At 70.4% G+C, this 110,268-nt stretch carries 113 protein-coding genes, 2 tRNA genes, 1 pseudogene and 1 riboswitch (2 of these 117 cut by a window edge); of the genes and pseudogenes, 49 read left to right on the plus strand and 67 right to left on the minus strand.

Annotated features, from left to right (window positions below):
- Positions 1-849 carry the 3' portion of a cation diffusion facilitator family transporter gene (locus tag BK819_RS11775; protein ID WP_071329309.1) on the plus strand. 69 nt of this gene lie to the left of the window's left edge, so the window shows 849 of its 918 coding nt (coding positions 70-918); its start codon lies off the left edge, out of view; it ends in the stop codon at positions 847-849.
- A 6-nt stretch (positions 850-855) separates the two neighbouring features.
- On the opposite strand, the gene BK819_RS11780 is transcribed toward BK819_RS11775, so the two are convergent.
- The gene (locus tag BK819_RS11780) at positions 856-1,413 is read right to left on the minus strand and encodes a MarR family winged helix-turn-helix transcriptional regulator (RefSeq protein WP_231868304.1); all 558 of its coding nucleotides are present in this window, start codon (positions 1,411-1,413) and stop codon (positions 856-858) included.
- 125 nt (positions 1,414-1,538) lie between these two features.
- Here BK819_RS11780 and BK819_RS11785 point away from each other — a divergent pair, with 125 nt between their 5' ends.
- A complete protein-coding gene (locus BK819_RS11785; RefSeq protein ID WP_071329310.1) occupies positions 1,539-2,246 on the plus strand; it encodes a MarR family winged helix-turn-helix transcriptional regulator in 708 nt (235 codons plus the stop codon).
- A gap of 587 nt (positions 2,247-2,833) precedes the next feature.
- Here BK819_RS11785 and BK819_RS11790 read toward each other — a convergent pair.
- Entirely contained in the window at positions 2,834-3,481 is a 648-nt protein-coding gene (locus BK819_RS11790) for a TetR/AcrR family transcriptional regulator (RefSeq protein ID WP_083391763.1), read from the minus strand.
- Between the two features lie 72 nt (positions 3,482-3,553).
- On the opposite strand from BK819_RS11790, the gene BK819_RS11795 reads away from it, so the two are divergent.
- Positions 3,554-4,555: an alpha/beta fold hydrolase gene (locus tag BK819_RS11795; RefSeq protein ID WP_071329311.1), complete on the plus strand. Its 1,002-nt coding sequence runs from the start codon at positions 3,554-3,556 to the stop codon at positions 4,553-4,555.
- Here BK819_RS11795 and BK819_RS11800 read toward each other — a convergent pair.
- From BK819_RS11800 to BK819_RS11810, 3 genes are read right to left on the minus strand one after another with little or no spacing between them, the layout of a single operon-like run.
- Complete coding sequence (locus BK819_RS11800) at positions 4,488-4,961, minus strand: hypothetical protein (RefSeq protein ID WP_071329312.1); 474 nt, start codon at positions 4,959-4,961, stop codon at positions 4,488-4,490. The two genes, BK819_RS11795 and BK819_RS11800, sit on opposite strands and share 68 nt — an antisense overlap.
- Position 4,962: 1 nt before the next feature.
- Positions 4,963-5,568 carry a dCTP deaminase gene (gene dcd, locus BK819_RS11805; protein ID WP_025102697.1) on the minus strand — a complete coding sequence of 202 codons (606 nt, stop codon included), beginning with the start codon at positions 5,566-5,568 and terminating at the stop codon, positions 4,963-4,965.
- 59 nt (positions 5,569-5,627) lie between these two features.
- Positions 5,628-6,425 carry an IclR family transcriptional regulator gene (locus BK819_RS11810; protein WP_071329313.1) on the minus strand — a complete coding sequence of 266 codons (798 nt, stop codon included), beginning with the start codon at positions 6,423-6,425 and terminating at the stop codon, positions 5,628-5,630.
- 123 nt (positions 6,426-6,548) lie between these two features.
- On the opposite strand from BK819_RS11810, the gene BK819_RS11815 reads away from it, so the two are divergent.
- From BK819_RS11815 to BK819_RS11840, 6 genes are all read left to right on the plus strand, one after another.
- Positions 6,549-7,895 (plus strand): MFS transporter, encoded by a 1,347-nt coding sequence (locus BK819_RS11815; protein WP_071329314.1) that lies wholly within the window; start codon positions 6,549-6,551, stop codon positions 7,893-7,895.
- Between the two features lie 27 nt (positions 7,896-7,922).
- Positions 7,923-8,960 carry a zinc-binding dehydrogenase gene (locus BK819_RS11820; protein ID WP_071329315.1) on the plus strand — a complete coding sequence of 346 codons (1,038 nt, stop codon included), beginning with the start codon at positions 7,923-7,925 and terminating at the stop codon, positions 8,958-8,960.
- On the plus strand, positions 8,957-10,135 hold the full coding sequence (rhmD, locus tag BK819_RS11825) for an L-rhamnonate dehydratase (RefSeq protein ID WP_071329316.1): 1,179 nt from the start codon (positions 8,957-8,959) through the stop codon (positions 10,133-10,135). Before BK819_RS11820 ends, rhmD begins: the two co-directional genes overlap by 4 nt.
- 18 nt (positions 10,136-10,153) lie before the next feature.
- Positions 10,154-11,008, plus strand: a complete 855-nt coding sequence (locus BK819_RS11830) for a fumarylacetoacetate hydrolase family protein (protein ID WP_071329317.1) — start codon at positions 10,154-10,156, stop codon at positions 11,006-11,008.
- A 63-nt stretch (positions 11,009-11,071) separates the two neighbouring features.
- Positions 11,072-11,145 (plus strand) — tRNA-Gly (locus BK819_RS11835).
- A 149-nt stretch (positions 11,146-11,294) separates the two neighbouring features.
- The gene (locus BK819_RS11840) at positions 11,295-12,278 is read left to right on the plus strand and encodes a DUF4238 domain-containing protein (RefSeq protein ID WP_177173834.1); all 984 of its coding nucleotides are present in this window, start codon (positions 11,295-11,297) and stop codon (positions 12,276-12,278) included.
- 17 nt (positions 12,279-12,295) lie between these two features.
- Here BK819_RS11840 and BK819_RS17120 read toward each other — a convergent pair whose 3' ends face one another.
- Positions 12,296-12,892 carry a type II toxin-antitoxin system VapC family toxin gene (locus BK819_RS17120; RefSeq protein WP_371259843.1) on the minus strand — a complete coding sequence of 199 codons (597 nt, stop codon included), beginning with the start codon at positions 12,890-12,892 and terminating at the stop codon, positions 12,296-12,298.
- A gap of 319 nt (positions 12,893-13,211) precedes the next feature.
- Positions 13,212-14,303: a tyrosine-type recombinase/integrase gene (locus BK819_RS11845; RefSeq protein ID WP_083391766.1), complete on the minus strand. Its 1,092-nt coding sequence runs from the start codon at positions 14,301-14,303 to the stop codon at positions 13,212-13,214.
- 291 nt (positions 14,304-14,594) lie between these two features.
- Here BK819_RS11845 and BK819_RS11850 point away from each other — a divergent pair, with 291 nt between their 5' ends.
- From BK819_RS11850 to BK819_RS11870, 5 genes are all read left to right on the plus strand, one after another.
- Positions 14,595-14,816, plus strand: a complete 222-nt coding sequence (locus BK819_RS11850; protein ID WP_071329320.1) for a helix-turn-helix domain-containing protein — start codon at positions 14,595-14,597, stop codon at positions 14,814-14,816.
- A gap of 360 nt (positions 14,817-15,176) precedes the next feature.
- Entirely contained in the window at positions 15,177-15,944 is a 768-nt protein-coding gene (locus BK819_RS16570; RefSeq protein ID WP_143049287.1) for a hypothetical protein, read from the plus strand.
- Entirely contained in the window at positions 15,941-16,438 is a 498-nt protein-coding gene (locus tag BK819_RS11860) for a helix-turn-helix domain-containing protein (RefSeq protein WP_071329322.1), read from the plus strand. The genes BK819_RS16570 and BK819_RS11860 overlap by 4 nt, the downstream gene beginning before the upstream one ends.
- Positions 16,435-16,746 (plus strand): hypothetical protein, encoded by a 312-nt coding sequence (locus BK819_RS11865; protein ID WP_143049288.1) that lies wholly within the window; start codon positions 16,435-16,437, stop codon positions 16,744-16,746. The genes BK819_RS11860 and BK819_RS11865 overlap by 4 nt, the downstream gene beginning before the upstream one ends.
- Positions 16,743-17,459: a hypothetical protein gene (locus BK819_RS11870; protein WP_071329324.1), complete on the plus strand. Its 717-nt coding sequence runs from the start codon at positions 16,743-16,745 to the stop codon at positions 17,457-17,459. Before BK819_RS11865 ends, BK819_RS11870 begins: the two co-directional genes overlap by 4 nt.
- A 109-nt stretch (positions 17,460-17,568) precedes the next feature.
- Here BK819_RS11870 and BK819_RS11875 read toward each other — a convergent pair whose 3' ends face one another.
- Entirely contained in the window at positions 17,569-18,672 is a 1,104-nt protein-coding gene (locus BK819_RS11875; RefSeq protein WP_143049289.1) for an MrcB family domain-containing protein, read from the minus strand.
- Positions 18,673-18,782: 110 nt separating this feature from the next.
- Here BK819_RS11875 and BK819_RS11880 point away from each other — a divergent pair.
- The 4 genes from BK819_RS11880 to BK819_RS11895 all read left to right on the plus strand — a co-directional run bounded on the left by BK819_RS11880 (position 18,783) and on the right by BK819_RS11895 (position 21,886).
- Positions 18,783-18,853 (plus strand) — tRNA-Gly (locus BK819_RS11880).
- A gap of 354 nt (positions 18,854-19,207) precedes the next feature.
- Positions 19,208-20,617, plus strand: coding sequence for a ferric reductase-like transmembrane domain-containing protein (locus BK819_RS11885; RefSeq protein WP_071329326.1), 1,410 nt, complete (start codon positions 19,208-19,210; stop codon positions 20,615-20,617).
- Positions 20,618-20,636: 19 nt separating this feature from the next.
- A complete protein-coding gene (locus BK819_RS11890; protein ID WP_071329327.1) occupies positions 20,637-21,092 on the plus strand; it encodes an FMN-binding protein in 456 nt (151 codons plus the stop codon).
- Complete coding sequence (locus BK819_RS11895; protein WP_071329328.1) at positions 21,089-21,886, plus strand: FAD:protein FMN transferase; 798 nt, start codon at positions 21,089-21,091, stop codon at positions 21,884-21,886. The genes BK819_RS11890 and BK819_RS11895 overlap by 4 nt, the downstream gene beginning before the upstream one ends.
- Here the strand turns inward: BK819_RS11895 and BK819_RS11900 are convergent.
- On the minus strand, positions 21,858-22,841 hold the full coding sequence (locus BK819_RS11900; RefSeq protein ID WP_071329329.1) for a sensor histidine kinase KdpD: 984 nt from the start codon (positions 22,839-22,841) through the stop codon (positions 21,858-21,860). The genes BK819_RS11895 and BK819_RS11900 overlap by 29 nt on opposite strands.
- On the minus strand, positions 22,838-23,485 hold the full coding sequence (locus BK819_RS11905; RefSeq protein ID WP_313391463.1) for a response regulator transcription factor: 648 nt from the start codon (positions 23,483-23,485) through the stop codon (positions 22,838-22,840). Before BK819_RS11905 ends, BK819_RS11900 begins: the two co-directional genes overlap by 4 nt.
- A gap of 247 nt (positions 23,486-23,732) precedes the next feature.
- Between BK819_RS11905 and BK819_RS11910 the strand changes: the two genes are divergently transcribed.
- The gene (locus BK819_RS11910) at positions 23,733-25,772 is read left to right on the plus strand and encodes an MMPL family transporter (protein ID WP_071329330.1); all 2,040 of its coding nucleotides are present in this window, start codon (positions 23,733-23,735) and stop codon (positions 25,770-25,772) included.
- Here BK819_RS11910 and BK819_RS11915 read toward each other — a convergent pair.
- The 5 genes from BK819_RS11915 to BK819_RS11930 form a co-directional block, all read right to left on the minus strand.
- Positions 25,759-26,589 carry a F510_1955 family glycosylhydrolase gene (locus BK819_RS11915; protein ID WP_256209462.1) on the minus strand — a complete coding sequence of 277 codons (831 nt, stop codon included), beginning with the start codon at positions 26,587-26,589 and terminating at the stop codon, positions 25,759-25,761. The two genes, BK819_RS11910 and BK819_RS11915, sit on opposite strands and share 14 nt — an antisense overlap.
- A 14-nt stretch (positions 26,590-26,603) precedes the next feature.
- Complete coding sequence (locus BK819_RS16865) at positions 26,604-26,762, minus strand: hypothetical protein (protein WP_177173827.1); 159 nt, start codon at positions 26,760-26,762, stop codon at positions 26,604-26,606.
- A gap of 86 nt (positions 26,763-26,848) precedes the next feature.
- Positions 26,849-26,912, minus strand: a riboswitch (guanidine-III (ykkC-III) riboswitch).
- 19 nt (positions 26,913-26,931) lie between these two features.
- On the minus strand, positions 26,932-27,504 hold the full coding sequence (locus tag BK819_RS11920; protein WP_071329332.1) for a dihydrofolate reductase family protein: 573 nt from the start codon (positions 27,502-27,504) through the stop codon (positions 26,932-26,934).
- The gene (locus BK819_RS11925) at positions 27,501-28,115 is read right to left on the minus strand and encodes a DUF1684 domain-containing protein (RefSeq protein WP_071329333.1); all 615 of its coding nucleotides are present in this window, start codon (positions 28,113-28,115) and stop codon (positions 27,501-27,503) included. Before BK819_RS11925 ends, BK819_RS11920 begins: the two co-directional genes overlap by 4 nt.
- Positions 28,116-28,155: 40 nt before the next feature.
- Entirely contained in the window at positions 28,156-28,965 is an 810-nt protein-coding gene (locus BK819_RS11930; RefSeq protein ID WP_071329334.1) for a sugar nucleotide-binding protein, read from the minus strand.
- 50 nt (positions 28,966-29,015) lie between these two features.
- Between BK819_RS11930 and BK819_RS11935 the strand changes: the two genes are divergently transcribed.
- Positions 29,016-30,041, plus strand: coding sequence for an FUSC family protein (locus BK819_RS11935; protein WP_177173836.1), 1,026 nt, complete (start codon positions 29,016-29,018; stop codon positions 30,039-30,041).
- Positions 30,042-30,095: 54 nt separating this feature from the next.
- Here the strand turns inward: BK819_RS11935 and BK819_RS11940 are convergent, their stop codons facing one another.
- A complete protein-coding gene (locus BK819_RS11940) occupies positions 30,096-30,749 on the minus strand; it encodes an MIP/aquaporin family protein (RefSeq protein ID WP_071329336.1) in 654 nt (217 codons plus the stop codon).
- Between the two features lie 171 nt (positions 30,750-30,920).
- Here BK819_RS11940 and BK819_RS11945 point away from each other — a divergent pair, with 171 nt between their 5' ends.
- Both BK819_RS11945 and BK819_RS11950 read left to right on the plus strand, forming a co-directional pair.
- On the plus strand, positions 30,921-32,279 hold the full coding sequence (locus tag BK819_RS11945) for an APC family permease (protein WP_071329337.1): 1,359 nt from the start codon (positions 30,921-30,923) through the stop codon (positions 32,277-32,279).
- Complete coding sequence (locus tag BK819_RS11950) at positions 32,263-32,472, plus strand: multidrug transporter (RefSeq protein WP_071329338.1); 210 nt, start codon at positions 32,263-32,265, stop codon at positions 32,470-32,472. The genes BK819_RS11945 and BK819_RS11950 overlap by 17 nt, the downstream gene beginning before the upstream one ends.
- A 76-nt stretch (positions 32,473-32,548) precedes the next feature.
- Here BK819_RS11950 and BK819_RS11955 read toward each other — a convergent pair whose 3' ends face one another.
- From BK819_RS11955 to BK819_RS11965, 3 genes are all read right to left on the minus strand, one after another.
- Positions 32,549-34,363, minus strand: coding sequence for an acyltransferase family protein (locus BK819_RS11955; protein WP_177173837.1), 1,815 nt, complete (start codon positions 34,361-34,363; stop codon positions 32,549-32,551).
- A 121-nt stretch (positions 34,364-34,484) separates the two neighbouring features.
- Entirely contained in the window at positions 34,485-35,501 is a 1,017-nt protein-coding gene (gene corA, locus BK819_RS11960) for a magnesium/cobalt transporter CorA (RefSeq protein WP_071329340.1), read from the minus strand.
- Between the two features lie 28 nt (positions 35,502-35,529).
- A complete protein-coding gene (locus tag BK819_RS11965) occupies positions 35,530-36,810 on the minus strand; it encodes a serine hydrolase (RefSeq protein WP_071329341.1) in 1,281 nt (426 codons plus the stop codon).
- Positions 36,811-36,895: 85 nt separating this feature from the next.
- Here BK819_RS11965 and BK819_RS11970 point away from each other — a divergent pair, with 85 nt between their 5' ends.
- Together BK819_RS11970 and BK819_RS11975 are read left to right on the plus strand one after the other, a co-directional pair.
- Positions 36,896-37,210 carry a DUF2470 domain-containing protein gene (locus BK819_RS11970; protein ID WP_218138562.1) on the plus strand — a complete coding sequence of 105 codons (315 nt, stop codon included), beginning with the start codon at positions 36,896-36,898 and terminating at the stop codon, positions 37,208-37,210.
- 57 nt (positions 37,211-37,267) lie between these two features.
- The gene (locus BK819_RS11975; protein ID WP_071329342.1) at positions 37,268-37,915 is read left to right on the plus strand and encodes a heme oxygenase (biliverdin-producing); all 648 of its coding nucleotides are present in this window, start codon (positions 37,268-37,270) and stop codon (positions 37,913-37,915) included.
- 14 nt (positions 37,916-37,929) lie between these two features.
- Here BK819_RS11975 and BK819_RS11980 read toward each other — a convergent pair whose 3' ends face one another.
- On the minus strand, positions 37,930-39,330 hold the full coding sequence (locus tag BK819_RS11980) for an ATP-dependent RecD-like DNA helicase (protein ID WP_071329343.1): 1,401 nt from the start codon (positions 39,328-39,330) through the stop codon (positions 37,930-37,932).
- A 117-nt stretch (positions 39,331-39,447) separates the two neighbouring features.
- Here BK819_RS11980 and BK819_RS11985 point away from each other — a divergent pair, with 117 nt between their 5' ends.
- Positions 39,448-40,518, plus strand: coding sequence for a hypothetical protein (locus BK819_RS11985; protein ID WP_071329344.1), 1,071 nt, complete (start codon positions 39,448-39,450; stop codon positions 40,516-40,518).
- Between the two features lie 13 nt (positions 40,519-40,531).
- On the opposite strand, the gene BK819_RS11990 is transcribed toward BK819_RS11985, so the two are convergent.
- From BK819_RS11990 to BK819_RS12070, 17 genes are all read right to left on the minus strand, one after another.
- Complete coding sequence (locus BK819_RS11990) at positions 40,532-42,544, minus strand: cytochrome c oxidase assembly protein (RefSeq protein ID WP_083391769.1); 2,013 nt, start codon at positions 42,542-42,544, stop codon at positions 40,532-40,534.
- Positions 42,545-42,625: 81 nt separating this feature from the next.
- On the minus strand, positions 42,626-42,913 hold the full coding sequence (locus tag BK819_RS11995; protein WP_017203554.1) for an HU family DNA-binding protein: 288 nt from the start codon (positions 42,911-42,913) through the stop codon (positions 42,626-42,628).
- A 323-nt stretch (positions 42,914-43,236) separates the two neighbouring features.
- The gene (gene rpsN / locus BK819_RS12000; RefSeq protein ID WP_017829734.1) at positions 43,237-43,542 is read right to left on the minus strand and encodes a 30S ribosomal protein S14; all 306 of its coding nucleotides are present in this window, start codon (positions 43,540-43,542) and stop codon (positions 43,237-43,239) included.
- Positions 43,543-43,545: 3 nt separating this feature from the next.
- On the minus strand, positions 43,546-43,716 hold the full coding sequence (rpmG, locus tag BK819_RS12005) for a 50S ribosomal protein L33 (protein ID WP_017203558.1): 171 nt from the start codon (positions 43,714-43,716) through the stop codon (positions 43,546-43,548).
- Positions 43,716-43,952, minus strand: a complete 237-nt coding sequence (rpmB, locus tag BK819_RS12010; RefSeq protein WP_025102729.1) for a 50S ribosomal protein L28 — start codon at positions 43,950-43,952, stop codon at positions 43,716-43,718. Before rpmB ends, rpmG begins: the two co-directional genes overlap by 1 nt.
- A 191-nt stretch (positions 43,953-44,143) precedes the next feature.
- Positions 44,144-44,866: a DNA-3-methyladenine glycosylase gene (locus BK819_RS12015; RefSeq protein ID WP_071329345.1), complete on the minus strand. Its 723-nt coding sequence runs from the start codon at positions 44,864-44,866 to the stop codon at positions 44,144-44,146.
- A 1-nt stretch (position 44,867) separates the two neighbouring features.
- Positions 44,868-46,718, minus strand: a complete 1,851-nt coding sequence (locus BK819_RS12020) for a hypothetical protein (protein ID WP_143049292.1) — start codon at positions 46,716-46,718, stop codon at positions 44,868-44,870.
- The gene (locus BK819_RS12025) at positions 46,708-47,520 is read right to left on the minus strand and encodes a TIGR03943 family protein (RefSeq protein ID WP_071329346.1); all 813 of its coding nucleotides are present in this window, start codon (positions 47,518-47,520) and stop codon (positions 46,708-46,710) included. The genes BK819_RS12020 and BK819_RS12025 overlap by 11 nt, the downstream gene beginning before the upstream one ends.
- The gene (locus tag BK819_RS12030; protein ID WP_071329347.1) at positions 47,513-48,553 is read right to left on the minus strand and encodes a permease; all 1,041 of its coding nucleotides are present in this window, start codon (positions 48,551-48,553) and stop codon (positions 47,513-47,515) included. Before BK819_RS12030 ends, BK819_RS12025 begins: the two co-directional genes overlap by 8 nt.
- Positions 48,550-48,966: a Fur family transcriptional regulator gene (locus BK819_RS12035; RefSeq protein WP_025102734.1), complete on the minus strand. Its 417-nt coding sequence runs from the start codon at positions 48,964-48,966 to the stop codon at positions 48,550-48,552. Before BK819_RS12035 ends, BK819_RS12030 begins: the two co-directional genes overlap by 4 nt.
- 119 nt (positions 48,967-49,085) lie before the next feature.
- Positions 49,086-49,958: a metal ABC transporter permease gene (locus tag BK819_RS12040; RefSeq protein ID WP_371259844.1), complete on the minus strand. Its 873-nt coding sequence runs from the start codon at positions 49,956-49,958 to the stop codon at positions 49,086-49,088.
- Positions 49,955-50,806 (minus strand): metal ABC transporter ATP-binding protein, encoded by an 852-nt coding sequence (locus BK819_RS12045; protein ID WP_071329348.1) that lies wholly within the window; start codon positions 50,804-50,806, stop codon positions 49,955-49,957. The genes BK819_RS12040 and BK819_RS12045 overlap by 4 nt, the downstream gene beginning before the upstream one ends.
- Positions 50,803-51,795, minus strand: coding sequence for a metal ABC transporter solute-binding protein, Zn/Mn family (locus BK819_RS12050; protein WP_071329433.1), 993 nt, complete (start codon positions 51,793-51,795; stop codon positions 50,803-50,805). Before BK819_RS12050 ends, BK819_RS12045 begins: the two co-directional genes overlap by 4 nt.
- 65 nt (positions 51,796-51,860) lie before the next feature.
- The gene (locus tag BK819_RS12055) at positions 51,861-53,552 is read right to left on the minus strand and encodes a glycoside hydrolase family 13 protein (RefSeq protein WP_071329349.1); all 1,692 of its coding nucleotides are present in this window, start codon (positions 53,550-53,552) and stop codon (positions 51,861-51,863) included.
- A gap of 37 nt (positions 53,553-53,589) precedes the next feature.
- On the minus strand, positions 53,590-54,468 hold the full coding sequence (locus BK819_RS12060; protein WP_071329350.1) for a carbohydrate ABC transporter permease: 879 nt from the start codon (positions 54,466-54,468) through the stop codon (positions 53,590-53,592).
- Positions 54,468-55,412 carry a carbohydrate ABC transporter permease gene (locus BK819_RS12065; protein WP_177173838.1) on the minus strand — a complete coding sequence of 315 codons (945 nt, stop codon included), beginning with the start codon at positions 55,410-55,412 and terminating at the stop codon, positions 54,468-54,470. The genes BK819_RS12060 and BK819_RS12065 overlap by 1 nt, the downstream gene beginning before the upstream one ends.
- Entirely contained in the window at positions 55,409-56,737 is a 1,329-nt protein-coding gene (locus BK819_RS12070; RefSeq protein ID WP_071329351.1) for an ABC transporter substrate-binding protein, read from the minus strand. Before BK819_RS12070 ends, BK819_RS12065 begins: the two co-directional genes overlap by 4 nt.
- Before the next feature lie 93 nt (positions 56,738-56,830).
- Between BK819_RS12070 and BK819_RS12075 the strand changes: the two genes are divergently transcribed.
- Positions 56,831-58,045, plus strand: a complete 1,215-nt coding sequence (locus BK819_RS12075; protein WP_071329352.1) for an ROK family protein — start codon at positions 56,831-56,833, stop codon at positions 58,043-58,045.
- Between the two features lie 291 nt (positions 58,046-58,336).
- Here BK819_RS12075 and BK819_RS12080 read toward each other — a convergent pair whose 3' ends face one another.
- The 5 genes from BK819_RS12080 to BK819_RS12100 form a co-directional block, all read right to left on the minus strand.
- Positions 58,337-61,909, minus strand: a complete 3,573-nt coding sequence (locus BK819_RS12080; protein ID WP_071329353.1) for a DUF11 domain-containing protein — start codon at positions 61,907-61,909, stop codon at positions 58,337-58,339.
- 249 nt (positions 61,910-62,158) lie between these two features.
- Complete coding sequence (locus BK819_RS12085) at positions 62,159-63,523, minus strand: dihydrolipoamide acetyltransferase family protein (protein WP_071329354.1); 1,365 nt, start codon at positions 63,521-63,523, stop codon at positions 62,159-62,161.
- A gap of 122 nt (positions 63,524-63,645) precedes the next feature.
- Entirely contained in the window at positions 63,646-64,611 is a 966-nt protein-coding gene (locus BK819_RS12090) for an alpha-ketoacid dehydrogenase subunit beta (protein ID WP_029989147.1), read from the minus strand.
- An 11-nt stretch (positions 64,612-64,622) separates the two neighbouring features.
- Complete coding sequence (locus BK819_RS12095; RefSeq protein ID WP_071329435.1) at positions 64,623-65,750, minus strand: thiamine pyrophosphate-dependent dehydrogenase E1 component subunit alpha; 1,128 nt, start codon at positions 65,748-65,750, stop codon at positions 64,623-64,625.
- A gap of 105 nt (positions 65,751-65,855) precedes the next feature.
- Positions 65,856-66,923, minus strand: coding sequence for a histidinol-phosphate transaminase (locus BK819_RS12100; RefSeq protein WP_071329355.1), 1,068 nt, complete (start codon positions 66,921-66,923; stop codon positions 65,856-65,858).
- A 67-nt stretch (positions 66,924-66,990) separates the two neighbouring features.
- Between BK819_RS12100 and BK819_RS17015 the strand changes: the two genes are divergently transcribed.
- The 3 genes from BK819_RS17015 to BK819_RS12115 are packed head-to-tail and all read left to right on the plus strand — an operon-like array spanning position 66,991 to position 68,013.
- Entirely contained in the window at positions 66,991-67,197 is a 207-nt protein-coding gene (locus BK819_RS17015) for a hypothetical protein (protein WP_083391770.1), read from the plus strand.
- On the plus strand, positions 67,194-67,574 hold the full coding sequence (locus BK819_RS12110) for a type II toxin-antitoxin system death-on-curing family toxin (RefSeq protein ID WP_071329357.1): 381 nt from the start codon (positions 67,194-67,196) through the stop codon (positions 67,572-67,574). Before BK819_RS17015 ends, BK819_RS12110 begins: the two co-directional genes overlap by 4 nt.
- Positions 67,575-67,608: 34 nt before the next feature.
- On the plus strand, positions 67,609-68,013 hold the full coding sequence (locus BK819_RS12115; protein WP_060922580.1) for a phage holin family protein: 405 nt from the start codon (positions 67,609-67,611) through the stop codon (positions 68,011-68,013).
- Between the two features lie 25 nt (positions 68,014-68,038).
- Here the strand turns inward: BK819_RS12115 and BK819_RS12120 are convergent, their stop codons facing one another.
- Together BK819_RS12120 and BK819_RS12125 are read right to left on the minus strand one after the other, a co-directional pair.
- On the minus strand, positions 68,039-69,334 hold the full coding sequence (locus tag BK819_RS12120; protein ID WP_071329358.1) for a hypothetical protein: 1,296 nt from the start codon (positions 69,332-69,334) through the stop codon (positions 68,039-68,041).
- Positions 69,331-69,585: a hypothetical protein gene (locus BK819_RS12125; protein ID WP_071329359.1), complete on the minus strand. Its 255-nt coding sequence runs from the start codon at positions 69,583-69,585 to the stop codon at positions 69,331-69,333. Before BK819_RS12125 ends, BK819_RS12120 begins: the two co-directional genes overlap by 4 nt.
- Before the next feature lie 227 nt (positions 69,586-69,812).
- Between BK819_RS12125 and BK819_RS12130 the strand changes: the two genes are divergently transcribed.
- Together BK819_RS12130 and purB are read left to right on the plus strand one after the other, a co-directional pair.
- Positions 69,813-70,271 carry a low molecular weight protein-tyrosine-phosphatase gene (locus BK819_RS12130; protein ID WP_371259847.1) on the plus strand — a complete coding sequence of 153 codons (459 nt, stop codon included), beginning with the start codon at positions 69,813-69,815 and terminating at the stop codon, positions 70,269-70,271.
- Positions 70,271-71,668 carry an adenylosuccinate lyase gene (gene purB / locus BK819_RS12135; RefSeq protein ID WP_371259848.1) on the plus strand — a complete coding sequence of 466 codons (1,398 nt, stop codon included), beginning with the start codon at positions 70,271-70,273 and terminating at the stop codon, positions 71,666-71,668. The genes BK819_RS12130 and purB overlap by 1 nt, the downstream gene beginning before the upstream one ends.
- Positions 71,669-71,680: 12 nt before the next feature.
- Here purB and BK819_RS12140 read toward each other — a convergent pair.
- The 3 genes and pseudogenes from BK819_RS12140 to BK819_RS12150 all read right to left on the minus strand — a co-directional run bounded on the left by BK819_RS12140 (position 71,681) and on the right by BK819_RS12150 (position 74,169).
- A pseudogene (locus BK819_RS12140) lies at positions 71,681-73,113 on the minus strand (MFS transporter).
- 49 nt (positions 73,114-73,162) lie between these two features.
- Positions 73,163-73,522, minus strand: a complete 360-nt coding sequence (locus BK819_RS12145; RefSeq protein ID WP_071329362.1) for a hypothetical protein — start codon at positions 73,520-73,522, stop codon at positions 73,163-73,165.
- Entirely contained in the window at positions 73,519-74,169 is a 651-nt protein-coding gene (locus BK819_RS12150; RefSeq protein ID WP_071329363.1) for an acyl-CoA synthetase, read from the minus strand. Before BK819_RS12150 ends, BK819_RS12145 begins: the two co-directional genes overlap by 4 nt.
- A gap of 290 nt (positions 74,170-74,459) precedes the next feature.
- On the opposite strand from BK819_RS12150, the gene BK819_RS12155 reads away from it, so the two are divergent.
- A complete protein-coding gene (locus BK819_RS12155; protein ID WP_071329364.1) occupies positions 74,460-75,386 on the plus strand; it encodes a hypothetical protein in 927 nt (308 codons plus the stop codon).
- Here BK819_RS12155 and BK819_RS12160 read toward each other — a convergent pair.
- Positions 75,374-76,213 (minus strand): sulfurtransferase, encoded by an 840-nt coding sequence (locus tag BK819_RS12160; protein ID WP_071329365.1) that lies wholly within the window; start codon positions 76,211-76,213, stop codon positions 75,374-75,376. The genes BK819_RS12155 and BK819_RS12160 overlap by 13 nt on opposite strands.
- Before the next feature lie 107 nt (positions 76,214-76,320).
- On the opposite strand from BK819_RS12160, the gene ribA reads away from it, so the two are divergent.
- The 3 genes from ribA to BK819_RS12175 all read left to right on the plus strand — a co-directional run bounded on the left by ribA (position 76,321) and on the right by BK819_RS12175 (position 77,872).
- On the plus strand, positions 76,321-76,971 hold the full coding sequence (ribA, locus tag BK819_RS12165) for a GTP cyclohydrolase II (protein ID WP_071329366.1): 651 nt from the start codon (positions 76,321-76,323) through the stop codon (positions 76,969-76,971).
- Positions 76,972-76,988: 17 nt separating this feature from the next.
- On the plus strand, positions 76,989-77,459 hold the full coding sequence (locus BK819_RS12170; RefSeq protein WP_071329367.1) for a MarR family winged helix-turn-helix transcriptional regulator: 471 nt from the start codon (positions 76,989-76,991) through the stop codon (positions 77,457-77,459).
- Positions 77,460-77,521: 62 nt separating this feature from the next.
- Positions 77,522-77,872 carry a helix-turn-helix domain-containing protein gene (locus tag BK819_RS12175; protein WP_071329368.1) on the plus strand — a complete coding sequence of 117 codons (351 nt, stop codon included), beginning with the start codon at positions 77,522-77,524 and terminating at the stop codon, positions 77,870-77,872.
- 70 nt (positions 77,873-77,942) lie between these two features.
- On the opposite strand, the gene BK819_RS12180 is transcribed toward BK819_RS12175, so the two are convergent.
- On the minus strand, positions 77,943-78,545 hold the full coding sequence (locus BK819_RS12180) for a ClpP family protease (protein WP_071329369.1): 603 nt from the start codon (positions 78,543-78,545) through the stop codon (positions 77,943-77,945).
- Positions 78,542-79,156, minus strand: a complete 615-nt coding sequence (locus BK819_RS12185) for a ClpP family protease (RefSeq protein WP_071329370.1) — start codon at positions 79,154-79,156, stop codon at positions 78,542-78,544. Before BK819_RS12185 ends, BK819_RS12180 begins: the two co-directional genes overlap by 4 nt.
- Positions 79,157-79,292: 136 nt before the next feature.
- On the opposite strand from BK819_RS12185, the gene BK819_RS12190 reads away from it, so the two are divergent.
- Entirely contained in the window at positions 79,293-79,763 is a 471-nt protein-coding gene (locus tag BK819_RS12190; protein ID WP_081811533.1) for an acyl-CoA thioesterase, read from the plus strand.
- A 94-nt stretch (positions 79,764-79,857) separates the two neighbouring features.
- On the opposite strand, the gene BK819_RS12195 is transcribed toward BK819_RS12190, so the two are convergent.
- Together BK819_RS12195 and BK819_RS12200 are read right to left on the minus strand one after the other, a co-directional pair.
- Positions 79,858-81,285 carry a hypothetical protein gene (locus BK819_RS12195; RefSeq protein WP_083391771.1) on the minus strand — a complete coding sequence of 476 codons (1,428 nt, stop codon included), beginning with the start codon at positions 81,283-81,285 and terminating at the stop codon, positions 79,858-79,860.
- A gap of 150 nt (positions 81,286-81,435) precedes the next feature.
- Positions 81,436-82,674, minus strand: coding sequence for a PLP-dependent aspartate aminotransferase family protein (locus BK819_RS12200; RefSeq protein ID WP_071329372.1), 1,239 nt, complete (start codon positions 82,672-82,674; stop codon positions 81,436-81,438).
- A 112-nt stretch (positions 82,675-82,786) separates the two neighbouring features.
- Here BK819_RS12200 and BK819_RS12205 point away from each other — a divergent pair, with 112 nt between their 5' ends.
- Together BK819_RS12205 and BK819_RS12210 are read left to right on the plus strand one after the other, a co-directional pair.
- On the plus strand, positions 82,787-83,254 hold the full coding sequence (locus tag BK819_RS12205; RefSeq protein ID WP_071329373.1) for an Lrp/AsnC family transcriptional regulator: 468 nt from the start codon (positions 82,787-82,789) through the stop codon (positions 83,252-83,254).
- Between the two features lie 42 nt (positions 83,255-83,296).
- Positions 83,297-85,006 carry an AMP-binding protein gene (locus BK819_RS12210; protein ID WP_071329374.1) on the plus strand — a complete coding sequence of 570 codons (1,710 nt, stop codon included), beginning with the start codon at positions 83,297-83,299 and terminating at the stop codon, positions 85,004-85,006.
- A gap of 3 nt (positions 85,007-85,009) precedes the next feature.
- On the opposite strand, the gene BK819_RS12215 is transcribed toward BK819_RS12210, so the two are convergent.
- Together BK819_RS12215 and BK819_RS12220 are read right to left on the minus strand one after the other, a co-directional pair.
- Complete coding sequence (locus BK819_RS12215) at positions 85,010-85,411, minus strand: hypothetical protein (RefSeq protein ID WP_143049293.1); 402 nt, start codon at positions 85,409-85,411, stop codon at positions 85,010-85,012.
- A 114-nt stretch (positions 85,412-85,525) separates the two neighbouring features.
- Positions 85,526-86,998 carry an MATE family efflux transporter gene (locus tag BK819_RS12220; RefSeq protein WP_025102772.1) on the minus strand — a complete coding sequence of 491 codons (1,473 nt, stop codon included), beginning with the start codon at positions 86,996-86,998 and terminating at the stop codon, positions 85,526-85,528.
- A 171-nt stretch (positions 86,999-87,169) separates the two neighbouring features.
- On the opposite strand from BK819_RS12220, the gene cycA reads away from it, so the two are divergent.
- Positions 87,170-88,639 (plus strand): D-serine/D-alanine/glycine transporter, encoded by a 1,470-nt coding sequence (gene cycA / locus BK819_RS12225; protein WP_071329376.1) that lies wholly within the window; start codon positions 87,170-87,172, stop codon positions 88,637-88,639.
- A 3-nt stretch (positions 88,640-88,642) separates the two neighbouring features.
- Here cycA and BK819_RS12230 read toward each other — a convergent pair whose 3' ends face one another.
- The 3 genes from BK819_RS12230 to BK819_RS12240 all read right to left on the minus strand — a co-directional run bounded on the left by BK819_RS12230 (position 88,643) and on the right by BK819_RS12240 (position 91,038).
- Entirely contained in the window at positions 88,643-89,095 is a 453-nt protein-coding gene (locus BK819_RS12230) for a DUF2871 domain-containing protein (protein ID WP_025102774.1), read from the minus strand.
- Between the two features lie 78 nt (positions 89,096-89,173).
- A complete protein-coding gene (locus BK819_RS12235) occupies positions 89,174-89,797 on the minus strand; it encodes a response regulator transcription factor (RefSeq protein ID WP_071329377.1) in 624 nt (207 codons plus the stop codon).
- A complete protein-coding gene (locus tag BK819_RS12240; RefSeq protein ID WP_071329436.1) occupies positions 89,794-91,038 on the minus strand; it encodes a sensor histidine kinase in 1,245 nt (414 codons plus the stop codon). The genes BK819_RS12235 and BK819_RS12240 overlap by 4 nt, the downstream gene beginning before the upstream one ends.
- A 133-nt stretch (positions 91,039-91,171) precedes the next feature.
- Here BK819_RS12240 and BK819_RS12245 point away from each other — a divergent pair, with 133 nt between their 5' ends.
- From BK819_RS12245 to BK819_RS12265, 5 genes are all read left to right on the plus strand, one after another.
- Positions 91,172-91,825 carry a YigZ family protein gene (locus BK819_RS12245; RefSeq protein ID WP_071329378.1) on the plus strand — a complete coding sequence of 218 codons (654 nt, stop codon included), beginning with the start codon at positions 91,172-91,174 and terminating at the stop codon, positions 91,823-91,825.
- A 65-nt stretch (positions 91,826-91,890) separates the two neighbouring features.
- On the plus strand, positions 91,891-92,808 hold the full coding sequence (locus tag BK819_RS12250; protein WP_071329379.1) for a DnaJ domain-containing protein: 918 nt from the start codon (positions 91,891-91,893) through the stop codon (positions 92,806-92,808).
- A gap of 69 nt (positions 92,809-92,877) precedes the next feature.
- Entirely contained in the window at positions 92,878-93,297 is a 420-nt protein-coding gene (locus BK819_RS12255) for a Fur family transcriptional regulator (RefSeq protein WP_025102779.1), read from the plus strand.
- 64 nt (positions 93,298-93,361) lie between these two features.
- Positions 93,362-94,831, plus strand: a complete 1,470-nt coding sequence (locus BK819_RS12260) for a catalase (RefSeq protein WP_071329380.1) — start codon at positions 93,362-93,364, stop codon at positions 94,829-94,831.
- A 117-nt stretch (positions 94,832-94,948) separates the two neighbouring features.
- Positions 94,949-95,749 (plus strand): alpha/beta fold hydrolase, encoded by an 801-nt coding sequence (locus BK819_RS12265; protein ID WP_083391773.1) that lies wholly within the window; start codon positions 94,949-94,951, stop codon positions 95,747-95,749.
- An 88-nt stretch (positions 95,750-95,837) separates the two neighbouring features.
- On the opposite strand, the gene msrA is transcribed toward BK819_RS12265, so the two are convergent.
- The 10 genes from msrA to BK819_RS12315 all read right to left on the minus strand — a co-directional run bounded on the left by msrA (position 95,838) and on the right by BK819_RS12315 (position 105,916).
- On the minus strand, positions 95,838-96,380 hold the full coding sequence (msrA, locus tag BK819_RS12270; RefSeq protein ID WP_025102782.1) for a peptide-methionine (S)-S-oxide reductase MsrA: 543 nt from the start codon (positions 96,378-96,380) through the stop codon (positions 95,838-95,840).
- Positions 96,377-96,844 (minus strand): peptide-methionine (R)-S-oxide reductase MsrB, encoded by a 468-nt coding sequence (msrB, locus tag BK819_RS12275; RefSeq protein WP_025102783.1) that lies wholly within the window; start codon positions 96,842-96,844, stop codon positions 96,377-96,379. The genes msrA and msrB overlap by 4 nt, the downstream gene beginning before the upstream one ends.
- A gap of 107 nt (positions 96,845-96,951) precedes the next feature.
- Positions 96,952-97,869, minus strand: a complete 918-nt coding sequence (locus tag BK819_RS12280) for a DUF4862 family protein (RefSeq protein ID WP_071329381.1) — start codon at positions 97,867-97,869, stop codon at positions 96,952-96,954.
- Complete coding sequence (locus BK819_RS12285) at positions 97,866-98,552, minus strand: N-acetylmannosamine-6-phosphate 2-epimerase (protein ID WP_071329382.1); 687 nt, start codon at positions 98,550-98,552, stop codon at positions 97,866-97,868. The genes BK819_RS12280 and BK819_RS12285 overlap by 4 nt, the downstream gene beginning before the upstream one ends.
- On the minus strand, positions 98,549-99,481 hold the full coding sequence (locus tag BK819_RS12290; protein WP_071329383.1) for an ROK family protein: 933 nt from the start codon (positions 99,479-99,481) through the stop codon (positions 98,549-98,551). The genes BK819_RS12285 and BK819_RS12290 overlap by 4 nt, the downstream gene beginning before the upstream one ends.
- Positions 99,481-100,425 carry a dihydrodipicolinate synthase family protein gene (locus BK819_RS12295; RefSeq protein ID WP_071329384.1) on the minus strand — a complete coding sequence of 315 codons (945 nt, stop codon included), beginning with the start codon at positions 100,423-100,425 and terminating at the stop codon, positions 99,481-99,483. Before BK819_RS12295 ends, BK819_RS12290 begins: the two co-directional genes overlap by 1 nt.
- Positions 100,426-100,440: 15 nt before the next feature.
- Positions 100,441-101,241: an ABC transporter ATP-binding protein gene (locus BK819_RS12300; protein WP_071329385.1), complete on the minus strand. Its 801-nt coding sequence runs from the start codon at positions 101,239-101,241 to the stop codon at positions 100,441-100,443.
- Positions 101,238-103,289 carry a dipeptide/oligopeptide/nickel ABC transporter permease/ATP-binding protein gene (locus BK819_RS12305; protein ID WP_071329386.1) on the minus strand — a complete coding sequence of 684 codons (2,052 nt, stop codon included), beginning with the start codon at positions 103,287-103,289 and terminating at the stop codon, positions 101,238-101,240. Before BK819_RS12305 ends, BK819_RS12300 begins: the two co-directional genes overlap by 4 nt.
- A gap of 1 nt (position 103,290) precedes the next feature.
- On the minus strand, positions 103,291-104,247 hold the full coding sequence (locus BK819_RS12310; protein WP_071329387.1) for an ABC transporter permease: 957 nt from the start codon (positions 104,245-104,247) through the stop codon (positions 103,291-103,293).
- A 76-nt stretch (positions 104,248-104,323) separates the two neighbouring features.
- Positions 104,324-105,916 (minus strand): ABC transporter substrate-binding protein, encoded by a 1,593-nt coding sequence (locus BK819_RS12315; protein WP_071329388.1) that lies wholly within the window; start codon positions 105,914-105,916, stop codon positions 104,324-104,326.
- A gap of 128 nt (positions 105,917-106,044) precedes the next feature.
- On the opposite strand from BK819_RS12315, the gene BK819_RS12320 reads away from it, so the two are divergent.
- The 5 genes from BK819_RS12320 to BK819_RS12340 all read left to right on the plus strand — a co-directional run.
- Positions 106,045-106,767: a FadR/GntR family transcriptional regulator gene (locus BK819_RS12320; protein WP_060923475.1), complete on the plus strand. Its 723-nt coding sequence runs from the start codon at positions 106,045-106,047 to the stop codon at positions 106,765-106,767.
- 48 nt (positions 106,768-106,815) lie between these two features.
- The gene (locus BK819_RS12325) at positions 106,816-107,733 is read left to right on the plus strand and encodes a DUF808 domain-containing protein (RefSeq protein WP_071329389.1); all 918 of its coding nucleotides are present in this window, start codon (positions 106,816-106,818) and stop codon (positions 107,731-107,733) included.
- Between the two features lie 2 nt (positions 107,734-107,735).
- On the plus strand, positions 107,736-108,263 hold the full coding sequence (locus tag BK819_RS12330) for a GNAT family N-acetyltransferase (RefSeq protein WP_143049294.1): 528 nt from the start codon (positions 107,736-107,738) through the stop codon (positions 108,261-108,263).
- A gap of 2 nt (positions 108,264-108,265) precedes the next feature.
- Complete coding sequence (gene pnuC / locus BK819_RS12335) at positions 108,266-108,973, plus strand: nicotinamide riboside transporter PnuC (protein WP_071329390.1); 708 nt, start codon at positions 108,266-108,268, stop codon at positions 108,971-108,973.
- A 74-nt stretch (positions 108,974-109,047) separates the two neighbouring features.
- Positions 109,048-110,268, plus strand: the 5' portion of a protein-coding gene (locus BK819_RS12340) for an LLM class flavin-dependent oxidoreductase (protein WP_071329391.1). It continues 144 nt past the right edge of the window; the window shows 1,221 of its 1,365 coding nt (coding positions 1-1,221); its start codon is at positions 109,048-109,050; the stop codon falls past the right edge of the window.

A 110,268-nucleotide genomic window follows, 5' to 3' on the forward strand; every position in this document is an offset into this window, starting at 1 on the left:
ACCTCGTCCGCGTCGATGGTGGCCGAGGCCGCGCACTCCTGGGCGGACGCGGGGAACGAGATCTTCCTGCTCATCGCCGACCGGCGCGGCGCGAAGACCAAGGACGCCCGGCATCCGCTCGGCTACGGCCGCAACGCGTTCGTCTGGTCCCTCATCGCGGCGTTCGGCATCTTCACCGCCGGCTCGATCGTGTCGATCATGCATGGCATCCAGGAGCTGTCCGACACCGGGCCCGTGGAGAGCCCGGTCGTGGCGTACATCGTGCTCGGGATCGCCTTCGTGCTGGAGGGGGCGTCGTTCACGCAGGCGATGGTCCGCTCCCGTCGGCTGGCCCAGGAGCGCGGCTCCTCCACGTGGGACTTCGTGCTGGAGACGAGCGACACCACGCTCCGGGCGGTGTTCTTCGAGGACTCCGCCGCCCTCATCGGCCTCGTGCTGGCGGGCGGATCGATCCTCCTGCATCAGCTCACCGGTGTCGCCGCGTGGGATGCGATCGGGTCGATCCTCGTCGGGATCCTGCTGGGCGTCGTCGCCGTGATCCTGATCGGACGGAACATCGCATTCCTCGTCGGCACGTCGGTGTCCCCCGCACTGCGCTCGCGGGTGGGCACGGCCCTCCTCGGCATGGACGACATCGAGCGGGTCACCTACCTGCACATCGAGTACGTGGGGCCGAACCGGCTATTCCTCGTCGCCGAGGTCGACCTCGCGGGCGATGCGCGCGAGCACGACGTGGCCCGGCGGCTGCGGGAGGTGGAGCGGCGCATCGAGGCGCACGACGCGGTCGAGACCGTCGTGCTGTCCCTCTCGGTGGACGACGAGCCCTCGCTGGACTTCGCCCGCGCGTGAGGCCGGTCAGGCGCGCCAGTTGTCGGCGAGCTTGGTGAGCAGCCGCGCGAGCTCGGTCCGCTCCGCATCGGTGAACGACTCGAGTGCGCGGCCGAGCAGCTCGCGGCGCTCCCCGCGCATCCCTCGGGCCAGTCGGCGCCCCTCGTCAGTCAGCGCGATGCGGGTGCGGCGGGCGTCGTCCGGGTCGGCCTCGCGGCGCACGAAACCGGCCTGCACTCCCTGCTGCACGAGCCGGGACGCCCGCGGCTGATCCACGCCGATCGCCTGCCCGAGCGCACTCACGCTGAGGGGCTCCGGCGCGGCGGCGAGGGCTTCGAGCATGCGGAGACGGGCCGGTCCGCCGAGGCGGCCGCCGTCGGCCATCCACGGCGGCATCCCCGGGTGGCCGCGGTGATGGGCGAAGTGCTCGCGCGGGTCGCCATGGGGCCCGTGCCCGTGCGCACCGCGTGGCCCGCCGTGCTCGCGACCCCCGGGCCCGGGTCGGCGTCCGCGCAGTCGGGAGAGCGCCTGCGCGATCGCTTCGGCGGCGTCGGGGGACGCGGGGTCGATCGGATCGGTGGCCATGCCCCGATTTTACATGCAGCTTGACATGCGTTCAGTTTTCATGTCACACTGCATGTACATGCACAGTGACATTAATATGTCGGATGACATCCGTCGTCGGTGCACCACAGACACGAAGGATCACCATGAACACCACTGCAGACAGCACTTCTGACAACACCTCCCGCCCGTTCGGTTTCTGGCTCAAGGCCGTCGACCGCCTGATGGCACAGGACTTCGCCACCGCTTTCGCCGCGGAGGGCGCGACCCGCCGCGACTGGCGGCTGCTGAACGTCGTCGACGGCTCGGTACCCGCGCGCCGCCCGTTGACCCCGCACAAGCTGCACGATCTCATCGACCGCGGCTGGGTCGAGGCGGACGGCGACGGATGGGCGCTGACCGACGAGGGCCGCGCGGCGAAGGAGCGTCTCGGCGCCGCCGTCGACGGCCTCCGCGCGAAGGTCGCCGGCGCGGTCTCCGACGAGGAGATGGCGACGACCCTCGCGGCGCTCGAGAAGATCGCCCGCGCCTTCGGCTGGGACGAGGAGACGCCTCTCCCTCGGAAGCAGCGCCCCGGGTTCGGCTTCGGTCCGCGGCGTGGCTTCGGTCCCGGGCGCGGGCACGGGCGCGGGCGCGGCTTCGCTCCCGGGGAGGGCTTCGAGCCCCGATACGGCTTCGACCGTCACGACTGCCACGAGAACGGCGGGCACCGCGGTCGCGGTCACCACGACGGTCACGACCACCGAGACCACGGTCACGCACACCGCGGCCATGGCCACCGCGCGCAGCGGATGGCGGAGCGCGCATTCGAGCGTGGCTTCGACGCCGGATTCCGCCACGGCCACGCCGCCTGACCTCACCTCCTCGAAGCGCCCCACCGGAACCCCGGCTGGGGCGCTTCCGTGCACCGGGACGCCCCTCCGGGACCACTTCCGCGCCTCCCGAGCGCACTCGAGGCACGTCTTCGATCCCCACCCGCGCCCCAGCCCGACCCGAGCCGAGCCGAGGACGGAGGCGAAGCGCCCTGAGCCGAGACGGGATCAGAGTCGCGCCTCCCAAGCCATTCCGGAGCACGTTCTCGATCCCCCACCGCGGCGACGCGAGCGCCCACTCTGCGAAGGAGATCAGAATCGCCCCTCCCGAGCGCGTCAGCGGCACGTTTTCCATCCCTCACGGGATGCAGGCAGTCGGCGCGGAAGGGCGAGGAACGAGGCGCCCCGGTGGAAGCGCAAGGGCCCGAGGTGACACGTAGAGGGAAGGCACGTGCGCGGACCACGAACGGCCCTTCGGTCGCTCCTCGCGGGCCACTTCTCATCCCGCACGCGAAGGGGGCAGGGCCCGACCGTGGGGCGGGATCAGAAACGGGCCTTCGAAGCGGGATTGCGGTGTGTTCGTGATCCCGCAGGGGGAAGGGTCACGGGGCCCCGGACGCGGGATGCGGCTAGAGATCGAGGAGGGCGAGCGCGGTGCCGGGAGCGCCCGCGTCACGGAGACGTGCGCGCATCGCGGCCGCCGCGAGCGCATACGGCCTGTCGCTCCGCAGGAGGAGCGACCGTGCGTTGGCCTGCTCATTGAGGGCGACGAGCTCGAACGCCAACACCTCGACGTCGGCCGCGTCGACCTCCCCCTCCGCGGCCGCGAACCGCAGCTGGGCCTCGATGTATCGGTACCAGTCGACGAGGGCCGCCCGCACGGCATCGCTCACGGGACCGGGCTTGGAGTCGACGTCCGCCGCGGTCGCCGCGAAGAAGCAGCCGCCCGTGAAGACGCGGTCCCTTGAGTAGACCAAGGCGTTGTGGAGGAGCGCGGCCAGGCGGTGCGCTCCCCTCGGCTGGGCGCGGGCGGGCTCGATGATCCGCTCGACGAAGATGTCCCGAGCGGCGGCGACCGTCGCGAGCTGCAGGCCCTCCTTGCTCTGGAACAGCGTCGCGATGCTGCTCTTGCTCGACCCCGAGGCGGTCGCGAGGCGTCCGATCGTCACGCCGTCCAGACCCTCGACGGAGGCGAGGTCGGTCGCACTGTTCAGCACGATGCGGCGGGAGGCGTCGCCACGCGCCCGCCGGCCATCCTGCATCACCGTGTCTGCCACGCCTCTAGTATACGAACGACCGTTCGCCTAGTATACGGATGATCGTTCGTATAGTTCGGTGAAGGAGCCTCCATGCCGTCCGCGTCCACTCTCCTCGTCCGCACCCTCCCGGCCGCAGGACGCCTCTCCCCCCGCCTCGCCGGCGACCTCGCATACCGGCTGTTCTTCTCCACCCGCCCGCGAATGGCCGTCCGCGCCGCCGACGCCGCCGCCCACGACGACGCCCGCCGCGGGAGGCTCCTCGTGCGCGGTATCCCCGTCACCACCTACACGTGGGGCACGGGTCCGCGTACCGTGCTGCTCCTGCACGGCTGGCGGGGCCGCGCCTTGCAGTTCTCCCCGCTCGTGCGGGAACTCGTCGCCGAGGGGTTCCAGGTCGTCGCCTTCGATGCCCCGGCGCATGGCTCCTCCGGCGGGCGGCACACCGATATCCGCGACTGGGTCGACGCCGCGGAGCAGCTGGACCGCACCCACGGCCCCTTCTCCGCCCTCATCGGCCACTCCTTCGGCGGGCTCGCGGCGCTGACCGTCGCCCGGTCGTCCGGCTCGGTCCCCGCCGTCGCCATCGTCGCCGGGGCCGCAGCGCCCGAGGCCTTCCTCGCCCAGTTCGTCCGTGACCTCCGGCTCGACGCCGCCACCGCGGACCGACTCCGCACCCGCTTCCACCGCCGCCTCCGGCTCGATCCCGCAACCGCCGTCGAACGGTACGACGCGGCCGCCCATCCACTCCCCGCCGACACCGCACTGCTCGTCGTGCACGACCGGGGCGACCGCCGGATGCCCGACCACGACGCGCTCCGGCTGCACGCCGCCCACACCGGCCGCTCCCGTCTCGTCCGTACGGTGGGTCTCGGTCACACGAGAATGCTGTCGGCCGATCCGACCCTCGATGCCGTGGTCGCCCTCGTGACTGGCGGGCTCGACGCCGTCGATGCGCTCGGCACCGCGACGGGACGAGCCGCCACCGACGCTGCACCGGCCGACCCGTCCGCGGCCCTTCGGAGCCCTACACCCGGGTCGGCAGGAAGCCCGCGCCCGGGTCGGGAGCCGCGAACGGCAGCCCGACAGTGGTGATCAGCACGACCAGCGTCACCACGGCCGCTGCGAACAGGAGGAAGAGCACGACGAAGACGACGACCGCGAGCACCCGGTAGCTGCCGGTGTCGGCGACCTCCGGCGCGATCGATCGCTGCGCCCAGTCGTCCGCAGCCGCGGCGGGCTGCTCGCCCTGGAGGATCGCGGGCGTCGGACGCGATCGCTCCGAGCGTCGGGTCGGTGCCGGAAGCGCCTCGCCCGCGGCTTCGGGAGCAGCCAGCAGCCCCTCCGGGAGCGGCGTCTCCGGCGGCGGAGGCGGGATCACGGCGTCGGCCGGCGGGATCACCGCGTCGGCGGGAGCGATATCCAGCCCCGGATCGTCCGGCAGCGCCGCCCCGTCAGGCACCGCGGACTCGTCGGAACCCGTCCCGCTCGCGTCGCTCATGTCAGCCTCCGACGGCTCCGATGTCGGTCACTCCCACGTCGGTGCGGTGGAAGTTCTGGAACGAACGGGACGCCGTCGGACCCCGCTGACCCTGGTAGCGGTTGCCGTAGGGGCCGGAGCCGTACGGGTTCTCCGCCGGCGAGGTGAGCCGGAAGAAGCAGAGCTGGCCGATCTTCATGCCGGGCCACAGCTTGATCGGCAGCGTCGCCACGTTCGCGAGCTCCAGCGTCACATGCCCGGAGAAGCCCGGGTCGATGAAGCCGGCGGTCGAGTGGGTGATGAGCCCGAGGCGACCGAGCGACGACTTCCCCTCCAGCCGCGCGGCGATGTCGTCCGGCAGGGTGACCTGCTCGAACGTGGCCCCGAGCGCGAACTCGCCGGGATGGAGGATGAAGGGCTCGTCCGGATCGACCTCGATCAACCGCGTCAGCTCGGGCTGGTCGACCGAGGGATCGATGAACGGGTACTTGTGATTGTCGAAGAGGCGGAAGTAGCGGTCCAGTCGCACGTCGATGCTCGACGGCTGGATCATCTCCGGCGCATGCGGTTCCAGGCCGACGCGGCCGGAGGCGAGTTCTGCTCTGATGTCGCGATCGCTGAGAAGCACGGCACAAGCCTAGTCATGCGGTCGCGCCGTCGACGCGGCATCTCCGGCCCGTCGCGCCCTCAGGGGAGCGCGGGTCCGGTGCCGGGGAGGCTCATCGCGCGCCGCAGCCGGAGCACCGTGCGTCGGAGGGGTTCGACCACGGAGTGCGGCCAGCGCTCGTCCGTGCGACTCGTGGGCATCGTCACGCTCAGCGCCGCCGCCACACCGGTCTCCTCCGGCCAGGTGATGGGCATGGCCACGCACCGGCAGCCGTCGATGAACTCCTCGTCGTCGACGTGGAAGCCGATGTCGCGCCCCTTCGCGATCACGGTGAGGATCTCGTCGGGATCGGTGATGGTCCGGCTCGTGAGGCGCGGCATGGCCACCTGGCGCAGGCGTCGCGAGATGTCGGCGTCGTCGAGGGTGCTCAGCAGGGCCTTGCCGATTCCGGTCGCATGGGCGTGCAGTCGCATCCCCACATTGGAGGCGAGGCGCATCGGGTTGGGCGAGGGGCTGATCGCGATATAGACGTTCTCGACGCCGTCCAGCCGCGCCATCTGCACCGTCTCGCCGATCTCCTCGGTGAGCGCCGCCATGAGCGCGGGCCCGGATTCGAGCAGGAGACGGTGCCCGTCGTAACGCTGGCCGATCTGCCAGGCCTTGAGTCCGAGGGAGTAACGCTTGCTGGTCGCGTCGTGGTCGACCCAACCGGCCGCCTGGAGGGTGCGCAGCAGTCCGTGGGCGCTGGACCGCGGCAGGCCGAGGTCGTCGAGGAGCTCGGGGAAGGTCTGCGATCCGGTCGCGGCGAGGTGCTCGATGATCTCGAGGGCGCGCCCGGCGGACTTCACCGCCCCCACCGCCTGATCGGTGTCCGTCATGGGTCCCCCTGCGTGAATTGTGCGCGGCACGAACGTGTGTCACACTATCGCGCGTTCAGGTCTGAGACATCCGATTCACATACGTGAACGCACTGGATACCCCTCGTCAATGGAGATGCCCCGATGTCCACTCAGTCCTCCACGCGGCCGGAACTTGCCGCGATCGTCCGTAAGGTCACGCTCCGGCTGATCCCGATCCTGCTCCTCATGTACATCCTCGCGTTCCTCGACCGCGCCAACCTCGGCTTCGCGAAGGCCGCCTGGCAGGCGGACACCGGCATCTCGGATGCCGCCTACGCGCTCGGCGCCGGCATCTTCTTCCTCGGCTACGCCGTCTTCGAGGTGCCGTCGAACCTCATCATGCGCCGGGTGGGGGCGAAGATCTGGCTTGCCCGCATCATGGTCTCGTGGGGCATCGTGTCGGCGCTCATGATGTTCGCGACGAACGAGTGGGTCTTCTACGTCCTCCGCGTCCTCCTCGGAATCACGGAGGCCGGGTTCTTCCCCGGCGTCATCCTCTTCCTCACGTACTGGATCCCGCTGAAGTTCCGCGCGCGGGTCAACGGCCTCTTCTATTTCGGCGCCCCGCTCGCCTTCATCTTCGGCGGCCCGCTCTCGGGCATGCTGCTCGACCTCGACGGTAAGGTCGGCATCCACGGCTGGCAGCTGATGTTCCTCGCCACCGGCATCCTCACCGTGCTCATCGGCATCGTCGCGTTCTTCTACCTCGACAACGGCCCGAAGGACGCGAAGTGGCTGACCGACGCGGAGCGCACGACCCTCGTGGCCGCCCTCGACGACGAGGACAGCGCCAAGGAGAACCACTCCCCCCGCGGAGCCCTGCGCGCGCTCGGCAACCCGGTCGTGCTCTACTTCGCCGCGATCTACCTGACGATCCAGATGAGCGTCTACGGCGTCACCTTCTATCTCCCCACGCAGGTCGCGACGATCGTCGGCAAGCCGGTCGGCCTCGAGGTCGGCCTCCTCACCGCCGTGCCGTGGACGTTCGCGCTCCTCGTCACCTTCGTCCTGTCGCGCCTCGCCGACAGCACCGGGCAGCGTCGCCTCATCGCGACGTGTGCGCTGGCCGCCGCCGGCGCGGGCATCATCGTGTCGGCGATCGTGCAGGAGCCGGTGATCGCCCTCGCGGCCCTGAGCGTCGGCGCGGCCGGCTTCATCTCCGTGCAGCCGGTGTTCTGGACCCTTCCCACGTCGTTCCTGCTCGGCGCGGCCGCCGCAAGCGGCATCGCCCTCATCAACTCCCTCGGCAGCCTCGGCGGATTCCTCGCCCCGGTGCTCAAGAACTGGGCGGACGCGACCTTCGGCGACAGCGCCGGACTCATCGCCCTCGCCGTCATCGCTCTGCTCGGGGCCGTCCTCATCGCCCTCAGCCGCGTCGTGAGCCCCGCGGTCCGCGAGACCGACGGCGTGGGCCTCGACACGACGAAGACCCCCGCCCGCCAGCGCTGACCGCGGTCGGCAGAACAGGAGACACGCATGCGCGAGCTCGTCCTCACCGAGATCGGACGCCTCGACGTCCGTGAGGCCCCGATCCCCCGCCCCGGACCCGACGAGGTGCTCATCCGGGTCGCCGCGACCGGGATCTGCGGTTCCGACGTCCACGGCTATACCGGCGAGAACGGCCGGCGATTCCCCGGGCAGGTGATGGGCCACGAGTCGAGCGGAGTGATCGCCGCCGTCGGCGACGACGTCGACGGGTTCGCCGAGGGCACTCCCGTGACCTTCAACCCCGTCGTCGTGCCCGCGGAGGACGCGGCAGCCTTCGCGGGTCGCGAGCAGCACCACGCGGGCAAGCACGTCATCGGGGTGGCGAAGGAGATCCCGGCCGCGTTCGCCGACTACGTCGTCATACCGGCCCGGAATGTGGTGCCGCTGCCCGCGGACCTGCCGATCGAGCTCGGCGCACTGATCGAGCCCCTCGCCGTCGCCGTGCATGCCGTGCGGCGACTGCCCGCCGACCGCCTCGGCCGGGTGCTCGTGATCGGCGGCGGACCGATCGGCCAGTCCGTCGTGATCGCACTGCGGGACGCGGGAGCCGGCTCGATCATCGTGAGCGAGATGGACGCCGCCCGGCGCGAGCTCGTGGAGCGGCTCGGCGCGGAGACCATCGACCCGGCCGCCGGCCCGGTGGCCGGACAGCTCGCCGAGCGCGGCGGCCTCGCGGATGCGGCGGTCGACGCCGTCGGCCTCACCCCCACCGTCCGCGACGCGCTGCGCAGCACCACCCTCGGCGCCCCGATCTGCCTGGTCGGCATGGGCGCTCCGCAGGTGACGCTCGACGCCTTCCTCGTGAGCACAGAGGAGCGGTCGCTCATCGGCAGCTTCACGTACGGCTCCGACGACTTCACCGACGCCGCCGCGATCATCGGCGCGGAGCCGGATGTCTACCGGGCGCTCATCAGCCGCGAGATCGACGTCGCCGACGCGGATTCCGCCTTCTCCGCCCTCGCGGCGGGAGACGGCACCCCGGGCAAGGTCCTTGTCCGATTCGACCGAGAGGAACAGGAACGATGACCGGCACTCCCACCATCCGCGAGGTCCGCGCGTACACCGTGCGCGGCGGCGGGGCCGACTATCACGACCAGGGCGCCGACCACTGGATCGACGACCACATCGCCACCCCGATGAGCGTCTACCCGGAGTTCCGGCAGTCACGGCAGAGCTTCGGGCTCAACGTGCTGGGCACGCTCGTCGTCGAGATCGAGGCCAGCGACGGGACGGTCGGCTTCTCGGTCACGACGGCGGGCGAGATCGGCGCGTTCATCGTCGAGAAGCACCTGGCGCGGTTCCTCGAAGGCCGGAAGATCACCGACATCGAGCGCATCTGGGATCAGATGTACAAGTCGACCCTCTACTACGGCCGCCGCGGCGTCGTCCTCAACGCGATCAGCGGCGTCGACCTCGCCCTCTACGACCTGCTCGGTCGCGTGCGGCAGGTGCCGGTGTTCGAGCTCCTCGGCGGGCCGGTGCGCGACGAGCTGCAGTTCTACGCCACCGGGGCACGCCCCGACCGCGCGAAGGAGCTCGGTTTCATCGGCGGGAAGATGCCGCTGCACCACGGACCCGCCGAAGGCGAAGAGGGGCTGCGCAAGAACATCGCCCTCCTCGCGGACATGCGCGAGAAGGTCGGCGACGACTTCTGGCTCATGTACGACTGCTGGATGTCGCTCGACGTCGAGTACGCGACTCGTCTCGCGCACGCCGCCGCCGACTACGGCCTCAAGTGGATCGAGGAAGCGCTCATCCCCGACGACTACTGGGGCTATGCGGAGCTACGCAAGCGCGCCCCCTCCTCGATGCTCATCACGACCGGCGAGCACGAGGCCACCCGGTGGGGTTTCCGGCAGCTGCTGGAGACCGGGGTGGACCTGATCCAGCCCGATGTGGGCTGGTGCGGCGGCATCACCGAGCTGCTGAAGATCTCAGCCCTGGCCGATGCCCACGGCACGATGGTCGTTCCCCACGGGTCGTCCGTGTACTCGTACCACTTCGTCGTCACGCGCACGAACAGCCCGTTCGCGGAGTTCCTCATGATGCACCCGACCGCAGAGGAGATCGTGCCGATGTTCTCGCCGATGCTGGTCGGTGAGCCCGTGCCGGTGAACGGCCGCCTCCGCGTGCCGGAGACCCCCGGGTTCGGCGTCGAGCTCTCCGACGCGATCGAGAAGCACCGCCCGTACACCCACTGACCCCGGAGACACGACCCCATGGAATTCCTTCGCCTCGGCGCGCCCGGCGCCGAACGCCCCGCGGTGCGCCACGACGACCGCACCTACGACCTGACCGGCCTCACCGCCGACATCGACGGCGCGTTCCTCGCGCGTGACGGCATCGCTCGCACGCGCGAGGCCCTCGCGGCCGGGTCGCTGCCGCTGCTCGACGGCGCCGAGGCGCTGCGGGTCGGGGCCCCCATCGCCCGGCCGATGGCCGTGCTGTGCATCGGACAGAACTACGCCGCCCACGCGGCCGAATCCGGTGACGCCCCGCCGTCCGTGCCGATCCTGTTCCACAAGCACCCGAACACCATCGTCGGGCCCTTCGACGACGTGTTCATCCCCCCGCGCGCCGAGAAGGTGGACTGGGAGGTGGAGCTCGGGGTCGTGATCGGCAGCCGCGCGCGCTACCTCGCCAGCCCGGAAGAGGCGCTGGCGCACGTCGCCGGGTACGTCGTGTCGCATGATGTGTCGGAGCGGGCGTACCAGGTCGAGCACTCCGGTGGACAGTGGTCGAAGGGCAAGAACGCCGAGACGTTCAACCCCCTCGGTCCGGCGCTCATCCCGGCCGACGAGGTCGACCCGCAGGCTCTGCACCTCTGGTCCCGGGTCAACGGCGAGCCGCGGCAGGACTCGAACACGGCCGACATGATCTTCACCGTCGCGCAGATCGTTCACCACCTGTCGCAGTACCTGGTGCTCGAGCCCGGAGACCTCATCAACACCGGCACCCCGCAGGGCGTCGCGCTCTCCGGTCGCTTCCCCTACCTGCGGGCGGGCGACGTCGTGGAGCTCGGCATCGAGGGGCTCGGCACCCAGCGCCAGCGCCTCGTCGACGCGCGCCCCTGAGGCACGCTTTGGTCAACGCCCGGGAGACAGGTAGGCTTGCTCCACCTGCTCTCGGGCGGGTACGGGGCTGTAGTTCAATGGTAGAACTTCTGCTTCCCAAGCAGACAGCGCGGGTTCGATTCCCGTCAGCCCCTCCACACAGTTATCCCCAGGTCAGCGTCAGTTTCCGCCGCGGCTTTTTCGCGCCGGAACGTCGCGTCCGGTGCGGCCCGTGCCATAGACGTGCCACTAGTGTCCGCTGTGCCCGCTTGAATGGTGGCCTCGGGACCCATCGGAAGGGGGCGCTGTGCCGAACGATCACCACGTGCCGCGGGTACATCTCCGCCGCTTCGCGAGGCCCGGCCCAGGCAAGCGTGAGCCGGAGTGGTTCATTGACGCCGCCGACGTGAACGCGCCCTCGAAGGTGTTCCGCGCGAACGTTCGGAACGTGGGAGCGGAGCGGGACTTCTACACGTTCGAAGGGTTGGATGGGAAGGAGACTCGGGCCCTGGAGTCGTTCTTCGGTCAACTGGAGGGCTCAGTGGTCCCGGTCTGGCGCGTCCTACTCGACAACCCGAAGTACGCGCTCACTGACGTGTGGCCCCTGCCGCCTCGGATGAGGGGTGCGCTCGCCTGGTACATGGCGGCGCAGATCGTGCGCACCACCCGACAGCGCAAGCGGCTCGAAGCGTGGGGCGCAAGCCAATCGTTCAGAGTGCCGGGCGCGCCAACCGCGCCCAATCTTGCCACCACTCACGCGCGCTACATCGCGGAGACGTTGGGGGAGGTTGCCCGCGCCCTCTACGTCCGACCATGGGGACTCGGTTTCACCAACGCATGCTTGCCAACATCAGACTGCCCAGTCGTCATTCTCAACGCTCACGACGACGAGGACCAGGTTGGTGCCGCGCTCACCTGGGACATCGTGTTCCCGCTTGACCCGCACCGGTTCATCTTCATGCCCGACAGACAGATGGTCGAAGACGACCCCGAGAAGCGCGTCGATCATCGCCTGAACCTGAGCGGCGTCGGAGTCGCTTTCGTGGACGCCATCTACTCCGCGGCAGACCGCTACATCTACATGCACCCGGACCATAAGCCGTGGCTGGACCCCGACCGTGCACGGCGTCTACCCGCTCCAGGAGAACCCGGGTTCGCACCCCAGTCAGCGCTTCACTACCCGGTGCTGGCGGATGACCTCACGATCAGCGCACGGTGGACCAAGCATCACATACCGCGAGGCGAGGGCGGGCGACGACCTGCGTTCACCGGCGAGGGCTTCGGGCTGTAGGAGGAACGTGCCGGTAACTACCGACCACCGCGGTGTCGGCGGCACGAGCGCACGCGCGACGCATCCACAATGAGCGACAGGTCAGAGGCTGGCACTCGACCGAATCCAGCGTCTGTGGTCACGAGAGCACCTGCCCCCACGAACTGCAAAGTAGCGGCGTGCGCGGCGTCATACGAAGCGAGTCCGTGGTCCGCCATGATTCCCGGCACGTCATCTGCGACTTCGTGAAGTTCCACGCGGGAGTGCGAAAGCGTAGTCAGGAGTGCATCCCACTCCGTTCTGAGCGAGCCCGCCAGACGGCCCGCCCTGCGCCGGACCCGACCGTCGTTCCGTTTCGCTGGCCAGCCTTTACGACCGTGCTGCTCGACGACTGCGATCTTGAAGGCAACCTCGGAAAACTCAATCTCCAACAGGCGGTTGTAATAGACGACCACTTCTTCGTTGACGAGGCGCAGCATGAACGCTTGCGCAGCAGCGTGAAGCGGTTCAGTGGTGACGAGCGCAGCGATTACGAATGACGTATCGAGAACGACATCCTCAGGCAAGATCAGCGACGGATCTTCGAACGAACGCACTTCCCTTACGTGCGCGGGCCTCCCCGGGGCTGGACTCACTCCGGGGCCTATCGCGAGTTACGGGCAGCGCTGTGAGAAACCGAAGTCTTCGTCCGGCTCATCGCCTTCGAAGCCACTTCGACGCGCCGCGGCTTTGCCACGGTCGCCTTCACGACCCGTGACTTTTTCGCCGCCTGGCTGAGCCGCTTCTTCATGTGGCGATCATAGACCAAGCACCTGACTCGGATCTATGCGTGCGTTCGAGGACCCGGCCGTGCCCTTCACGTCAACGGCCATGCGCAAACTGCTGTCCGGCCCGTTTGTGTACGGCATCTACGCCGATGATGCGCGGCCGCTGGCGACGGGGCCGGGATAGCGGTCAGGGACCGGGCATCTCCAGGCGCAAGACGGCTTCCAGACGCGGCGGCCGTGCTCGGTTGATAGCCTCCGCGCTAAGTGCATCCATTGCCCCCGCGAGGACAGCGTTCCGCTCCTCCGCCGCGTGCTGGTAGATGAGCGCCGCGCGGGCAGTGCGGTGACCGGCGCGCGCCATGAGTTCGCGCGTGGTGCCCCCGGCCTGAGCGGCCAGCGTGAGCCCCGCATGCCGAAGGTCATGCACGTGGAACTGCCCTAGCCCGATCCCGCGGGCCGCTTTCCGCCAGGCATGGCTGAGTGCATTTCCGGTGATCGCTTCGCCGTCGCGCCGAGGGAACATCGGGGACTTCGGGAATCCGGTGGTGCTGGCCAGATGCGCCTCAACCTCTGCGGCGATGCTCGGCGGGAGCACCACGGTGCGGGCCTCCCCCGTCTTCGTGGGGGTGATGGTGCCCTGACCCCGGACGTAGATGCGCTGGCGCTCGACTCGCACCGCACCGTTGGCGTAGTCGCCGCGCTGTAGCGCTTCCAACTCCCCTACGCGCAGGTGCGCCCCGAAGGCCACACGGATCGGCAGATGCCACTTCTCGGGCATGGCCCCGACGATGGCGGCCAGGTGCTCCGGCGAGAGGTACGGGCGCTCCGGGTCGTTGACCTGACCGGCCCCTTCGATCTGGCAAGGGTTCTCGCTGATGAGGCGGTCCTTCACCGCGGCGTTCAGAATCGTGCGGAGGAGGCTGTACGCCTGGCGGAGCCGGGCCTCTCCGGTGGCCCCGGGGCGGTTCTTCACCGCCTTCGCCAGCACCTTCCGGGTGCGGGTGTACCAGGCGCGCACGTCTGCCGGGGTGATGGCCGACAGTGCACGGTCATGGAGCCCGGCGAGGGGGCCGGTCAGCAGGTCCTCGTATAGCGCCTGGGTCTTGGCGGCGAGGCGTCCACGGGTGCCACCGTTTGCCACCCACTCCGCGGCGTAGGGGCCGAAGGGCTGGAGTCCGGCACGGTGGTCGCGGTAGGTGCCACGCATCCGGTCCGCGCGAACCCCGGCGATGTGGTCCAGTGCCTCCCGCTTCGTGGGGAAGGTGGTGGGCGCGGTCATGGGCCGCCCGGCGGGGTCTGGGTAGCGGGCTTGCCAGCGCCCGGAGGGCAGTTGCCGGGTGCTCCCGAACGCCTGTCGATTGGCTTTCTGCCGCCGCTCTGCCATGGTTCCTCCGTCCGGGCCAGGTGGTGACACACTGTCACCAATTTGGACTCTGGCCTGGGGTTTTGTGTTTGCAACCCCAGCATACCGTGTGCTACCGTCGTGCCTCACAAGGAAGCGCCACCGACGACGCGACCGCCATCCAGGAAGGACCTGGGCTAGCCGCCGCTAACCCGAAAGGACCTCCTGATGATCACCGCGACACCGAGCACCAGTGCCGCCACCCTGGCGCGCATCCGTGAGACCCCGCCCGCGTTCCTGAAGGTCCCGGACGTGGCGATCCTCCTGGAGTGCCACCCCAGCAACGTCTACAAGATGGTGGCCAACGGCACCCTCCCGGCCCAGCGGTTCGGCAAGGCCATCCGCATCAGCACAGTCGCGTTCCTGGCCTTCATCGACGGCGAGGGCTGAGGTGACTACCGCCAGGGGCGAGAACACCGGACCGGCCAGCACCTACCGCGGCGTGCACGAGGCCCTTGTTCAGGCCCGCGGCTCCGCAGTAGGCCGCCCCTGCCATGGGTGCGGTCTACCGGCGAGAGGGTGGATGAGGATCGGCCCGGCAACGCACATTGGCCGGAACTCACATGGGAAGCGGGTGAAGTGGTCCACCGACCTGAGCGCCTACGCCCCCGGGTGCGCCCGGTGCAACGCGCGCGCCGATCACGGCGGCTCACTGGTGCTCTGTCCCCGTAAACATGTGCGGGCGGCATGGGGCACCACTCCCAAGGGCGAGTGCCGCGGGTGCGTGCGTGAGCGCCGTCGGAGGCTCTGATGGGGTTCGCGACCCTGGACCGCATGAAGGAAGCGCTCCTCTCAGCGCCCGTATCCCCGCTGGAGCGGATCGTGCTCCTCGACATGGCCGTGGCCGTCCAAGACGGCGCTCCGACCTACACGTGGGGGCATGACCGGCTGGCGCTGGCGCTGGGCCGTGAGCCGGGGCTGAAAGCGACCAAGAGCGCCCTGGAGCGCGTCCTGTCCGCGCTCACCAGCCGCGGGCTCATCGTCCGCACGGGAGCGGCACACCGCGGCCGCCATGCGGAGTATCGGCTGGCCGTCCTGGACCTGAATGGGCCCCGGTCTGAGCGAGGCCCATTCGTCGCGGACCCCGCCGAGAAAGGGCCCCGGGTTGAGGGAGAAAGGGCCCCGGTTTTCCCGGTAAAGGGCCCCGGTCTGAGCGGGGCCCCACTACCTGTATCACTACCTGTTCCACTACCTGGTAATGGTCACCGCACGCGGCGACCGACCGCGAAGGTTACTCCGCCTTCAGCCAAACAGCGTGCACACCTCGCGGACCTCCGCGCCGCACTCGAAGGGCTGGAGACGGAGCGCGAGCGCGTCACAGGACCGGCCAGCACCCAGGAGGCAGACGACCTCATTGGCCTCTACCGCGCTGAGGCCCACCGGCGAGCCCACAACGGCGAGCCCTTCGATTGCCCCATCACCGATCTGTCGCCGGATGCACGGCGCTACTACGAGGGCCGTGGACTCGCGGACCTATTCCCCGACCCCTGGGTCACTGAACGAGAGGAGACGGCATGAGCCCCGACACCATCACCATCGCGCGCGAGGAGGTCGCGGCATTGCCGGGCCTCCCTGTGCCCGATCTGCCGCCGGACGTGGACCTCACCGAGTACGCCCTCGGTGACACCCCCCGGCCGCGCCGCCGCATGAAGCGCCTGGATCGGCTGACCCGCCGCGCCGAAGCATTCATGCTCCACCGCACAGGCGTGGCCATGACCGTCATCGCAACGCAGATGGACGTGCACCCGAAGACGGTCCAGCGGTGGATTCGGGAGGAGGTTCAGCGCATCCCGGAGGAGGAGGCGGACGCTATCCGCACCCTGGAACTGGCCCGCCTCGACGCCATCCTGGTTCCGCAGATGCGCCTGGCCCTCGCGGGTGGCGGGTTCGCGGTGGACCGGGTGCTGAGGATCATGGACCGCCGCGCGAAGTACCTCGGCCTGGACAACGCCAAACCGGGCGGCTTCGAGCAGGTAGGCGCGCTCCTCGACCGGCTGGTCATGGGGGAATGACCATGGTCTACGCGCCCCGCCGCCCCAGCGCCATCGGCAACGCCACCCGGTCGAAGCGAGAAGCCCTGCCGGGATACCAGGCCGCGATGGATGCCATCCCGGCGCATCACGCGGACGCCATCCGGGCCTACATCGCGAGCCTGCACCAGGAGGCCGCCGTCCAGCGCACCGCCGCGGCACGTGCACGTGCCGCCCTGGAGTCCCGAGCACAGGGCGACGGAGATGCCGCTGACCACCCTCGACCTGACCCCCTCTCCAACCCCTCGCCCACCACGGGCAACCTCAACCCAGAAGGAGCACAGCCATGACCCGCACCGACCTCACCACCACCGCTGTCCAGGCCCGCCGGGACCTCGCGGCCGCCGCCACCCTCAGGGACACCCACCTGACACCGGAAGGACTCCGAGCCCGCCAGCGCACGGACGTGAACCGTATCCGCACCACCGTGCGCGCCGCCATCCCAGCGATCCCGGAGGCACCTGACCGGGGGCCGGTCCTGGACACCCTCCGTCCGCAGACCGCGGATGACCACGCCGCCCTCAGCCGGGAGCGGGAAAAGGTCCGCGCCCTCGTCTACGCCGGACAGGACCCCTCTCAGGGCTTCGAGCGTGAGCCGGGCATGCGTCTCCAGGATGTGATCGCCCGGGCGGACCGCACCCGCCTGGCGGCCATCCTGGACGATCTGGAGGTCATGCCGCACCTGCTGGTGCACGACGACCGGGACCGGCTCCTCGCCGCGTACGAGGGCCTGGTCTGGGAACGCCTCACTCAGGTGGACCCGGCGGCCCTTGCTATCGCTGAGCAGGAGAGCGCCGCCGCGGAGCCCGCCGCGTGGGCCGCGGTCCTCACGGACCTGGCGGACACGGGGGACCTCACTCCGGAGTCGCTGGCACTCCTGCATGACGCTGACCTCGACGCCTACCGTCTCCTGGTGGACGGGGACCGGGTGCACATCGACGTGCCCGGCTCCCAGTCCGCCATCCTGTCCATGCTGGAGAACCTGCAAACATCGCAGCCGTAGTTCACCCCACGAACTGGGGCGACCCGAAGAGCGTCACCGGTCGGCCCCAGTTCGGCCACATGAAGCACCAGACGCAACCCCATGTCGGAACGCTCTGCAGGGAGAACCCTCAGAGGGCGGAACGTCTGAGTTCGGCCGGTGCGTAGGTGTACGCGAGTGGCGATAGAGCGTCGTCCTCTATCGACCACGGGCTGATGACCGTTAACCTGCCCCCTGAGGCACCGGGTGGGTCGAGCGTCCGGTCGAGATTGATCTGGGACACCACGACGAGAGCGTTGTGTGGATGCTTCTCTCGATGCAACGCGACCTCGTTCTTGGTCAAAATCACGGCCTCGCCGAGGGACGTCGTACCCTTGACCTCCACCCAGAGGTGCTCCTCACCTCTCCGGCAATCCAGATCGTAAGACTCGGTAGCGCCAACGTCCCTTACCGACCAGCCGGCGGCGGTCAGCATGTCGATCGCGACAGCAACGGCCCGCAGTTCAACGGCACGCTGCTCGGCTTTGCTGATCCGGAATCCTTGCCCAAGTCGCGCGGGCTGCGTGAGCATGGGACCAGACACTGACGCGATCTGCTCCTTCGCCAACAGGACCTCTGCGGGCTCTCGTCCCGGCACGGTTGGGTCAGAGGCGTCCGCGCGATAGATCTGGTCAAGCAGACCGAGCATTTCGCCGAGGTCGGAGAGCAGGACCTCGTTCGGCGGGATCGCGCTCCGTTCGTACTCGATTGCGACGGCGACAGTTCCGGCGTAGGACGCGCCAGCAGTGCCCGATCGCGCTGCCAGATCGACATCGAACGTGAACCTTGGCCCCGGTAGCGAGATCGAGGCACGGGCCCACTCGCGCAGGAGCCTTGCCTCCTCCGCACTCCGGGCACGGAACGCGCTTCCGTCCCAGGTGAAGGAACCGTGGGACAACGACAGGTAGCAACGGTTCCCGTCCCCAGCGAACAGATAGACCACGTACCAGCCCTCAGTGGGGCGAGGGCTCAGGTCCGGATCGAAGATACGCACCCATGGCACCTGAGACTTCCGCCCCACCGCATCTTGACCGCGCACCGCGTACCTGGTGCCAACCCCGTGGGTGGCCGCGTTCTCGGCCAACCAATCAGGTACCTCGCGGCGAATGAGGATGCCCCGCATCTGCATCTCTTCCGTGTTCTCCACGGACCAGTCGGGTTGCAGATCCATCACGTCCGAAAGAAGTTGTCGCACTTGCTCATCTTTGCTTACGGTCGTGCCAGATTCGTGCCACTAGAGGGGGGTATGTGCCACTAACCGGCGGTACTGGACGGTAAGCCCAACGCTGGTTGGTCCGCCGTTCCGGGGCCCGCAGGATGGCCGCTACCTGCTTCCCAAGCAGACAGCGCGGGTTCGATTCCCGTCAGCCCCTCCACCTGTGACTTCCCAAGCTGTTCCGGACACTCTGGAGCCGATCCAGACTGAGGATCTCGCTTCTGGAAGGACACCTCCAAGAGTCACGAACAGCAGGCCTCCCTGTCGCATGCGCCCCGATCCGCGGCGAGATCGATCCCTGCGCCGTCGGATGACGCGGAGGTGTCGAGCACGACCTGGCGGCACTGGGTGATCCGGTCGGCGCGTTGCTGCTCGGGCCATCGACATCCCGAACTCCCTGGCGATCGAGTCGGTCGTCTCGGAACGACCGGCATTGCCTGCGAATCACCTATGACAACGGTGTGCGCCTTGTTGTCTTAGAGCTCCCTCAGAGGACCGCGGGGACCATGTCGTCATGAGCACCCTCCACACAGCCCCCGTACTCACGCCGAGCGTGCATGTATCGAAGCCCCGGGTCGCCACCTCGTGGTGGCGAGTCGCCGCACTCGGCGTGATCTGGGCGACGAGCCTGTTCGTCGTCGCCCTGTGGGTAGCCGGGGGCGGGGTGACCGCTATCCTCGGTTTCTCTGCAGAGTCCGTGACCACTCTGGGAAGGCTCTCCGGGCTGGTGGCAGCGAACCTGCTGCTCTATCAGGTGTTGTTGATGGCGAAGGTCCCGCTGTTCGAGCGCGGGTTCGGTCGTGAGGGAATCACCCGGTTTCATCGACAGGTCGGCTTCTGGTCGTTCTGGTTGATGGGCGTGCACATCCTGCTGCTGGTCATCGGATATGCCGCGGCAGCAGGTCTGGGCGTGTGGGAGCAGCTGTGGAGTTTCGTCTGGGACTACCCGGGGATGCTGCTGGCCACCGCGGGAACCGGACTCCTCGTGATGGTCGTGGTCACCTCCATCCGCCGTGCCCGCCGCCGTCTGCGTTACGAGTCGTGGCATCTGCTACACCTGTACGCGTACCTGGGCGTCTTCCTCGCTCTGCCGCACCAGTTGTGGACGGGAGCGGACTTCCTCTCATCGACACCGGCCACGATCTACTGGTGGTCGCTGTGGGCTGTCGCAGCTGTAGCCGTCATCGTGTTCCGCGTCGTCGCACCGCTTGTCCGTTCCCATCGACACGCTCTCCGCGTCGACACCGTCGCACTCGACGGTGCAGCCGGTGTCACCGTGCGCGTGTCCGGTCGGGACCTCCGTGAGCTGAAGGCACGGGCCGGCCAGTTCTTCGTGTGGCGGTTCCTGGACGGGCCGGGATGGATGCGAGGGCACCCTTTCTCCCTCTCGGCTGCTCCGGGAGACACCTACGCACTCACAGCGCGCCTTGTCGGCGACGGCACGACGCGACTCGCGTCGTTGCGTCCGGGCACCCGAGTGTTGGTGGAGGGTCCGTTCGGGGAGATGACCGGAGATCGCCGCAGCGGCCGGAAGCTCCTCATGGTCGGTGCGGGAGCCGGAGTGGCCCCGCTCGTATCGCTTCTCGAGGCGGAGCGATACGAGTCAGGTGACGCGGCCCTGGTCGTCCGGGACACTGCGGACTCTGACGCCCTGCTGCGGGAGCCGATCTCGTCGCTGATCCGTGAGCGCGGGGTGCGTCACTTCCCGCTCACCGGCCCGCGCGCCGGCGGCAACTCCCCGTGGCTTCCGGCCACCCACACCGCCTGGAATGGCCCCGATCTGCTCCGCTACATCGCCCCTGACCCGGACGAGTACGACGTGTACCTGTGCGGCCCCGACGGGTGGATGCGCGCTCTGCGAGAAGACCTCCGCGGCGCCGGCTTTGCCGCCGACCGCATCCACTCCGAATCCTTCACCCCCTGAGCATCGAGGGAGCACCGCCATGAAGAAGATCATCTACGCACTCCTCGCGACCCTGAGCGGGATCATCCTCCTGTTCAGCTACCGCACCTCCCTCGACGCTGTTCCTCCCTCCGACGGAGCCAGCCCCGCTAGCGGCACCACCCCGAGCACCAGCGGGTCGGCATCGACCGCCGCGGGCGGGACCACGGCGGGGCTCACGGACGGGACGTTCACCGGTGACACCATGCAGACGCGCTACGGTCCCGTCCAGGTGCAGATCACCGTGTCGGGAGGGAAGATCACCGACGCGCAAGCGCTCCGGTATCCCGACAGCAACGGTCGAGACCAACAGATCAACGCGCATGCGATCCCGTTACTGGTCTCCGAGACCGTCCAGGGCCAGAGCGCACACATCCAGATGGTGTCCGGCGCCACCTACACCAGCGACGGATACACGAGCTCGCTGCAGAGCGCTATCGATCAGGCACAACAATGACCGCTCCAGACATCCACGTGCACGTCGAGCACATCATGGGCACCGCCATCAGCATCCACATCGTCGACCCGCGTGACGACGCCGCCGCACGGGATGCGGTGCAGACGTGCGTCGCCGAGCTTTGCGACGTCGACCGCGTGTTCTCGCCCTACCGGGCCGACTCCGATATCAGTCGCATCCGGGCCGGCGCCCTCCGCATCCAGGATGCTGACCCGCGCGTGGCAGCGGTCGCTGCCGCGTGCGCCGACTACGAACACGCCACCGGCGGGCTCTTCTCCGCGTCGTGGAGGGGCGGGTTCGACCCCACCGGGTACGTCAAGGGCTGGGCGGTGGAGCACGCGAGCAGGCGTCACCTCGCCCCTCTTCTCGCATCGGCTCGGGCCGTCGGCATCAACGCCGGAGGGGACCTGCAACTGTTCACCGCACAGGGCTCGGACTGGGTCTGGGACGTGGGAATCGCAGACCCCCGCCGCCCCGGGAGCGTCCTCGCGACGATGCAGGTGACGAATGGTGCTGTGGCCACGTCCGGTCCGGCCGAACGCGGCAGCCACATCATCGATCCGCGCACCGGTCACCGCGCGCACGGCGTCGCCTCTGTCACCGTCGTCGCCGACAGTCTCGCGCACGCAGACGTCTGGGCGACAGCCGCCGTCGCCGCAGGCCCCTCCGACACCACCTGGATCGCCGCCTCCCACACCAAGACCGGGCTGCTCGTCACGGATGGCGGAGCGATAGCGCGGTGGATCGGCTCGACACCTGTCGAGGTCACCTCGGCGTCGTCGTGGGCAGCGTGAGGAGGAACACTGTCCCTCCCGGGGACGTCGATTCGACCACAACGCTTCCTCCGGCGCGCTGTGCGATATCCCGCACCAGCGAGAGCCCGATCCCGAATCCGCGCCCACGGCCGCTGTCGGGAGTGCGAGCGAACCTCTCGAACACCTCAGCGGGGTCGATACCGGAGATCCCCGCCCCATGATCCGCCACACGGATCTCTACCCCGCTGGCCAACCGCCGCGCTGAGAGCTCGATCGAGCCGCCGGCCGGTGAGTGCGCGACCGCGTTATCCAGGAGTGCGACCAGGGCCCGCACGAGAGTCACCGGCGGCACGGGCACGATGGCGTCCACGACGTCGACGTCGATCCTCACGCCCGCGTCGTCCGCCAGGGAGCGGATCGCGGCGGTGGCGTCGCGGGCGGCATCACCGAGGACTGCAGATTCCCCGGCGAACTCCTGTCCTTCTGCGACGAGGAGCATGTCGGAGAGGACGTCGCGCATGCGATCCGCGTCTCCTCGCAGCTCCCGCGCCGTCGCGGTCACGTCCTCGCCGCGGTCCAGACGGCGCTGCAGGATCTGGATCCGGCTCGTGAGCGCGGTCAGTGGCGTGCGGAGCTCATGGCTCGCGTCCGCGACGAACTGTCGTTGCCGGCGCAGAGCGTCGCTCAGCGGGAGTGCTGCTCGCCGCGCGGCGATACTCGCGACCACGGCGAGCAACAGCACCCCCACCAGGCCGAGCAGGACCACGGCGGGCACGAGAACACTGATGTCGACGACGAAGTCGTCGCCGGCCGCACCCGGGAACCATCCGCCCTCGTGCCTCTCACCCTCACGGCGCGACGACGACAGCACCACCGCGAGAAGAATCAGCACACCTCCGAGGACGATCACCCCGGACGAGACGCCCACCCAGACCGCGACGACCCGAGCGGCCCGCCGCACCTCCTCCGCATCCGGGTCTCTCTGCGCACTCATGACGGGTTCCCCGCCCGATACCCGCGCGCTCTGACCGTCTCGATCATCTCGGGAGTCGTCTTCTTCCGCACATAGTGCACATACGTGTCCACGGAACTCGCGGAATCACCGGCAGGGAACACTGCCCGGAGGATCTCTTCTCGACTGAACACATGGTCCGGACTCCCGCTGAGCACCTCCAGCAACGTGCTCTCCGTAGCCGTGAGCGCGATCCGGTACCCCGACGGGTCGAAGACCGCCTGTGCTGTCGGGACGAAACTCCACTCACCCAGCTCGCGCCGCGCCCCACCCGATTGGAAGGCGCGCTGCAGTGCGCGCAAGCGTGCCAGCAGCTCCTCGTAGTCGAACGGCTTGACCAGGTAGTCGTTCGCCCCACCGTCGAGCCCCGTGACCTTGTCATCCACCGCGCCCAGAGCCGTCAGCATGAGCACCGGGGTCGTGATCTGCGCCGTGCGCACCGCGCGAACAAGATCGACACCATCCATCCCCGGCAGCCGCCTGTCCACCACCATCAGGTCATACCGGTTACCCAGCGCCAAACGCAGAGCGACCCCGCCATCGGACGCATGATCGACCCGATATGCCTCCGACAACACCTCGACCGTCATCGCCGCGATATCCGGATCGTCCTCGACATACAGCACAGACGCGAGCTTCGAGGATCCCACCATGAGGTGATACTGCCACGCGCCACCCGCCTCACGCCATGACTCCCGACCTCTCTGATCCTCGCTGCGATGCGACCGCTTCGGCATGCCCAACGCCGCCCGACCGGGATCCATCGAAAGAGGGAGACTTCCCTCCATCGTCTTGACGATGTCGCCGCACGACGCTCCTGGTGGAGTGGCAGGTATGGCAGATTCTCGCGCTCTTCGGCGCTTTCCCGAGTGGATGACCTCCCGTGGCGGCGCTTGGATCACGCTCGGCGCGGTCCTCCTGATCATGATGACTCTCTTCGGCCTGTTCGGGTCGGCGAAGGCACCCGCCGGCAACGAGCAGGCCCCCGCAGAGTCGGAATCGGCGCGCACGAGCGCGCTGTTGGCGGAGTTCCCGAACGCGGATCGGCAGTCCGTGATCGTGGTCGCGTCGCGCGACGACGGCGCGACGCTCTCGGCACCCGACGTCGCCGCGCTCGAAGGCCTCCTCCCGGTGCTCGGCTCGCACGCGGACGCGGATCCGACCGGGCCTCTCGTGAGCGAGGACGAGAAGGCCGCGGTTCTCGTGACACCGATCGCGGTCGGCCAGACGAGCACCGACACCGCCGCTGTGGTCGCGGCGCTCCGCGCCGACATCGACGAGCACGCACCGGACGGGATTACCCTGCTCGTGACCGGCGGACCGGCGTTCGGCGCCGATATCGCCGCCTCCTTCGAAGGCGCCGACTTCACTCTGCTCCTCGTGACCGTCCTGATCGTCGCGGTGCTCCTCATCGTCACGTACCGATCGCCGGTGCTGTGGCTGCTGCCGCTCGCCGCCGTCGGCCTGGCAGACGGGCTCGCCGGACGACTGACCGCGGCTGCCGGTTCCGCGTGGGACCTGCAGTTCGATGCCGGGATCATCAGCGTCCTCGTCTTCGGCGCCGGGACCAATTACGCCCTGCTCCTGATCTCGCGGTATCGGGAGGAGCTCACCACCACGACGGACCACCGCCGCGCGCTCAGCACGGCCTGGCGCCGGACCGCTCCGGCAATCCTCGCCTCGAACCTCACGGTCGTCCTCGCCCTCCTGACACTCGCCCTGGCGGTGATCCCCGGCACGCACGGACTCGGCGTCTCGTCCGCCATCGGGCTGCTGGTCGCCCTGGCGTCCGTCCTCTTCCTGCTGCCTCCCCTGCTGGCGGTGTGCGGACGGAAGGTGTTCTGGCCGTTCGTTCCTCGTCCCGGAGCTGCCGCACGGCGCGGCGGAGTGTGGCGGACGATCGCGACGCGCGTCGTGAGCCGGCCGGTCGTGAGCCTCCTCGGGGGCGCAGCCCTGCTGGCCGTGATGACGGTCGGCCTCGTCGGGACGACCGTCGGGCTCGACCAGGTCGACAAGTTCCGGGTCCCGTCCGAGTCCGCGACGGGTCTCGAGGTGCTCTCGAACCACTTCCCGGCAGGAGAGGCGCAGCCGATCCTCATCGTCACGGACAGCGGGGAAGCCGAAGCCGTCCTCACCGCGGCGCGCGACGTGGAGGGCATCGTCCGCGCCACTCCGGTCGGGACGACGGACGACGAGAAGCTCACGAAGATCCTGGTGACCAGCGAATATGCGCCCAGCACCGACGACAGCCTGGCTCAGATCACGGAACTCCGGGCCGCCGTGCACGATGTGCCGGGGGCGGGGGCGGTCGTCGGCGGCGCGGTGGCGACGGATCTCGACGCCCGTGCCGGGAACCTCGCGGACCTCGGCGTCGTGGTGCCCCTGGTCCTGGCGGTGAGCTTCCTGGTGCTGGCGTTCCTGCTGCGGTCGCTGGTCGCGCCGCTGCTGCTGCTCGCCGTCAACGTGGCGAGTGCCGTGGCCGCCATCGGCGCCGGGGCCTGGCTCAGTCGCGTGCTGTTCGGGCAGCATGCACTCGATCTCCCCGTCCCGCTGCTGGCCTTCTTGTTCCTGGTCGCCCTCGGCATCGACTACACGATCTTCCTCGTCCATCGCGCCCGGAGCGAAGCGGCGCTGCGGGGCACGAGGGACGGCATGGTGGAAGCGGTTGCTCACACCGGCGGCGTCATCACGAGCGCCGGGATCGTGCTCGCCGCCGTGTTCGCGGCACTCGGCGTCCTGCCGCTGGTCACCCTCGGGCAGCTCGGGCTGATCGTCGGGGTCGGCGTGATCGTCGACACGCTGGTGGTCAGGACCGTGATCGTCCCTGCGCTGTTCGCTCTCGTCGGCGACCGCATCTGGTGGCCGGGGCGACCGGCCTCCCGGCGGGCCGCCCCCGACCTCACTCGCGGATGAGCGACACGAGCACGGTCTCCCCGTCCGGCGCGATGTCCACCACGCCGCGCTCGTCGACGATCACGATCCGCTCCGCGCCGACCGCGCTCAACGCCTGCACAGGGCCCTCGGCGACCCCCACCGTCGCCCAGGCCCCGTCGGCGTCCGTCGCCCACAGAGCACCCTCCACATCGACGCCGACGAGACGACCGTCCGCCCGTGCGTCGACAGAGTACAGCACCGGCGCCCCGGCGAGTGCTTCGAAACCCGCTCGCCCGTCGCTGCTGTGCAGGAGCCCCGACTCGGTCGCCGCGTGGATCCCGGCATCCGTCACCGCGAGGTCGACCGCCTCCAGCTGCGGCCCCTTGCTCCAGGTGACGCCCTCATCGACGCTCGTCAGCAGCTCCGGACCGCTCGACCCGATGCCGTAGAGGGTGCCGTCCGGACCGGCCGTCAGGACGTGGAAGTCCTCGACCCCGGTGAAGGCGACCGGAGCCCAGGTCTGGCCCCCGTCGTCGCTGCGGATGATGCCGAGATTCCCCTCACCGAGGTCGGGCGATGTGGACGGCCCGGGGTGTCCGGAGGCGAAGAGCGTCCGCGCTGCGACCGTTAACCCCATCGCGTCGAAGTCATGGCCGCCGACGGGTCCCGCAAGGGCACCGTCCGCGTCCACGGTGAAGACGCCGTTGTGCGTGGCGATGAGCAGCGCGTCACCCGTGGGCGCCTCGGCCACGGCGTGGACGTGCTCGATCACCGGTGGTCCGGACTCCGGCGCCTCCGACGCCGCGCATCCGGTCAGGAGCACGAGCATCCCCCCGAGGGCGCCGGCCGTCGACACGCGCGCTCCTCGCTTCATCGCTGTCCCCGATAGAGGCCGCGGAGCACGATCACGGCGACGAAGGAGATCGCGACCCCGGCGGCCACGGTCAGGCTGGTGAAGACGACTTCCATGGCATGGATCGTGGCCTCATCGACGAGCGGCTCGGGGCCGCGTCCCAGACGGATGTTCATGTGCTGTCCTTCTCTGCTCGCGCGGAGGGCGCACAAGAAGGACCTCGACCGCACGGTTCCCGCGCTGAGACACCCGACGACCCTTCTTGGTCAGTCTTGTCGCTCAGCGGGTACTGCGCCCTCGTCCGCAGGCCCGGTCGCGGGCTTGCGCATACCGTACCAGGGCACCCTATGCAGGGAGCACGTCGGCAGGCCGATACCGCTGTGCGACGGCGCCGGAGCGGAACTCCCGCCGCTCCACGAGCTCGAGCCGAAGACGCTCGTGCAGGCCGTCGAGCAATCGGGGACCATGCCCCGCGACGACTGGATGGACCACGAACAGGTACTCGTCGATCAGCCCGAGGTCCGCGAGTGCCGCGGGCAGCGCCACACCGCCGACCGACAGGCCCTCCCCCGGCTGATCCTTCAGCCCCCGCACGGCCTCGGCGAGGTCGCCGCGCACGAGGTCCGCGTTCCAGTCGACGGCATCGAGCGTCGCCGACACCACGTGCTTCGGCAGGCGATCGATGGTCTCGGCGAAGGGCGTCTCCCACTCCTCCATCCAGTCCGGCCAGACCCCGGATTCCGGACGCCGCCACGCGGCCCGCATCATGTCGTACGTCACCCGACCGTAGAGAAGGGCGTCGGCGCGTTGCAGCTCCGCGGTCCAGAAGCGCATCGACTCCTCGTCGGGCGGGAGTCCGGCTTCGTGATGGCAGCAGCCGTCGAGCGTCACGTTGATCGCGTACCGCAGCGCTCTCATCGGAGCTCTCCGACCGGGATCGGCACCGTCAGCACGTTGCCGGGTGGCGCCAGCGGGCACGCCCACGCCGGGTCGTAGGCGCAGGATGGGTTGTACGCGAAGTTGAAGTCGAGCACGAGCGTGCCGCGGCGCGGGTCGGCCCCGAGGTCAGCGCCCTTGATCGTGTCGATGAGGTACCGCCCGCCGCCGTACGTCCCCCCGCTCTGCCCGGCGGAGGCATCGCGCACCGGCACGAACAGGCCGCCACCGTAGGAGGCGAGCCGCCACACGTCGAGAGACCCGACGTCAGGGATCTCCACGACGCCGACGCGCTCGAACGGCACGATGCCGTCCGTCCCCGTCGCGAACTCGAACGTGGCCGGATCGGTGTCGAGGATCGGGAGCTCGAACCGCCAGGCGGCGTCGTACGAGGCGATCGGCAGCCCCTCGAACTGCGCCCTGTCCTGCGGGAGGAGGGGCGTCGCCGGGTGCCGCAGCAGCAGCTCGTCGCGCTCGATCCGCCACAGCTCGTGCGCCTCCTCCGGGGAGTCGGCCCGTCGCACCGCTTCGTACAGGGCGAACACCCGTCGCCGCCAGTCGACGACCTCGACGGCCGTCTGCGCATTCGTCATGCGCCCACGGTACGCCGGACGACGGACGCTCGGAACGGTCTCAGTCCCTCGCGATCATCTCCGCATAGCCGTCCTCGTAGGTCGGGTAGTCGAGCCTGCCGAGGACCGCCTCCACCAGCGAGCCGTCGTAGACGAAGCCGCTCGCCGCACCGCCGTCGTCCGGGGGCACGGGCACGCCGAGGCGGTCGGCGAGGAAGGTCACGACGTCTCCCAGCGGAGCAGGCGCCTGGTCGACGGCGTGCACGAGCGCCGGGGGCTCCGGCATCCGCAGCAGCAGGTCGAGAATGCGTACGAGATCGGTCTCGTGGATGCGGTTCGTGCGCCGGCGGTGCGTGACGGGAGCCCCCTGCCTGACCTTCCGGAGGAGGAACTCGCGCCCGGGGCCGTAGATGCCCGCGGGACGCACGACCAGCGCATCGAAGAGCTCGACGGCCGCCTTCTCGCCGTCCCGCAGACCGCGGCCCCGGTCGGTGGTGGGCACCGGCTCGATGCGCTCGGTCACAGGCTCGGCACTCCCGGTGCCGTCGAACACCCCGGTGGACGAGACGAACACCGTCCGCGCCGGCCGGGTCGGCAGCGCTGCCGCGAGGTTCGCGAGCGCCGTGCGATACGACGACACGTCCGGCCCGGGCGGCAGCGTCATCACGACGGCGTCGACCTCGGGCAGCGGCGCCGTGAGCGGAGCGGTCAGGTCGGCCGAGATCGCTTCGACACCGTCCGGCACGGGTCCTTCACGGCGGCGGAGGGCCAGGACCTCACCGCCGTCCGCGAGGAGCAGCGGAGCGAGCCGGGTGCCGAGCTTCCCGAAGCCGACCAGGAGGGTGCGGCGCGGCGGAGGCGGAGTGGTCATCCCTCCCACCCTCGCACATCGTCGCCGGGCGACGGACGTAGGCTTGATCGGTGACGGAATCGCAGGGACGGGTGTGGACGGGAGTTCTCCGCGTCGGCCCGCACCGCGGGGATCACCGGGTCGCCCTGCGCGCCGCGGTCAGTGTCGCCGTCCCGCTCCTCGTGCTGTGGGCCGTCGGCCTGCTCGACCTCAGCATCTATGCGAGCTTCGGTGCCTTCGCCGCTCTCTACGGTCGGCACGACGTCTTCCGCGACCGGATCCGCATGCAGGCCAGCGCCGGCGGGGTGCTGCTCGGCGCCATGCTGATCGGCACGGCCCTGTCGGTCCTCGCTGCACCCGCCGTGCTGAGCATCGTCGTCGTCGCACTCGTCGCCGCGGCCGTGACGCTGCTGGCCTACGTCCTGCAGTGGCACCCGCCCGGTCCGCTGTTCACGGTCTTCGCGACCGGGGCGTGCGCGACCATCCCCGCCACCGGCGCCTCCTTCGGCGCGGTCCTGCTCGTCGGCGGGGCGAGCGTGCTCTTCGGCCTCGCGCTCACCGCCCTCGTCGCCCTCGTCACCCGCACCACGGCGGAGGCGGCACCGAAGGCACGCCCGTCCGTCGGGCCCGTCGCCGCCGAGATGGCCGGCTCGGTCGCCGCCGCGATCGTCGGAGCGGGCGTGGTCGGCCTGCTCCTCGGCGGCACCCACTGGTACTGGGCAGCGGTCGGCGCGGTGGCGGCGGTCAGCGGCGCGCAGCTCAACGCCCGCGTGATCCGCGGCATCCAGCGTCTCGTCGGCACGCTGCTCGGCGTGCTGGTCGCCGCCGGGATCCTCGCCCTCGACATGCCGCCGCTCGCCGTGATCGCCGTCGTCGTGGTCCTGCAGGGAACGGCCGAACTGTTCATCGGCCGCAACTACGGCATCGCGATGGTGTTCGTCACCCCGCTCGCCCTCCTGATGGTGCACCTGGCCGCGCCGACTCCGGTCGCCGACCTGCTGACCGACCGCGTTCTGGAGACGATCATCGGCGTGGTCGTCGGAACGGTGGTGGCCGTCACGTCCGCGGCGCTGCGCCGACGGAGCCGACGCCGCTGACGAGACGACGAAGCGCCGCACCCGGGAGGGATGCGGCGCTCCGAGGCGAGGCTTCTACTCGGCGTCCGCGGCGATCTTCCGCGCATCGTCGGCGTTGAGCACGCGGAACAGCAGGGCGGCGATGATGGCACCGACCGCGGGAGCCACGATGTACAGCCAGAGCGAGCCCCACGCGAAGTGCCCGCTGACCGAGAGGCCGAGGGCCACCGCCGGGTTGAATCCGCCACCCGAGATGGAGCCGACCGTCGCCGCCCCGACGAAGACGGTCGCACCGATCGCGAGCCCGTAGAACGAGTTGCCCGCCGTGTCCTTCGAGGTGGCGGAGTTCAGCACGACCCAGACGAGGATCAGCGTGAACAGCGCCTCGACGAGGAATGCCGGACCGACCTCGATGACCATCGCCTTCTCGCCGGCCGGCCAGACGGCGAGGGCCACGACAGCCGCGAGCGCCCCGCCGGCGAACTGCGCGACGAGGTAGGAGACGAAGTCGGCGACGCTGAGCCCGCCGCGCAGGAACACGCCCAGCGAGACCGCCGGGTTGAGGTGGGCGCCCGAGATGTGACCCGTGGAGTACACGAGCACCATCAGTGTGAAGCCGATCGCGAGCGGAGTGAGCGGGCTTCCGCTGTTCACCGCGGCGATGATCGCGAGGACGAAGAGGAACGTGGCGACCGCTTCCGCGAGCGCCTTGCGAGGTGTACCGATCATGATGGTGTCCTTCTGTGGGATCGCAGGCGGCCCCCCGTCTCCCCGGAACGGCCCGGGCGACGACCCGCCTTGCGGCACCGAGGATAGCGCGCGGTCGGCTCTCGCTGGCTCATTGGCGGCGGCACTGTCAAGCCCGTCGCCCGCCGGAGCGCCGGACCGTACCGTGCAAGGATGACCGTCCAGACCGAGCCGCGCGCCGAGACACCCACCCGGTTGCGCCGCGCCATCACCGGCCCCCTGCTGTTCGCGTTCATCCTCGGCGACGTCCTCGGCGCGGGGATCTACGCGTTGATGGGCGTGCTGTCGGAAGACGTGGGCGGCCTGCTCTGGGCGCCGCTGGTCCTCGCCCTCCTCCTCGCCATGCTCACCGCAGGGTCGTATGCCGAGCTCGTCACCAAGTACCCGCGCGCGGGCGGGGCCGCGGTGTTCGCCGAGCGGGCGTTCCGCAGCCCGCTGGTGTCCTTCCTCGTCGGCTTCAGCATGCTCGCGGCCGGGGTGACGAGCGCGGCCGGGCTGGCCATCGCCTTCGCCGGCGACTACCTCAGCACCTTCATCGACCTGCCGACCATCCCGGTCGCGATCGTCTTCCTCGCGATCGTCGGCCTGCTCAACGCCCGCGGCATCCGCGAGTCGATGGGCGCGAACCTCGTGATGACGGCGATCGAGCTCAGCGGCCTCGTGATCGTGATCGTCGTCGTGGCGGTGTTCGTCGGCGGCGGGGGCGGCGACCTGTCCCGGGCGACGCAGGTGCCCGAGGGGGCGAATGTCGCGTTGGCGGTCCTCTCCGGCGCGGTGATCGCGTACTATTCGTTCGTCGGCTTCGAGACCTCGGCCAACATGATCGAAGAGGTCAAGGACCCGCGGCGGACCTACCCGCGCGCGTTGTTCGGGGCGCTCCTCACCGCCGGTGTCGTGTACGTGCTCGTCGGCATCGCCAGCGCCGTCGCCCTGCCGGCCTCCGAGTTGCAGGAGTCCAGCGGTCCGCTGCTCGCGGTCGTCGAGGCCACCGGGGTCAGCGTCCCGTCGTGGTTGTTCAGCCTCATCGCGCTCATCGCCGTCGCCAACGGAGCCCTGCTGACGATGATCATGGTCAGCCGCCTCACCTACGGCATGGCGGAGCAGAACCTCCTGCCGTCCGCGCTCGGGCGCGTCCTGCCGAGGCGGAAGACCCCGTGGGTGGCGATCCTCACCACGACGCTCGTGGCGATGGGCCTCACACTGGTCGGAGACCTCGCGACGCTCGCCGAGACCGTCGTGCTGCTGCTGCTGGTCGTCTTCCTCAGCGTCAACATCTCGGTGCTGGTCCTGCGCCGCGACACGGTCGCGCACGACCACTTCCGCGTATGGACGTTCGTCCCGGTGCTCGGCATCGCGTCGTGCATCCTGCTGCTCACCCAGCAGCGCCCGCAGGTGTGGCTGTTCGGCGCCATCCTCCTCGCCGTCGGCGGTGTGCTCTACGCTGTCGCCCGGTGGACCCGCAACCGCTCGAAGACCGCCGACACGAAGGAGAGCCATGAGCACGCCCGATGACACCGCCGACGAGACGTTCGAGCAGAACCGTCACGATCAGTTGACCTCGGCCCCCGACGCCACGGAGGCCGACGCCGCGCCTCGCGTGGACGTCTCGGAGCACGACGGCAACACCCGCATCGACATCCGAGACGACGCCGAGGTGCGTCCCGGCCCTGGTCCCGGCATGCCCGAGGCCGACGGGGAGGACTGACCCCGCACGCACGAGCGCCGGCTCGCTTCAGGGTCATGTCGCGTTCGCGGTGGACCCGTGCAACCCGCAGAGTCGCTCAGCGCGCGCCCGGCCCTGCGACACGCGCCGCGGCGATCGCGCGACGGACGACGTCCGCATAGATCTGCCCGCCCTCCGGCTGGGGATGGATCCCGTCGCGAGCGAGTGCGCCCGGGCGGCTGGTGATCGCAGCATCCCAATCCGCGACCACCGTCCGCGGGGACCTCGCCGCGAAGGCAGCGAGCGCCGCATTCGCGGCGGCGATCCATCCGCGGTCGGCGTGGCCGGTCACCAGCACGAGAACACGGTCGGGGCCGATCCTCGCCCGAGCCTTCTCGAGGACTCCGATCGGGATCTCGCCGTTCGTCGCCAGACCGATCACCACATACCGCCGGAGGGTGCCGGCATCGGCCTGGCGTCCCAGGATATCCGGAGCCGCCCATATGCTCCGCGACACGGCAGCATCGATGGCGATCCCCGGGAATCCCCGCTGCAGAGCCGGCGCGGCCGCGAGCATGACGGAGTCCCCGATGGCGGTGATGTCCGTCCCCCGCACCGCGGGCGTCCGCGGTGCGGGGGACGATGACGACGGGGGCTTGGGAGGCGCCGGCGTGTCTGTCGCCGGCGCGCTGCTCTCGGCGGCGGAGGGCAGCGCCTCCACCGCTTGCCTTCCGCGTGCCACGAGCTGCTCCGCCTCCGACGCATCGCCTCGCACCACCGCGATCCCGAGAGCGGCGATCACGAGGACCCCCGCCAGCGCACCGGCGGCGACCCGCGTCGCCCTTCGGGGCCGATCCGCGCGAGGTCCTGACCGCGGCGCGCGCCGGAAGGGGCTCTCGATGAAGACGTACGAGGCGGCCGCCGCGGCGACGCTCAGCGCGACCGTTGCGAGCACGAGCAGCGGGGTGGCGCCGACGAGTGGGGTGGCGCCGAGGATCAAGAGCAGGGGCCAGTGCCAGAGGTAGAGCGCGTAGGAGCGTTCGCCCACCCAGCGGAGGGGCCGCATGTCGAGGCAGCGCCCGAGCGCCGGCACCGTCGCTGCCGACCACACGAGACCGGCGGCGGCGACGCTCGACAGCAGCAGACCTCCCCGTGTCGGGAGTCCCCCCGCGGACGACAGCGTGAGGGCGATCACGATGAGGGTCCCCAGGGCGGCGCTCCCGATGAGGGTGCGGAAGACGCGAGAGCGACGGGACGGCACGGCGAGGTCATCCGGCCCCAGGGCGAGCGCGAGCGCCGCGCCGATCAGCAGCCCGAAGGCGTGCGTGTCCGTGCCGAAGTAGGCCCGGGTCGGAGAGCCGAACGGGTCTCCGCTCAGCGCCCCCATCGCAACGGCGGAGACGGCTGCCAGCCCCAGAGCGACGACCGAGAGGGAGCGTCGGCGGATCCGGAAGCAGACAAGAGCGAGCACGACCAGCAGCGGGCTCAGGACATAGAACTGCTCCTCGACCGCGAGGGACCAGAGGTTCATGAAGATGTCGGGCTGCTCGTCGGCGAAATAATCCCCGTCGGCGGCGATCGACACCCAGTTGAAGCTGAAGGTGAGCGCGCCGATGAGCTGGCGCCGGATACCGGTCAACAGGTCCGAATCGACCGCGAACGCCAGCGGCACGATGACGGCGATCATCGCCGCGAGGGCAGGGAGGATGCGTCGGGCGCGCCGTACCCAGAAGGCCCCCAACCTGATCCGGCCCGTGGCGGCCAGCTCCCTCAGCAGCAGGCGGGTGACGATGAACCCGCTCACGACGAAGAACACATCGACCCCGATCAACCCGCCGGGGACCGCCGCCGGCACCAGGTGGAATCCCAGAACCGCGACGACGGCGAGCGCCCGGAGGCCGGTGAGGCCACGCACGTGGGAGCGTTCGGGCACGCGAGCACGGGACAGGGGTTCCGAAGGGAGCATCACCAGTCCTCAGGAGATCAGCCGGAACGGATACGTCTAACATGTTAGAGGGTATCCGAACGAATCGATCTCCGCGATGCCGGCGACGCTACAGCCAGCCTTTGCGCTTGAAGGCCGCGTACAGTCCGACCCCCATCGCCACCATGAGCAGCACCGCCATCGGGTACCCGAACACCCAGTGCAGCTCGGGCATATGGTCGAAGTTCATGCCGTAGACCGTGCCGACGAGCGTCGGAGCGAAGAGGATGGCCGCCCACCCGGAGATCTTCTTCACCTCGTCGTTCTGGCGGATGCTCAGTTCCGTCATCCGGCGCATCTCGTCGTTCTGCCGACGCGCGACGATGGTCGACTCGACCGTGAGGGCGTTGTCGAGCACCGAACGGAAGGTCGTCGCCTTGTCGCTCACACGCAGCGTGTGGTCGAGGACATCCCGCAGGTACCGCTGCAGCTCCTCGCTCACGCGGTACTTCTCCGACCCGCGCAGCAACGCCTCCAGCATGCCGGCCAGTGGCTGGGTCGCCCGCTGGAAGTCGATCACCTCGCGACCGAGATCATAGATCCGCTGCGTGGCATCCGCGTCTTCCTCGAAGAGCTGACCCTCGATCTCGTCGATGTCGTTCTCGAGGCCGGCCAGGACCGGCGAGTACTCGTCGACCACCTCGTCGAGGATCGCGTAGAGCACCGCCTCGGGGCCATGAGCGAGCAGAGCGGGATCGGCCTCGAGCCGGCGCCGCACCCGACCGAGGTCCGGCGACTCCGCATGACGGATCGTCACGACGAAATCCGGCCCGACCAGCACGTGCACCTCGCCGAACTCGACCTCCTCGCGCTCGTCGAGGTAGCGCGCGGGCCGGAGGACCATGAACAGCACATCGCCGTACCGCTCCAGCTTGGCGCGCTGATGCCCGGAGAGCGCGTCCTCCACGACGAGCTCGTGGATGCCGAACTCGTCGGCGACGGCCCTGACCTCCTCCGCGCTCGGCCGGTAGAGGCCGATCCACCCCATGCCCCGCCGTTCCCGGATCCGCTCGAACGTGTCGTTCAGGCTGCCGGGATCCTCGGCGCGCACACCGTCGACGTAGACGGCGTTGTCCACGATCGCCATACGGCCCTCCTGCTCGTCCGGGCTCCGCTCAGCCGGCCGGGGGGACGCACACGAGCGCGGCGTCCGTGGTGGCCTTGTGGTACTGCTCGGCCGTGTAGGGCAGACCGAACTCGGGAGCCGTCTCGCCGGATGCCGCGGGAGCCTTGGAGGCGATCGCGGCCAGCTCCCAGGAGAGCTGCTGAGCGAAGCGTGCCCCGGCGGTGGAATCGTTCAGCACGACGGCCACGGTGAAGCCGGTCGTCGGGTCCGAGTACGCCGCCGTCGCATAGCCGGGAGTCCAGCCGTGCTGACCGATCATGGAGCCGACGATGTAGGCGCCACCCGTCGCCTGGTACCACGACGGCGCCTTGTCGTAGGCGGGCAGCGGCGCCCCGAAGCGGTCCGGCTCGTCCTTGGTGCGCAGCACCTGCTTGGCCTCGGCCTGCATGTACCGGCCGAGATCGGTGATCGTCGACACCGCTCCCGAGTCGGTGAACCCGGTGCTGGAGGACATCGTCGTGATGTCGATGGGCGCTGCGCAGTTGAAACCGCCCTCGACCGCTCCCATGTAGTGCCCGCTGAGCGACGACCCCTCCGACGGCGGCGCCGCGGCGGGCGACGGCAGCGAGGTGTCGGCGAGCGCCAGCGGCTCGGTGACGTACTCGGCGATCAGTTCGCGCGCACTCATCCCCGAGGCGCGCTCCAGCGCGAGGCCGAGGAGGAGGTAGCCGGCGTCGGAGTCGCGGAACGTGGTCTGCGGAGCGATGCGGGCGCGGCCGAGACCGTAACCCGCGAGTTCGAGGGGCGCCCAGACCCGCTCCGGGGTGTTCAGCCACGCGCTCTTGACCGTCGCCTCGGAGGAGCCGGCGCCGCTGGTGCCGTTGCACAGGTCGACGAGGGTGACGTCGGACATGTCGGCGACACCGGAGACGTACTCCGGCACCGTCGCGTCGAGCTCGACGGTGCCCTCGTCCGCGAGCGCGTAGAGGACGTCGCAGGTCATCAGTCGCGTGATGTCCGCGATGCGGAAGGACATGTCGGTCGAGAGCTCGCCGCCCTCCGCCTTGTCCTGCGTGCCCGTAGCGGCGACCCAGGTGCCGCTCCACGGCACCCAGACCCCGACGATCGCCCCGCTGGCCCCGGAGGCCGCGAGCGCGTTGTCGACCGCGCCCTGCAGCGCCGCGACCGTGTCGTCGGGAAGCGTGGCGTCGACCTGCGCGGGCGGCGTATAGCTGAAGGAGCCCTCGGAGGAGCATCCGGTGAGGACGAGACCGAGAACGGCCGCCGTGGCCGCTGCGGCGCGCCACCGGCGCGACGAGAGAAGCTGCATGTGTGGGAACCCCCGAAGACGTGTCTCCTGAGTCTAGAACGCGGATGCTGAAAGTCGGCCCCGCGCGTCGTCGTAGGGTGTCCCTGTGCCCCATGAGTTCGATGCCGACGTGATCACCGCCGTCCTCCGCCACATGAACGGCGACCACACCGACGACAACCTCCTCATCGCGCGCGCCTTCGCCGAACCGTCCGCGGAGGCGATCGATGCGTCCGTGATGACCGGCTTCGACGGCGAGGTCGGCGTCTGGGAGATCTCCCGTGGCGGCACGACGTCAGAGCTCCGTGTCCCCTGGCCCGGCGGCCCGATCACCGAGCGCCGCGAAGTGCGCCGAGAGGTTGTGGCGCTGTACGACGCGGCCTGCGAGCGCCTGGGCGTCGAACCACGGCCGCACGACTGAGTCGCCCTGCGGAGCTCGGACTTCCATCGAAGGTTAGGCTGCCCTTACACTGAAGCCATGCCCGAGATCCTGTCCTTCTCCGCCGCCCTCCGCGAGCGCTCCTCCGGTTCGCATTCCCGCAGCGAGACGGCGGGCTTCATGTCCGATCTCCTCAAGGGCGAGGGGTCGCGCGAGGACTACGTCGCGCTGGTCGCGCAGCACTACTTCATCTACGACGCGCTCGAAGGTGCCGGCGAGCGGATGCGCCAGGACCCGGTGGCTTCCGTGTTCCTCAGCGACAAGCTCACGCGCCTCCCTGCGCTCGAGGCCGATCTCGCCTTCCTCCTCGGACCCGAGTGGCGCACGCGGATCGCCCCGCTGCCCACCACACAGCGCTATGTCGACCGCATCCGTCAGGTCGGCGCGACCTGGGCGGGCGGCTTCGTGGCGCACCACTACACCCGCTACCTCGGCGACCTCTCCGGCGGCATCTTCATCGGGCGGGTGATGGCGCGTCGCTTCGGCTTCGAGACGAACGGCATCGGCTTCTACCTCTTCGACGACATCGCCGACCCCTCCGCCTTCAAGGACGTGTATCGCGAGCAGCTCGACGCCGCTCCGTGGGACGAGGCCGAGCGCGAGCGCGTCATCGACGAGGTGCTCCTCGCCTACCGCTTCAACACCGAGCTCTTCGAAGACCTCGACCGCGCCCGCGCCGCCGCCTGAGCCGGCGGTCGCGATCAGGTCCGCGGCAGCTCGGGCGTCGAGGCGGCGAGCCACGCTTCGCGCATGAACCGCCGCACGTCCTCGTCCACGCGGATGTCGCTCGGCCGCAGCGGTCGGGAGAGGTAGAGGCCGTCCAGCGACGTGAGGCGGCTCAACGCGACGTAGGTCTGCCCCGGCGCGAACGCCCCGGAGCCCAGGTCGATCACGGCGCGGTCGTAGGTCTTGCCCTGCGACTTGTGGATCGTCACGGCCCACGCGAGCCGCAGCGGGAACTGCGTGAACTCAGCCACGACGTCGCGGGAGAGCTTCTTCGTGCTCGGGTCGTAGGCGTACCGGAACCGCTCCCAGACGGCCGGCTCGACGTCGACCTCCTCGCCGTCGATCTCCACGCGGACGGTCCCGCCGAGGATGCGGGTCACCGTGCCGATGGTGCCGTTGACCCACCGCGGCGGCTCTCCGGTCATCGCGGTGTCGTTGCGCAGGAACATCACCTGCGCACCCACCTTCAGCTTCAGCTCGGACTCGGCCGGAAGGGACGCCTCTCCGCGGCCGAAGTCGCCGTTGACCTCCGCCCGCGCCGTCTGCTCCTTTCCCGGAAGCGCGGCGAGATGCCGGCTGTTGATGCTGTTGACGATGTCGTTGCGCGTGGCGAGGGTGATCATCGGCACCTCGCCCGGCTCGGGATCCGGAGGGGTGCGCGCGCCCTGAGCGTTGAGGATCCCGGCGATCTCCGCCGTGACCCGTCCATAGCGGACGGCGTTGAGCATGGACTTGAAGCCGTCGTCGGACTGGCGGTGGATCTGCACGAGTTCCCGCACGTGCAGCTCGGCCCGGGTATCGACCTCGAACAGCGCCCCCTGGGTCCCTGAGTCTGTCGAAGGGCTTGCCGAAGGGCCTGCCCACACCTTCGCGTCGAAGAACCAGAATGACCGGTAGTGGTCCTTGACGTACCGTGCCTCATCCCCGCGCGGAGGGACCGGAGCGAGCTGGTACGGGTCGCCGAACATGACGATCTGCACGCCGCCGAACGGCTCGCCCCGCCGCCCGCGCGCCTGGCGCAGCGACCGGTCGATGGCGTCCATGAGGTCGGCGTTGACCATGGAGATCTCGTCGATGACGAGGGTCTCGATGGCGTTGAGGATGCGTCGCGTCCCGTCGTTCTGGTCGATATCGCCGTCACCGATGAGCCCGATCGGCAGCCGGAAGAGGGAGTGGATCGTCTGCCCCTCGACGTTCAGCGCCGCCACGCCGGTCGGAGCGCAGATCGCGATCTGCTTCTTCGTGTTCCAGGCGAAATGCTGCAGCAGCGTGGATTTGCCGGTGCCCGCGCGTCCGGTGATGAAGACGTGCTCCGCGGTGTCCTCGATGAGCCGGAACAGCTCCTGCTGCTCCTCGGACAGGGCGGGAAGGGACACGGTTCTCACAGGGCTGGTGGGGCGGACACGGGACGCTCCCCCATGCTACGTGCCCCGTCGGGCACGGGTCCGCCGACGCTCGGCGTCCCCCCAGGACGCCCTCCTAGACTGACCGGCATGGAGCGGGCCGGGACGCGCGCGCCCCGGCGGTCGCGCCTGGGCGCCGATCTGGCGATCCTCGGACTCATCGGCGTCCTCCTGCTGGCCGCGATCGGCGCGGGAGGCGCGACCCTCTACCGGCAGTTCTATGGCCCGTCGGCGTTCGTGGTCCGCTATCTCGATCTGCTCGCCGAGGGCCGGGCCGCCGACGCCCTCCGCGTGCCCGGGGTCGCGATCGATCGGGAGACCCTCGATGAGGCGGGCATCGACCCCGCCGCGTCCGAGGCGATGCTGCGACGCTCGGCCCTCGGTCCGCTCAGCGACGTCAAGGTCGAATCGGAGGAGCCATCCGGCGACGGCACAGCGGTGACCGTCAGCTACCACGCCGGCGGCCACTCCGGCACGAGCACCTTCCACGTCGCGCAGGACGGCTGGGCCGGCATCACGCCGAACTGGCGGTTCACGACCAGCCCCCTCGCCGTCGTCGAGCTCACGGTGCGCGGCGCCGACCAGTTCGCCGTGAACGGGTTCGAGGTCGACCGCCGCCAGATCTCCGCCGCCGGGGCCGCGGCGCAACCCCTCGAGCCTCTGCCGCTGCTGGTCTTCACCCCGGGGCTCTACTCCGTCACGGTCGACACCGCGATCGCGGAATCCTCCGGGCACGGCGTGCTCGCCGACGAGCCGCTCGCCGTGACCCCTCTCGATGTGCAGGCCGAGCCGACGGAGGAGTTCGTCGACGTGGTCCAGGAGCGAGTCGAGGAGTTCCTCACGGCGTGCACCACGCAGGAGGTCCTGCAGCCCACTGCGTGTCCGTTCGGCCTGCGTGTCGAGAACAGGATCGCTGCGCCACCGAAATGGTCCATCGCCCAGCAGCCGGAGATCATGGTCGCGCCGTCCGACGACGGCCACTGGCAGATCCCGACCACCGCAGCCGTGGCGCATGTCGAGGTCGAGATCCAGTCTCTCTTCGACGGGTCCGTGGAGCCGGTGTCCGAAGACGTGCCCTTCCGGGTCAACGGCTCCATCGCCATCCTCCCGGACGGCTCGGCCTCGATCCGGGTCGGCTCCCCGGACGACCCGGTGGAGTGAGCCCCGCAGCGGATCAGCGGCGCTGGCGCTCCGCCGCGCGCTGATCCCGGGCGGCGAGGTCGGCGAGCCGCGCGTTGTACTCCTCCAGCTCGGCATCGCCGGTGCGATCGGCGTGCCGGTCTCGGCGCCGCTGGAGCTTGGTGTCGCTCCGGCTCCACTGGATCGCGACGGTGATCGCGAGGATGAGGGTCGGGATCTCTCCGATCGACCACGCGATGCCACCGCCCACGTACTGGTCGGTCATCGGGTCGGCACCCCAGTCGCGACCCATCGCGCCGAACCAGTCGGCGACCATGAGCCCCTCCTGCATCATGATCGCCATGCCGAAGAAGGCGTGCATGGCCATCACGGCGATGAGGGTGATGAGCCGGCCGGGATACGGCAGACGGTAGGGCACCGGATCGGCGCCGATCAGACTCATCACGAACAGGTAACCCGAGATCAGGAAGTGGGCGACCATCCACTCGTGCCCGAGGTGCTCGAACATCGACCAGCGCACGAGGTCGGTGAAGTAGAACGCCCAGAGCGAGAGGATGAAGATCGCCGCCGCCACGATCGGGTGCGTGACCACCCGCGCGAACGGCGAGTGGACGGCCCACATGATCCATTCGCGACCGCCGCGCGTGCCGTCGTCGCGTTTGTGGATGGCGCGCAGGGCGAGGGTGATCGGCGCCCCGGAGACGAGCAGCAGCGGGATCGCCATCGAGAGCATCATGTGCCCCAGCATGTGCACGCTGAAGAGGTACTCCTGGTACGCGTTGATGGGACCGCCGGTCACCCACACCAGCAGCAGCAGGCCGAGCACCCAGAACACCGTGCGGTGGATCGGCCAGCGGTCGCCGCGCAGCCGGAGTCGGCGCACACCCGCGAGATAGAAGAAGAGTCCGAAGCCCGCAGCGACGAGCCACAGCACGTCGATGTCCCAGGCCGTGAACCAGCGCTCCAGCGTGAGCTCGGGCGGCAGCAGCGATCCGGTGAGGATCTGCGCCGGGGTCTGCGCGAACGCCGCGACCTCGCCGGTGGGCGGGGGCGTGCGCGCGAGCGCGGCCGCGGCACCGGAGGCGAGGCCCATCAGCGTCACCTCGCCGAGGACGAGCGCCCAGAACCAGCGGGACGCGCGCGCTCCGCTCAGCTTCGGAATGAGACGCGTGCGGTACCAGGCGCCGAGCAGCCCCATCCCGACGAGCAGGATGGCCTTGACGACGACGATGAGCCCGTAGGGGGTCGTCCACACGGCCTCCCAGCTCCCGACAGCGACGATCGACCGGGTGAAGCCGGAGACCGCGACGACCGCGAAGGCGGCGATCGCGAGGGAGGAGTACCGGCGGACGAGCGTGGGCAGATCGAGGCCCTGCTGCCCTCGGAGGAGCACGAGGAGGAGCAGTCCGCCCAGCCAGACGGCCGCGCCGATCGTGTGCAGGAGAATGGAGTTGACGGCCATGTTGTGTCCGTCGAGGTCGCCGGCATGCCCCTGCGTCGCGAGCGGCAGGAACGACACCGCGGCCAGCAGCGCCGTGAGCAGTGTGGGCGTCCAGGTGCGCCAGGCGAACGCGAGCACCGTGATGACCGCGCCCAGGATCGTCGTGATCAGCCAGGACTGCCCCAGCGGAAGCTCGAGCAGGAAGCGCCCGAGCTGCGAGCCGAACTCGCGCTCGATGCTGAGCTGCGGGTTGAAGGCGGCCATGAACGAGAAGAAGCCAGCGAGGCCCGCGGCGACCGTGAAGACGGCGGCGCCGACCGAGGCGATGTTCAGGGCCGTGTCGAAAGTCCGCTCCCCCGCCCGCAGACCGAACAGGGCCAGCACGAGCGATCCGAGCATGAGCGCACCGGCGAGGTTCATCACGAGCTTCGCGAGCGGCGTGCCCCACAGCACCACGGGCCCGGGGTCCTGCAGCAGCGGCGGGTTCGCCCCTCCCCCGACCAGCAGCGCCCAGACGAGGGCGACGCCGGCGGCGGCGAGGAGGATGACGATGCCGGCGAGACGGTACGCCGACGTCGAGCGCGGCGTCTCGGTGCGGGAACTCACCCCTCCAGCCTAGGCGCGCGCAGCCGGGAGGAAGCACGAAGGCCGCCCCCGAAGTGGGAGCGGCCTTCGAAAGGTGCGGTCTTACTTGACGGCAGCCTTGAGCTTGGAACCGGCGGTCACCTTGACGCGCTTGCCGGCCGGGATCTTGATCTCGGCGCCGGTCTGCGGGTTGCGGCCCGTGCGGGCGGCCGTGTCGACCTGCTCGAACGAGATCCAGCCCGGGATGGAGACCTTGCTGCCCTTGGCGACGGCGTCGGAGACCGTGGCGAACAGCGAGTCGAGGACACCGGAGACGGTGGCCTGGCTCTGGCCGGTGGCGGAAGCGATGCTCGCGACGAGCTCGGTCTTGGTGATGGACTTGTCAGCCATGTCATCCTCCAGCGACGACGGACCGTCGCATCGTGTGTGGGTGCGAGGAGCGGGTGCTCCCCGTTGGTCGTGTGACCGCCTCGAATGTACCAACGGCCACCCGGATTTCCGCGTCATTTCGCGGGTTTCGACCTATTTCCCGGCGTGTCGCGTCACATTGGCCACTCGTGCCACAGGTTTTCGGCCGCCCGCTCGCGCCGTCAGGCACCCGCGCGGGATCAGGCGCTCCCGTGCGCACGCGCCTGATCCCGCGCGATCGCCTGCGTCGCCGGGCATGCGAAAAGGGCGAGGATCCGAGATCCTCGCCCTTCTTCGCTCGATGCTTACCAGCTCGACTTGGTCACGCCGGGCAGCTCGCCACGGTGCGCCATGTCACGGAAGCGGACACGCGAGATGCCGAACTTCGTGAGGACGCCACGGGGGCGGCCGTCGATGACGTCGCGCGAACGCACGCGAGCCGGCGAGGCGTTGCGCGGCAGCTTCTGCAGGCCGACGCGGGCGGCCTCGCGGGCCTCGTCGGTGGCGTTCGGGTCGACCAGGGTCTTCTTCAGCTCGGCACGACGCTCGGCGTAGCGCTCGACGATGACCTTGCGCTGCTCGTTGCGCGCGATCTTGCTCTTCTTAGCCATGGATCAACGCTCCTCTCGGAATTCGACGTGCTGACGGATGACCGGGTCGTACTTCTTGAGCACGAGGCGGTCGGGGGTGTTGCGGCGGTTCTTCTTGGTCACGTACGTGTAACCCGTACCCGCCGTCGAACGCAGCTTGATGATCGGACGGACGTCCTGAGCCTTCTTGGCCATTAGAGCTTCACACCCTTCGCCTGGAGGTCCTTGACGACGTTCTCGATGCCACGCGCGTCGATCACCTTGATGCCCTTGGCGGACACGTTGAGCGTGATCTTACGACCGAGCGAGGGCACGAAATAGGTCTTCTTCTGCACGTTCGGGTCGAAGCGACGCTTCGTCCGGCGGTGCGAGTGCGAGACGTTGTGACCGAAGCCGGGAACAGCTCCGGTCACCTGGCACACTGCTGCCATGATGATGACTCCTTCATTACCGTGAGACCGGACGGCCTCACCCAAGATCCCTTGTCTGCACGCCGCCCCGCATGCCGATCTCTCGGCGGAAGAAGGGGGAGCACACGAACTGCGCACAGGAGCGTGCGCAGACGAAGAGTCAGTCTAGCACGGCCTCGGCCCGCCGTTCGAGTCGCCCGAATGGTCCCATCTCAGCCCGAGAAGCCACCATTCGCGCGACTCGAAGCGTCGGCAGCACCCCGCCCCCACCGGAAGGCGGACACCGTGGGGTCGCCGGGGATCCAGAAGCGCCAGGGGAAGGCATCCGTCCCGGCGATGCCCGCCACGCCCACCCGCGGACCCTGGGCCACCTCGACCACGGGCGAGCCGAGCCACAGCTCCGCCTTCGCGCCGTTCTGCTCCGCCCCCGTGATGGCGTCCAGGCCGTCGTGCAGGGAGTGCCGCAGCCCCGCGGCCTGTCCGAGCCGCCCCGGTCCGCGCGCGAGGTCCCGGAGGGCGGTGCGGCCGAGCGGCGGGACCGCACGTCGTCGTCGGGCCGCCGCCTCCACGCCGGACACGATCTCCCCGGCACGCAGCAGCACCCCGTCGCCCTGCCCTTCGGGTCCACAGGCCACGTTGACGCAGGAGTGGATGCCGTGACTCAGGTACACGTACAGATGCCCGGGTTCGCCCCACATCGTGGCGTTCCGGGCCGTGCGCCCCATGCGGGCGTGGGACCCCGGGTCGGCCACCTCCCCCGTGCCCTGACCGTGATACGCCTCGACCTCGGTGATGCGCACGCGCACCTCGACCGGGAGGCCGTCCTCGAGCACCACGGTCCGCAGCTCCGCGCCGAGGAGGGTCGGCGCCACCTCGACGGCGGAGCTCATCACGTCATCGCGGTTCGCGCGCCGCAGCGTCACGGACTCTGTCACGTCAGAACCGCGGCGCCGTCTGGCACCAGGACGCATCGAAGCCGGTCAGCGCGACGATCTCGTCCCCGGTCTTCATGTCGATGAGGTGCGTCTCGAGCTTCTCCGGCAGCGGCAGCAGCATCCCGTCATAGGCGTTGTCGGCCATGTCCGGCGCGATCACGACGGCGGCGTACTGCCCGCTCGGCGACGCACAGGCCTGGAGGATCGAGTCGGCGGCACTCACTTCCACGAGCGGCGTGGCGGCTCCGGAGTCGTCGACCCGGATCACGGCCTGCCCCACCGGGAGACCGCCCTCATCCCGGGCGACGACATGGCGCAGCGTCCCGCCGGGGAACGGGGTGATGGAGGTGGCGGTGCCGTAATCCGGCTCGGACGCGGCGAGCGGCTCCTCGGATCCGTCCGCGAGGTCGAGCTCCACCACCGAGCCGTCCAGTCGCTCGACGATCGCGGTGTAGGTGCCACGGGAGATCCCCTGGATGGTCGTCGCGAGCCCGAGGGACTGCACGCCCGTGTCGGTCGACTGATCGACGAGCGAGAGCGCCCCGTCGAAGTCGATGAACAGGACGGCCGCGCTGTCGGGCACGAACTGCCACACGAAGACGCTCACCTCCTTGTCGCCGACCTCGATGATGCGGGGTTCGTCGTCGCCGCTCAGCGACTGGGTGACGAGCACGCTGGCGCGCCCCTCGGTGTCGCTGAGCTCGCGATCGGAGTAGCTGTAGCCGACGAGGTTGCCGCGCTCGGACACCTGGATCGCGCCCACGTACCCCTCGCCGGGCAGCGGGAGCTCACGCTGGTCGGAGCCGTCCCTGTCCATCACGAGCAGCCGCGACTGGTCGTCGTCCTCGACAGCGGCCACGAGCTGCGTCGACGTGGCCCGGAAGTCGTCGATACGGGGGTGGGAGAACACCGGCTGCGCGTTCTCTCCGCTCAGGTCGGTACGGAAGATGATGTCGTCGCCGTCCGGGTCGCGGCGCAGGAGGAAGATCGACGACGCCGGCGTCTCGAAGGACGTCGTCAGGTCTGCGGTGGGGCCTCCTCCCGCGCCCGTCACCCCGGCGACGGTCACCGTGTAGGTCGTGTCATCGTCGAGGGGCACTGTGAAACGCACGCCCACCCCGCGGCCGGCGGCATCGACCGTGAACGGTACGGAGGGCTCGACGGTGACCTGCTCGGGATCGATGGCGGAGAGCGGCTGGTTCGCGGTGAGGATGACCCGGCTTCCAGACGATTCGATGGCCTGCGCGGCGTCGACCTGCACGTCGGTGACCCGGGGGCCCTGGAGGAGGCTCACGATTCCGAGGCCCGTGCCGACGAGTACGAGCACTCCGACGACGGCGCCGATCGTCACGAGGAACCGCCGGCGGGACCACGGGGCGCTTCGCGGCTCCTCGTCGTCGGCGGGGAGGTCGGTCGTGGGCGTCCAGCCCGGCTCCGCCGCGTCTTCGACGACGCCGTCTGCTCGGGAAGCGGACGTCGGGCCCGCGGGGGTGAACACCGGTTCGGGCGCCTGCGGGATCACGGGGATGCCGGCGGCCGACTCCTCGGAAGCACGTGCGGCGGCTTCCTGCTCCGCTGCCGCACGCTCGGCCGCCTCGCGCTCGGCCGCGGCTTCGCGCTCCGCTGCGGCTTCCCGGTCGACGGCTTCCTGCTCGGCGGCGACCTCCGCCGCCATACGCTCCACGGCCGCTCGCTCCTCTGCGACCAGCTCCGCATCGGCCTGCTCGGCTGCCGCGCGCTCCGCCGCGGTCTGCTCCTCCGCAGCGCGCTCCGCGGCCTCCCTGGCCGCACGCAGCTCGGCGCGAGTGCGTGGGACGTCGGGCGACTCCGGCCGCTCGTCGTCAGTACTCATACGGGTCCTTCGGCTCGTCGATCGCCACGACGTCGGTCGGCTCGATGTGCAGGGAGCCGTCTTCGTCCGCCCGCACCGTCCCGGTGACCTCGACCCACTGGCCCGTCTTGTACGCGTCGGCGTCCACACTCACCGGCAGCGCCGCCGTCTGGGCGTCGATGACGCAATGGGTGATCACGAGGCGTGTGAGGTTGACGTCGTCCCCCTCGCCGGGTGTGACGAAGCCCTGCAACGTGACGTCGGCTCCGTCGTACGCCGTGGTGTTGGTCGCGGCGGCGAAGACGCTCGCCCAGTCGCCCACACCGAAGGTCGACGTGTCCGCGACCCCGAGGGCGACGGTGTCGGCGCCGGCGAACAGCGCGCTCTCCTCCCCGGCGCGGGACATCGCGAGTTCCACCGAGAGCGAGGCGGGAGGCAGGACGAGCGCGGAGACGACGACGCCGGTCGCGACCACGCCGCCGGCCAGCGCACCGACTCCCGCGAGACGACGGCGCGACGGCCCGGAGGGGTGCGCGGTCTCATCGGACGAGGACGCCTCCGGCCCGGTGGAGCGCGAGGCCGCGGGGCCATGGTCGTGCCCGTGGTCCTCCTCGGCACCCAGCGGCAGCGTGCACGACCAGATGGCCCCGGCGAGCGTCACGACGGCGGCGGCGGATGCGAACCACACCGACTCCGGGCTGATGTAGAGGCTGAGGCGGTCGGTCACCGCGAGGCCGAGGGTGACGACCGCGACGACGGATGCCAGGCCGATCCCCAGCCACCGGGTGGCGAGGGCGCGGGAGCGGGCGGAGAGCTCAGGCAAGGACGTTCACCCCGATCCCGATCGCGAAGGCCGATGCCAGCACGACGGCGGTGATGCCGACGAGCGTGCGGGTGGTGAAGGTCGTGCGCATCAGCGCGAGCATCTTGATGTCGACGAGAGGCCCGACGAGGAGGAACGCGACGAGCGCCCCCGAGGAGAAGGTGGACGCGAACGACAGCGCGAAGAAGGCGTCGACGTTGGAGCAGATCGCCACGACGATCGCGAGCAGCATCATCGCGACGATCGAGAGCACGGGGTTGGCGCCGATCGTGAGCAGGACGTCGCGCGGGATGAGCACCTGCACGGCGCCCGCCAGCGCGGAGCCGATCACGAGCGCCGGCATCACGGCCCGCAGCTCCACGAGGAACTGCGTGAGGCTGCGGCGCACGGGCGTCCCGGGTTCGTGCGTGACGCGCTCGCACGTGTCGACGAAGCGCTGGGTGAGCAGCGACTCCGGCGAGGGGTGGCGGCTGTAGATCCATCCGATGAGGTTCGCGATGAGGTAGCCGCCGACGAGGCGGGCGACGAGGATGCCGCCGTCCCACCCGAAGGCGGCGTGCGTGGTGAGGATCACGATCGGGTTGACGATCGGCGCCGCGATGAGGAAGGTCAGCGCCTCGGCGGGGGCGAGTCCGCGCATCATGAGCCCGCGGGCGAACGGGACGTTTCCGCACTCGCAGACCGGGATGAGCATGCCGAGCAGGGAGAGCACCGCGCGACGGGCCCAGGCGCGGCGCGGGAGCCAGCGGTGGATGACGTCCGCCGGGAGCCAGACCTGCACGACGATCGACAGCAGCACGCCGAGCACGACGAACGGCAGCGCCTCGATGAGCACGCTGAGGGCGAGCGTCAGACCGTCCTGCGCTCGGGTGGGCAGCGAGGCGGGGAACAGGGTGGGGACGAAGGCGTCGATGAGGAACAGCGCCGCGACGATCACGGCGCCGATGCCGACGGCGATCCACGTCGAGCGCGGTGAGGGCGCTCGACGGTGCGTGTGGCCCGGACGGGTGGCCGTTCGTGCCGGGGCGGTCACGCTGTCGCAGCCCTCTCGGCGTCGCGCTTGTTCGCGCACGGGGTGCAGAGGCCGAAGATGTCGACCACGTGGGCGGCTTCGGTGAACCCGTGCAGGGCGGCCGTGCGATGGGCCCACTGCTCCACGTCCTTCGCCTCGATCTCGACCGTGAGGCCGCAGGATCGGCAGATGAGGTGGTGGTGGTGGCCCTGAGTGGTGCACGCCCGGTAGAGCGCCTCGCCCTCGGGGCTCTGCAGCGAGTCGGCGTCGCCCGCGGCCGCGAGCCCAGCGAGAGCGCGGTAGACCGTGGCCAGGCCGATCCCGGTGTTGTCGTCGCGGAGCGTCGCGTGGAGGCTCTGCGCGCTCACGAAACCGCGCGCGTCGGCGAGCGCTTCGCGCACGCGCTCGCGCTGCCAGGTGTTCCGCTGAGCCATGCCTTCGATTCTAGGCCGGGACGGTTGGCGAGGGCTGGGAGCGGCCCACCCCCGCTTCAAGTCGCCCGATTGGCCCCATCCGCAGCCGAAATGGAGCAAAGTGCGCGATTTGAACGGGGTCAGACGCGGGTGACCCGGGACCGGACGCGCTGCACGATCCAGCACACGACGTAGATCGTGAAGGACAGGGTCGTGATGTAGGGGCTCACCGGGAGGGTTCCGGCGAGAGCGAGCAGGATCCCGCCGACGGCCGAGACGAACCCGAACAGCGCCGCCAGCACCGGCACCGCGACGGGGCCGGCCGTGATCCGCATGGCCGCGGCCGCCGGCGTCACCAGGAGCGCCATCACCAGCAGCGCGCCGATGATGTGCACGCTCACCGCGACGATGAGCCCCAGCAGCACCATGAACAGCAGGCTCACGGTGCGGGTGGGCACCCCGCGGGCGGCCGCCGACTCCGGGTCGAGCGAGTCGAAGCGCAGCGGATTCCACATCACGAGCAGGCCGAGCAGCACCACGAGGCTGATGCCGATGAGCCAACCGAGGTCGGGGCTCGAGACCGATACGATCTGCCCCGTCAGGAGACTGAACCGGTTGGCGCTCCGGCCGTCGTACAGCGACAGGAACAGGATGCCGAGACCGAGCCCGAACGGCATGAGCACGCCCACGATCGAGTTGCGGTCCCTGGCCTTGGCGCCGAGGACCCCGATGAGGATCGCCGCCACGAGGGCTCCGCCGAGGGAGCCGAGCACCACGCTGCCGCCGAACAGCAGCGCCGCCGCCGCTCCCGCGAAGGAGAGCTCGCTCACCCCGTGCACTGCGAAGGCGAGATCGCGTTGCATGACGAAGACCCCGATGAGGCCGCCGACGAGGCCGAGCACGGCACCCGCGATGATCGAGTTCGAGAGCAGGGCGACGAGCTCGCCGTAGTCCTGGAAGGAGAAGATGTCGTCCCAGCCGACCATCGGGACGAGGGCGGACGCGGCGGTCATGCGGCGCCCCCGTGCTCGTGGTCGTGGTCGTGGTGCGGCTCCGCATCGGGGACGCCGACCACGACGAGCCGGTCGCCGGCACGGAGCACGAACACCGGGGTGCCGTAGAGGTCCGTCAGCACGCGGGTCTGCAGCACCTCCTCCGGGGTCCCGAGGAGGAACCGGCCCCCGGCGATGTAGAGGATGCGGTCGACGCGGTTCAGGATCGGGTTGACGTCGTGCGTGACGAACAGCACCGCGGCCCCGCGCTCCCGTCGCTGCCGGTCGATGATGTCGGTGACGGCGACCTGGTTGGCGAGGTCGAGGTTCGACAGCGGCTCGTCGCAGAGAAGCAGCGCGGGCTCGTCGGCCAGGGCCTGTCCGACCCGGAGGCGCTGCTGCTCCCCGCCGGAGAGCAGGCCCACGCGGCGGTCCGCGTAGGAGGTCGCCCCGACCGCCGCCAGCAGCGCGTCGACCTTCGCCCGGTCGCCGCGGTGCGGGACCGGGAAGCCGAAGCGGCTGCCCTGCACGCCGAGGGCGACGAGGTCACGGGCCCGCATGCTCGTGTCGGGCGCGAGCGAACGCTGCTGCGGGATGTACCCGATGCGGGCGTTGCCGCGGTGCACGGGCTCGCCGGCCACGCGGATGCTGCCGCGCGAGAGAGGCTGGAGTCCCAGGATGCTGCGGAGGAGCGTCGTCTTCCCGGAGCCGGACGGACCGAGCACGGCGATGAACTCCCCGGGCTGCACCGTGAGGTCGAGCCCCGACCAGAGCTCACGGTCGCCGCGCTGCAGGGCGCCGTCCGCGATCTCGAGGACCGGACCGGTCTCCCGCGCGGGTCCCTGAGCCTGTGAACGGGCTCCGCTCACGACTGGACGGCGGCGGCGAGGCTCTGGATCGCGTCACTCATCCACTCAGAGTACGACGATCCGTCCTCGAGCAGCTCCGTGAACGCGACCACGGGCACCCCGGCGTCCTCCGCGGCCTTCTCCACGCGCTCCGTCTCCGCACCGCCGGTCTGGGCGTTGGTGAGCACCGCGGTCACCTCGCCGGACCCGACGACCTGCAGCGCTTCGAGCAGCACGGCGGGCGCGACGTCGCTGCCCTCCTCCACGGACTCCGCGAAGCCCTCGGGCGTGACGTCGGTGAGCCCGGCGGCGGTGGCCAGGTAGCCGGGCAGCGGCTCGGTCAGGAACACCGTCGCACCGGCGGCGTCCGCCTTGATCGCCTCGAGGTCGCCCTCGAAGCCCTCCAGCTCCGCGACGAGCCCATCCGCGTTCGCGCGGAACGTGTCGGCACCGTCGGGGTCGATCTCGGTGAGCTCGTCGGCGATCGCCTCGACGACGTGGATCATCGTGTGCGGGTCGAACCAGACGTGCTCGTTGAAGCCCTCGATGTGATCGTGGCCGGCATGGTCCTCCCCCTCGGCCTCGTGATCGTGCGACTCCTCGGTCGCGGCCTCGTCGTCGCCGTGGTCATCGTGGCCCTCGTTACCCGGGTAGTCGTGCGAGAACTCCACGGCCGTGACGACGTGCGGGTCCTGCGCATCCTGCAGGAGGCTGTCGATGAACGCGTCGTAGCCGCCGCCGTTCTCCACCACGAGGTCGGCCTTCTGCAGCGTGAGGCGGTCGCGAGCGCTCGCCTCGTAGGAGTGCGGGTCCTGGGTGACCGAGTCGATGATCGAGGTGACGTCGACCCGGTCTCCGCCGACCTGCGCGGCGATGTCGCCGTAGACGTTGGTGCTCGCGACGACGGTCACCGCGCCGTCGTCTTCCGCCGCGCCGGAGGTCGACGAGCATCCGGCGAGGGAGAGGGCGGCGACCGAGGCGAGCGTGAGGGCGAGGACGGGCTTCTTCATGAGTCCCACTCTAAACGCTAATGAGAACCATTATCAAATCCGCGTCCCCGCCCCCACCGGCCCGGTCAGTGCGCGAGAGCTCCCGGAGCGATCCACGCCGTGGCCTCGCCCGGCAGCACGGAGCCGTCGAGCGCCACGGTCGACAGCACGGCGTCGTCGGCCGCAGCGCCCAGGTCGAACGGCACGGTGCCGAAGTTCGTCACGACCTCCCACCCGTTCGGGCGGCGGAATCGCAGCACGTCCTCGCGACCCGTGTCGACCCACTCGAGCGTCTCCCCGGTCTGCAGCACCCGCCGCAGCCGCAGCGCCTCGCGGTACAGGTTGAGGGTCGAGCCGGGGTCGGCGTCCTCCACCTCGACCGCATGCTCCGCGAACCAGTCGGGCTGCGGCAGGTGCGCGCCGGCCGCGCCGAAGCCGTACGAGCTGCCGGACGTCGTCCACGGCAGCGGCACGCGGCAGCCGTCGCGGCCGAGGCCGTCGAAGTCTGCACCGCGGAAGAACCCGGGGTCCTGCCGCTGGTCGGGCGCGATGTCCGCAACCTCGTGCAGGCCCAGCTCCTCGCCCTGATAGAGGTAGGCGCTGCCCGGCAGGCCGAGCAGCAGCAGGGTCGCGGCGTGCGCCCGGCGCAGGCCGCCCTCACGGTCGAGACCCTCCTCCGGGCCGCCGGCGCGCACCCACTCCGTGCCCTGCTTGACCGCACGCCCACGCAGGGGCGGCAGGCCGTAGCGGGTGGCGTGCCGCGTCACATCGTGGTTCGAGAGCACCCAGGTCGTCGACGAGCCCGCGGCCTGCGCCTGGGCGAGGTTGTCGGCGATGATGCGCTGGAAGTCGGCCGCGTCGAAGTCGGCGACGAGCAGGTCGAAGTTGAACGCCTGTCCGAGCCCCTCCGCGGAAGCGTACTTCGCGCGGCGCTCCGGGGTCTCCACCCATGCCTCGGCGACCGCGGTGCGCGGCGGGTCGTACTCGTTGAAGACCGCGCGCCACTGCGCGTAGATCTCGTGCACGTCGTCGCGGTCGATCATCGGGTGCGTGCCCGAGGTGCGGTCCATCGCGTCGAGTTCGGCGCGCGACGGCAGCGGCTCGGTGAGGTCCTTCGTCAGCATGTGGGCCACATCGATGCGGAACCCGTCCACGCCGCGGTCCGACCAGAAGCGGAGCGTCGTGAGGAAGTCCTCGCGCACCTCGGGGTGGTCCCAGTTGAGGTCGGGCTGCTCGACAGCGAAGTTGTGCAGGTACCACTGACCGTCCGCGACGCGCTCCCAGGCGCTGCCGCCGAAGACCGAGACCCAGTCGGTGGGCGGCTCCGCACCGTCGGGGCCGGTGCCCTCACGGAAGATGTAGCGCTCCCTGGCGGCCGAGCCGCGGCCGGCGGCGAGCGCCTCCTGGAACCAGGCGTGCTGGTCGGAGGTGTGGTTGGGGACGATGTCGACGACGACGCGGATGCCCCGCGCGTGCAGCGCCTCGACCATGGCGTCGAAGTCGTCGAGAGTGCCGAGGCGGGGGTCGACGTTCCGGTAGTCCGCCACGTCGTACCCGCCGTCGGCGAGCTCCGACGGATAGAACGGGCTCAGCCACACCGCGTCGATGCCGAGCTCGGCGAGGTAGTCGGCGCGCGACACGATGCCGGGGATGTCACCCAGGCCGTCGCCGTCGGCGTCCGCGAAGCTCCGCGGATAGATCTGGTACACGGCGGCCTGACGCCACCAGGTCGCGGTCTTGTCGTCTTCGCGGGTCGCGGTGAGCAGCGAATCGGTCATGAGGAAGAGGCTCTCCTTGTTTCTTGCGGGGGTCGGGTCAGCCCTTGACGGCACCCTGCGTGACGCCCTCCATCACCCAGCGCTGAGTGAAGAGGTAGGCGACGATCGCGGGAGCCATGGCCATCAGGTACGAGGCGAAGGCGACGTTGTAGTTGTTGCTGAACTGGTTCTGGAAGAGGTTCTGCCGCACCGGGAGCGTCTGCAGCGCGGGGTCGGAGATGATCAGCGACGGCATCATGAAGTCGTTCCAGGCGTAGAGGAAGGCGAAGATGCCGACCGTGGCGCTCATCGGGGCGAGCAGCGGGAAGATCAGCTTCCAAAACGTCTGCCAGGTGGTCGCGCCGTCGATCCGCGCGCTCTCCTCCAGCTCGATGGGGATCGAGCGCAGGAAGGCCGTGAACAGCAGCACGCTGAAGCTGAGCTGGAACATCGTGGCGAGGATGATCACGCCGAACGGGTTGTCGAGGCCGACGCGTCCGGTGAGCTGGATCTGCGGGAGTGCGACGACGGGGAACGGGATGAACATCGCCGCCAGCAGATAGAAGAACGAGTAGCGGAACAGGCGGCGGTCCCAGTTGCGCACGATCGCGTACGACGCGAAGGCCGCGAGGACGATGGTCGCGATGACCGTCCCCGCCGTGACGAGCAGCGAGATCGCGGCCCCCACGGGGAACTTCGTCAGCGTCCACGCCTGCACGAAGCCGTCGATGCTGAACGGCGCCGGCAGCGAGAACGCGTTGCCGTCGACCGCCTGCCCGGTGGTCTTGAACGCCATCGAGATCGTCACGTACAGCGGGATGAGGATGGTCGCCGTGCACAGGATCAGGATGATGGTGCCCGACCAGTTGACGCGCTCCATCTTCTGCCGCTTCCGGCGTCCGTCCGCGGGGATGGTGGTGAGGGTCTCCGTCGACATCAGAACGTGTTCCTTCCGCGGGTCAGCGAGAGCTGGAGGACGGAGATGAGCACGGCCACGATGAAGAAGATCGTGGCGTTGGCCATCTGGTAGGCGTAGTCGCCGCCGTTGAAGCCCGCGATGATCGTCATCGCGACGCTGCGGGTGGCGGTGCCGGGACCGCCGTTGGTGAGGCCGACGATGATGTCGTAGGCGTTGAGGAAGCCTTTGAAGCCGAGGATCACGTTGATGACGACGTATCCCGCGACGAGGGGGATCGTGATGCGGGTGAGCTGCTGCGTGCGGCTGGCACCGTCGATGCTCGCCGCCTCGTACACCTCGCCCGGCACCGACAGGAGTCCGGCGATGTAGATGAGGAGGGTACCGGGGACCGCCTGCCAGGCGGTGACGATCACGATCGCGACCCAGGCGAGGTCGGGGTTGGCGAGCAGGCTCGTCTCCAGCCACGGGATGCCGGTGGCCGCGCCCGCCGCGGGGATCGAGTTCGAGAACAGGAAGTTGAAGACGTAGGCGATGATGATGCCCGAGATCACCATCGGGATCACGAAGATCGTCCGCAGGCCCGTCTTGAACCGGATCCGGGACGTGAGGCCGACCGCCAGCAGGAACGCGATGACGTTGACGACGATCACGGTCGCGATCGAGAACCCGAAGGTGAAGAGGTAGCTCTGCAGGATCGCCGGGTCGCTGAACAGCGCGATGTAGTTCGTCAGCCCGTTGAAGCTCCATTCGCCGATGCCGATGGAGTCGGTGAAGCTGAAGAAGATGCCGATCACGCCGGGGACGGTGATCGCGAGCGTGAAGATCACGAGAGTCGGCAGGAGGAACAGGTAGTAGATCGGCTCGACGCGGCGGGTGTGGCGGCGGATCTTCCGCTGCCCGCCGGTGAGGATGGCGGTGGTGCTCGTCCCGGCGTCGGCGCCGGTGGTCGTGGTGGTGCTCATGGCGCGGACTCCTCTGTCTCGCCCGATGCGGAATCCTCGGAGCTCGGGATGGGGGCGCGGAAGGCGATGCGGGCCCAGTCGGCGTCCATGGTGCGGAGGATGGACGACGGGGCGGCGCCGAGGACCATCGCCTGCGCGTAGTTGAAGATCGGGAGGGTCTTCGGGACGAGCACTGAGGGGCCCTGATATATCCGGCCCTCGTCGTAGTACTCGATCATGCCCTCGATGCGCGGGTCGTCCGGCGGCGCCGCGTCGGTCGTCGGGGTGAACCCGAGCTGCGACGCGTTGTACTCCTCGATGTGCTCAGGGAGGTAGAGGTACTCCAGGAAGTCGCGCGCGGCCTCCTGGTGCTTCGACTCCTCCGGGATCATGACCGCGAGGTCCATGTTGACGCGGACCGCGAGGTCGTCCGGATCGTCGGTCATGGGCAGCGGGAAGGTCCCGAGGTCGAGGTCGGGGTCGGTCTTGGCGATCTCGCTGAACGCCCACGGCCCCTGCAGGTACATCGCGGCCTCGCCCTTCGCGAAGGCGAGGTTCCCGTCTCCGTACGCCCGGCTCGCGGCGTCCTCGTTCGTGTACTCGTCCGCGAGCAGCATCATCTTGTCCATCGGCTCCGCGAAGTCCTTCTCGAACGAGACCTCCGAGTCCGGGCCGACGTCGGTGCCCTCGGCGGCGAGCGCGTCGAAGAACGCCAGCACGTCGAGCGAGCCGCCGACGGCGTAGTCGTACCACCCCTGCCCGACGGTCCAGTCGTCTTTGAAGGTGGCGTAGAACGGGTCGATCCCGGCCTCGCGGAGGCTGTCGCTGACGGCGAGGAGCTCGTCCCAGGTCTGCGGCACCTCCAGGCCCTGCTCCGCGAAGATCTGCTTGTTGTAGATGACGGAGGCGGCCATGACCGAGTACGGCAGCGCGCTGGTGCGTCCTGCGCAGGAGCCGTACTGATCCATGAGCGGCTGCAGGTCGTCGCGGATGCCGGCGGCGGCCTCGGTGTCGGAGAGATCGGTGAGCGCGCAGCGCTGCACGAACCGGGCGACCTCGTAGTTGTAGTTGGCGAGCATGATGTCCGGCGGGTTGCCGCGGACGAAGCTCGCCGACACGACGTCGACGCCGGACGTGTCGATCTCCACCCGCACGTCGTCCTGCGACGCGTTGTACTCCGCGACGAGCTCCGTCATGAACGGGATCGCCTCGCGCTTGCTGAACGTGAAGCGGATCGTCTCCGCTCCCCCGCCCGCGGCGCAGCCGGTGAGCGCGGCGCCGGTCAGCACGAGGCCGAGCGCTCCGGCGGTCCAGCGCACCACTCGTGGTCGTGTTGCAGACACCATCGTCCCTTCGTAGATCCGCGGAGTAAATCTAGTGAGCGAATTTAGTCTGTCTAGAGGTACTGTCTCATCTGGGCGACAGAAAGGTCAAGGGGAGTGACAGAGGTCTCGACGGGACTCGGCACCGGCCGCGCGAGCGTGAGCGCGGTGCTCGACTTCGCCTGGACGGCGGGCGAGTTCACCGCCACCGAGGCCATGGCCGGCACCTCGTTGACGCGCTCCACCACCATCGACGCCATCGACACGCTCGTCACCGCCGAGGTGCTGCGCGAGCTGCCGAACGCCCGCGCCATCGGCGACTACCGCTCCGGACGCCCCGCGCGCCGCTTCGCCCTCTCGGCGGACCTCGGTGTGGTGATGGGCATCGACGCCGGAGACACGCACCTCGCGGTGACCGTCGCGGATCTGCTCGATCGCACGCTCGTGCACCATCGCGTGGAGGTCGACCCCGCGCAGAGCGCCGACGACCGCCGGGCGACGATCCTGCAGCACCTCAGCGCCGCGCGCGACGAGGCCGGGGTGCCCTCGGAGCGTGTGCTCGCGGTGTGCGCCGGCGTCGCCGCTCCCGTGAACCGCGACGGCATCTCGCCCCCGCACCCCGACGGCTTCTGGGAGCGCACGAACCCCGGCCTCGCGGAGGCTCTGCGCGACTGGGCCCCGGTGGTCGAAGTCAAGAACGACGCCCAGCTCGCCGCGATCGCCGAGGGGACGCTCGGGGTCGCCGTCGACTGCCGCGACTACGTGGCCCTGCTCGCCAGCGAGCGCTTCGGCGGCGGCGTGGTCGTGGACGGGCATGTGCTGCACGGCGCCCACGGCGGCGTCGGCGAGGGCGTGGTGTTCGACCACATCATCGGGGTCGGCTCGGCGGTGGGACTTCGGCACGCCCTGGAAGAGCAGGCCCGGGCCGCCGTCGCGGAGGGCGAGGCCCCCGCCGACGGAGCCCTCGGCCGGCTCGTGGCGGACGGGCCGGTCGACCCCCGACTGGTGCTCACGCTCGCCGCCTCCGGAGACCCCGACGCCCTCCACGTCGCCGAGCGCGTGGGCGCCACGCTCGCCCGGGTCGTCGGCGTGCTCGGCAGCATGTACGACCCCGCGCGCGTGATCATCTGCGGGGCCGTGGCGGAGAGCATCGAACCCGTGCTGGCCGCCGCCCGCCGGATACTCCCGGACGAGCTGCACCTGCCCGCACCGGAGATCCTCGCCTCGACGCTCGGCGCGGAGGTCGTGTCGGCCGGGGCCATCGCGACCGCCCGGAAGGCCGCTCGGGAACGTGCCGTCCCCCGCCTCGCGGAACAGCGTCTCACCGCCTGACCCCCTCCCCTGGCGAGAACAGGCACGCGCGCGAGCTCAGGCCTCTCCCTCCCTGGCAGCCTGCTCTCGCGCGAACGCCTGGGTCCACCACCCGAGTGCGATGTACGGCCCTCCGTGCGGGGGAGCACGGCCGCAGAGTCGACCTGCCTGGTCCCCTCCGCCCTCCCGCCAGAACAGGCGCACGCGCGACATCAGCAACTCCCCCGCTCTCCTGCCTGATCTCGCGCGATTGCCTGTTGGTCGCCACTCTCTAGCTGGTCAACCCGAGGACTCAATCCCGGTCCCCGTGATCTAGTGATCTTGGTTCCGCGTGACCTTCCTCCGTCGAGCTGCGACAGCAAGCCCGCTGCCGACGACAAGAAGGCACACGGCGGCAGCCAGGGCGACGAGCGGCACGGTCCCTCCGGTGTCGGAGAGCCCGCCCGTGCTCGGCGCCGGGGTCGGGCTCGGTGTCGGCTCCGGGGTCACGACGAGGTCGGTCGTCGTCGTCGCGGGGTCGGATTCGATGGGATCCCCTGTCGGGGGTGTGCCGGTGGCCGTCGCGTTGTTCGTGACTGTGCCCCGGGCGATGTCGGCGGCGGTGATCGCGTAGGTGCTGGTGGCGGTGGCCTCCTCGCCGGGGAGCAGCACCCCCTCCGCCGCGGGCCAGGTGTAGGTCAAGGCAGGCAGCCCCGCCAGCTCGTCCACGATGATGACGTCCGTGAGAGTGGTGTTGCCGGTGTTCGTGACCGTGAAGGTGTAGACGATGGGCTGTCCGACCTCGGCGGGGTCCGTGATCCCGGATCCATCCGCGCTCTTACGGAGCTCCAGTGCAGACTCCTGCTCGAGCGGTGTGGTGGTCGACTGCGGATCGGACTCGAGGGGGTCGCCCGTCGGGGGCCGCCCGGTGGCTGTCGCGTTGTTGGTCACGCTGCCCCTGTCGATGTCGGCGGTCGTGATCGGGTAGGAGCTCGTCGCGGTGGCTTCCTCGCCGGCACGCAGCACTCCCGCCTCGCCGGGCCAGGTGTACTGCAGCGGCGGGAGGCCCGCGAGTTCGTCGGAGACGGCGACGTCGGTGAGGGTCGTGTTTCCGGTATTGGTCACGGTGAAGGAATAGACGATGGGCTGTCCGGCTTCTGCCGGATCAGTGATCCCGCTCGCGTCAGCGGTCTTGACGAGGCTGAGTGACGAGGCCTGCGTCAATGGCGTGGTCGTGGTCGCGGGGTCCGAATCGATGGGGTCGCCGGCCGGTGGTTGCCCGGTGGCGGTGGCGTTGTTGGTGACCTCTCCGTTGTCGATGTCGGCGGCGGTGGTGGAGTAGGTGCTGGTGGCGGTGGCTTCCTGGCCCGGCAGGAGGACGCCGTCTGCCGCGGGCCAGGTGTAGGTCAACGGCGGCAGGCCGGAGAGCTGGTCCGTGATGGCCACCGCGGTGAGGGTCGTGTTCCCCGAGTTGGTCACCGTGAACGAGTAGACGATGGGCTGCCCCGGCTCGGCGGGGTCGGTGATCCCGGCTCCGTCGGCTGTCTTCACGAGGGTGAGGGCCGGTGCCCGTTCCAGGGGAGTAGAGGTGTCGGCCTCGTTGGAGGGGACGTTGGCTCCTGCTTCCGTGGTGCCGTTCGCGACGGCGGTGTTCGCCACGACACCGGCGTCGATATCGGCCTGTGTGATCGCGTAGGTGGCCGTCCCCGTGCCTTCCTGGCCGGGGAACAGCACTCCGGCGTCGCCCGGCCATGTGTAGGTGATGGCGGACAGGCCCGGAAGCCGGTCGGTGATCGCCACCTCGCGGAGGTCGAGGTTCCCGGTGTTGCTGACGGTGAACGAGAACGTGATGAGGTCGCCGGGTGCCGGCGGCGTGCTGAGCGCCGGGGACGCGGACTTGACCAGCGCGAGGGCCGGAGCCTGGTCCAGCGGCGTCGTCGTGGATTGCGGCCCGGCCGGCACCTCGGCGCCGTTGGGGTCGCGAGAGGTGGCGGTGGCGGTGTTCGTCACCGCGCCGGTCTCGATGTCGAGGGCGATGACCTCGTGCGTTCCGGTGGCTGTCGCGCTCTGCCCGGGCGCAAGGGTGCCCGCCGCCCCCGGCCAGGTATACGTGATGGCGCTTCCGAGGAGCGTGTCGGTGACGGCGACGTCGGTGAGCGTGACGTTGCCGGTGTTCGTCACGAGGATCGTGTAGGCGATGGGATCGCCGACGCGAGTCGGGGATTGCACGCCGCTCGCGTCAGCCGTCTTCACGAGGGAGAGCTGCGGTGCCTCGCTCCCGGAGATAACGGCATCGTCCGTCGCAGTGACCGGATCCCCCTCCGGTGGAGTGCCGGTCGCCTGAGCGGTGTTGGTCACCTCTCCCGCGTCGATGTCTGCTTGCGTGAGCGTGTACTCAGCCGTGCACGTCGTCGATTCCCCTGGTGCAAGCGTGGTCTGCGGACACGCGGCGACCGGTGGGCTCCCCGTGCCGCTGAAGGCCGTCTCGGAGACGGCGACCGCGGTCAGGTCGACGTTTCCGGTGTTGGTGACCAGGAACGAGTACGTCACCGGGGCGTTCAGTACGTACTGCGCCGGGTCGGTGAGGCTCGAAGACTTCACGAGGCTGATCGCGGGCGCGTCCGCGGCGGTAAAGACCACCGTGCTGTTGCCCGGCTCGAGCAGACCGCTGATCGGGCCGATGTTCGAGGGGCCGTTCGTGTAGGAACCCTCGGTGTCGGAGGTGATCGGAACCGTGAATGTGCACGAGACCGTACCCGCGTCCATGTTCCCGGTCCCGCTGATGCGCGTCCCGTCGACCGTCGCGGCTCCCGCCGGGCAGTCGGTGGTGGGATCGCCCGCGAAACGCAGCCCCGCCGGGAGGGTGTCGGTGAACGACCATCCGTTCTTCGCCTCGAGATCGTCCGTGTTGGTGATGGTGAACGTCAGCGTGGAGGTCTGCCCGACCTTCACCGTCGTCGGACTGAACACCTTGTCGAGCTGCGGTGTCGCGTCGACGATCTGCGGGTCGTCGAAACCGCTGTCGTTCCCACGGAACCCGCCCGCCGCGTTGAACAGCTGCACGCCGAGCGAGGTGGTCGTGGCGTCGGCGCGGAATCCCGCGGACTGCAGCTCCGCGACATGGAAGAGCCTCCCGCCCACCGTGATCTCTCGCGCTGCCGGATCAGTGCATGGATTGAGGCCGCTGGCGAGGGTGGTGACCGTGCCCCCACCCGTACCGGGCGCGGGCCCGCTGCCGGTCTGGTTCACGATCAGGTTGAAGCTCAGCCGCGGATCCACACGGTTCAACGTCGGCCCCTCGGACACGCAGTTCGCGGCACCGTACACCGCGCTGATGAGGTAGAAGTGCCCGGGAACGATCCCTGCGGTGATGGGCTTGGCGGTCTGGAACTCGACGCCGGGGCCGGGCGCGGAGCCGCCGTTGGTGTACTCCGACAGGATCTGGTTCTGCTGAGCCGCCGCCAGCGGTTGACCCTTGTACAGACCGATGGCTGTCGCCATCCCCTGGAGATACGCCCAGGCCGTGGCGTCGCAGCCCGAGTCCACGCCGGTCACCACCGCGTTCCGCGGTGTCGTCGAGCGCAGGACCCAGCCGTTGCACTGGTCGGCGACCGGAGCCCAGTTCGGGCTCGTCACGTAGGTCTCCGTGTTCGCCGCCGCCCCGCCGGTGTACTGACCGATCCGGATGCCGTTGGTCGCCGTCTGGTTCTCGAAGGTCTCCAGGTAGACCGCGGTCGCCGGCGCCTGCGGCACCCCGGGGCTCCCCGGTGCCGCCACCGCGGCGGACGCGCCCACGAGGCCCGCGACGCCGAGGAGCGCCGCCAACGCTGCCGAGAGCAGCAGACGCGCGCGACGACGAGCGCCCTGCGTGTTTCGGACCAGCACCTGCGATGTACGACTGGACATCTCGACTCATCTCGGTCGGATATCTCCCCCAGCCGGAGAGTAGACCCGGGCCGGAACACCAGGCAAGAGGTCTCACCCGTCCCGGGCGAGCGTGCGTCCCGACCGAAGAGTGACCTTTGGCCCTGATTCGTCTCGAGCGCATGGCGCAGGTGCCACTCGAACACCGGGGATGATGCCGACGCGCGGGAGCAGGCTCTCCCCCACGCCAGAGCCTGATCTCGCGCGATTGCCTGTTGCGGCGCAGGGACCTCAGTCCACCAGCAGCGCGGGCTCCTCGAGGATGGAGGCGACGTCGGCGATGAAGCGGCTCATGCCGTCGCCGTCGATCACGCGGTGGTCGAACGAGCCGGCGACCGTGGTCACCCAGCGCGGGCGCACCTCGCCGTCGACGACCCAGGGCTTCTGGCTGATCGTGCCCATGGCGACGATGCCGGCCTCGCCCGGGTTGATGATTGGAGTGCCGGCGTCCATCCCGAATACGCCGATGTTCGTGATGGTGATCGTGCCGTTCTGCTGGTCGGCCGGCGGGGTCTTGCCCTCACGCGCCGTGAGCGTGAGCCGGTTCAGGGCGCGGGCGAGGTCCTTCATGCTGAGGTCCTGCGCGTCCTTGATGTTCGGCACGAGCAGGCCGCGGGGCGTGGCGGCGGCGATGCCGAGGTTCACGTAGTGGCGCACGGCGATCTCGGCCCCGGCCTCGGTGTCGATCCAGGCCGCGTTGACCATCGGCGTCCGGCGCACCGCCCAGATCACCGCGCGGGCCATGATGAGCAGCGGCGAGACCTTGATGTCGGCGTAGTCGGGCGAGGCCTTGAGGCGCTTGACGAGCTCCATCGTGCGGGTGGCGTCGATCTCCTTCCACACCGTCACGTGCGGGGCGGAGTACGCGCTCTGCACCATCGCCGACGACGTCGCCTTGCGCACGCCCTTCACCGGGATGGACTCGGTGCGGTCGTCGCCGGCCGCCGACGGGCGCACGGGCGCGAGGCCACGCGCCAGGCCGGACGGGGCCTGCGGCGCCGGCACCGTCTCCTCCCGCACGCTCCCCCACTCCGGGGTCTCGATGTTGCGGAAGACGCTGGCCTGGGAGGCGTGCTTCATCACGTCGTCGCGGGTGACCTCGCCGTCGGCGCCCGTGGGCGTCACGCTCGTGAGGTCGACGCCGAGGTCGCGGGCGAGCTTGCGGATCGGCGGCTTCGCGATCACGCCGACCGACGACCGCACCGGGCGCTCGGCCGGGCGCTTGCGTCGCGAGGTCGCGCCGCTTCCGGAGCCGTAGCCGACGAGCACCGACCCGCCGCCCTCCTCGGGCGCGGGCGCCTCGGCCGTCGCGACGGTGCCGGGCGCGACCGCATCGGTCCCCGAGCCGGCCGCGGGGTCGGTCACGAAGGTGATGATCGGGGTGCCGACCTCGACCGTCGCCCCCTCGTCGACGAGCAGCTCGCCGACCACGCCCGCGTGCGGGGAGGGCAGCTCGACGAGGGACTTCGCGGTCTCGATCTCGCAGATGACGTCGTTGATGGCGACCCGGTCGCCCGGGGCCACCTTCCAGGCGACGATCTCGGCCTCGGTCAGCCCTTCGCCGACATCCGGGAGGGGGAAGTTCTGCGTGCTCATGCGGAGTCCTTTCGTGGGCCACGTTCATAACTCAGGAGACTCGAACCGGTGCGCGCCCCTGCGCCCGCGCTGGACGGGTGAAGGGGGCGATTGTCCTGAGTTGTGAACATGGAACGTCGGTGTCAGTAGGCCAGGGAGCGGTCGACGGCTTCGAGGATGCGATCGGCATCCGGCAGGTAGGCGCCCTCGAGCTTCGCGGGCGGGAACGGGGTGTCGTACCCCGAGACCCGCAGCACCGGAGCCTCGAGGGCGTAGAACGCGCGTTCCATGACGGTCGCGGCGATCTCGCTGCCGAGGCTCGTGAACCCCGGAGCCTCCTGCGCGTAGACCATGCGTCCGGTCTTGCGCACCGACCCGAGGATCGGCTCGTAATCCACCGGCGACAGCGAGCGCACGTCGACGACCTCGCAGCTCGTGCCCTCGGCCTCGGCGAGCGCGGCGGCCTGGAGCAGAGTCGTGACCATGGCGCCGTGTCCGACGAGCGTCACGTCGGTCCCGGTTCGCACCACCCGCGAGGAGTGCAGCGGGACGGCGGGCGCATCGAGCTCGACTTCGCCCTTCGGCCAGTACCGGCTCTTCGGCTCCAGGAAGATCACCGGGTCGTCCGACGCGATGGCCTCCTGGATCATCCAGTAGGCGTCGTTCGCGGTGGACGGCGACACCACGCGCAGACCGGGGGTGTGGGTGAAGTAGGCCTCCGGGCTCTCCTGATGGTGCTCGACCGCGCCGATGTGCCCGCCGTACGGGATGCGGATCACGACGGGCAGCCGCAGCGACCCCTCGTGCCGGTTGGTGAGCTTGGCGAGCTGGGTGGTGATCTGGTCGAACGCGGGGAAGACGAAGCCGTCGAACTGGATCTCGACGACGGGACGGAACCCGGCCATCGCGAGGCCGATCGCGGTTCCCACGAGGGCCGACTCCGCGAGCGGGGTGTCCAGCACGCGCTGCTCCCCGAAGTCGCGCTGCAGGTGCTCGGTGATGCGGAAGACGCCGCCGAGCTTGCCGATGTCCTCGCCCATGAGGAGGACCTTCGGGTCGTCCTCCATCGCCTTGCGCATTCCGGCGTTCAGCGCCTTGCCCAGCGGCATGGTCTCCCGGGTCACTGGCCCTCTCCTTCGAACGACGCCTCGTAGCGGGCGCGCCACGCTTTCTGCTCCTCGATCAGCGGATGCGGCTCGCTGTACACGTGGTCGAACATGAGGTCGGCGCGGGGCGGGCCGAGCTGCACGGTGCGGGCGCGGAGGTCTTCCGCGGCATCGGCGGCCTCGGCGTCGACCTCGGCGAAGAAGCTCTCCTCGGCGCCGCGGTTCTCCAGGAAGGCGCGCATGCGGACGATCGGGTCGCGCCCGGCCCACGCGAGCTCCTCGTCGTCGCCGCGGTACTTCGTGGGATCGTCGCTGGTCGTGTGCGCGCCGAGCCGGTAGGTCACGGCCTCGATGGCGCGAGGGCCGCCGCCGGCGCGCGCCTCGTCGAGGGCTACGCGGGACACCGCGTAGCTGGCGAGGACGTCGTTGCCGTCCACGCGGACGCTCGGGATGCCGTACCCGGCGCTGCGCTGCACGAGCGGCACCCGCGACTGCGTGGTGACGGGGACCGATATCGCCCAGTGGTTGTTCTGCAGGAAGAACAGCGTCGGGGCCTGGTAGCTCGCCGCGAACACCATGGCCTCGTGCACGTCACCCTGGCTGGAGGCGCCGTCGCCGTAGTAGACGACGACGGCCTCGTCGCGCTCGGGGTCGCCGGTGCCGGTGCGGCCGTCGAACGTGAGGCCCATCGCGTAGCCGGCGGCGTGGAGCACCTGGGAGCCGAGGACGAGCGTGTAGAGCCGGGTGTTGCCGTTCTTCGGGTCGGTCGGGTCCCAGCCGCCGTGGGAGACGCCGCGCATGAGCTTGATGATGTCGACCGGGTCCACGCCGCGGATCCGGGTGACGGCGTGCTCGCGGTACGAGGGGAAGATCGTGTCCTGGGCGCGGGCGGCACGACCGGAGCCGACCTGCGCCGCCTCCTGTCCGCGGCTCGGCGGCCACAGGGCGAGCTGGCCCTGCCGCTGCAGGTTGGTGGCCTGGGTGTCGATCGCGCGGATGCCCACCATGTCGCGGTAGAACTGCGCGAGCTCGTCGTCGGGGATGGCCTCGATGAGCGGCAGGTACTGCTCCGCGGCCGGCGTCGGGGCGACCTTTCCGGTCTCGTCCAGAACGCGCACGAGGGGGGTCTCAGAGGTGCTCACGGCCCCCACGCTACCCGCGCCGGCATGCCGGGTCACGCATACCTAGGACGCCCTCGTATCTCCCCGGAACCCCGAGATTCCGCGGTTCGTGGGGCGAGGCCGCGCTCAGCGGAGGGTCGCTGCGACCTCGAGCACGCGGGCGACGGCCTCCTCCTCGCCGACGGAGATCCGGATGCCGTCGCCGGAGAACGGGCGCACGATCAGGTCGGCGTCGACGAAGGCCGCCGCGACCTCGTCGGTGCGCGCGCCGGTCGGCAGCCAGACGAAGTTGCCCTGGGCGTCCGGCACCTCCCAGCCCTGCGCTCGGAGCCCCTCGACGAGACGGGCGCGGCGCTCGACGATCACGGCGACGCGCTCCAGGAGCTCGGCTTCCGCATCGAGGCTCGCGATGGCGGCGTTCTCGGCCGCGGAGGTGACCGACAGCGGGATTCCGGTCGTCCGTGCCGCGTCGAGCACCTTCTCGTGACCGATCGCATAGCCGACCCGGAGGCCGGCCAGACCGTAGGCCTTGGAGAACGTGCGGAGGACGACCACGTTCGGGTGCGCCTCGAAGACGCGCCCGGCCAGGCCGTCGACGGCGTCGGGGGCGGTGACGAACTCGGCGTAGGCCTCGTCGAGGATGATGAGCACGTCGGACGGCACACGGTCCACGAACGCCGCGAACTCGGCGGAGGTGACGATGGGTCCGGTCGGGTTGTTCGGCGTGCAGACGATGATCGCCCGCGTGCGGTCGGTCACGGCGTCGGCCATCGCATCGAGGTCGTGACGGGCGTCGGCCGTCAGCGGCACCTGCACCCCTGTCGCCCCGGCGACGAGCGGCAGGCTGGGGTACGCCTCGAACGATCGCCAGGCGTAGACGACCTCGTCGCCGACGGACGCCGTGGCGAGCACGAGCTGGTGCAGGATCGCGACGCTGCCGGAGGCGACATGGACCCGCTCGGGCTCGACCCCGTAGCGGGCGCCGAGCCGTGCGCGGAGACGGCCAGCCGTGGCGTCGGGATACCGGTTCATCGGGGTCGTGTGCTGCAGCGCGTCGAGGACCGAGGGCAGCGGGTCGAACGGGTTCTCGTTGCTGGAGAGCTTGAAGGCTTCGGGACCGGCCTGCTTACCCTGGCGGTACGGCGCGAGGGAGGCGATGGCGGGACGGATGCGGGGCAGGGTCGGCTCGGTCACGCGTCGAGTCTAGGACGTGTGGCCCGCCACCCTTTCGGGGCCGAGGGTGAGTTGATACCATTCTGGTATGGCTATGACGGTGCGACTCCCTGAGGAACTCGATGCGCGGCTGGGCGAGGTCGCCGCCCAGCGACACACGTCCAAGCATGCGCTGCTCATCGAGGCGGCCGACCGCTTCGTCGCGGACACTCATCGGTCGGCCCTCGTCGACGCCGCCGTCGACTTCGTGTTCGACAACGACAAGGTCCTCCTCGAGCGACTCGAAGACGCGTGACCGAGTATCTGACTCTGGAGGACGGCCTCCGCATCGTCGGCCGCCTGGGGTTCCACGTCCGGGACGCCGGACTCCTGGCGTCAGCTCTCGCGCGCCCTGCCGCGTCGCTGTTCGGGGAGGACGCCTACGGCACGCTGGACCGGAAGGCGGCCGCCCTCCTCGAGTCTCTGGCCCGCAACCATCCCCTGTTCGACGGGAACAAGCGCACGGCGTGGACGAGTTTCGTGGCATTCCTCTGGATCAACGGATGGAAGCACCGCTTCACGACGGACGATGCCTTCGATCTGGTCATCGGCGTCGCATCAGGCAGCATCGACCTCGACGATTCGGAGCGGCGCATCCGCGAGAACCGGATCCCCGTGGATGACCGCGGCTGACACCGCGAGCCCCGCGTGGGAGACTGAACGCATCATGCGCTTCATCATCCGGGTCGTCGTCAACGCGTTCGCCATCTGGGTCGTCACGCTCATCCCCGTGCTCCAGGTCACGGTGCGCGCCTTCCCGCCGGGCGAGACGCTGCAGCTCGTCCTGACGCTGCTCGCGGTCGGAGCCCTCTTCGCGCTGGTGAACACCATCATCGGCACGGTCGTGAAGATCGTCGCCTTCCCGCTGTACATCCTCACGTTCGGCCTCATCGGCTTCCTCATCAACGGCTTCCTGCTCTGGCTGACCGCCTGGATCACCAGCAGCTTCGGGTGGGGCCTGACGGTCGAGTCGTTCTGGTGGGGCGTTCTAGCCGCCCTGATCATCTCGATCATCAACGGCATCTTCGGCTTCATCCTGCGCCCGCAGAACAAGCGCTCCCGCCGCGACTGACCCGTCTGCCGGCGGCGCGTACGGCTCACGGATCGGGGAGCACACGCTCCGCGCGGTACTCGGTGCGTTCGACGGTGACGGCGCGATCGAGGTCCGCCCAGTAGGCGTCGAGAGCCACCGCCCGCGGGTCGGTGGAGGCGTCTACCATCGCCGCGGTCTCGACATAGCTCTCCAGCGAATGCGTCGCGAGTGCGAGGTCCTGGCGCCCGGGGTCGGGGTCACCCACCCGACGGGCGGTGAAGCTGTCGGCGGACCCCGTGCCCTCCCTCGCCCCTCCTGCGGCGAGCGCGGACACCACGTCGTCGGTGTGCCGGAGCTGCACGAGCGTCTGGTCGGCGGACAGCGTCGGCTCGACCGGGCTCCCGGCGGTGATCTGGGTCGTCACCGTGAACGCGCTCTCCATCGCCAGGTGCGCCGCGATCATTCCGCCCTGCGAGTGGGCGACGACGTCCACCCGATCGCCGGGTCTCGCGCCCGCCGCGGCCAGCGCGTCGAGAGTCGCCTGATACGACGCGGACCGGCCCCCGGTGTAGAGCTCGATGTTCGACTTCATGTCCCAGGCCTCGACACCGCCGCCTTCCCGGAGGGACATCGAGCGGCTGCCCGAGACGTAGGCGACGTAGCGCGGGGACTCGCCCGGAACCGTGTACTTCTCGATCGCCACCTGTGCACCGGAAGCGGAGGGCATGCGGCGGAAGGCGCTCGCCAAGCCGCTCGGCGCCCCGGCCGGACGCGAGTGGGAGGCCGCGGAGACGCGCACCGGATCCGCCGTCGCACCGAGGAGCATCCCGGGCCGCACACGCCCCAGCCCCAACGTCACGCCGACGACAGCGCCGCCCAGGAACATCGGCGGGAGCAGCCCTCCGGCGTCGAACTGATCGCCCAAGCCCCGGAAGCGCCGCTCGTCCGCGGTCCGTTCCTGCAGGTCTGCGAGCGGGGCCAGACGCTCGTCGGCGGCGAGGAGCAGCCGCAACCGCGCCTCCACTGCGGCAGCCGCAGCGGCATCGGTGTGCGACAGCACCTCCGCCCGCGCCCGCAGCTCGACCACCTCGTAGACCTCGGCCATGAGGTCGAGATCGGCGGCCGTCTCGTGGACGCGGGCCGTCAGCGTCTGCACCGCCATCACGGCGGAGCGGAGGGACCAGGCCGCGGAGGCCAGCGGGGTCCACGCTGCCGAGCCGAGCAGCGCCTCGACCCGCTCCACCGATTCCTCCACCTCCGCGCAGACCGGCACGACAGCCCGCACCCGCTCCGCGAGCTCGCGGAGCTGCGTCGTATCCACCGCGATCGCGCCGCCGTGATCGATGTTGAGCCCGCTCATGCGCCCTCGACCTCCCCGCGGCACGCCTGCAGCGTCCGGTGCACCGTCGCCGTGTCGTCCGACAGCCGCCAGAGGGCCCACCGCAGCGCCTCGACGCCGTCGGACTCCCAGGCGCACGCGTCACGCAGCGCCGTCAGCGTGGAAGCGAGATCGTCGAGCCCCGCGAGAGCGGCGTCCAGCTCGGACAGCGCTCCGGCCCGCAGCGCAGGATCGACGCCGGGAGAGAGCGCGGTGAGGACGAAGGACGGCATGAACTCAGCCTTCCGCCGGGCGGCGTCCGGTGGGGCCAGGGCCCCTCGGGCGGCAACGACCGGTGGACAGCCGGACCGGGCACGCGACGGTGCAGGGAGGGTCGAGGGCCGGCCGCGAACCGGCCCCGCTGTGCAGGAACGGCATCGACCGGCAGAATGGATCCGTGACAGCCCGAGATCCCTTCCGTGTGATCTTCGTCTGCACGGGGAACATCTGCCGCTCTCCGATGGCGGAGGTCGTGTTCCGGGACCTCGCTGAGCGGCAGGGTCTCGGCTCTCAGATCGTCTCGCGCAGCGCGGGCACCGGGGACTGGCACCTCGGAGAGCGCGCCGACCACCGCACCATCGACGCCCTCGCCCGCCGCGGGTACGACGGCTCCCTGCATCGCGCCCGCCAGTTCACCGCCGCCTCCTTCGCCGAGAACGACCTCGTGGTGGCCCTGGACCGCACGCATGAGCGCATCCTCCGCGAATGGGCCAGGGACGAGGATGAGGACGGCAAGGTGACCCTCCTCCTCGCGTTCGACCCGGACGCCTCGACCCATGACGTCCCCGACCCGTACTACGCCGGCCCGGAGATGTTCGATTCGGTGCTCGGTATGATCGAGACGGCGACTCGCGGCTTGTTCCGCCAGCTCGAACCCGCCCTGCGCCTGCCCCGCACGCCCCGAATCCTCGGGGCCTGATCAGGAGGACTCCCCTGACTTTCCAGCCCTCGCTTCCGCCTCAGCCCCTCAGCCCCCTCGACGGCCGTTACCGCGCCGCCGTCACCGGGCTCGCCGACTTCCTCTCCGAGGCCGGGCTCAACCGCGCCAGGGTCGAGGTGGAGGTCGAGTGGCTGATCGCCCTCACCGACCGCTCGCTGTTCGAGACGAGCCCGCTGTCGGACGGCGACAAGGAGCGCCTTCGCGCGCTGTACCGCGACTTCGGGCAGGCCGAGATCGACTGGCTCGCCGAGAAGGAAGCCGTCACGCAGCACGACGTGAAGGCGATCGAGTACCTCGTGCGCGACCGGCTCTCGACGCTCGGCCTCGACCGCATCGCCGAACTCACGCACTTCGCCGCGACGAGCGAGGACATCAACTCCGCGTCCTACGCCCTCACCGTCAAGCGCGCGGTCGAGGAGGTCTGGCTCCCGGCCCTCGACACCGTGATCGCGAAGCTGCGCGAGCTCGCGGTCGAGCACGCCGACGCCGCGATGCTCTCGCGCACGCACGGCCAGCCCGCCACACCCTCGACCATGGGCAAGGAGCTCGCGGTCTTCGCCTGGCGCCTGGAGCGCGTGCGTGCGCAGATCGCCGGCTCCGAGTACCTCGCGAAGTTCTCCGGCGCGACCGGCACGTGGTCCGCCCACCTCGCGGCCGACCCGGACGCCGACTGGCCGACCATCGCCCGCGAGTACATCGAGGGACTGGGCCTGGGCTTCAACCCGCTCACGACGCAGATCGAGTCGCACGACTGGCAGGTCGAGCTCTACGACCGCGTGCGTCACGCCGGCGGGATCCTGCACAACCTCGCGACGGACATCTGGACCTACATCTCGCTCGGCTACTTCGCGCAGATCCCGGTCGCCGGCGCCACCGGCTCGTCGACCATGCCGCACAAGATCAACCCGATCCGCTTCGAGAACGCCGAGGCCAACCTCGAGATCTCGGGCGCCCTGCTCGCGTCGCTGGGCCAGACGCTGGTCACGAGCCGCCTGCAGCGCGACCTCACCGACTCCACGACGCAGCGCAACATCGGCGTCGCGTTCGGGCACTCGCTGCTCGCTCTCGACAACCTGCGCCGCGGCCTGAACGCGATCTCGCTCTCGCGCGATGTGCTGCTCGCCGACCTCGACGTGAACTGGGAGGTGCTGGCCGAGGCGATCCAGACGGTGATCCGCGCCGAGGTCGTCGCCGGCCGGTCGAGCATCCAGGACCCGTACGCGCTCCTCAAGGAACTCACGCGCGGTCACCGGGTCGGCGCCGCCGACCTCGCCGAGTTCGTGGAGGGTCTGGAGATCGGGGACGCGGCCAAGCAGCGCCTGCTCGCGCTGACCCCGGCGACCTACACGGGCATCGCGGCGCGCCTCGCCCGCTGAATCCGGCAGGAGCTAGGAGCCCGACTCCCCGGAGTGCTCCTCGACTCTGTCCTTCGGCATGAACGACGCCGCCAGGAGCGTGAGCACGGCGGTCACCGCGACCGCCACGAACACCCACACCGAGGCGTGGACGATCGTGGTGGGGTCGTCCGGTCCCGCCCCCTGCGCGATGACCGCGTTCGAGATCGCCCCGAACACCGCCACGCCCACGGCGCTTCCCGCAGACCGTGCGAAGGCGTTCATCCCGGTCACCGCGCCGCGCTCGCCCCAGCCCACCGAGGCCTGCGCAGCGATGAGGGTCGGGGCCGCACTCCACCCGAGTCCGAAGCCGAGGAGGAACGCGATGCCGGCGACGACGAACGGGTTGGGCCAGGAGGCGACGGCGGCGAGCGCGATGGCGGCGACGGTCGTGATGCTCATACCGATGAGCGTGGTGCGTCGGAAGCCGATGCGCAGGTACAGCCGTCCGGCGTTCGCGGCGGCGAGCGGCCAGCCGAGGGTCAGGGCCGCGACCGCGAGACCCGACAGCAGCGGAGCGATGCCGATGGACCCCTCGAGGTAGGCCGGGGCGAAGCTGGTCACTCCGAGCATCAGCGCGCCGATGCCGAGGGAAACCAACGTGGTCGTGAGGATGAGCCGACGGGTCACGAGGCGCAGATCGACGATCGGCTCCGCCACCCGGCGCTCGACGAACCCGAAGGCCACCAGCGCGACCACCCCGATCCCGAAGCAGAGGGCACTCTGCACGGACAGCCAGGCCCAGGCGTTCCCACCCTCCAGCATGCCGAGGATGAGCGCTGTGAGCCCGATGGTCAGCAGCACCGCTCCCCCGTAGTCGATGCTGTGCCGCTGGGTCTGCTTCTGCTCCGTGTAGGTGCGCAGCAGCATCCATCCGGCGATCAGACACAGGGGCACGTTGATCCAGAAGATCCAGCGCCAGGCGTCGAGCTGGGCGAAGATGCCGCCGAGCGCCGGTCCGACGACCGAGGAGATGGCCCACACGCTGGCGACGTATCCCTGCACCTTCGCGCGTTCGGCGACCGTGTAGATGTCACCGACGATGGTCATCGACATCGGCGCGACGGCCCCGGCGCCGATCCCTGGATGATGCGGAACACGATCAGTGCCGGCATGCTCCAGGCGAAGCCGCAGAGGATGGACCCGAGCAGGAACAGGGCGATGCCGAGCAGGATGATCGGCTTGCGACCCACCGTGTCGGCGAACCGCGAGTAGATCGGCACGCTCACGGCCTGGGCCAGGAGATACACCGAGAACAGCCACGGGAACTGCTGATAGCTGCCGAGGTCGCGCACGATGCTCGGCACCGCGGTGGCGAGGATCGTCGCGTCGATGGCGATGAGGCCGGTGGCGAGCATGAGCGCGCCGAGGATGGGTCCCCGCTCCGACCGGAGTCCGATGGAGGCGCGGTCGACGGAGGCAGTCACTCCAGGGACAAGCGGAACGACCCCACCGATATTCCGCCGGGTGTCTCCGTCAGGACGAGGCGGGGCGTCCCTGCTCGTCGGTGGTGCCGTCGCTCGCAGCGTCGTCCTCCGCGTCGTACAGCACGGGGCGGTCGACGGGCTTGGTGACGTCGGCGGGATCGACGGCGAGCATGAGCATCGCGAGGATCAGGAGGGTCGCGATGAAGGCGCCACCACCCACGACGAGGCTCAGCGCCACCGGGGTGAGGCCCTCATAGGTGCCGTTCGCGATGGCGGTGTTCACGCGGAGGGTGAAGGCGCCGGTGGAAACGAGGGTGACGACCATGGCGAACACGCCGCAGCCGAGCGCGATGCCGAGCAGGTGCAGGGGCCGCAGGATGTCCCGTCGAGTGGGCTTGTCGTCGCTCATCGCTCTCCTCCGTGCTCCACAGGAGCCGCATCGTTCTCGGGGGCGGCAGCGACGTCGTCGGCGTCCGCGCGCTTCGGGGTGAGGCCGGCGATGCCGAGGAAGACCGCGACGATGGCCGCATACCCTCCGAACATCCCCACGCCGAGGATGATGCCGGACAGCTCGAACGTGCCCGCCTTCTCGATCGTGTACTCCTGGACGAAGCCCGACGGGATCAGCAGCAGGACGACGGCGAGGAGCACGCCCAGCGCTCCGACGGTGATCGCGTCGGTGGCGAGCGCTCCCCCGGTGCGGCGGGCGCGGATGCCTGCGAGCAGTTCCAGGCCGCCGCTGAGCACGCCCCAGGTGATGAGCACGATGAAGAACATGTCGTCCGTGCGCCAGGCCGGCACGCCGCCGGCCATGCCGGCGATCGCGCTCACGACCGCGAGGAGGATCGCCGACCAGCGCGACCCCGCCGGGAGGACGAGCCACGCGGCGAGGATGTGCACGAGGGCGGTGACCAGCGCGAAACCGCTGAAGACGGCGAGACCGACCGCCGCGGAGTGATCCGAGGAGAAGGTGATCATCAGGGCGGCGACGGCGGCGAACAGCGCGCGCAGCAATTGCACGTGGCGCATGGTGAACGCGCGAGCAGGGACAGACATGACGGCCAGATCCTCCGGGGTTTCCCTACCAGTCTACGCGGGGCCAGGAGCCGGAAGCGCCCGGGGATGCTCGTGAAGCCCGGCGGATCTCCCCAGATCGATTGCCGGGCTTCACGACATACGCAGCAAGGGGGGCATCACTGCGTCGGGCCGCTGCCGCAGGGTCGGGCACCCTCCCCGCGACATCGCAGCCCCGTGACCCACTTGCTCACCTGGTCCCCTGAGGTGTGCGCGTGCGGTCGTATGCTCACTCTAGAGATGTGTTCTTCACATACCGGGTGGGGGCTGTGATGGGTTTTGGGGACGGCGAGAACAGAGGGGCGACGCCGGATGCGTTCGCCGCGGCACTGCGCGACGCGATCAACGCGAGACCCGTGACGCTGTCGTGGTTGCAGCGGCAGCTCCGCGACCGGGGCAACCGCGTCTCGATGGCCACGCTGAGCTACTGGCGGTCCGGGGCCCGCCGCCCGGAAGGACCGCAGTCGCTCGCCGCTCTCGCCGACATCGAGGATCTGCTGGGCCTCGATACCGGGGCGTTGAGCCGGCTCCTGCGCCCGCATCGCACGGGGCCGCTGGGCCCGCAGGGGTTCCCGCTGGAGCAGGTCGACATGGAGCGGGCGGTCCGTGAGGTCTACGCCGCGCTCGGCGCCGCCTATCCGGACACGTCGCGGGAGCTCACCGTCCACTCGGTCACGGACGTGGACGCCGACGGCGAGGTGTCCTCCTGCCTCACCCGCAGCATCGTGCAGTCCACCACCGGGGTCATCACGGCCATCCCCGTCCTCGACCTCACCCCCGGCGTCCCCGGACCTCCGCCGCTCCTGACGGCCGTGGCGGGCGGACGGGTCACCGCCCGCTACTCCCACCCGAACGGCGAGGCGCACGGTGCGCTGATCGAGCTCGACGAGCCCCTCACGGCCCCGGACACCGCGGTGGTCGAGTGGTCGGTGCAATACGCGCCCGGACATCCCTCGGATCGGGAGACCGGGCACGCCTTGTCCCGCCAGGCGCGGGAGCTGCTCGTGTGGACGCGCTTCCACCCGGATGCCGTGCCGGACTGGTGCGACGAGCTCGTCGAGACCGCCGGGGGCACCGTCGTCACCGCGCTCCCCCGGCCTCGGGGCACGTCGGTGCATCAGGTCCGCCGGGCGTTCGGTCCCGGCGCCCTCGGCCTGCGCTGGGGGTACGGACCTCGCGAGGGTGCTCAGCCCGGCTGATCGCCCGTCGCGACCGGCCGGCCCGGCGTGTTCGACCACTGGCTCCAGGAGCCGGGGAAGACCCTCGCGGGGATGCCCACCTCGTGCAGGACCAGAGCCGTGTGCGCCGCCGTGATGCCGGACCCGCAGTAGGCCGCGACCGGCGTCTCCGCGGTGATCCCGATCTCTGCGAGCGTCGCCCGCACCGTGTCGTGATCGCGGATGCGCCCGCTCTCGTCGAGGTGCCGCGTGGTGGGGAGGTTGCGGGCACCGGGGATGTGGCCGGCGATCGGGTCGAGCGGTTCGGTGTCGCCGCGGTAGCGCTCGGGGGCGCGCACGTCGAGCAGGACCCCGGTCTCCGGGAACGCCGCCGCCTCGTCGATCGAGAGGGCGTCCTGGCCGGGATCCGCGAGCACGACGTCACCGGTCTCCGGCACGACGTCGTCGGTCGCCAGGTCGTATCCGGCCGCGGTCCAGGCGCGCAGCCCGCCGTCGAGCACGCGGACCTCGACCCCCGCCTGCCGCAGCAGCCACCACGCCCGGGCCGCCGCGAGACCCTTGGTGTCGTCGTAGGCCACGACGGCGTCGCCCTGCCGCACGCCCCAGCGCCGGGCCGCCGCCTGCAGGGTCTCCGTCGACGGGAGCGGGTGCCGCCCCTCGATGGGCGCTCCGGGCGTGGAGAGCTCCTGATCCAACGACGCGAACACGGCGCCGGGGATGTGACCCGAGCGGTAGTCGCCCGGGCCCGCCTCGGGACGATCGAGGCGCCAGCGCACGTCGACGACCCGGATCCGGGCGCCGCCGTCGAGGAGGTCGTGGAGTTCGGTCGCGGAGACGAAGTGACTCATGGTGCGAGGCTACCGAGTGCGCGACGCCGCGCGTGGCGTCGCCGTCACGGACGGACACGGTTCTCGCTGCCCGGGAATAGCCACGCGTCCCCGGTGTTTCTCCTCACATGATTGAAACTTCAACGGTCGCCGCGGAGCGCACCCGCGTGCGGGTGCCCCTGCGCTTCGCGGACGGCTTCACCACGACGGCCGACGTGGTGACCTTCGATGGACTCGTGGACGGACGCGAGCATCTGCTGCTCGGCCTCGGTGACTGGCAGGCCGCCCTCGCCCGCTCCGCCGGCGGTGGGGATGACCCTCTCGTCCGCCCGCACAGCGAGTGCCTCACGGGAGACGTGTTCGGCTCCGAGCGCTGCGACTGCGGACCGCAGCTGCGGGAGGCCGTCGAGCGGATCGCCGCCGAGGGCGGCTTCCTGCTCTATCTGCGGCAGGAAGGCCGCGGCATCGGGCTCTACGCCAAGCTCGACGCGTACGCCCTGCAGGATGCGGGCCTGGACACCTACGAGGCGAACGTGGCCCTCGGGCGCGGCGAGGACGAGCGGGACTACACCGTCGCGGCGCAGATGCTGCGCGCGCTGGGCGTGGACCGCATCCGTCTGCTCAGCAACAACCCCGACAAGGCCGCACAGCTCGACGCCCTCGGCATCCACGTCACCGAGCGGGTGCGCACCGAGGTGCACCTGTCCGAGGCGAACTCGCGCTACCTCCAGGCGAAGCGCGACCACACGGCGCACACGATCGACCTGACCGCGGCGTGACCTCCGAGGAGCACGATATGAGCGAGACGCGGCACCCGCGGCGACTCGACAACGACGAGCTCGCGACGTGGCTCCCGATCATCCGGTTCGTCCAGCTGCTGCCCCAGGTCCTCGACCGGGCGCTGAAGGACGAGGTGGGCCTGAACCACGCCCGCTACGCGATCCTCGTCACGCTGGCCGGTCAGGGGGCGGACGCCATCACCATGAGCGAGCTCGCGCGCATCGCGGGACTCAGCCGGTCGCGGCTGAGCCACGCCCTGGACTCCCTGGAGGAGCGCGGGTGGGTGGAGCGGACGTCGTGCAGCACGGACAAGCGCACCCTCTCCGCGACGCTGACCCCGGAGGGCCGGGAGATGCTCCGGGCAGCCGCGCCCGTCCACGTGGCCCAGATCCGCGAGCTCATCCTCGACCCGCTGTCCGCGGAGGACCGGCAGCGGCTGCAGGACATCCTGGGCGCGCTGCTGCCGGGCGTCACGGCGGCGCTGTGAGCCGCGTTCTGCTCTGAGCAGAACCTCTCGATCGCCGCACAGGCTGCGGCCTATCGTGAGGCATGGCCGACATCGTCCCGTTCCCCCTCGCCCCGCATCCCGTCCGTCCGCCGTCGAACGGCCCCGAGCCGCTGTGGCGTGACCTGCTCGGGGATCAGCTCCGGCGGCGGCGTCATGACCGCGGGGAGACGCTCAGCGAGACCGCGGAGAAGGCCGGGGTCTCGCCGCAGTACCTCTCCGAGGTCGAGCGCGGTCGGAAGGAGCCGTCCAGCGAGATGATCGCCGCGATCGCCGGGGCCCTGGATGCCACTCTCGTGGAGCTCACGAGCGCGGTCGCCGAGGAGCTTCGTCAGGCCACCCCCGCTGCGGCGGCGGTGTCGGCCTCCCGCGGCGCCTTCGCCCTGGCCGCCTGACCCGTTTCACCTGCACGACCGGTCCCCGGGTGCACGACGGAACCCGGGGACCCGTCGTGCACCCGTCACCTCATCGTGCCTCCGGATCACGGGGACCGAGCACGGTGTTGATGAGGCCGTAGTCGAGGGCGGCGGCGGCGGTGAAGACCCGGTCCCGGTCGGTGTCGGCACGGAGCTCCGCGAGGGAGCGGCCGGTGTGCCGACCCAGGATCGTCTCCATGTCCGCGCGCACCCGCACGACCTCGTCGGCCGCGAGGATGAGGTCCGGGATGGCTCCGCGCGACTGACCGGCCGGCTGATGCAGCACGATGCGCGCGTGGGCGAGGGCCGCCCGCTCCCCCGGCGCTCCCGCCGCGACGAGGAGCGCCGCCGGACCGATGGCCTGCCCGACGCACGTCGTCGCGATCCGCGGACGGATGTGCTGCATGGTGTCGTAGATCGCCAGCGCGGCACCGGGATCGCCGCCCTCGCTGTTGATGTAGAACTGCACGCCGGTCTCCGGGCCGTCCGCGTCGAGGTGCAGGAGCTGCGCGATGAGGGCGTTGGCCACCCCCGCGTCGATGCCGGTGCCGAGATAGATGACGCGCTCGGCGAGCAGATGCGAGTACACGTCCATGACCCGCTCCCCCCGAGGATGCTGGGCGATGACGTTCGGGATCGTGTAGCCGCTCATGCGTCCGCCCCCAGTCCCACCCGCGCACGACGGCGCGGCATGATCTCCGCCGTCGACCGCACGATCTCGTCGACGAACCCGTAGTCCTGCGCCTCGGCCGCCGTGTACCAGCGGTCGTGCAGGGAGTCCTCGAAGATCCGGGCGACGGGCTGACCGGTGTCGTCGGCGATGAGGCCGAGGACCGTGTCGCGCATGTGCCGGAGGTCGTCGGCCTGCGCCTCGATCTCCACCGCCGAGCCGCCGATCCCCGCCGAGCCCTGGTGCATCAGTATCCGGGCGTGCGGGAGAGCGCGCCGCTTGCCCTTCGTCCCCGCGGAGAGCAGGAACTGCCCGGCGCTGCAGGCGAGACCGAGGGCGAGGGTGGAGACGTCGTTCGGGATGAGGTGCATGAGGTCGCGGATCGCCAGCATCGACGGCACGGACCCGCCGGGCGAGTGGATCCAGAGGGCGATGTCGGCCGCCGGATCCTCGGCGGAGAGGCCGAGGAGCTGCGTCATCAGGAGAGTGCCGTTGTCGTCGTCGAGGGCGCCGTCGAGGACGAGCACCCGTTCGTGGAACAGGGCGCGCCGGGCCTCGGGGCCGAACTGCGGGAGGGGCTTTTCTTCGCTCATGTCCCTAGCCTCCGGCTCCGGCTGCGGCCGCGGAGGCGAATCCGCTCGGAGCAGATCCGCTCTGGGCGGCGGCGTGTGCACCCGCCGGAAAACGCGACGTAACACCGCCGACGCACGACCCGCCTAGCCTCGGGGCATGGCGAAACAGAAAGCACCCGCATGGCAGTCCGAGGACGGCCTGAACTTCCGCACCCGCAAGTGGGTGCGCCCGGAAGACCTCAACGCGAACGGCACGCTGTTCGGCGGAAGCCTGCTGAAGTGGATCGACGAGGAGGCCGCGATCTACGCGATCGTGCAGCTCGGCAACTACCGCGTCGTCACCCGGCACATCTCCGCGATCACGTTCGAGGCGTCGGCGGTGCAGGGCGACCTCATCGAGATCGGGCTGCAGGCCACCCGATTCGGCACCACGTCGCTCACCATGCGGGCCGTCGCGCGCAACATGATCACCCGCAAGCGCATCCTCACCATCGACGAGATCGTGTTCGTCAGCATCGGCGAGGACGGTCTGCCCACTCCGCACGGCTACGACGAGATCACCTACGATCGCGACCGCATGCCCACCGAGCGCATCGCCACCGGCACGATCCCCCTCCCGAAGCGCTGACCTTCACTCGCCGACCCACCCCCTTGAGGGCGACCCACCCCCGAAAGTGACGCACTTTCGGGGGTGGGTCGCACGGAAGGGGGTGGGTCGACGGTCAGGCGAGGGCGAGGACCGCGCGACGGTGGGAGACGCGGTGGCCGATCCAGAAGCCGACCGCGATCAGGCCGACGAGACCGATCCCGAGGATCCACGGGAGCAGAGAGGGCGCGGCGCCCGCCGTGGCCGTCGCGAGGGTGCCGGAGCCGTCGGCGATGCGCCCGTTGCCGGCCGCGAGGTCCGCGGCGCCAGCGTCGAGCTTCGCGCTTCCGGCCGCGAGGGTGCCGGACCCCTCGGCGACCGCGTCGGCGCCGGTGCGGAGTTCGGTCATCCCGGACCGGAGGTCGCCGGCACCCGACTGGAGCGCGCCGATGCCCGTGGCCAGAGTTCCGGCACCCTCGTCGAGCCGCGCCGCGCCCGCGCTCAGCTCCGCGGTGCCGGAGTACAGCGACGATGCTCCGGTCGAGAGGGTCTGCAGCCCGGACGAGAGATCCGCCGCGCCCGCCGCGAGCCGGGAAGTGCCGTCCTGCAGCGTCTGCGCTCCGGCGACCAGGGCGGGAGCGCCCTTCGGGGAGACCAGCGCCGCGGTCCCCGGCCAGCCCTTCGAGGGGTCCCCGTTGATGAGCGCGCCGACGCCGGCCGTGACGCGAGCGGAGCCGTCGGCGGCGCCGATGAGTCCCTGTGCGAGGCCCGGAGCAGCCGCGGCGGGGGCCGCCAGCGCGCCGACCTGCTTCTCGACGCCGGCGGCGAGCGCCGCGAGCTGCTGGAGCTGCACATCGGCAGGGTTCGCGGCGAGGAGGCCCTGCAGACCGGCGGCGAGCGTCCGCGCATTGCCGGGAGCGTTCGTGGCGACGCCCGTCAGCAGCGTCTGCGTGTCCGGATGGGCGAGCTTCTGCACATCGGCGCTCACTCCGGCGCGCAGCGTGGTGCTCAGCGTCGTCGCGCCCTCGAGCACGCCGTTCGCGTACCGGTGTGCGCCGTCGACACCGGCGGCGAGAGTGGTCGCGCCGTCGACGAGCTGTCGGGCTCCGGCATCTGCCGCCGCCATCTTGGCCGCGAGCTCCTGCGACCCGGCGAGCGCCGTCTGCGCTCCACCGCTCACCCGTCCGGCACCGTCGAGAGCGGTGGCGGCTCCCGCCGCGAGAGTTCCGGCGCCCTCGGCGAGTGTCGTGGCGCCCGCGGCGGCCGTCGTCGCCCCGTCGCTCAGCTTCTCGGAACCCTGCTGCGCCGTCGCGGTGCCTGCCGCCAGATCCTGCGTGCCCGCGGCCAACTCGTCGGCTCCCGCGGCGAGGTCGGCGGCACCCGCGGCGAGGTCCGAGGATCCCCCCTGCGCGGTGGTCGTGCCGTCCGCGAGCTCCGAGGCGCCCGCGGACACCTTGCTCATCGTGGCGAAGAACAACAGCACCATCGCCGCCAGCAGGAGGCTGAGGACGGTCACGGCGATGCGCATGCCGAGGCCGTGCGCGTGGGTTTTTTCACTCGTCATTGAGGACTCCCGAGGTCAGTGGCGTCGTTGCCAACCGCGACTGTAGGCCCCGCCCTGTCCACCACCCCCGGTTTTGCCGTCAGGTACCAAGTCCCACCTCAGACGATACTCAGTTTCTTGTCACTCTCACACAATCGCCGACCCGGCCCCCTACGTACGAGCCACCCCCACATGTGACGCACTTTCCGGGGTGGGAGGCACGGAAAGGGGTGGGTCGGCGAGAGTGGCGAAGGCGTTCGCGAGGTCGGCGAGGAGATCGTCGACGTCCTCGAGGCCGATGGACAGGCGCAGGACGTCGGCGGCGGGACGCGCCTCCGCGGGGACCGGGCGGTGCGTGAGCGCGGCGGGGTGCTGGATGAGGGAGTCCACGCCTCCGAGCGACACGGCGTGCGTGAAGAGGCGGGTCGCCCCGGCCACCGCTGCGGCCGCTGCATAGCCGCCGCGCAGCCGCAGGGCGATCATCGCCCCAGGCCCGCGGAGCTGCCGTTCTAGGATGCCGCGCGGATCCCCGTCGAGCCCGGGATAGAAGACCTCGGCGACCTCGGGTCGATCGACCAGCCACTGCACGATGCGACGAGCGCTCTCCTGCTGGTGCCGCACGCGGACCGGCAGGGTCGTGAGACCGCGGTGCAGCAGGTACGCGCCGAGCGGGTGCAGGAGCCCCCCGGTCACCGCACGCACGCGACGCAGCGCCTCCGCGGTCGTCTCGTCACAGGCGACGACGCCGGCGATGACATCACCGTGGCCGCCGAGGTATTTGGTGGCGCTGTGCAGCGACATCGCCGCGCCGTGGTCGATCGGGTTCTGCAGCACGGGGGTCGCGAACGTGTTGTCGACCACGACCGGCACGCCCCCCGCCTGCCGCACGACCTCGGCGATGTCCGCGACCTGGAGGGTCGGGTTCGCCGGCGTCTCCACGACGACGAGTCCGGTGTCGGGCCGGAGGGCGGCGGCGACCTCATCGGGCCCGCAGTACGTCGTCTCCACACCGAGCAGCCCGGACCCCAGCAGGTGGTCGGTCCCTCCGTAGAGCGGACGCACCGCGACGACGTGCCGCGCCCCCGTGGCACCCGTGTGCGCGAGGATCACGGCGGTCATGGCCGCCATCCCGGAGCCGAAGGCGACGGCGGCCTCGGCGTGCTCCAGCTCGGCGAGCGCATCCTCGAAGCGCGCGACCGTCGGATTCCAGAGGCGGGCGTAGACCATGCTGCCGTCCTGCGGCGGGCGGCCCCCGGTGGCCATCGCCTCGTACGAGTCACCGCCGCGCTCGACGTCGGGCAGCGGATTGGTCGTGGAGAGGTCGATCGGCAGGGCGTGGACCCCGAGCGCCTCGAGGTCGGCACGGCCGCTGTGGACGGCCACGGTGTCGGGATGCAGCGGTGCGGTCATCCCTCCACGCTGGCCGAATCGCGACGTTTCCGCAGATCATCGACAGAACACGTCATGAAGTCGAGGATCCCCGCTATTCTCTGCAACATCAGATGGCAGCAAGGAGGGCACGTTGGCGAAAGCGCAACTCGACGAGATCGACCTGGAGCTGCTCGCCGCCCTGAGCCGCGATGCGGCCGTCACCAACAAAGCTCTGGCCCGCCGCCTCGGACTCGCGGAATCCACCTGCGCCCACCGGATCCGCGGCCTGCGCGAGCGCGGAGTCATCCGCGACACGCGCGTCCGCCTTGACGGCTCCGCGCTCGGCTACCCGCTGCAGGCGATCATCAAGGTCCGTCTCGCGCATCACACCGGACCCAAGGTCACGGCGCTCTTCGACGCGCTCGTCGCGATCCCCCGCGTGCTCCAGGTGTTCCACGTCGCCGGCGTCGACGACTTCCTCGTGCACGTGGCCGTCCAGGACGCGACCGCTCTGCGCGACATCGTGCTCGAGCACATCACCGTCCACCCCGACGTCCGCGGCACCGAGACCCAGCTCGTGTTCGAACTCCGCGACGGCACGGGTTTCCTCCCCCGCTGAACGAGGGGGCAGGATGGAGGGACGCCGTTGCAAAGGAGCACCATGAGCCGTCGTGCCACCCCCGCCACCGAAGCGATCCGCGGGATGAGGGACCTCCTCTTCACGCACGCCACGGACTATGACGCCGCACGCCGCGAGTTCGCCTGGCCGGACCTGACCGCCTTCAACTTCGCGCTCGAGTGGTTCGACGTCATCGCGGGGGAGAACCCCGACCGTCCGGCCGTGCAGATCGTCGAGGCCGACCTCAGCCTCCGCTCCTGGACGTACGGCGAGCTCTCCGCCCGCTCCGACCAGGTCGCCGCCTGGTTGCGCGGCCTCGGCATCGGCCGCGGCGACCACGTGATCGTCATGCTCAACAACACGATCGAGCTGTGGGAGGTGATGCTCGCGATCACGAAGCTGGGCGCGGTGTCGATCCCGACCTCGACACTGCTGTCGGCCTCCGACCTCGCGTACCGCATCGAACACGGCCGCGCCGGCGCCGTCGTCACCCTCGGCGCCCTGGCCGACCGCCTCGAGGGGATCGACCCCGACGTGCTGCGCATCGGCGTGGGTGCGTCGTCACCTGCCGACTGGAAGCGGTTCGCGGATGCCGCCACCACCACGGGGGAGTTCGTCCCGGACGGCCCGACGCCCGCCGGCGACACGGCCCTGCTGTACTTCACCTCCGGCACGACGAACCGCCCGAAGCTCGTGCAGCACACCCACGTCTCCTACCCGGTCGGCCACCTCTCCACGATGTGGTGGCTCGGCGTACGCCCGGACGACGTGCACCTCAACATCTCCTCCCCCGGGTGGGCCAAGCACGCCTGGTCGAGCTTCTACTCGCCGTTCCTGGCCGAGGCGACGGTGTTCGTCTACAACTACGACCGCTTCGACGCGAACACGCTCATGGAGGTCATGGACACCCACCACGTCTCGACGTTCTGCGCCCCGCCCACGGTCTGGCGCATGCTCCTCCAGGCCGACCTCTCGCGGCTCGCGCACCCTCCGCGCGAGCTCGTCGGCGCCGGCGAACCGCTGAACCCCGAGGTCATCGACCGGGTGCGCGAGGCGTGGGGCGGCACGATCCGCGACGGCTTCGGCCAGACCGAGATGACGGCCTGCATCGGCAACTCCCCCGGGCAGACGGTCAAGGTCGGGTCGATGGGCCGTCCGCTGCCCGGCTACCCGGTCGTGCTGCTCGACCCGTCGACGGGCGCGGTCGTGGAGGACGAGGGCGAGATCGCGCTCGACCTCGCGCAGCCGCCGCTCGGCCTCATGGCGGGGTACTACGACGATCCGGAGAAGACCGCGGAGTCGCGGGCCGGAGGCTTCCACCACACCGGGGACATCGCCGTGCGCGACGCCGACGGCTACCTGACCTACATCGGACGCTCCGACGACGTGTTCAAGGCCTCCGACTACAAGATCTCGCCGTTCGAGCTCGAGTCCGTGCTGCTGGAGCACGACCTCGTCGTCGAAGCAGCCGTCATCCCCAGCCCCGACCCCACGCGCCTGGCGGTCCCGAAGGCGTACGTGTGCCTGACGCCGGACGCGGGCGCGGACGAGGCGGCCGCCGCGCGCGCCGTGTTCGGCTACGCGCACGAACGGCTCTCCTCGCACCTGTGGGTGCGGATCATCGAGTTCGTGCCCGAGCTGCCGAAGACGATCTCCGGGAAGATCCGCCGCGTCGAGCTGCGGGCGCGCGAGAGCGCCCGCGTGGCCGCGGGCGACGAGGCGCGGCAGCACCGCGACCGCGACTACCGCTGAGCGCTAGGAGACGACGGCGACCGGCGCCGTGGGCGTCGCGGTCGAGCCGGTCTTGAGCGTGGCCGTCGTCGTGGTCGCCGGCGCCGGCTTCACGCGCGCGGCCCGGCGTCGCGACTCGAAGCCGCCGGCCGTGAGCATCGCGCGCACGATCCCGCCGATCACGAGCATGCCCGCGAGCGACGCGCCCGCCGCGATCAGCGGAAGCCACTGGTTCGCGAAGCTCGCGGTGAAGCTCATCAGCGCGCACACGATCCACAGTCCGACCGCGCCGCCCGCGAGCCCCCCGGCTCCGCGGATGATCGCGATCGCGGCCACGATCGCGCAGACCGCGGCCAGCGCCGCGCCCACGTATCCGATCGGTACCAGAATGGCGGCCAGGTCTCTGGCCACTCCCAATGTCGTCATGACGACCCCCCGTCCGGCGGAACCCCTCCGCACCTTCGACACTAGAAGTGTCTCTCCGGAAGGCCATCCGTCTCAAGTCCGATCCGGGTCATCCTTCCGGTGGATATCCGCGGATCAGCGCCGGACCGGCCACCGCAGTCGCCGCGGGCGCACGACGCGGACGGGGCGGGTGACGACCGCGTCGACCACCATCGAGCCGTCGGTGGGGCCGACGATCGCGATCGCGGAGGTCTCGGTGGCCTCGGCCGGGGCCACCGGCTGGGTCGCGAGCGCGCGATGCGCCTTGACGTAGGCCGGCACGAGGAGCACGATCGCACCCACCCAGGCGAGCGGGTTGCTGAGGGCCACGCCGTCGAACCCGATCATCGCCCCGAGGACCACCGCGGCGACGACGCGCATCACGAGTTCGATCACGCCGGTGACCGTCGGCACCAGCGTGTGGCCGAGTCCCTGCAGCGCGCCGCGGAGCACGAAGAGCATGCCGAGCGCCCAGTAGCCGCAGCCGTTGATGATGAGCATGCGGTGCGCCATGTCGACGACGTCGTCCGAACCGTCACCGACGAACAGCCGGACCATCGGCGCGCCGAACGCGATGAGCAGCCCGCCGAGGACGATCGCCGCGGCGACCGCCATCCAGGTGGCCTCGACCACACCGCGCCGGATGCGGTCGGGGCGGCGGCCACCGTGGTTCTGGGCCGCGTACATCGACACGGCGAGCCCGAGCGAGGAGAGCAGGGCGACCGCCAGGCTGTCCACGCGGGACGCCGTCGTGTAGGCCGCGACCGCGTCGGCGCCGAGCGTGTTGAGGGCGACCTGCACCGTGAGGGTCCCGATCGCGATGATCGAGGCCTGGAAGCCCATGGGGAGGCCGAGGCGCAGGTGGTCGGCGATGTCCGTGCGGGAGATGCGCCAGTCGGAGCGCCGCAGGTGCAGCATGGGCAGCCGCCGGCGCACGAACTCCAGGCACAGGATCACGGAGACGGCCTGTGCGACCACGGTGGCGAGCGCGGCACCCGCGACGCCCCACTCCAGCGGACCGACCATGAGCACGACGAGGCCGACGTTGAGCGCGCAGGAGACCGTGAGGAACACGAGCGGGGTCTTCGAGTCGCCGATGGCGCGGATGATGGCGGAGAGGTAGTTGAAGAACATCGTCGCGCCCGCGCCGAGGAAGCTGATCTGCGTGAACACCGTCGCCTCGGCCATGAGCTCGGGCGGCGTCTGCAGCAGCGCCAGGATCGGGCCGGCGATGAGGGGGGCGACCACCGTGAGGACGACGCTCGTGATGCCGCTGAGGAGCACACCCGTCGCGACCGAGCGGCGCACGGCGGCGTCGTCGCGCGCACCGAAGGCCTGGGCGATGGGGATGGCGAAGCCGCTCGTCAGCCCCCAGGCGAAGCCGAGGAGCAGGAAGAGCAGGCTGCCCGTCGCGCCGACGGCGGCGAGGGACTGGACGCCGAGGTGGCGTCCGACGACGATCGCGTCGGCGAACTGATAGAGCTGCTGCACGACGTTGCCGAGCAGGAGCGGGATCGAGAACGCGAGGATGACGCGCCACGGACGGCCCGTGGTGAGGGTGGTGGCCATGAAGGAAGGGGCTCGCAGGGAAGGAGGGGATGGATCGAGGGTGCGCCCAGTTTATCGAATCGTTTCGGGCGAACGGAACACCTCGAGCCGGATTGCCGTCGCGGGAGCCGTCGATTTCGGACGAGCGGGCCGCGGTGGTTACTCTGCATCAGTCGACGACGACCGGAGGAGATGAGCGTGACGAAGCAAGACACGGGGGCCATCCGCCAGGGGCAGAACGGAGCCGGAGGCGAGGAGCACCTGCGGCGCGCGCTCAGCAACCGGCACATCCAGCTGCTCGCGATCGGCGGCGCGATCGGCACGGGCCTGTTCATGGGCAGCGGCAAGACGATCTCGGTCGCCGGCCCCTCCGTGATCTTCGTCTACATGATCATCGGGTTCATGCTGTTCTTCGTGATGCGGGCGATGGGCGAGCTGCTGCTGTCGAACCTCAAGTACAAGTCGTTCAGCGACTTCGCGAGCGACCTGCTCGGCCCGTGGGCAGGCTTCTTCACGGGCTGGACGTACTGGTTCTGCTGGGTGGTCACGGGCGTGGCCGACGTGATCGCGATCGCCGGGTACACCGACGCGCTCATCCCCGGCGTCCCGCTGTGGATCCCGGGCCTCCTCGTGGTCGTGATCCTCCTGGCGCTCAACCTGCCGACCGTCGCCGCCTTCGGGGAGATGGAGTTCTGGTTCGCGCTCATCAAGATCGTCGCGATCGTCGCCCTCATCGTGACCGGCCTGGTGATGATCCTCACCGGGTTCTCCCACGACGCCGGCACCGCGAGCTTCGCGAACCTATGGGAGCACGGCGGCATGTTCCCGCACGGCTTCCTCGGCTTCGTCGCCGGCTTCCAGATCGCGGTGTTCGCGTTCGTCGGCATCGAGCTCGTCGGCACCGCCGCCGCGGAGACCAAGGACCCGAAGCGCAACCTCCCGAAGGCCATCAACGCCATCCCGATCCGGGTCCTGCTGTTCTACGTGGGCGCGCTCATCATCCTCATGTCCGTCACGCCGTGGACCGAGTACGTCGCCGGCGAGAGCCCCTTCATCGCGATGTTCGCCCTCGCCGGACTCGGCATCGCCGCCACCGTCGTCAACCTCGTGGTGCTCACCTCCGCGATGTCCAGCGCGAACTCCGGCATCTACTCCACCTCGCGCATGGTCTTCGGGCTGGCGCAGGACGGCGACGCCCCCCGGCTCTTCGGCCGGCTCTCGAAGCGCCGCGTGCCGCAGAACGCCCTGTTCCTGTCCTGCATCCTGCTGCTGTCCGGCGTCGTGCTGCTCTACGCGGGCAAGGACATCGGCACGGCGTTCGAGATGGTCACCACGGTGTCGGCCGTGTGCTTCATGTTCGTGTGGACGATCTTCCTCTGCAGCTACCTCGTGTACCGGCGCCGTCGTCCGGAGAAGGCGGCGACCTCGGCGTTCAAGATGCCGGGCGGCGTGTTCATGGTGTTCGTGGTGCTCGCGTTCTTCCTGTTCATCCTCTGGGCGCTGACCACCCAGCCGGACACCCTGATCGCCCTGCTGGTGACACCGATCTGGTTCGCGATCCTCATCGTCGCCTGGCTGTTCGTGCGGAAGTCGCCGCACCACCTGGAGCGCCACGCCGCGCACATCGCGTACCTGCGCGACGACACGATCCCGGCCGACTGAGCGTCAGGCGACCGACTCGAGGGTCGCGGGCCGTGCGGCCGCGACCTTCGGGGCGAAGACGCGGGGGCGGAGCGCGAGGAACAGCAGCACCATGCCGGCGGCGAGCAGCATGTGCCCCACGCCCGCGATGCCGGCGATCATCTTCGTCGACTCCTGGCCGAGCACCGTGAGGCAGCCGTGCCAGACGAGCATCGCCGAGGTCAGCACGAGCCCGGCGGTGTAGGTCCAGAAGAACCAGCCGAACAGCCGGCTCTCGGAGAGCGCAAACGCCTTCTCCAGGAGCATCACCACGAGGAAGACGACGAAGCCCAGCACGAGCAGATGCGTGTGCACGAGTCCGAGCTGTGTCGGCGCCCCCTCGGGGAAGCCGTTGATCTTGGTGAACTCGCGGTAGAAGAGTCCGGAGGCGACGCCCACCAGCATGGAGGCGAACGCGGCGGTGAAGAGCCTGCGCATGGGAGTCCTTTCTGTCTGCCTCCAGCCTCGCCGGGGAGCCGTCGCCGCGGATCCATCGAATGGTTGAGACCGCGGGCGTCAGAGCAGACCGGACTCCCTGGCGATCGCGACCGCCTTCGCGCGGCTGTCGGCCCCGAGCTTCTCGAAGACGTGCACGAGGTGGGTCTTCACCGTCGCCTCCGTGACGAACAGCGCCTTCGCGATCTCCCGGTTCGAGGCCCCGGTGTCGAGCAGCCGCAGCACGTCGAGCTCGCGCCCCGTGAGCTGCACCCGCGGGGCGCGGAGGGCGCGGCCGACGCGCGCCGTGAGCTCCGGCGTCAGCGCCTGCCCGCCCGACGCGGCCTGCCGAACGGCCCGGACGATGTCCTCCGGGTCGATGTCCTTGAGCAGATACCCCGCCGCCCCCGCCTCGATCGCGCCGAGGATCTGGGCGTCGCGGTCGAATGTCGTGAGGATGAGCACCGCCGGCGCCGGGTCGAGCGCCCGGAGCGCCGCCGTCGTCTGCACGCCGTCCATGCCCGCCCCCAGCCGCAGATCGCAGAGGACGACGTCGGGACGGAGGTGCCGGGCGAGCATGACCGCCTCCTCCCCCGACGCGGCCTCGCCCACGACCTCGGCGTCATCGCGGCGGTCGAACAGCGAGCGCACACCGGCGCGCACGATGGGATGGTCGTCGACGAGCAGGATCCGCACGGGGGTCACGACCGGCCTCCGAGGGGCAGGTGGGCGGACAGCGCGGTGCCGTCGCCCGGGGCGCTCTCCACGTCGAGACCGCCGCCGAGCTCACGCAGCCGAGCGCGCATCGCCCGCAGACCGTAGCCGCCGCCGGGCCCCGTTGACTCCAGCCGCGACGGGTCGAAGCCGCGACCGTCGTCGACCACGTCCAGCCGCACCGCGTCGCCGGCGTCCGCGAGCGTCACCACGACACGAGTGGCGCCGGCATGGCTGCGCACGTTGGCGAGCGCGGACTGGGCCGTCCGCAGCAGGGCGACCTCGGCGTCGAGGCCGAGCGCCGGCAGATCCTCGTCGGCATGGAAGGTGGCCGCGATCCCGGTCTCGGCGGTCAGGCGCTCCAGCATCCGGGCGAGGGCGTCGCTCAGCGCGGAGCCGTCCAGCTCGGCGGGCATGAGGTCGTCGACGATGCGTCGGGCGTCGGCGAGCCCTTCCGCGGCGAGCGCCCCGATCTGTCCGAGCGCCCGATCGCGGCCGTCCTCGTGCTCGGCCGCCGACCGCGCCAGCAGGACGATAGACGACAGGCTCTGGGCGACCGTGTCGTGGATGTCGCGCGACACCCGGGTGCGCTCGGCGGCGGCGCCGGACTCCCGCTGGGTCCGGGCGAGCTCGTCCTGGAGGGCCGCCATCTCCTGCTGCGTCGCGACGAGGGATGCGATCAGTCGCCGCCGCTCCCGCCCGTCGCGGACGAGCTCCAGGTAGCCGCGGGAGATCCCGAGGGCGAAGATGCCGCCCACCAGCGGCCCGATCACGTTCGCGTAGGTGGTCGTCCCGGTGTGCAGCAGCGGCGCGACGATCACGACGGCGAGGATGAGGATGCTGAGCAGCACGGCCCATCGCCGTCGCAGCAGGAAGCCGGCGAGCAGCCACAGCGAGAACGCGAGCCAGACGAACTCCGGCGACAACGTCACCGCCCCCAGCCAGATGGCCGTGAGCCCCAGCAGCCAGCCGGCGGCGAGCGCCCGGTCGTGCGTGCGGGAGGAGAGCAGGAGTCCGCCGCCGTACCAGCCGAGGAAGGCGAGGGCGGTCGCGAGCAGCCACGGCACCGGGACCCCGTCGGCGAGGGAGCGGACGACGCCGACGACGGTGAGCACGACGGTGATGACGGCCTGGCCGATACGGAGCGACGTGACCAGGCGCCCCCAGGAGCGCGTGCGTGCTCCCGTCCGCCCTCCGGGGTGGTCGGTCTCGGCGATGTCTCCGGTTGGCATGCTGACATTCTCGTCCGCCAGGCCGCTGCGCGCCTCCATCGTTCGGTCGACCCGGTTCGAATCGCCCGATTGGCGGCATCCGGCCCGGATTCGGGACCAATCGGGCGATTCGAACGGAGGTATCGTGGGGCCGATGTCGACACCGCCCCCGTTCCCCGCGACGATCGCGGCGGCCGTCGACCACGAGCTCGTCATCCGGAAGTCGCGCTTCCTCACGCACGTCGCGCCCGTGTCTTCGGTGGCCGAAGCCGAAGCCGTCATCGCGACGATCCGGAAGCGCGCCTGGGACGCGAACCACAACTGCACCGCGATGGTGACCGGCCTGCACGGGGATCAGGCCCGCTCCTCGGACGACGGCGAGCCCTCCGGCACGGCCGGCGTTCCGATGCTCGAGGTCCTCCGGCGTCGCGGCCTCACGGACGTCGTCGCGGTGGTCACCCGCTACTTCGGCGGGGTGAAGCTCGGGGCGGGCGGCCTCATCCGCGCCTACTCCACGGCGGTGTCCGAGACGCTCGACCGTGCCGCACTCGTCCGTCGCGCGGCGCTCACCCAGGCGACCGTCGAGGTCCCGCACGCCGAGGCCGGCCGCTACGACAACCTGCTCCGTGACTGGGCGGCGTCGCACGGGGCCACGCTCGGCACGCCGGCCTACGGGGCCTCCGCACAGCTGGAGCTGTGGGTGCCCGCTGCCGCGCTTCCGCGTCTGAGCGCCGACCTCGCCGCCGCGTCCGGGGGCGCGGTGGCCCCGGTCGTCGGGATCGAGCGGATCGTCGACGTCGCGGATTGAGGCCTCCCGGCGGTCGCACACCGTCCGACGGATATCCTGGACGCCGCGGTCGCGGAAGGAGAGCGATGTTCGACAGTCCGCTCTCGGCCTCGCCGTACGAGATCCTCGGCGTGGATCCGGCCATCGACGACGTCGAGCTCCGGCGGGCGTATCGGCTGCGGCTGCGGCAGACCCATCCCGACACCGGCGGCGACGCGGCCGTGTTCATCCAGGTCCAGCGCGCGTGGGAGCTCATCGGCACCGCGGAGGACCGCGCCGCGTACGACCGCCGCGCGGGCCTGACCGACGATGGCGGCGAATGGAGCGGCTGGCGTCCGCAGACCGTGCGCACCGACACCCGGCCGCGCGCCCGCTCCTACGGACACCCCGGCGGCTGGCGCCGCGAACGCTACCTCTCCCTGATCCGCGAGTGGGCGGGTCACGGGGTCGAGGTCCCCGATCCGTACGCCCCGGCCCTCGTCCGCGCCGCCCCGCGGGAGCTCCGGCGGCTGCTCGCCGACGCGCTCGCAGAGGAGGCCACGGCCCGCACGGTCTCCGACCTCGGCATGGGCTTCACGGTCTGGCACGACGTCGCCGCAGGACAGACCGCCGAGGACAAGCTCGACCACGTGGTGCTCAGCCCCTCCGGCCTCTACGGCGTCATGTCCGAGGACTTCGGCGGGATCGTGGGATTCCGCCGCGGGGAGATCACCGCCCCGAGCCTCGGCACACGAGCCCCGGTCACGGCGGCTCTCGCCCGGATGCGCGCGGTGGCGAAGGCCGCGAAGGTGAAGTTCGGCGGGGCGATCGTGGTGCTCCCCGACGACGACCTCGCCCAGGCGGTCACCCCGCTCGGCAGCACTCGCGGGGTCCCGGTCGTGGTGGTGCGGCGCAGCGCGCTGGCGATGGTGCTGCGGCAGGGCGTCCCCGGGGCGCGGGCCATCGGCGGCAACGAGCTGTTCGATATCCGCACCCGGCTGCAGCAGACGGTCCGCTTCGTCTGACGGCGGCGACGCGCCCGGCATCCCGGCATTCTCTTTTGAATCACTCAAAACACGTGTAGAGTCGAGCGTATGGAGACGGAACTCGACTCGGCGTTGCGCGACGCCGGGCTGCGTGCGACTGCGGGCCGCGTCGCCGTTCTCGAGGCTCTCGGCTCCATGGCCCATACGGATGCGGAGCGGGTCTACCGCGCTGTGTCCGACGTGCTTCCGACCACGTCGATCCAGTCGGTGCACAACATCCTCGCGGACCTGACGACGGCGGGCCTCATCCGCCGGATCGAACCGGCAGGCTCCGCGGCGCTGTACGAACGGCGCATCGACGACAACCACCACCACGTCGTCTGCACCTCTTGCGGTGCGGTCGGCGATGTGGACTGCGTCGTCGGCGAGGCGCCGTGTCTCACTCCGTCCTCGACGGGGGGCTTCACCGTGCAGACAGCCGAAGTCACCTTCTGGGGCCTCTGCCCCAGCTGCCAGAACGCCGCGTAGGCGCATCCACCGATCCCCTCCCCGAGGGTCCGTTCGGCATGTCCGCGCGGAGAAGGAGAAGACCATGACCAACCCCACCGACGCGGGCCGTCCGGCCACGACGACACAGGCCGGAGCGCCGATCGCGAGCGACGCTCACTCGCTGACGGTGGGCCCCGACGGCCCCACCGTGCTGCACGACCACTACCTGGTGGAGAAGATCGCCTCCTTCAATCGCGAGCGGGTGCCGGAGCGCAATCCGCACGCCAAGGGCGGCGGCGCGTTCGGCGAGTTCGTCGTCACCGAGGACGTCTCGAAGTACACCAGGGCGGCCGTGTTCCAGCCGGGCGCGACCTCCGAGACGCTCATCCGCTTCTCCTCCGTCGCCGGCGAGCAGGGCTCCCCCGACACCTGGCGCGACGTGCGCGGGTTCTCGCTGCGCTTCTACACGACCGAGGGCAACTTCGACATCGTCGGCAACAACACCCCGACGTTCTTCCTCCGCGACGCCATCAAGTTCCCGGACTTCATCCATTCCCAGAAGCGCCTCGGCGACTCCGGCCTGCGCGACGCGGACATGCAGTGGGACTTCTGGACGCTCTCGCCCGAGACCGCCCACCAGGTCACCTATCTGATGGGCGAGCGCGGTCTGCCCCGCAGCTGGCGTCACATGAACGGCTACGGCTCGCACACCTACTCGTGGGTCAACGCCGAGGGCGAGGTGTTCTGGGTCCGGTATCACTTCGTCTCCCACCAGGGTGTCGAGGCGATGAGCCCGGAGGAGGCCGAGCAGCTGGCCGGTTCCGACGCAGACCACTACCGTCGCGACCTGTTCCAGTCGATCGCCGAGGGCGACTTCCCGAAGTGGGACCTCTACGTGCAGATCATGCCGTACGAGGAGGCGAAGGACTACCGCTTCAACCCCTTCGACCTCACCAAGACGATCTCGAAGAAGGACTACCCGCGCATCAAGGTCGGCACGCTGACCCTGAACCGCAACCCGGAGAACTTCTTCGCACAGATCGAGCAGGCCGGCTTCACGCCCGGGAACCAGGTGCCCGGCACGGGCCTCTCGCCCGACAAGATGCTCATGGGCCGGATCTTCGCCTACCCGGACGCCCAGCGGCACCGCATCGGCGCGAACTACAACCAGCTGCCGGTGAACCAGCCGCACGCCGCCGAGACCCGCAACTACCAGCACGAGGGCTCGATGCGGTACCAGTACAACGACGCCGCGCACCGCACCTACCAGCCGAACTCCTTCGGGACTCCCGGTGGCCCCGAGGCCGACCCGGCCAAGGGCATCGAGGTGAACTGGTCGGCGGACGGCGAGCTCACCCGCTCCGCCGCGACGCTGCACGCCGAGGACGACGACTTCGGTCAGGCAGGCACGCTGTACCGCGAGGTCTTCGACGGCCCGCAGCGCGCCCGCTTCCTGGAGGTGCTGACCGGCCAGGGCCGCTCGATCACGGTCGACGCCATCCGCGAGCGCTTCTTCCAGTACTGGACGAACGTGGACGCCGAGCTCGGCGCCGCTCTGCGCGACCGCGTCTGACCCGAGACCCCGGGTTCTCCTCGAAACCCCCTCTCCGCGACACCGCGGGGAGGGGGTTTCGGCGTGTAACCGGGGTCTCGGCGCCAGGGAAGGGAGGAGTGGGGGGAGGATGGTGGGGTGGCTGCTCCCCTCTCCGACCTCACCGAGATGCCCGCCCCGCAGCACGTCTATGCGGCGGACGGCACACGACTGGCGACGTACACGTGGGGGGAGCTCGACGCCCCCGTCGTGGTGACCGTGCACGGCTTCGCCTCGGGCGCGCGCGACAACTGGGTGCTCACCGGCTGGGTGCGCGAGCTGACCAGGGCCGGGTACCGCGTGCTCGCACTCGACCAGCGGGGCCACGGGCAGAGCGACAAGCCGCACGAGTCCGACGCCTACGCCATCCGCAACCTCGTGACCGACGTCGAGACCGTCATGGACACGTACCTCGTCGACGACGCGTTCTACCTCGGCTACTCGCTCGGAGCCCGGGTGGGGTGGGAGGTGGCCCGCGAGCTCCCGCATCGGATCGGCCGGGCGGTCCTGGGCGGTGTCCCCGACGGCATCCCCCTCGCGCGTCTCGACCTCGACCAGGTGCGCGCGTACATCGCGGACGGCACCCCGGTGGAGGACCGCACGACGCAGAACTACATCGCGCTGACCGAGCGGGTGCCCGGGAACGATCTGCGCGCGCTCATCGCCCTGGCCGAGGGACTTCGGGGCTCCGGCACGATCGATCCCGATCCCGCGGACGCCCCGGTCGTGCCGCTGCTGTTCGCGACAGGATCGAAGGACGCGATCATCGAGGGCTCCCGGGCACTGGCGGCCGCGGCTCCCGATGCCCGCTTCGTCGAGCTCCCGAACCGCCACCACTTCAACGCCCCCGGCTCCCGCGACTTCAAGGAGGCCGCGCTCGGTTTCTTCGCCGGGTCCTGAGCGCGCCGAGACCCCGTCTATGCGCCGAGACCCCCTCCTGCATGCGTGTGCAGGAGGGGGTCTCGGCGCGAAAGCGGGGTCTCGGGGATCAGGCGGTGGCGTCCTCGCGCTTCGGGAGGACCCAGCCGGCGCGGGGGAAGTGGCACGTGTAGCCGTTCGGGTACTTGATCAGGTAGTCCTGGTGCTCGGGCTCGGCCTCCCAGAACGGACCGGCGGGCTCGATCGTCGTGACGGCCTTCCCCGGCCACAGCCCGGAGGCGTCGACGTCGGCGATCGTGTCGCGGGCGACCTGCTCCTGCTCGGGGGTGAGCGGGAAGATCGCCGACCGGTAGCTCGACCCGATGTCGTTGCCCTGACGGTTCAGCGTCGACGGGTCGTGGATCTGGAAGAAGAAGGCCAGGATGTCGCGATAGGTCGTCGCACTCGGGTCGAACACGATCTCCACGGCCTCCGCGTGACCGGGGTGGTTGCGGTAGGTCGCGTGGTCGTTCTCCCCGCCGGTGTAGCCCACCCGGGTGTCGATCACGCCGGGCTGGCGGCGGATGAGATCTTCCATGCCCCAGAAGCAGCCGCCCGCGAGGACGGCCGTCTCGGTCCCGGGGGTGCGGGTGATGGTTCCGGTGTCGGTCATGACTGCTCCTCAGAGGTGTCGGTGGTGAAGAGGGGGCTGTAGCGACCGTACCCCTCCTTCTCGAGATCCTCCGCCGGGATGAAGCGGAGGGCCGCCGAGTTCATGCAGTAGCGGAGGCCGCCCTCGGCGCGGGGCCCGTCGTCGAAGACGTGCCCCAGGTGGCTGTCGGCACCGGACGACCGCGCCTCGGTGCGGGTCATCCACAGCGTGCGGTCGGTCTTCGTGGTCACGGCGTCGGCGTCGATCGGGCGCGTGAAGCTCGGCCAGCCGGTGCCGCTGTCGTACTTGTCCCGGGAGGAGAACAGCGGCTGCCCGGAGACGACGTCGACGTAGATGCCGTCGTCGTGATTGTTCCAGTAGGCGTTGCGGAAGGGCGGCTCGGTGGCGTCCTGCTGCGTGACCTCGTACTGCAGGTTCGTGAGACCGCTGACGGCCTCGGGGGTCCTGCCGTAGTCGTTCGACATGAGTGGCTCCTTATCCGACGCCGCTGGCTGCGGCGTCACTGAGGAGAACCAGGGACGAGCCCGTTTTGGTCCCGCGGGGCTGGGAGCGGGCTGAGAGTTTCTCGCGCTCAGCCCGCGTCTCGGACGACGGCGAGGTTCCGTTCCGCGGTGCGGACGATCTCCGCGACCGTGCGATCCTCCGGCCGTCGCGCGACCTTGAGGCCGAGCCAGGGCACGGCGCCCGCGACGCGGAGCCCCGCGCGGACGTGTGCCGCGTCGAGCAGCGAGGCGGACGCGGGATGGGTCTCCGCGATGGGCAGGTGCGCGTCCACCCAGGCGGGGCCGTACGGGCTCTCGACCGGCGCGGCCCCGGAGAACGCGAGCCCGGTCAGCAGCCCCGAGGCCCCGGCGTCGGCGATCTGCGCGGTCACCGCGTCCGCGTCTCGCAGCTCGATCGCCGACCGCCCCCAGTTGAGCCAGAGGCCGACCAGGGAACCGGTGGACCGGATGGCCGCGATCTCGGCAGCGAGCGGGAGGAACCCCTTCTCCGGCGTCTGACCGGGAACGGCGGCGTCGCAGTGCTCGATGACGAGCCGGGCTCCGCTCCAGTCGAACGCCGCGACCTCCTCCAGGGACCGGGCGAGCGCGTCCCCGTCTCCCCTCCCGCGGGGCGCGGTGTGCAGCATCACCACCGCGACCGATGCGGCGCTCTCGGCGGTGAGCCGCGCGACATCGTCCGCCACGCGCCGCAGATCCGCCACCGCCGCAGCTCTCCCGTCCGCCTGCGGTGAGGCGAGGCCGTACGACGAATCCTCCCCGAGCCGCCGCATCACGAACGGCACTGCGGTGACCGCAAGGGGCACGGCCGGCACGTGGTCGAGGAGCCAGGACGGGTCGTGCGGATGCACCGCCCCCATCCACGGCACCTCGAGCCCGGCCACCCCGGGGAGCGCGCAGAGCTCCGGCAGCAGCGCGGCCTCGAGTGCCGGATCCCACCGGGCGTGCGCGGGGGACAGCGGATAGGCGCTGAGGAGCACGGGGGTCACTGACGGGCCTCGGCGAGACTCCGCGCGAACCACGACGTGATGGTGGCCGGATGGGTGATGGCCGTGCCGACGCAGACCGCGGAGGCCCCCGCGGCGATCGCGGCGGCGGCGTGCGCCGGGGTGTGGATGCGGCCCTCTGCGACGACCGGGCGCGTGCAGCGTGCCGCGATGAGGCCGATGAGCTCGAGGTCGGGGCCGTCGCCCTTCGGCCGCTCCCCGGTGTAGCCGGACAGGGTCGTGCCGATGATGTCGGCGCCCGCGGCTTCGGCGGCGATCGCGTCGTCGAGCGAACCACAGTCGGCCATGATGAGCGCGTCGGAATGCGCACGCAGCCCGACGATGGTCTCCGCGAGCGTCCGGCCGTCGGGCCGGGGGCGTCGGGTGCCGTCGATCGCCACGATGTCGGCGCCCGCATCGGCGACGGCCACGGCATGCTCCAGCGTCGGCGTGATGAAGACGTCGGCGTCGCCGTCCTTCCACAGCCCGATGATCGGCACCGGGAGGTCCGCGACCGCGCGGATGTCGTCGATGCCCTGCACGCGGATCCCGGCGGCACCGCCGACGAGGGCGGCGTCGGCGACCTGCGCCATGGTGCGCGGGTCGCGCATCGCCTCCCCGGGGTACGCCTGACAAGAGACGATCAGGCCGCCGTGCAGGCGTTCGAGGATGGGGGTGGATGTCATGGTCGCCTCCAGGCGGATGCCGCCGCTCCTCGCAGCGGCGCGTCGTCGCCGAGGGTTCCCGGCAGGATGGGGGTGTCGTGCAGGGCGTCGATGGCCTCGGCGTGGAAGGCCGCCCGCAGGGAGTCCCACCACAGCTCGCCGATGCGCGGCACGCCGCCGGTGACGACGATCCGCTCCGGATCGAGGAGGGTCGCGGCTCCCGCGAGTGCGCGGCCGACGGCGGCGGAGGAGTCCTGGACGGCGCGGACGGCGAGGGAGTCCCCCGTGCCGGCCGCGGCGGCGACCCCGCGCGCATCGCGCAGCGCCGGGTCACCGCCGAGCGAGAGGTAGTGCCGGTGCAGACCGATGCCGGAGCCGAGCGCTTCGAGGTGTCCGTTCCGGCCGCAAGGGCAGCGGAGGTGCGCGGCGCCCGGGATGGGAAGGTGCGCGAGCTCGCCGGCGACGTGATGGGCACCGCGCACCGGACGGCCGTCGAGGATGACGCCCGCGCCGACCCCGGTGCCGACGGCGACGACGAGGGCGCTCGCGGCTCCCGCGGCGGCCCCGTGCAGGTACTCCCCCGTGGCGTGCGCGTCGACGTCGTTCTGCACGGCGACCGGCGCGTCGGCGGGGAGCAGGTCCGCGAGCGCTTCCCGGATCAGGGCGGCCAGCGGAGTGCCCGGCCAGTCGGCGAAGGTGTCGGTGGCCGACACGATCGTCCCCGTCCGTGCGTCGACCACGCCCGCCGTGCCGATGCCGACGCCGACGAGCGCGGACTCCTCGTCGAGCAGGTCCTCCGCGAGGGCGGCGACGGTCGCCACGACGGCGGCGGGTCCCGCGCTCGCGGGGGTCGGCGCCGCGGTGGTGCGCAGCAGCGCGTCCGCCCGGTCGGCGAGGGCCGCGGCCGTCTTGGTGCCGCCGATGTCGACGGCGAGGACGACCTCGCGCATCAGACGGCGACCGGGAGCAGACCGAGCTCGTCGAGGATGGTGCGGATGCCGGCGACGGCCTCCGCAGTGAGCGGCTCCACCGTGTCGGCCATCGCCGCGTGGTCGATGATGCCGCGCGCATGCATCGCCGCCTTGAACGCCCCGACGCCGGTGGCGTCGCCGGAAAGCCCCTGCGGCTGGAACACGATGTCGAAGAGCCGGTTGATGCGCTCCTGCTCGGCCCGGGCGGTCGCCCAGTCACCGCGCTGCGCGGCCTCCCAGAGGCGCACGTAGCCCGCGGCCTCCACGTTCGCGAGTCCAGGGACGACACCCGCGGCACCGACGAGGGCCATCGCGTCGACGACGACCTCGTGTCCGGTGAGCAGCTGCAGCGGGCGACCGGCGGCCTCGTTCGCCGCGATCAGCCGGCGGAATCCGACGTCGTCGCCGGACGAGTCCTTCACCCCCTGGATCACGCCCTCCCGGCCGAGCTGCACGAGAAGGTCGATGCCGAGCTTGGAGTGCACGCGCACCGGCACGTCGTAGGCCCACAGCGGCACGTCGATCGCGGCGGCGATCGTGCGGAAGTGCGCGGCGACCTCGGCCGGCGAGTTCAACGTGTACAGCGGCGCGGTGGTCACGATCGCCTGCGCGCCCGCGGCGGCGAGCCGGCGGGCCGTCTCGATGATGCGCGGGGCCGTGAGCTCGATCGCCCCGGCGATGACGGGCACGCGTCCGTCGTTCGCGGCGACGATGGTCTGCAGCAGCTCGACGCGCTGGTCGTCGGTGAAGTAGGCGGTCTCGCCGGTGGAGCCGAGCGCGAACAGTCCGGAGACGCCCTCCCCGATCAGGCGCTCGACGAGGCGGGTGAGCGACGCGTGGTCGATCGTCCCGTCCGGGAGCAGCGGGGTGGCGACCGGCGGGACGACGCCGGAGAACGACAGGGCGGGAGCGGGGGAAGGCATAGGTGTTCCGTCTTTTCAGTCGTGGGGTTCGAGCAGCGAGGGCGCGGCGCCCAGCAGCGTGCGGGTGTAGGGGTCGGCGGGGTCGTCGAAGACCCGGGCGGCGTCGCCGTGCTCGACCACGCGGCCCTTGTTCATCACGGCGATCTCGTCGGAGAGGTAGCGGACCGTCTGGATGTCGTGGGAGATGAAGACCATGCCCAGCCCGAGCTGCTGCTTCAGGTCGGTCAGCAGGTTCAGGATCTGCGCGCGCACCGAGACGTCGAGGGCCGAGGTCGGCTCATCGGCGACGATGACCTGGGGGTCGAGGACGAGGGCTCTGGCGATCGCCACGCGCTGCCGCTGGCCGCCGGAGAGCTGACTGGGCAGCGCCTCCAGCGCCGACGACGGCAGCCCCACGAGCCCGATGAGGTCGCGGACCTTGCGGTCCCGGCTCGCCGGGGAGCCGAGGCGATGCACCTGCAGCGGATCCAGCAGTGCGTCCCGCACGGTCATGCGGGCGTTCAGAGCCGTCGCCGGGTCCTGGAAGACCACGGAGAGGATGCGCCCCAGGCGCTTGCGCACCGCGGGGGTGAAGGAGCGCACGGTCTCCCCGTCGAAGACGACCTGACCGCTCGTGGGCTTCTCGAGGCCGATCAGCACCTTCGCGGAGGTGGACTTGCCCGAGCCGGACTCGCCCACGATGCCCAGCGTCTGTCCGCGGCGGACCGTGAGCGAGACCCCGGCGAGCGCGTCGACGTAGTGCGGGCGGAACAACGACGAGCTGCGGGCCCGGTAGCGGACGTGCACGTCCTGCAGCTGGATGACGGTTTCGCTCATCGTCCTGCTCCGATCGGTTCGACGGGCGCATCGTCGGGATGCGCGGAGTAGTAGTGCTCGGTGCCGTCGATGCGCCGCCGCACGGGTTCCACGCCGGCGTACCGGGCGGGGTCCGCGGAGCGCGGCGCGAAGCGGTCGCCCTGCGGGAAGTCCCGCGGCGAGGGGACGACACCGGACACCTGATGCAGGCGGTCGGAGCCGGCCTCGATCGAGAGCACCGCCCCGAGCAGGCCCTGGGTGTACTCGTGGACGGGCTGCGTGAGCACCTCGCGGATGGTGCCCTGCTCCACGACCTGGCCCGCGTACATCACCGTGATCCGGTGCGAGAGCTCGGCGACGAGGGCGAGGTCGTGCGAGACGAACACCAGTGCGAACCCGAGCTCCCGCTGCAGCCGCATCAGCAGCTCCACGACCTGCGCCTGCACCGTCACGTCGAGGGCCGTGGTGGGCTCGTCGGCGATCACCAGCCGCGGGTCGCGGGTCAGGGCCATCGCGATGAGCACGCGCTGCCGCTGGCCGCCCGAGAGCTCGTGCGGGTACGAGGCGAGCGTGCGCTTCGGATCGAGACCGACGAGCTCCAGCAGCTCCTCGGCCGTGCGGGTGCCGCCGCGGGACGTGAGCTGCTTCATCTGCGCGCGGATCAGCATCGCGGGGTTCAGCGAGCTCAGCGCGTCCTGGTAAATCATCGCGATGTCGTGGCCGCGCAGCGCGTTGCGCTCCTTCGGCGTCATCCGCAGCAGATCCTTGCCGTCGAACAGGATGCGCCCGCGGATGTCGGCCTTCGGATCGAGCAGCCCCATGATCGCCAGCGAGGTGATGGACTTGCCGCACCCCGACTCCCCCACGAGCGACATGGTCTCGCCGGGGCGCACGGTGAAGCTGACGTGGTCGACCACGTCGACGTCGCCGTGGCGCGGGAAGGAGATGCAGAGGTCCTGCACCTCGAGCAGCGGCGCGGCGTCTCCCGTGTAGACCAGGCGATCGGTGCGGGCGCCTTCGCGGGCCCGCAGCTCGGCGAGGCGCTCCGCCAGCGGCACCGTCTCCGCGGTGGGCACGAGGACGTCGGGCACGCCGCTGGGCACCGAGAGGTTGACCGCGGTGTCGACCGTCGGGATGACGTGGGTGTCGTCCGGGGCGGCGGCCTCCTCCAGGTCGTGCGTCGACTCCTCCGTGTTCGCGGCATCGGCGGTGATCTTCCTGGCGCGGGGCGAGACCATGGCGTCGGTCATCCCCTCGGACAGGATGTTGAGGCACAGCACCGTGATCATGATGAGGATGCCGGGGAAGAACGTCGCCCACCAGGCTCCGCTCATGAGCAGGTTGCGGCCCGCGGCGATCACGTTGCCCCAGGACGGCTCGGGGTCGGGCACGCCGGCCTGGAGGAACGACAGCGAGGCCTCGAACACGATCGCGTCGGCGACGAGCACCGTGGCGAAGACGAGCACGGGTGCCATGGCGTTGCGGGCGACGTGCCGCACGATGATCCGCGGGGTCCCTGCGCCCATCACACGGACGGCCGAGACGTAGTCCTCGCCGTACTGGTCGAGGATGTTCGCCCGGACGATGCGCGTGAGCTGCGGCACGTAGAGGAACGCGATCGTGAGCACGAGCACCGGCAGCGACTTGCCGAACACCGCCACGAACACGGCGGCGAGCGCGATGCCGGGGAACGACATGATCACGTCCATGACGCGCATGAGGGTCTCGGAGATCCACTTCGGCGCGGTCGCCGCGATCGTGCCCAGCACGCAGGCGACGGCGAGGGCGACGAGGGTGGCCCCGAGCCCGATCACGAGGGAGTAGCGGGCGCCGTAGACCAGGCGGGAGAAGATGTCGCGACCCTGCCGGTCGGTGCCGAACCAGTGCTCCACACTCGGCGGCTGCACCGGGGAGCCGGAGGCGAGCGGGTCGTACGGCGAGATCAGTGGAGCCAGGATCGCGGCGAGCGCGATGATCGCGAGCACGGCGAGGCAGATGATCGAGCCGAGGGAGAGGCGGCCCCAGCGGAGGCCGGGGACGGAGAGCCGTTCCGTGAGTCTGCGTCGCATGTCACACCGCCCGGATTCGAGGATTGATGAGCACGTACAGGAGGTCGACGATGATGTTGATCACGACGAACGCGAGCGCGACCGCGAGCGTCACGCCCTGCACGAGGTTCGGTTCGTTGTTGGTGACCCCGTTGAGGATGAGGGTGCCCATCCCGGGGATCGCGAAGATGATCTCGATCACCACGGCGCCGCCGAGCAGGTACCCGATGCGGAGACCGAGCACCGTCACGGGGGTGATGAGCGCGTTGCGCAGCACGTTGCGGCCGACGACGATCACCCGCGGGATGCCGGCGCCGAGGGCGGTGCGCACGTAGTCACGATCGAGCTCCTCGACCATCGAGGTGCGCACGACCCGGGAGAGCTGCCCGATCACGGGCACGGCGAGCGCGACCGCGGGAAGGGTCATCCGGGCGAGCCACCCGGACGGGTCGTCGGCGAAGGCCGGCAGCGGGCCCGAGGCCGGCAGCACGCCGAGCGCCAGGGTGAACACCTGGATGAGGAGGATCGCGAGCCAGAACGAGGGCGTGGACAGCGCGGCGACGCCGAAGACGCGGATGACCTGATCGGGCCAGCGGTCGCGGTAGACCGCGGCGAGGACGCCGATCACGAACGCGACGAGGACCGCGATCACCAGACCGAGAAAGGTCAGGGCCAGCGTCACCGGGAAAGCCCGGGCGACCTCGTCGACCACCGGCAGGCTGCGGGCGGAGTAGGTGCCCAGGTCGCCCTGGACGAGGCCGAGCAGGAAGTTCACGTAGCGGACGAACAGCGGGAGGTTCAGTCCGTGGTCTTCGCGGTACGCCTCCAGCGCTTCGGGGGAGGCGGTCTCGCCGAGCGCGGTGCGTGCCGGGTCGACGGGCGAGAACGACATCACGAAGAAGACCAGGAACGTGATGCCGAGGATCATCAGCGGCAACTGCAGCAGTCGCCGGCCGACGAGGCGGAGCGTGTGGGACACGAGCCGCTCCTTCCGGGGGTGGGGTGGCGGGGGCGCGCTCTTCGGGCGAGCGCGCCCCCGCCCTGTCGGGCAGGTGCTACTTCGCGGCCACGCCGACGTCGAGGAACGACAGTCCGGTCGTGGGGACCGGGTGGAAGCCGACCAGCTCCTGCGAGCTCCAGGCGGTGGGCAGCTTGCGGTGGAACAGCGGGTACAGCACGGCCTGGTCGGAGATCAGGTCGTACGCCTGGTTCCAGGACTCCTGCTGCTCCTCGCCCTCCTGGGTGACGGCGGTGTCGAGCAGCGTGCGCAGCTCGGCGTACTCCGGGGAGTCGGCCCAGGCAGTGCGCGTCTGGGTCCAGACGTTCTCGCCGTACCACCAGTTCATGAGCAGGTCGGGGTCCACGCCGAACACCGACGGGTCACCCGGAGCGATGGCGACGGTGTAGTCGCCGGAGTCGACCTTCTCGTACATCGACGCCGACTGGCTGATGTCGAGCGTGGTGTCGATCCCGATCGCGTCGAGGGACTCCTTGATGAGCGGGGCTACCTCCTTCACCCATCCGGTGTCGGTCATGCGCAGCGTGATCGCGAGGTCGGAGACCCCGGCCTCCGCCAGCAGCTCCTCCGCCTTCTCCGGGTCGTACGAGTAGACCGTGGAGGCCTCGTGGTAGTTCGGGTAATCCTCGGGCAGGAACGACGTGGCCGGGGTGGCGTTGCCGAGCATGCCGGTCTCGATGATCTTGTCCATGTCGAGCGCGTAGTGCAGCGCCTGGCGGACGCGGACGTCGTCGAACGGCTCGGCCTTCGTGTTGAACATCATGAAGAGGAGGCCGAACGACTGCACGCTCTCGACCTCGGCCGAGGCGGCCAGTCCGTCGGCGTCGATGTACGGCACGTCCTCGATCGCCTGCACCGTGCCGGTCGACATCGCGGTGACGCGGGCGGAGGCGTCGGCGAGGAGGTTCCAGTTCATGCCCGCGGCGAGCGCGGGACGCGGGCCGTTGTAGTCGACGTACCGCTCGAAGACGATCTTGTCCTCGGGGACGGCGGAGACGAGGGCGTAGGGGCCGGAGCCGATCGGGTTCGCACCGAACTCCTCGGGGTCGGCCTCGACCACGGCCTTCGGCACGATCTTGACGACGCCGAGTCGATCGTCGATGAGGGAGAACGGGTAGTCGGTGGTGATCCGGACGGTGTCCTCGTCGACGGCGGTGACGGTGTCGATGAACTCGACGAACGAGCGGAACAGCGAGTTGTTCGCCGGGTCGAGGACGCGCTCGTAGCTGAAGACCACGTCGTCGGCGGTGACCGGGTCTCCGTTCTGGAACGTCGCGCCTTCGCGGAGGTCGATGTCGTAGGTTGTCTCGTCGACCTGCGTCGGGAAGTCGGCGGCGAGGGCGGGGGCGGGCTCCTGCGTGACGGGGTCGAGGTCGATGAGTCCCTCGAAGATGTGCCAGTTCGCCGAGACCGTGACGGCACCGGAGGCGACCATCGGATCGAAGCTGCCGTTCAGGGTGTACGAGATCCCGGCTTCGATGATGCCGTCGGGGTCGATGTCGCTCGCGGCGGGGCTCTCGGCGGTGCCGGCGGCGCCGCCGCAGCCGGCGAGGGCGAGGGACGCGGCGACCGTGCCGGCGACCGCCATCGCGAGACGACCCGCGCGGCGGCGGGTGCTGTGTCGGTTCATGTGTGCTCCAGGTGGTGGGGGGCGACGCCTTGAGGACATCAGACGTCTGATGTACTCTAAACACACGTTCGACCGGATCACAAGAGTGAGAGGATCGGAGCGTTTCCGGCAGGCAGGAGAGGGACCCTATGAAGTCCACCACGGGGAGGGCGTCGCGGATGCGGCGAGCCACGACGGCGGATCAGATCAAGCAGCTCATCCTCACGCGCGGACTCACCCCTGGCGATCCGCTGCCGACCGAGGCCGAACTCTGCGAAGAGCTCGACGTGTCGCGCTCCTCGGTCCGTGAGGCGATCCGCACGCTCTCCACCCTCGACATCGTCGACGTCCGGCACGGACACGGCACCTACGTGGGCCCGATGTCGCTGGACCCGATGGTCGAGGCGCTCGTCTTCCGCGGTGTGCTCTCCCCCGAGGGCTCGCTGCAGGCCCTGCGCGAGGTCGTCGAGGTGCGCCTCGCGCTCGACCTCTCCATGGCCGAGCGCGTGGTCGAGGCCGCTCAGGCGCAGGCGGACCCGGAGCTCGACGAGCTCGTCGCCGAGATGGTCGACAAGGCCGGCCGCGGCGAGTACTTCCTCGACGAGGACAGGGCGTTCCACACCCGACTCTTCGGCGCCATCGACAACCGCCTGGTCGGCCAGCTCGTCGGAGCGTTCTGGGACGTGCACACCGCCGTGCTCCCGCAGCTCGGCATCGCGCAGCCCGACGACATCCACAAGACCGCCAAGGCGCACGGCGACATGCTGGACGCCGCGCGCTCCGGCGACGTCGAGCGCTACCGCCAGGCCGTCATCGAGCACTATCAGCCGCTGCAGCGGGTGCTGGCGACCGCGGAGGACGTGCGGGCCTGAGCCCGGGAGTCGGTAGTCTGACTTTCCCACCACGGAAAGAGGACCCGCATGTCCGTTGGACTGCTCGCCGTCGTCGACGACATCCTGAGCGCCGCGATGAAGGCGTCGGCGAAGGCCGCCGGAGTCGTCATCGATGACGCCGCCGTGACCCCGCAGTACGTGCAGGGCCTCACCCCGGCCCGCGAGCTCCCCGTGGTGGGCAAGATCGCCCTCGGGTCGCTGGTGAACAAGTTCGTCATCATCATCCCGATCGCGCTGCTGCTCACGGCCTTCGCGCCGTGGGTGCTGCCCTACCTGCTGATCCTCGGCGGCTCGTACCTGTGCTTCGAGGGCGCGGAGAAGGTGCTCGAGTGGTTCGGCGTGCAGCACGGCCACGCCGACGAGGGCGCTCGCGACGAGAGGAGACTCGTGCTCGGCGCCGTCCGCACCGACCTCATCCTCTCGACCGAGATCATGCTCATCTCCCTCGCCAGCCTCGACAAGGGACTCGGCATCTGGTCCACTCTCGCGATCCTCGCCGTGATCGCGCTGGTCATGACCGTCGCGGTGTACGGGGCCGTGGCGCTCCTGGTGAAGATCGACGACATCGGCCTGAAGATGGCGAAGAACCCGGCCCAGCGCGTCCGGCACACCGGCACCCGCATCGTCCGCTCGATGCCCGCGGTCTTCCGCTTCATCAGCGTGCTCGGCACCGTCGCCATGCTCTGGGTGGGCGGGCACCTCGTCCTCATCAACCTCGGCGAGGTCGGGCTGCACGCCCCGGCCGACGTTCTCCATGCGGTCGAGCACGCGCTGGAGCCTCTCGGCGGCTTCGTGGTGTGGGTGGTCGACACGATCATCTCCGCGATCGCCGGTCTCGTCTGGGGCCTCGTGATCGTCGGCGTCGTCCTCGGCATCGCGAAGCTCTTCGGCAGGAAGCCGAGCTTCCACGAGGGCGAGGCCTCTCCCGCCGACATCCACGTCTGACGATGACCGCCGTGCACCTCAGGCCCGCCGAGAGCGCCGACCTCGACACGATCACCGAGATCCACAACCACGCCGTCCTGCACACGACCGCGATCTGGAACGAGGAGGCCGTGGATCGCGCCGACCGGGAGGCGTGGCTCGCCGACCGGACCGCGCGCGGCTGTCCCGTCATCGTCGCCGCCGACGAGAGCGGCGTCCTGGGCTATGCGTCCTACGCCCAGTGGCGCCCGCACAGCGGCTACCGCCTCACCGTGGAGCACTCCGTCTACGTGCGCGGCGATCAGCGCGGACGCGGCATCGGCATGCTCCTCATGACGGAGCTCATCGCCCGGGCCAGGGCAGCCGGGATGCACGTGATGATCGGCGGCGTGGAGAGCGGCAACACCGCCTCCCTCGCCCTCCACGACCGCCTCGGATTCCGGGAGGTGGGCCGCATGCCCCAGGTCGGCGCGAAGTTCGGCCGGTGGCTCGACCTCAGCATGCTGCAGCTCGTGCTCGACGAGCGTCCCACCCCCGACGCGGCGCTCTAGCGATGGGTTTCCTGCAGTGGCTCGTCGACGCCTTCTCCTCGTCCTGGGTGCTTCCGGGTGGGCAGACCCTCCTGGTGCGTGAGGTCGTCGGTAACGCGTTCGGACTCGCGAGCGCCCTCGGGGGCATGCGGCGCAAGGTCTGGGCCTGGCCGGTCGGCATCGTCGGAAACCTCCTGCTGCTCACGGTGTTCCTCGGCTCCGCACTGAGCCCCGACCCGTCGCTCCCGCATCTGCTCGGTCAGGCCGGGCGGCAGATCATGTTCATCGCCGTCGCGATCTACGGGTGGATGCGCTGGCGGAATGCCGACGGCGGTCGCATCGTGCCGCGGTGGGCGCCGACCGGTGCCCGCATCGGTCTGGTCGTGGTCCTCGTCGTCGGAACCGTGGCGCTCACCCCCCTGTTCCGCGCGCTCGGTTCGTGGGAACCGGTCTGGGCGGACGCCTGGACCTTCGTCGGGTCACTGCTGGCGACGTACGGCATGGCGAAGGGCTGGACCGAGTTCTGGCTCATCTGGATCGCCGTGGACGTGGTGGGGGTGCCACTGCTGTTCAGCTCCGGCTACTACGCGACCGGCCTCATGTACGTGTTCTACGGCGTGTTCACCGCGGTCGGGTTCGTGATCTGGTGGCGAGCGCAGCGACAAGCGGCGCGCCCGATCGAGATCCTCCCTCCCGACCCGAGTCCCCGCCGTCCGGAGGACGACGCCTGAGCCGCGCCGCGGATTGTTTCGGTGCGTGTCGAGCCCGCTCGCCCCGGCCCCGTCCGGTCCCGTTTCATGGGGGCATGACCCGGCAGATCCGCTTCAACGCCTTCGACATGAACTGCGTCGCCCACCAGTCGTCCGGCCTGTGGCGGCATCCGGACGACCGCTCGCGGCAGTACAACACCCTGTCGTACTGGACCGACCTGGCGAAGCTGCTGGAGAGCGCGACCTTCGACGGGATCTTCATCGCCGACGTCCTGGGCACCTACGACGTCTACGGCGGTACGAACGAGGCCGCCATCCGCAACGGCGCCCAGGTCCCGGTGAACGATCCGATCCTCCTGGCCAGCGCGATGGCCGCGGTGACCGAGCACCTCGGCTTCGGCGTCACGGCCGGCACCGCGTTCGAGCACCCCTATCCGTTCGCTCGACGACTCAGCACGCTCGACCACCTCACCCAGGGCCGCGTCGGCTGGAACGTGGTGACCGGGTATCTGCCCAGCGCCGCGCGCAACATGGGCCAGGACGACCAGCTCGCCCACGACGACCGCTACGACCACGCGGACGAGTACGTCGAGGTGCTCTACAAGCTCTGGGAGGGCTCGTGGGAGGACGACGCGGTGGTGGAGGACCGCGAGCGCGGCATCTTCACCGACCCGTCGAAGGTGCATCCGATCCGGCACGAGGGGAAGCACTTCTCCGTGCCCGGCATCCACATCTCCGAACCGTCGCCGCAGCGGACTCCCGTGATCTACCAGGCCGGCGCGAGCCCGCGCGGGGTGCGGTTCGCGGCCGAGAACGCCGAGGCCATCTTCGTCGCGGCCCCCTCGAAGGAAGTGCTCGCCGGCACCGTGAAGCGCATCCGCGATGCTCTCGAGGCCGCGGGCCGTGATCGGCACGACGCCCGCATCTACACGCTGCTGACGGTCATCACGGCGGCGACGAGCGAGGAGGCGGCCGCGAAGCACGCCGAATACCTCTCCTACGCGAGCCCGGAGGGGGCGCTCACCTTCATGTCGGGGTGGATGGGCGTCGACCTCTCGCAATACGCCGAGGACGAGCCGGTCGGGAACGTCGAGTCGAACGCGATCCAGTCCGTGTTGCAGCATCTGAAGGAGGAGGCCGACCTCGGGCGCGAGTGGACGGTGGGCGACTTCGGTCGCCACAACGCGATCGGCGGCCTCGGGCCCACGATCGTCGGCTCCGGGGTCGAGATCGCCGACGAGCTGCAGTCCTGGGTCGAGGAGACCGACATCGACGGCTTCAACCTCGCCTACGCGGTCACTCCCGGCACGTGGCAG

It is taken from the genome of Microbacterium sp. LCT-H2 (genome assembly GCF_001866135.1).
Classification (GTDB): Bacteria; Actinomycetota; Actinomycetes; order Actinomycetales; family Microbacteriaceae; genus Microbacterium.

Excerpts from the sequence above, each read along its gene's own strand:
- BK819_RS12285 (WP_071329382.1), bottom strand. The coding sequence starts at position 98,552 with ATGACATCCACCCCCATCCTCGAACGCCTGCACGGCGGCCTGATCGTC.
- BK819_RS12195 (WP_083391771.1), bottom strand. The coding sequence starts at position 81,285 with ATGACGAGTGAAAAAACCCACGCGCACGGCCTCGGCATGCGCATCGCC.
- BK819_RS12155 (WP_071329364.1), top strand. The coding sequence starts at position 74,460 with ATGGGTTTTGGGGACGGCGAGAACAGAGGGGCGACGCCGGATGCGTTC.
- BK819_RS11910 (WP_071329330.1), top strand. The coding sequence starts at position 23,733 with ATGACCTCCCGTGGCGGCGCTTGGATCACGCTCGGCGCGGTCCTCCTG.
- BK819_RS12215 (WP_143049293.1), bottom strand. The coding sequence starts at position 85,411 with ATGACGACATTGGGAGTGGCCAGAGACCTGGCCGCCATTCTGGTACCG.
- BK819_RS11975 (WP_071329342.1), top strand. The coding sequence starts at position 37,268 with ATGCCCGAGATCCTGTCCTTCTCCGCCGCCCTCCGCGAGCGCTCCTCC.
- BK819_RS12245 (WP_071329378.1), top strand. The coding sequence starts at position 91,172 with ATGTCGACACCGCCCCCGTTCCCCGCGACGATCGCGGCGGCCGTCGAC.
- BK819_RS11920 (WP_071329332.1), bottom strand. The coding sequence starts at position 27,504 with ATGAGAGCGCTGCGGTACGCGATCAACGTGACGCTCGACGGCTGCTGC.
- corA (WP_071329340.1), bottom strand. The coding sequence starts at position 35,501 with ATGGCGATCGTGGACAACGCCGTCTACGTCGACGGTGTGCGCGCCGAG.
- BK819_RS11925 (WP_071329333.1), bottom strand. The coding sequence starts at position 28,115 with ATGACGAATGCGCAGACGGCCGTCGAGGTCGTCGACTGGCGGCGACGG.
- msrA (WP_025102782.1), bottom strand. The coding sequence starts at position 96,380 with ATGACCGACACCGGAACCATCACCCGCACCCCCGGGACCGAGACGGCC.
- BK819_RS12120 (WP_071329358.1), bottom strand. The coding sequence starts at position 69,334 with ATGAGCGGGCTCAACATCGATCACGGCGGCGCGATCGCGGTGGATACG.
- BK819_RS12230 (WP_025102774.1), bottom strand. The coding sequence starts at position 89,095 with ATGCGCAGGCTCTTCACCGCCGCGTTCGCCTCCATGCTGGTGGGCGTC.
- BK819_RS16865 (WP_177173827.1), bottom strand. The coding sequence starts at position 26,762 with ATGAACATCCGTCTGGGACGCGGCCCCGAGCCGCTCGTCGATGAGGCC.
- BK819_RS11900 (WP_071329329.1), bottom strand. The coding sequence starts at position 22,841 with ATGAGTGCGCAGAGAGACCCGGATGCGGAGGAGGTGCGGCGGGCCGCT.
- BK819_RS11795 (WP_071329311.1), top strand. The coding sequence starts at position 3,554 with ATGCCGTCCGCGTCCACTCTCCTCGTCCGCACCCTCCCGGCCGCAGGA.
- BK819_RS11780 (WP_231868304.1), bottom strand. The coding sequence starts at position 1,413 with ATGGCCACCGATCCGATCGACCCCGCGTCCCCCGACGCCGCCGAAGCG.
- BK819_RS11870 (WP_071329324.1), top strand. The coding sequence starts at position 16,743 with ATGACCCGCACCGACCTCACCACCACCGCTGTCCAGGCCCGCCGGGAC.
- BK819_RS11865 (WP_143049288.1), top strand. The coding sequence starts at position 16,435 with ATGACCATGGTCTACGCGCCCCGCCGCCCCAGCGCCATCGGCAACGCC.
- BK819_RS12020 (WP_143049292.1), bottom strand. The coding sequence starts at position 46,718 with ATGAGTACTGACGACGAGCGGCCGGAGTCGCCCGACGTCCCACGCACT.
- BK819_RS12210 (WP_071329374.1), top strand. The coding sequence starts at position 83,297 with ATGAGCCGTCGTGCCACCCCCGCCACCGAAGCGATCCGCGGGATGAGG.
- BK819_RS11820 (WP_071329315.1), top strand. The coding sequence starts at position 7,923 with ATGCGCGAGCTCGTCCTCACCGAGATCGGACGCCTCGACGTCCGTGAG.
- BK819_RS11890 (WP_071329327.1), top strand. The coding sequence starts at position 20,637 with ATGAAGAAGATCATCTACGCACTCCTCGCGACCCTGAGCGGGATCATC.
- BK819_RS12050 (WP_071329433.1), bottom strand. The coding sequence starts at position 51,795 with ATGAAGAAGCCCGTCCTCGCCCTCACGCTCGCCTCGGTCGCCGCCCTC.
- BK819_RS12185 (WP_071329370.1), bottom strand. The coding sequence starts at position 79,156 with ATGAGCGAAGAAAAGCCCCTCCCGCAGTTCGGCCCCGAGGCCCGGCGC.
- BK819_RS12115 (WP_060922580.1), top strand. The coding sequence starts at position 67,609 with ATGCGCTTCATCATCCGGGTCGTCGTCAACGCGTTCGCCATCTGGGTC.
- BK819_RS12250 (WP_071329379.1), top strand. The coding sequence starts at position 91,891 with ATGTTCGACAGTCCGCTCTCGGCCTCGCCGTACGAGATCCTCGGCGTG.
- BK819_RS11850 (WP_071329320.1), top strand. The coding sequence starts at position 14,595 with ATGATCACCGCGACACCGAGCACCAGTGCCGCCACCCTGGCGCGCATC.
- BK819_RS11895 (WP_071329328.1), top strand. The coding sequence starts at position 21,089 with ATGACCGCTCCAGACATCCACGTGCACGTCGAGCACATCATGGGCACC.
- BK819_RS12170 (WP_071329367.1), top strand. The coding sequence starts at position 76,989 with ATGAGCGAGACGCGGCACCCGCGGCGACTCGACAACGACGAGCTCGCG.
- BK819_RS12200 (WP_071329372.1), bottom strand. The coding sequence starts at position 82,674 with ATGACCGCACCGCTGCATCCCGACACCGTGGCCGTCCACAGCGGCCGT.
- BK819_RS11860 (WP_071329322.1), top strand. The coding sequence starts at position 15,941 with ATGAGCCCCGACACCATCACCATCGCGCGCGAGGAGGTCGCGGCATTG.
- cycA (WP_071329376.1), top strand. The coding sequence starts at position 87,170 with ATGAGCGTGACGAAGCAAGACACGGGGGCCATCCGCCAGGGGCAGAAC.
- BK819_RS11965 (WP_071329341.1), bottom strand. The coding sequence starts at position 36,810 with ATGCAGCTTCTCTCGTCGCGCCGGTGGCGCGCCGCAGCGGCCACGGCG.
- BK819_RS12085 (WP_071329354.1), bottom strand. The coding sequence starts at position 63,523 with ATGAGCACGCAGAACTTCCCCCTCCCGGATGTCGGCGAAGGGCTGACC.
- BK819_RS11940 (WP_071329336.1), bottom strand. The coding sequence starts at position 30,749 with ATGATCGGTACACCTCGCAAGGCGCTCGCGGAAGCGGTCGCCACGTTC.
- rpmB (WP_025102729.1), bottom strand. The coding sequence starts at position 43,952 with ATGGCAGCAGTGTGCCAGGTGACCGGAGCTGTTCCCGGCTTCGGTCAC.
- BK819_RS11800 (WP_071329312.1), bottom strand. The coding sequence starts at position 4,961 with ATGAGCGACGCGAGCGGGACGGGTTCCGACGAGTCCGCGGTGCCTGAC.
- BK819_RS11845 (WP_083391766.1), bottom strand. The coding sequence starts at position 14,303 with ATGACCGCGCCCACCACCTTCCCCACGAAGCGGGAGGCACTGGACCAC.
- BK819_RS12080 (WP_071329353.1), bottom strand. The coding sequence starts at position 61,909 with ATGTCCAGTCGTACATCGCAGGTGCTGGTCCGAAACACGCAGGGCGCT.
- BK819_RS12295 (WP_071329384.1), bottom strand. The coding sequence starts at position 100,425 with ATGCCTTCCCCCGCTCCCGCCCTGTCGTTCTCCGGCGTCGTCCCGCCG.
- BK819_RS12220 (WP_025102772.1), bottom strand. The coding sequence starts at position 86,998 with ATGGCCACCACCCTCACCACGGGCCGTCCGTGGCGCGTCATCCTCGCG.
- BK819_RS12055 (WP_071329349.1), bottom strand. The coding sequence starts at position 53,552 with ATGACCGATTCGCTGCTCACCGCGACCCGCGAAGACGACAAGACCGCG.
- BK819_RS17015 (WP_083391770.1), top strand. The coding sequence starts at position 66,991 with ATGGCTATGACGGTGCGACTCCCTGAGGAACTCGATGCGCGGCTGGGC.
- BK819_RS12035 (WP_025102734.1), bottom strand. The coding sequence starts at position 48,966 with ATGGCTCAGCGGAACACCTGGCAGCGCGAGCGCGTGCGCGAAGCGCTC.
- BK819_RS12070 (WP_071329351.1), bottom strand. The coding sequence starts at position 56,737 with ATGGTGTCTGCAACACGACCACGAGTGGTGCGCTGGACCGCCGGAGCG.
- BK819_RS12180 (WP_071329369.1), bottom strand. The coding sequence starts at position 78,545 with ATGAGCGGCTACACGATCCCGAACGTCATCGCCCAGCATCCTCGGGGG.
- rpmG (WP_017203558.1), bottom strand. The coding sequence starts at position 43,716 with ATGGCCAAGAAGGCTCAGGACGTCCGTCCGATCATCAAGCTGCGTTCG.
- BK819_RS12040 (WP_371259844.1), bottom strand. The coding sequence starts at position 49,958 with ATGACCGCCGCGTCCGCCCTCGTCCCGATGGTCGGCTGGGACGACATC.
- BK819_RS11815 (WP_071329314.1), top strand. The coding sequence starts at position 6,549 with ATGTCCACTCAGTCCTCCACGCGGCCGGAACTTGCCGCGATCGTCCGT.
- BK819_RS12305 (WP_071329386.1), bottom strand. The coding sequence starts at position 103,289 with ATGCGACGCAGACTCACGGAACGGCTCTCCGTCCCCGGCCTCCGCTGG.
- BK819_RS11995 (WP_017203554.1), bottom strand. The coding sequence starts at position 42,913 with ATGGCTGACAAGTCCATCACCAAGACCGAGCTCGTCGCGAGCATCGCT.
- BK819_RS11985 (WP_071329344.1), top strand. The coding sequence starts at position 39,448 with ATGGAGCGGGCCGGGACGCGCGCGCCCCGGCGGTCGCGCCTGGGCGCC.
- pnuC (WP_071329390.1), top strand. The coding sequence starts at position 108,266 with ATGGGTTTCCTGCAGTGGCTCGTCGACGCCTTCTCCTCGTCCTGGGTG.
- BK819_RS12315 (WP_071329388.1), bottom strand. The coding sequence starts at position 105,916 with ATGAACCGACACAGCACCCGCCGCCGCGCGGGTCGTCTCGCGATGGCG.
- ribA (WP_071329366.1), top strand. The coding sequence starts at position 76,321 with ATGATTGAAACTTCAACGGTCGCCGCGGAGCGCACCCGCGTGCGGGTG.
- BK819_RS11830 (WP_071329317.1), top strand. The coding sequence starts at position 10,154 with ATGGAATTCCTTCGCCTCGGCGCGCCCGGCGCCGAACGCCCCGCGGTG.
- BK819_RS12260 (WP_071329380.1), top strand. The coding sequence starts at position 93,362 with ATGACCAACCCCACCGACGCGGGCCGTCCGGCCACGACGACACAGGCC.
- BK819_RS12255 (WP_025102779.1), top strand. The coding sequence starts at position 92,878 with ATGGAGACGGAACTCGACTCGGCGTTGCGCGACGCCGGGCTGCGTGCG.
- BK819_RS12145 (WP_071329362.1), bottom strand. The coding sequence starts at position 73,522 with ATGAGCGACGACAAGCCCACTCGACGGGACATCCTGCGGCCCCTGCAC.
- BK819_RS12300 (WP_071329385.1), bottom strand. The coding sequence starts at position 101,241 with ATGAGCGAAACCGTCATCCAGCTGCAGGACGTGCACGTCCGCTACCGG.
- BK819_RS11785 (WP_071329310.1), top strand. The coding sequence starts at position 1,539 with ATGAACACCACTGCAGACAGCACTTCTGACAACACCTCCCGCCCGTTC.
- BK819_RS12190 (WP_081811533.1), top strand. The coding sequence starts at position 79,293 with ATGGCGAAACAGAAAGCACCCGCATGGCAGTCCGAGGACGGCCTGAAC.
- BK819_RS12330 (WP_143049294.1), top strand. The coding sequence starts at position 107,736 with ATGACCGCCGTGCACCTCAGGCCCGCCGAGAGCGCCGACCTCGACACG.
- BK819_RS12065 (WP_177173838.1), bottom strand. The coding sequence starts at position 55,412 with ATGAGCACCACCACGACCACCGGCGCCGACGCCGGGACGAGCACCACC.
- BK819_RS12320 (WP_060923475.1), top strand. The coding sequence starts at position 106,045 with ATGAAGTCCACCACGGGGAGGGCGTCGCGGATGCGGCGAGCCACGACG.
- BK819_RS12150 (WP_071329363.1), bottom strand. The coding sequence starts at position 74,169 with ATGTCTGTCCCTGCTCGCGCGTTCACCATGCGCCACGTGCAATTGCTG.
- BK819_RS11950 (WP_071329338.1), top strand. The coding sequence starts at position 32,263 with ATGAGCACGCCCGATGACACCGCCGACGAGACGTTCGAGCAGAACCGT.
- BK819_RS11885 (WP_071329326.1), top strand. The coding sequence starts at position 19,208 with ATGAGCACCCTCCACACAGCCCCCGTACTCACGCCGAGCGTGCATGTA.
- rpsN (WP_017829734.1), bottom strand. The coding sequence starts at position 43,542 with ATGGCTAAGAAGAGCAAGATCGCGCGCAACGAGCAGCGCAAGGTCATC.
- BK819_RS12090 (WP_029989147.1), bottom strand. The coding sequence starts at position 64,611 with ATGCCGCTGGGCAAGGCGCTGAACGCCGGAATGCGCAAGGCGATGGAG.
- BK819_RS12175 (WP_071329368.1), top strand. The coding sequence starts at position 77,522 with ATGGCCGACATCGTCCCGTTCCCCCTCGCCCCGCATCCCGTCCGTCCG.
- BK819_RS11945 (WP_071329337.1), top strand. The coding sequence starts at position 30,921 with ATGACCGTCCAGACCGAGCCGCGCGCCGAGACACCCACCCGGTTGCGC.
- rhmD (WP_071329316.1), top strand. The coding sequence starts at position 8,957 with ATGACCGGCACTCCCACCATCCGCGAGGTCCGCGCGTACACCGTGCGC.
- BK819_RS12325 (WP_071329389.1), top strand. The coding sequence starts at position 106,816 with ATGTCCGTTGGACTGCTCGCCGTCGTCGACGACATCCTGAGCGCCGCG.
- BK819_RS12290 (WP_071329383.1), bottom strand. The coding sequence starts at position 99,481 with ATGCGCGAGGTCGTCCTCGCCGTCGACATCGGCGGCACCAAGACGGCC.
- BK819_RS11810 (WP_071329313.1), bottom strand. The coding sequence starts at position 6,425 with ATGACGGACACCGATCAGGCGGTGGGGGCGGTGAAGTCCGCCGGGCGC.
- msrB (WP_025102783.1), bottom strand. The coding sequence starts at position 96,844 with ATGTCGAACGACTACGGCAGGACCCCCGAGGCCGTCAGCGGTCTCACG.
- BK819_RS12160 (WP_071329365.1), bottom strand. The coding sequence starts at position 76,213 with ATGAGTCACTTCGTCTCCGCGACCGAACTCCACGACCTCCTCGACGGC.
- BK819_RS16570 (WP_143049287.1), top strand. The coding sequence starts at position 15,177 with ATGGGGTTCGCGACCCTGGACCGCATGAAGGAAGCGCTCCTCTCAGCG.
- BK819_RS11930 (WP_071329334.1), bottom strand. The coding sequence starts at position 28,965 with ATGACCACTCCGCCTCCGCCGCGCCGCACCCTCCTGGTCGGCTTCGGG.
- BK819_RS12060 (WP_071329350.1), bottom strand. The coding sequence starts at position 54,468 with ATGTCGACGGAGACCCTCACCACCATCCCCGCGGACGGACGCCGGAAG.
- BK819_RS12240 (WP_071329436.1), bottom strand. The coding sequence starts at position 91,038 with ATGCCAACCGGAGACATCGCCGAGACCGACCACCCCGGAGGGCGGACG.
- BK819_RS12130 (WP_371259847.1), top strand. The coding sequence starts at position 69,813 with ATGGCGGAGGTCGTGTTCCGGGACCTCGCTGAGCGGCAGGGTCTCGGC.
- BK819_RS12125 (WP_071329359.1), bottom strand. The coding sequence starts at position 69,585 with ATGCCGTCCTTCGTCCTCACCGCGCTCTCTCCCGGCGTCGATCCTGCG.